Origin of the sequence: Solibacillus sp. CAU 1738, assembly GCF_039888725.1 — a bacterium.
In the GTDB taxonomy this organism is placed as follows: Bacteria; Bacillota; Bacilli; order Bacillales_A; family Planococcaceae; genus Metasolibacillus.
Genome location: NZ_JBDQQN010000004.1, coordinates 115,344 through 230,686, shown reverse-complemented (window position 1 = coordinate 230,686; position 115,343 = coordinate 115,344). Strand labels below are relative to the sequence as shown.

Sequence of the window (115,343 nt, the reverse complement as noted above, 5' to 3'; positions counted from 1 at the left end):
TGAATATGAAGCTGTTGAATTACGTGACGGCGACAAATCTCGTTACTTAGGTAAAGGTGTTTTACAAGCAGTTGAAAACGTAAATACAGTAATTGCCGAAGCTCTTGAAGGAAACTTCTCAGTACTTGATCAAGTTGTAGTTGACCAAGCGTTAATCGAGCTTGATGGTACAGAAAACAAAGGTAAACTAGGTGCGAACGCAATTCTTGGTGTGTCAATGGCTGTTGCTCACGCTGCTGCTAACTACTTAGATATGCCTTTATACCAATACCTTGGTGGTGTAAACTCGAAGCAATTACCAGTACCAATGATGAACATCTTAAACGGTGGTGCACACGCTGATAACAACGTGGACATTCAAGAATTCATGGTAATGCCAGTTGGAGCTTCAAGTTTCAAAGAAGCAGTACGTATCGGCGCTGAAATTTTCCATAGCTTAAAAGCAGTATTAAAAGCAAAAGGCTATAACACAGCTGTTGGTGACGAAGGCGGTTTCGCTCCAAACCTAGGCTCAAACGAAGAAGCAATTACAGTAATTTTAGAAGCAATCGAAAAAGCTGGCTATAAACCAGGTGAAGAAGTTCGTTTAGCAATGGACGTTGCATCTTCTGAGCTTTACTCTAAAGAAGACGGCAAATACCATTTAGATGGTGAAGGCGTTGTGAAAACATCTGAAGAAATGGTTGACTGGTACGAAGAGTTAACTTCTAAATACCCAATCATCTCTATTGAAGACGGTTTAGACGAGAACGACTGGGCTGGTCATAAATTACTTACTGAGCGTATCGGTAAACGCGTACAATTAGTAGGGGACGATTTATTCGTTACAAACACAACAAAACTTTCTCGCGGTATTGAGGAAGGTGTAGGTAACTCTATCCTAATTAAAGTGAACCAAATCGGTACATTAACAGAAACATTTGATGCGATCGAAATGGCAAAACGCGCTGGCTATACAGCAGTTATCTCTCACCGTTCTGGTGAATCAGAGGACGCAACAATTGCAGACATCGCTGTTGCAACTAACGCTGGCCAAATTAAAACAGGTGCTCCGTCTCGTACAGACCGCGTGGCAAAATACAACCAACTTTTACGCATTGAAGATCAACTTGGCGTAACTGCACAATATTTAGGCTTAAAATCTTTCTACAACATTAAATAATTAATTCAGTTTTAAAAGCACTAAAACACCGGAGGAATCCGTTGTTTTAGTGCTTTTTTGAAGTGAGCTTGGGGATAGTTGTGATAATAGTTAAGCACTTTTAAAATAGGGACTTTTTTTGTCTGTTAGCACTCTATATTAAATAGGCACATCATGCTTATATTGTACTAAACCTGTCTCGTTCGCATAGAGCGCAACCTGTGTACGATCACCAAGGTCCAATTTCGTTAAGACTTGGCTGACATGCTTTTTCACCGTATTTTCTGTAATAAATAGGTTCTTGGCTATTTGTTTATTCGAAAATCCCAATCCAATTTTTTGTAATACCTCTCTTTCCTTAGAGGTGAGGAGGGCTACACGACTGTTATCCATACGTGGTTTCATATGTGATTGCACCAACAAGTCTATTATGTCCGGGTCATAATACTTCCTTCCCTTTTGAATCATTTGAAATGCATAAATGAGTTCTTCGGGATGTGAGTTAAGTGATATATAACCGTCCACATCCATTGCCTTTGCACGTTCGAAAGATATAGGATCTTTTGAATAGGTCAGGATGGCGAATTTGCAAGTGCAACCTATTTGTCTCGCTTCAGTAATCAAATCTAATCCACATTCTTTTCCTAAATGAAAATCAACAATAACCAAATCCGGTTTTTCTCTTTGAATCAAAAGAAGCGCTTCTTGTTTGTTGCTTGCCTCTCCGGATACTTCCATTGTATTTTGCAATGATAGAATCGAGATCAACCCTCTACGAATGATTACTTGATCATCCACCAATAAAATTTTCATCAATATATAGCCTCCTCACTCAAATTAAAAGGTACCTCTTATTAAAAGAAGTCCAAAAGAAATGAGGCCGGTTGCACCACTGACTCCATACATCCAAGGTGCCCAGATTGAGGATGTATCTCCTAGTCTCCTAGTGTGAAATTTTTCCTGTTATTAGTAATTATGATTCTTTAGTAATGATATGAACTGAATTTATAGAATTTGCTTAGGAAATAATAATTTTAAAATGCTTCTTTCAAAATGATTCCTCAAAACAAATTATAAATACAATATATTGAAAATAAGTTATAAAGTTCTATTAAACCAAATTATCACTATTTTATGTTTATTGCTTAATTATTATACTTGTTTATCTCTATATTTTTTGTCATTTTATAGTTGCTATTAAGCACTTTCTTTGCAAACTTATTGTATATTTGGTCGTTTTATATCATTTGTTAAAAAATAATAGAGTAAATTCTATTTTAGTACCCGCTAACGGATGGAATTAAATGTAAATATATACCAATAAACAATTATTTAGTTGGATTTTCGTAGTACTCCATTGTACCGATATCAGGACATGTGTTTGCAAAACATGAATTCGCTATACTACTCTAACAACAAACTGATACAGGAATAATATAACACTGCAGATTAATAGCACCTGTCTTAAGAATAAAACATACGGATGACGTAATATTTGCGCTAGATGCCAATAGACAAGGGAAGGTAGGTCAATATTATCATAATAATAAACCAGTGTGTTTCGAAATACGGCAATAAATCAAGATAGAATTTAGTGGTGGATGATTTATTAGTTAGCGACGAATTAAACTTTTTCTTAAAATAATTCAATGAAAAAATAATGGTGTAAGTCATTGATATATCAACATTTATAGCGGAGATACAACTAATTAGTGCTAAATTGAATCACACGAAAGTATACCATGAGATTCACTACAAAAGTAGAATGTCAAATTGCCAAAAATCACCCATAAGAGGGGAGAGTAATTTCTTCGTTCTGTCTATACTGAACATAGTTCCACTTTCATAGCAAGTTAAGTTCTAAAGGAGGAGAGAATTAGAATATTTATACAGCTATCCAACTATGAAATTGGTGCATAGAATTTAGACTGCCTTATCGAAGGTGAAAGAAAACTCATACCCAACATCTAATAAGAAAAACAATTTCTTACAAGACACAGGTAAGAGTAAAGTAAACGCAATTTAAAAAAACTAAAACTTATTGGAGGAAATTAAAATGAATCTTAAAAAGAAGTTAGCAATGGGTATCGCAACTGGAGCTTTAGCTGTTAGTATGATCGGCGGGGGGACTTATGCTTATTTCAATGATGTGGAAACAACAAATAACACATTTGCTGCGGGTACGTTGGATTTGGCAGTGAATCCGGAAACAATCATTGATGTGAGCAATTTGAAGCCTGGCGACTGGATGCCACGTACTTTCAAATTGGAAAACAACGGGACTTTGGATATTTCCAAAGTGTTGATTACTACAGATTATGAGCAAATAGGTGGAGATGGCGAGGATTTTGGTAAACATATCGTAGTCAATTTCCTTAGAAATGAAGATAAGAGCGGAGTATTGATTCCGAGCAACGTAATTGTAAGTAAAACTTTACATGAATTAAAAACAATGAGCCCGGACGCTGTGAAAAACTTATCACATAGTCTTTTCGCTGAAAAGAGTGGTCTGAAAGCGAAGACAAAAGATGATTTCGCAGTTCAATTCCAATTCGTTGATAATGGTGAAAATCAAAATGCATTGCAAAACGCGTCACTAAAACTAAAGTGGACATTTGAAGCAGAGCAGACAAAAGGCGAACAGAAATAACATATATCCAGGGAGGAGAGCCCTTCTCCTCCCTTATTTTATTTCACCAATCCCTCGTGGATTTTCCTTATATATTTCTCAACATATAACTTTAACTTGCTTAAGCATTAGTCCGCCACTTCTATAAGTGGGGGATAAATGCCAAGCATGGTCTTAATTCAGTGGAGGTTCAAACCCCGGCTGAATCAGTGGAACACAGGCTAAAAGCGTCGAGTTGTGCGGCGACGCCTGAGTAACCAACAACGTGTTGGCCTAAAATCCTTGGCGGATGTCACAGATTTTCAGAGAACTTTTTTGAGTATGACTGAAAAAATTTGGAAAAAGGAAAGCCAAGGCATAATTAATTTTTGTGTTTTGAGGAATATATTCAAAGGAATTTCCAACAATTGAAAATTAGAAAGGCGGTTATCGGATTGAAACCCAGACCTAGGCGTAGGTACAAGAAAAAGAAACACGATCTAATCCTCTATTTAAAAATTGCACTCATTTGTTACTTAACCATTTTTGGCGTAGGTTATATGTCGTCGGATACTTCCGCATATCTCAGCAGTCAAGTGGAATTTTCTGAAACCATTACTGCCGGTGAATGGGTAGTTCCGGGAATTCCTGTTAATGCATGTGGTGAGGAATATACAATTGACGAGGTATTGAGCAAGGAAACCGATATTAAAGATGAGGTCAATGCTGATAGTTCTATAGAAAAAATCGAAAAAGATGTAGTGGTAGGCGGTGAAATTGAGTTTGACTGTGGCGATCAAAGTGCTCCAAGCGCCGGGGCCTGCAGTGATGAGGAATATACAAATGACGAGGTAGTGAGCGAGGAAACCGATATTAAAGATGAGGTCAATGCTGATAGTTCTATAGAAGAAATCGAAAAAGATGTAGTGGTAGGCGGTGAAATTGAGATTGACTGTAGCGGTCAAAGTGATTCAAGCGCAGGGTCCTGTAATGATAATGAAGAAAGTCTTGCAGGAGAAAACCAAGAAGATGCTGGTTTGAGTGAGGGAGTCAATGCCGACTGCATCGACACAGGTGATGAATCTAATGAAGAAAATGACAAAGCCGCAGAAGACGTAGAAATACCAGGGATTGAACAGGAAATTCAAAATCAAAATGAATTAGAAAACGGGGACATTGACTCGGAGACAGAAGACGATAATAAAACAGATACAGATGATAATGAAGTGCATGGGGAGCAGAATCCTACCGATGAAAGTCAAAAACAACCTGATAGTAAAGATGAGACTGTAACCGAATCGGAGGGAATAAACCCAACAGATCAGGACTCCCAAACAGCAGAAACTTTAGAAATTAGTATCGACTAAAAGAAACAAGATGAAATGAACGAGGCTGAGAAACAATAAAAAATATAAAACATGTAAAGGATGATACGAATGAGGTATATAAAGAAATCGAAAAAAAGCAAAATAAAGAAGTGGGTAAATAACATTGTCTCTGGCATATTGATGTTTCTACTAATCAGCGTAGCTTCCGTAGTAGTTATTTCAAAAGCATCCGGCGGAGAGCCGCAATTTTTCGGTTACCAGTTAAAAACAGTTCTTTCGGGGTCCATGGAACCAGGGATTCAAACAGGCTCCATTATAGCTGTCAAGACTGCAGAAGATAAAACAAGCTTTAAAAAGGGTGATGTCATCACTTTCCAGGAAGCTGAAGGTATTTTAATTACTCACCGTATTACAGAGGTGGTCAAAAGTGGGGACTCTGTACTTTATCGGACAAAAGGTGATAACAACAATGCAGAGGATATGAATCCAGTTCTGTCTGACAATGTGGTGGCAAGTTACACAGGCTTTACAATGCCTTACGTAGGGTATTTCAATAATTTTGCCCAGTCGAAAAATGGTGCGTTTTTATTGTTAATACCGGGAATACTACTACTTCTATACTCAGCGTTTACAATTTGGAAAGTACTATCTGTAGTCGAATTACCTCAAAGAAAACAAGCAGAAATAGTAGAAGAAGATGGCGGAAAAAGTCATTCCTGAATCAATTGTAAGGATATGGAGGTATTACATGAACAAACTGTTTCGATTTATACCGCTACTTTTGTTGATTAGCGGAATAAGTTTCATTCCCGTAACGAATGTATTGGCAGATGGTGAAAATGACATGGACAAAAATGAAATAAATATTAGCATCTCACCAAAAGATACTTTATTTGATATTAGCAATATGAAACCTGGTGACTGGGCGCCTCGGACTATTACAGTCAAAAACTCCGGAAGTAAGGATTTCGACTACCAAATGCAGTTGCGAAACAATGGCGAAGAAAAGCTGTTCAACGAGCTCATTCTGGAAATAAAAGATGGCCAAAAGGAATTGTATCAAGGCAAATTGGCTACCTTTAAATCTCTGCCAACAAGAAATCTCACAACCGGCAGCGAGGAGAATCTGGACATCACGATTCGTTTTCCAGAGCACCTTGGCAATGAGTTTCAAGGACTATTAACGGCATTTGTTTTCACTTTTACAGCAGAAGGAAAAGATAACATTGCGGTTCAAGCCATGGCACAAGGTCAAATTGATAGCGGCAGCTCAACGTCAATAGGGAAAATCCTCCCAGACACGGCGACGAATATTTTTAATCTGATGTTACTTGGTACTGTGCTTGTCGCAGGTGGCATTGTTATGATGATTATCACATATTATAGGCGGATGAAGCTAGCTCAATAGACCTTAAAATGACGCAAATAAACTTTTGAAAAGCTTCCTTGGCATAGTGTATCGTGCCTTGGTAGCTTTTCCGTTTTATGTGCATGTTACCGTAAATATAAGTTAGATCAACAGAGCCAATATTGGAATTTACCGTACGATATATTGTTTGTAGGAGATGATAGGTTTTGTTAAAAAAATTGGCTTTAATTTTGCTAACGGTTGGAATGTTTTTCATAGCATACGCCGGTATGGAGCTAAAGTCCGTCAACAGTCAGAAAAAAGTCGCACTGGCTCAGGCAAAAGAAGATTTGGAAAGACAAATAATAGAGACATCTCAACCTGAAGTTGCCAATCCTGAACTGTCTTTTCAAAACGGTTAAACAATTGGCATCCTAGAAATCCCCCTTATCGCAAAAGAGTAAGTATATGAACAATGCAATATCCCAACTTTATAAATCAGAGAAATGTTCAACAGATGTTTTTATGTCAAGGTTTGTGTTAAGGTGCACCGTCTCGTACAGACCGCGTTGCGAAGTACAACCAACTTCTACGTATTGAAGATCAACTTGGCGTAACTTCTCAGTACTTAGGTTTAAAAACATTCTACAACTTAAAATAAAACGTAAAAAAAGGATTTCAGGGCTACCCCTGAAATCCTTTTTTTACCCAATTTATTACTAGTACGTGTATTCAATAGTCGATACATGGGCTTCAACTATTTCTGACGTATGCAAAGACCCGTCTAGCGTTAATGAATAAAATCGGTTGTTATATGCAAATTGTGTGAAATATTCAGTAGGACTTCCATTCATATCAGATTCGTATGATTCAATCGTTAATGGTTGGCCAATAATGTCCTCAACTTCCTGAAGTGTGACGCCATTTACGAAAATAGTAGCAAACGCAATTTGAGGTGCATTGTCATTTAAACAGAAAAAATAATCTTTATATAATGAGCAAAGACTGCCTTCTACATAATCTTCTTGCTCTGGTGTACCAGCTTTTTGTTGTGCCTCGTAATATGTATGTTCAAACGTAATTTTCGTGTCGTTTAAACTTTTACCAAATAAATGAGCGAGGTCATCACTAACAATTGGCTCACCATCTGCAAATGCTTGTCGATAGTAGTCTTCAACTATAAAGCCGTTGTCGATCTTCACTGTTCTTGTATAGTTTCCGTCATTCACAATAAAACCATCTGCGGTTAACGAAAACAGATCATCATTTTTTATGTTTAAAGTATAGCCCTTAACGATACGATCACTTGCTGCGTTAGTTACGAAAAAGGTGATTGTTTCATTTACCTCTAATGCCTCAGCTGTTTTGTGCGAGATTACTAATAAATCTTTTTCATTATTGAAAGCGAGTGTACCATAGCTTGTGAGCTCGGAAAATGTCTCGCTAGTATAAGTTTGTTCATACCATTTTTGCCACTGTCCATCATTAAACTGTGCAATTGTTAACGTAACGTTTTGTGCATCTTGCTCGGTAGCAACGATGTATTCTGGCTCGTCATCTCCTTGGAAATCAACCATTTCTTCAAAAACGATTTGTTGATTTTGGATTGTTTGCTCGAACCAATTACTATTTTGCGCAAATGTTAGCCATTCATCTTCTGATTGTGGCAACAATTTATCCTCCTGCGCTTCTTTTTCGGAGTTTACTACATTTTCGTCCGTACATGCGGCTAGTAAAAGCGCGCTAAATACGAACAGCCATTTCCTCATAAGATGACCACCCTTCATGATGTATTTCTGCATTATACCACTAAAAAATGAAAATTATATGGAATTATTAAACTTTTTAAATGGTAATTAGTAGTGTTTTTGCATATTGAAAAATTCTTGTAATATAGTAATTTTTTCTAGCCAGTAATCACCGATACATCTCGTGTAATGTTGTTAGCAAGTTGTTTTTCCAAAGCTTACCTCTCGCTTTCCGCGGACGAAGGATTTAGCCTCCTCGGAGCAATACGTTGATGGTTTCGAAGCGGTTGGGTTAATTCTAATGACCATATTTTGAATTCTATTGACCAAATTTTCGTTTCTATTGACCTTATTTCGGATTCTATTGACCAAATTTTTGATTCTATTGACCATATTCCAAAAATCCCATTCCCAGCTAAGAAAAATGCATTCGTGTCCCTTTAGCTACGCTTTCCGAAAGGGTCCTAGCGTAGAGATTTCGAAGTGACCGAGCAGTATGGCGAATGCCTAAACATCTAGGCATCTCTAAAAAATTATAGTTTCTTATTTATAAAAAAAGATGACGTCGGTAACTTAACGACGTCATCTCATAGTAGCATAAGAATTATGAATAAGGATTTTATTCCATTATGTTACAACTTATTTTTTCATTCGTTCTGCTCTTGCACTCCAATATGTAGCGAGCAGTGGACCTGAAATATTGTGCCAGAAACTGAAAATAGCACTTGGTACAGCCGAGATTGGATCGAAGTGAGCAGTTGCAAGCGATGCCCCTAAACCAGAGTTTTGCATACCAACTTCAATTGAAACTGCTTTTTGATCTGTATAATCGAGCTTGAATAGTTTAGCGATTAAGAAACCAAGTAATAAACCAAGCCCATTATGTAAAATAACGATGGCGAAAATTAAAAGACCTGTTTCTAGTATTCTATCACGACTACCACTTACAACAGCCGCAACGATTAATACGATGGCTACTACTGATACTACAGGTAAAACCGGTACCGCTTTATTTACGATCGGTTTGAATAATAGTTGTGCGACAACACCTAAAACGATTGGGATTAACACAACTTTTACAACTGATGTAAACATAGCACCAAATGATACTGGAAGCCATTCACTCGCTAATAAGTAAATAAGAGCAGGTGTGGCAATTGGTGCAAGTAACGTTGTAATGGAAGTAATCGTTACAGATAAGGCTGTATTACCTTTTGCTAAAAACGTCATAACGTTAGATGCTGTACCACCAGGGCAGCAACCTACTAATATAACACCTACTGCAATTTCAGGTGGTAGGGCAAAAGCTTTTGCTAATGCGAACGCAAGTAATGGCATGACAACAAATTGCGATATTACGCCGATTAATACACCTTTTGGATGCTGTAGTATCAATTTAAAATCATTTAGTGATAGAGTCATCCCCATCCCAAACATAACAATCCCGAGAAGGGTAGTGATGTAAGCTCCTAGCCATGTGAAGTTTTCGGGAATCCATATTGCTAAGCCGGCTGCAACTAATACCCAGATGGCAAAAGTATTGCCGGCAAATTTACCGATTTTCTCTAAAGAATTCATATGTACACCGCCTTTATAGTTGTCTCACTATTTTAAATATTAAATCTCTTAATAGCAAGTCTATTCTGAAAACTTAGAGATTAATATGATAATTAACTTATATATAGTGTAAACAAAGAAAAAAGAACATGTGCCTAGTTCTAAAGGTAGGTTCTTAAAGACTTATTACCTCATTTCAAAGGCATCTGAAAATTGATTTTCACATTCTTATAATTATTTGCCTTTATGATTTAGCGCTCTGGTGCTCCCTTTCCGCGGGCATGGCTTGAGCCTCCTCACTTCGTTGCGGGGTCTCAAAGCTCATGTGACTGCCGCTGCGCTTTCGTCACAGGAAGTGATTTGCTTTTCCCGCAGGAGTGTCGCACCGCCGCGCTAATCATTTGAATCAACGGTATACATGAAACTATATCTTTTTCCTACCCAATTATAAGTATTAAATATTTTAAAAGTATGCAAAGTTTATTTTTGCTGTGATTACTGAAGTGAGAAAGTTACAGCTTATATAAGACGAGTAGCGTAATAGGACAGTCATTTCATTATGAAAAAATACATAAAATCGATAAAACGCATCAAGAGGGTGAATTCTAGATGCGTTTTCTTTGAATGAAATTTTAGGTTTTATTTAGTCATCGTCACGATCAGATTCGAATTTTAGGATTTTACCTGTTGTTGCGTGAATTTCAAATTCATATTCTGTATTGCCATTTTCAATTTCAATTTCATAAATTAAAATGTCATCGTCTTCATCAAGTTCTACTTTTGTGACAGTACCTTTTGCTTTGTTTTGAGCGATTGCGATTGCTTCTTTTTCTGTTAAGATTTTAGCTGTTTGTTCTTTTGATGTTGTGTTGTTTGTTGTATTACCTTGAGCATTAGAGTTTTTGTTATAAACTTCACGCTTTGTAACTGTTACTTTACCAGTTGTCGCATCAATGTATAGCTCGATTTTTTCGTTGCCGTTTTTAATATCAATTTCGTAATGAGGCATGTTATCATCGCTGTCATATTCAAAATCGATAATGTTGCCACCAAATTGGTTTAAAGCAATTTTTTTCGCTTGTTGAGCTGTAATTGTTGGTGCTTTCTCAGATGATATAGTTTTACGCTCTTTCACTGTCACTTTACCAGTAGTCGCATCGATGTATAGTTCGATTTTTTCGTTGCCGTTTTTAATATCAATTTCGTAATGAGGCACGTTATCATCGCGGTCATATTCAAAATCGATAATGTTGCCACCAAATTCTTTTAATGCAATCTCTTTTGCTTGTTGAGCTGTAATTGCTGGTGCTTTCTCAGAAGATATAGCTTCACGCTCTTGTACTGTTACTTTTCCAGTAGTCGCATCGATGTATAACTCGATTTTTTCGTTGCCGTTTTTAATATCAATTTCGTAATGAGGCACGTTATCATCGCGGTCATATTCAAAATCGATAATGTTGCCACCAAATTCTTTTAATGCAATCTCTTTTGCTTGTTGAGCTGTAATTGAAGGTGCTTTCTCTGCTGATGTAGTGACGTCACTCTGTGCAAAAATATAACCACCGATCATACCTACTAACACTGTTGGGATAATAATCATTTTTTTCATTGTGCTCACTCCTTTTCGTTTGTAATTTCATTATAAAAAAGGAAAATGAGATGACTCTGAGAGAAACATTAGAATTTGATGAGAAAATTAATCATCAAATTCCACCGATAAAATTTTACCTGTAATCGCATGAATAATGAAAGTGGTTTCTCCATCGTCGTGCTCAATATCGATTTCATAGTAGCCGCCATCATCGGTTTCTTCATAATCAACGTTATCCAGCTCACCTGGTTGTTGCTTAAGGGCAATTTGGATCGCTTTCTGTTCAGAAATAATAGCAGAAGCAGGCTTTTTGGGAGTTTCGGTCGTCGCTGTAGACGACGGGTTTTTTGCTGGTTGTTGAGTGTTTGGCTTTGTCGGGTTATCTTTGCTCGGTGCAGTTTCGCTCGTTGTATTGTTAGGTTGTTTACTTTCCTCATTTTGTTCGGTAGTAGGCTGTTTACTTTCTTCATTTTGTGGAGTAGCAGGCTTTTCTTCACTACCGACTGCCACTTCCTCTTTATCGGTCGGCTGTTGGGCGATAGTCGGCGTTTCGTGCACTAATACTAAATTAGACGCGCGACCTGTTTCTCGGTCAATCGCAACTTCATAGAGTCCTTTACTCGTTGTAAAGGAGACAATTGCCGCTTGCTCTTTCGTCACAATGGATTGAACAGAGGCGGAATATAAATTTTCGACGCGTGTTCGAATTTCATCTTCATTCATTGGTTGCTGTTTTGTTAGCCCGGTAATTTCGCTAAATAAAAAGTAACTAATGATAGAAGAGGCAACAAGTAAAGTGATTATTAATTTTTTATTCATTTGAAGCCTCCTTTAATGTGAGCGTTATAGTTGTTCCGACGTTGACAGTGCTAGCAATGGATACGTCAGCTCCGAGCAAGTCGGAAAGCTGCCGTGCGATCGATAGCCCAAGACCAGTTCCACCTGTTTTACGGTTCCGGTCTTTATCTACCCGGTAAAAACGTTCAAATAAATGGGGCAAATCTTGCTCTGGTATACCGACACCGAAATCTGTAATTAAGATTTTGATGAAACCGTTGTTGGCCAGTACTTTCACTTCGATTGGCTCATCACTATACTTGCGCGCATTATCTAAAAAAATATAAAGCAACTGTTTTAGTTTCGCTTCGTCCGTCTGCAACGTAATATTTTCTCCTATAATTTTCACTTCACGGCTATACGCTTGCTGCATACTCGTCGCTATTTCTTGCAATAGAGGTATCATAGCGACTGGTTTTTTATTTATTTTATTATTTTCACTTACACTTGCAAGCTGCAGCATTTGGGCAATCATGTTTTTCATATTTGCCGTTTCTTTCGTAATGGCAGCGAGTGCTTCATAAACGACTTGTTCATTTTGCAAGCCTCGTCTTTCTAAAAGCTTCGCATAGCTTTCAATAACAGTGAGTGGTGTTTTTAACTCATGTGATGCGTTGCCAACAAATTGCTGCTGTTTCGTATAGTTTTCTTCAAGCTTTGTCATCAGTGCATTATAAGCAGAAGTCATTACCGCAATTTCATCTTTAGATGTCGGCTGCGGGAGCTGTTCATAACGATTAGTAGCTATATTATGATGCATCGTGTTCGTTAATTGCTGAATAGGTGTTACGAGTATACGGGCAAGTACAGTGCTTGCTAAATAAATCGGCAAAATCGCAATGATTGTCATAACAATTAAAATCCATTTTAATATTTCCATATTTTGAGCAATATCCGGTAGTGGTTGAACAAGTTGTAATGTCACAATTTCATCTGTTGGCCAAATGAGTGGGTAAGCCGTAGCAATCATCGGTATATTTTGCCATGATGAAATTGTGTAAGGCTCATCTTCATCTAATACAAACGGAATTTTTTCAACTGAGGATGTCGCTTGTATGTTCAATAAATATTGCTCGTCTTTTACTACGCGTAGCAGTCCGCTTGGCGGAATATAAGCGCGCAGTAATGGCTCAATTCCTTCAACCGAATCGAGCTGACTTACTGCACCAATCAATTCGTCAGCTCGTTTTTGCAGCTGGTCATACTCTGTTTCAAATGCTAAATGTTTATATAAAAAATAAATGCCTGTAAAACTTGCAACTAAAATAATCGTTGTAAGAAGCGTTGAAAAGACATTGATTTTCGATTTAAGCTTCATTGATAACTTCCTTCAGTACATAGCCAACGCCGCGTACAGTATGTAAAAGTGGGGCACCGAGTGCATCAATTTTTTGTCGCAAATAGCGCACATAAACATCCACGACATTCGTATCACCGTAATAATCATAGCCCCATACAGCATTTAATATTTGTTCACGAGATTGTACATGCTGAGGGTGCTTAATAAAATGCAAAAGTAAATCATATTCACGTGGCGTAAGCGAAATCGTATGTCCGTCTCGTAATACTTCACGCGTTTGTTCGTTCAGTGAGACGTCTGCAAAACGCAACTCATCTACTTGTGTAGGTACTTGTACAGAGAAACGCAGTGCGACACGAATGCGGGCAAGTAATTCCTCGAAATCAAACGGTTTTGTAACGTAGTCATTGGCACCGAGATCCAGTCCCGCTACTTTATCCTTGACATCATCTTTTGCTGTTAATAAAATAACCGGTGTCATATCCGTTTTGCGAATCCGCTTTAATACTTCTAAACCGTTCATTTCAGGAAGCATAATATCTAAAAGCACTAAATCCCACTGTGACTCACGGTATAAAATAAGTCCGTCTGCGCCTGTATGTGCTGTTTTCGTTTCATAACCTTCAAAATCAAGTTCTAGCTGTAAAACACGCGCTATTTGTGGCTCATCTTCAATAATTAAAATTCGTTGCAAAATTTTTCCTCCTCCAGCATTGCAAGTAATTTCAGGTAAACTTGCGAACCTTGTTTCCTATTATGGTAGAATAACTACTCCCTTATATGCAACTATTGGAATTTCGCTATGCAAACTACAGGATATTTGTTAACGTTGTAAAAGTGGTTTTTGCAAGAAGAAAGGAAGTTTTATGAGTACTTTATACGAACAAAGAAACAAAATTATTTCAGCATTTTTAATTGCCGCCTTTATTGGGCTATTTAATGAAACAGCACTTAATATGGCTTTTGTAGAACTTGGGAAAGATTTCGGTAAAGATACATCGGTTATCCAGTGGTTAACGACGGGATACTTATTAACACTCGGTATTTTAGTCCCTGCTTCAGCATTTTTAATGCAGCGCTTTACGACACGCCAACTATTTACGGCATCTCTTGTCTTTTCAATTGCAGGGACGGTCATATCGGCGAGTGCACCTATTTTTAGTGTGCTACTAATCGGACGTATCGTACAAGCGATAGGTGCGGCTATTATTTTACCGCTTATGATGACTGTTATTTTACTTGTCTATCCGATTAATAAACGCGGTGCAGCGATGGGGAAAATTGGTTTAGTCATTATTTTTGCACCAGCGATTGGTCCAACTATCGCTGGTTTAGTAATTGACCGATTATCATGGCACTGGATTTTCTGGCTATCAGCGCCGTTTTTAATCATTTCGCTATTAGTCGGTTTAAAATTTGTGCGCAATGTCAATGAAGTACAAAAAGTGAAATTCGATGTACTGTCATTTATTTTATCGACAATCGGTTTTGGAGGCATTGTATACGGCTTTAGTATTTCAGGCAAGCTCGGAACATTTTTGGCCCCAGAAGTAATAGTTGAGGTTGTAATAGGTGTAGTGGCACTAATTATTTTTGGTTTGCGCCAAGTGAAGATGGAGCAGCCTATGTTAAACTTAAAAGTCTTTAAATATCCGATGTACGTCATTGGGCTAGTGATTCTTTTAGTATGTATGATGACGATTTTATCAACAATGGTGTTACTACCAATCTATTTACAAAATGTATTATTGCTGGCACCTGTATTTGCGGGTCTAGTACTGTTACCAGGTGGGGTTATTAATGCATTTATGTCAGTTGTGGCAGGTAATCTATTTGATAAATTTGGACCGAAGCAAATGGTGCCAATTGGTTTACTTATGGTGATTGCGCCATTGATTGTCTTGCGTGGTATTGATGCTGGGACTTCGCCGTATTTAATTATCGCGATGCATATTATTATGTTTGTAGGTATTTCGCTTGTTATGATGCCTGCCCAAACAAATGGCTTAAACGAATTACCACGTGAGCTTTATGCGGATGGTACAGCGGTTATGAATACACTACAACAAGTGTCAGGTGCGATTGGTACAGCGATTGCCGTTACGATCATGTCGATTACATCAGCAACGTATGCGACAGGTTCAATTGAAGGGATAGTTCATGGGGTACAAAATTCCATTACGTTTGGATTAGTCATTTCCATTATTGCGTTAGTGCTATCATTCTTTATCAAAAATGTACGTGAACAGGGTTAAATAGAAGATGGCAGTTTAATAGGAATCTGCACACTTTCCACGGGTAAGCCGGGAGAGTGGTGCAGGTTCTTTTTTATGGAATCGTAAAGTTGTTTCATATAATTATGCTCCTTAGGATTTATCGCTATGGTGCTCCCTTTCCGCAGCCATCAGCTACACTGTCGCACCGCCGCGCTAAATCCTTGTTTAAAGTGCAGCGCTTTGAAAATCTCTAAGCGTGGTAACACGGTAGGAGCTTTTCGGGAAGTGCAACTAAACGGGCGCGAATGAACTTTTCTTAGCTGGGAAGGGGATTTTTGGTGATATGGTCAATAGAATCGGAAATTAGGTCAATAGAATTCGAAATATGGTCAATAGAATGGAAAATAAGGTCAATAGAATAAGGTAAATACTACAGAAAAGTAGGAAGCCACTATTCGGTATGTGAATAGTGGTTTTTTCTTGACCTCGAGTGAATTTTTAAGGATTAGGTCAATAGAATTCAAAATTAGGTCAATAGAATTTTTGTGCATTGTCACGTGTCCCTATTTTTGGTATACTAATGTGTGTTGTAATGTTTGGAATGCAGGAGGTGGACGTATGCATACGTTATTAGTAACTTTACTCATTATCGTTGCTTTAGGGTTAATCGTAGTTGTTTTATTACAATCAGGTAAAAGCGCTGGTTTATCAGGGGCCATCTCTGGTGGAGCAGAACAACTTTTTGGTAAACAAAAGGCACGTGGTATGGATTTAGTTTTACACCGCGTGACAATCGTTTTAGCTGTATCATTCTTCATTTTAGCTTTAGCGATTACTAAAATCTAATATACTTGAAAAATTAAACGCCTAACCGAGCATGGTTGGGCTTTTTCTTTTATAATGATAAATAGGAAAAGTAAGTTTTGTCTACATAGCAAAATCTAAGTTAATATTGCACTATAATGGTAGTAGTTTATTCATGAAAATGACGGAGGAAGCGAATAATGAAAAGAGCACAATCGCAACCATTTTTCTTTGAAGCAGGGAAACGCGCAGTACTGCTATTGCACGGTTTTACAGGCAGCTCAGCAGATGTACGTATGCTCGGCCGTTTTTTAGAGAAAAATGGATATACTTGTCATGCACCGCATTATAAAGGACATGGTGTGCCGCCAGAGGAATTACTCGGTACGAACCCAGAAGATTGGTGGCGTGACGTGTTGGCGGGCTACAATTTCTTACGAGAAAAAGGGTATGAAGAGATTGCTGTTGCTGGTCTTTCGCTCGGTGGCGTTTTTTCGTTAAAGCTAGGACTAAATTTTCCTGTAAAGGGCATTGTAACGATGTGTGCACCGATGACGATGCGTACAACAGATATTATGTTTGCAGGTGTCCTCGACTATGCAAAACAATATAAAAAACAAGAAGGAAAAGACGAAGCGCAAATCGAAACAGAATTGCAAGCGATTCGCGAGCAAGGTATGCCTTCATTAACAGCTTTACAACAGCTCGTACAAAATGTGCATAGTGAAATTGACTTAATCTATGCCCCTATTTTTGTTGTACAAGCAACACACGATGCAGTCATTAATGCAAATTCAGCGAATATGATTTACAACGGAGTGGAATCCTTAAAAAAATCGATTAAATGGTATGAGCATTCAGGCCATGTCATTACATTAGATAAGGAAAAAGATCAGCTTCATGAAGACGTTTATGCTTTTTTACAATCACTTGATTGGAACGTCTAATGGTTGAAATAGATAAATTTCTCGTATAGAGGGAGGGACAACGATGACACAAAAAAATGAATTACAACAACGCTTATTGGCGTTTATGAAAGAAGAAGAGTATAAGCCGCTAACAGTTTCTGAAATTGAAGAAGCTTTTGAATTAACTGAAGCGGATGAATTTAAAGAGCTCGTTAAAACATTAGTGAAAATGGAGGCGCAAGGATTACTTGTGCGCTCACGTTCAAATCGTTACGGCTTGCCAGAACGAATGAATTTACTACGCGGACGTTTTATCGGACACGCAAAAGGTTTTGGTTTCGTTTCACCAGATGAGGAAGGAATGGATGATATTTTCATTCCGCCACATGAAATTAACGGAGCGTTAAACGGCGATACAGTACTTATTCGCGTATTAAAAGAATCATCAGGTGACCGCCGAGAAGGAACAGTAACAAAAGTTGTAGAGCGCGGTAAAACAACATTTGTCGGCACATACCAAGCTAACAGAGGCTTTGGCTTTGTCATTCCAGATGATAAAAAAATGAATATGGATATTTTCATCGCCAAGGAAGATGCGCTTGGAGCGGTTGATGGGCATAAAGTAGTTGTAGAAATTACGAACTGGCCAGATGAAGTAAAATCAGCGACCGGCATGATTACAAAAATTTTAGGGCATAAAAATGATCCAGGTGTTGATATTTTATCGATTTTATATAAATACGATATTCCACCTGAATTCCCACAAGAAGTAGTCGATGCAGCTGGAGAAGTGCCAGACGAAATTTCGGAAAGCGATTTAGTTGGTCGCCGTGATTTACGAAACGAAACAATCGTCACAATTGACGGCGCGGACGCGAAAGACCTAGATGATGCGGTAACTGTAACGAAAAATAGTGATGGCACATATAAGCTAGGCGTGCATATCGCAGACGTAAGCTATTATGTAACGCAAGGCTCTGTGCTTGATTTAGAAGCGTACGAGCGTGCGACATCTGTTTATTTAACAGACCGTGTTATTCCGATGATACCGCACCGTTTATCGAATGGGATTTGTTCGTTAAATCCACAAGTAGACCGTTTAACATTATCTTGTGAAATGATTATTGATGGTAGCGGACAAGTTATTAAGCATGAAATTTTCCAAAGTGTCATTAATACGACGGAGCGTATGACGTATACAGACGTGTACCATATTTTAGAGCATGCAGATGAACATCCGGAGCTAATGGAACGTTATGAAAGCTTAGTGCCGATGTTTAAGGACATGGCAGAGCTAGCACAAATATTACGCGGAAAACGTATGGCGCGCGGTGCAATTGATTTTGATTTTAAAGAATCGAAAGTGCTCGTGAATGAAGAAGGTTGGCCGACAGATATCGTGTTACGTGAACGTACTGTGTCAGAGCGTTTAATTGAGGAATTTATGCTCGTGGCGAACGAAACAGTAGCGGAGCATTTCCACTGGATGGAATTACCGTTCATTTACCGAATTCACGAAGATCCAAAGCCTGAAAAACTGCAGCGTTTCTTCGAGTTTGTGACGAACTTCGGTTTAGTTATTAAAGGAACAGGCAACTCTGTTCATCCGAAAGCGTTACAAGAAATTATACGCTCGATTGAAGGCTTACCAGAAGAGCCGGTTATTTCTACGATGCTACTTCGCTCGTTACAACAAGCAAAGTATTATCCAGAATCACTTGGTCACTTCGGTTTATCAGCAGATTACTATACACATTTCACTTCACCGATCCGTCGTTACCCAGACTTAATTGTGCACCGTTTAATTCGTACGTATTTAATTAATGAAGATACATCGAAGGAAACGGTATTCCAGTGGAGTCAGGTGATGGACGAAATCGCGGATCATACGTCAGAGCGTGAACGCCGTGCTGTTGATGCAGAACGCGATACAGATGCACTGAAAAAAGCACAGTTTATGTTCGATAAAATTGGTGAGGAATTTGAAGGTATGGTTTCCTCTGTGACGAACTTCGGTATATTCGTGGAGTTACCAAACACAGTAGAAGGCCTCGTGCATATTAGCAATATGACAGATGATTACTATCGTTTTGATGACCGTCAAATGATGATGATTGGAGAGCGTACGGGTCGCCAATTCCGCATTGGGGATGAGGTAACGATCCGCGTAGCGAATGTAGTCATTGAGGAATCGTCTATTGATTTTGAAGTCGTTGGGATGGTGACTTCATATGGCAGCCGCCCACGCAAAGTAGTGCCGAAAGTAATTCACGCAGGTCGCAGCGAGAAAAAACGTGGCGAGCGTTCAGACCGTCGTGACAATAAAAAGCGCGGTGGCCGTAGCGAACGTAGCGGCAGTGGTGAACGAGATAGTCGCAAATCTAGCGAGCGTGACCCACGTGGCAGACGTAAAGACGGCAAGGTGAATGAGAAGCCGAAATTTTACGAAGGCGTTGCCAAAAAAGGCAAAAAGAAAAAAAGAAAGAAATAATTGATGGCCCCGGTAAAACGGGGTAGTTCACTGTGAGGTGTACAATATGGCAAAAGGTACAGGCAAAGTATTAGCACAAAACAAAAAAGCTGGTCATGATTATTTTATTGAAGAGACAATTGAAGCAGGTATGGTCCTAACAGGTACTGAAATCAAGTCCGTTCGTGGGGGCAAAGTACAGTTAAAGGATTCCTACGTCCGTATTAGTAACGGCGAAGCATGGATTGCTAATATGCATATTAGCCCATTCGATAAAGGGAACCGTTTCAACCATGACCCGCTACGTAGCCGCAAGCTTTTACTACACAAAAGACAAATTAATGAGCTAGTCGGCTCTGTTAAACGTGACGGCTATACAATCGTCCCGTTGAAAATGTACGTAAAGGACGGCTATGCGAAGCTATTAATCGGCGTTGGTAAAGGGAAAAAAGACTATGATAAACGCGATGATTTACGCAAAAAAGAAGCGAAGCGTGATATGGAGCGAGCATTCAAAGATCGCAATCGATAAGTAACCGTGATGAATTTCTGAAGTTCGAGCGAAGTCTAGCTTCAGCGCCCAGCCCCTCGAGGTCGCTTCTGCCCCTCAATCGAAAGCGGGAAAGATGCTTTCGTTAGATGGTCATCCAGCGCTTGTCGGGGCTAAGCAGGGCGCTTGCGCTTTTTAATGTGTCTAGCTTCAGCGGCCAGCCCCTCGAGGTCGCTTCATGCTCTCAATCGATAGCGGGAAAGATACTTTCATTTAAGTGCCTGCAAGCAGCTGTCGGGGCTTAGCAGGGCGCTTCAGCATTTTAACTAGTAGCATTATTTGCTACTAGTTTTTTTGTTGAGTAAAATAATGGAAAGTAGGTGTGGGAAGGGGAGAAAGTAGTGAGGAAGCTATTATTAGCGTGTAGCGTATTATTGTTAGCAAGCTGTACAGAAAAGGAACAAGAATCGGTTGAGAGTGAAACGAAAATTGAAACGGCGATAGATGACCAGCAAGAGGAACAAGGGCAGCAAGAGCAATCTAGTATTACGCCAAACGAACCTTATAATGAGCAGCTCAGCAAAGTCATGGCTGATCTAGCAAATGAGTTTGATTTTTTGCCAAGTACACATACATTTTACGATTACCCATTTCCTTTAGGGCTCGTTTATGCTGAATTATTTGATGCAAATGCAGATGGGCAAGAAGAATTGTACGTACTACTCAAAAGCAATACTTATTTATCCGATCAACTACTTCATCGCAGTTATCCGGGCTATATACAAGAAATTTGGCAGACAAACCCGGATGGTGATGAGGCAACACTACTGCACTATCAACTAGTAAAGAAAGATTCATCAATGGAAGGGCAAACATCAGCTGTATTGAATAGCGGGCTAAAAGGTCGTGAATTTACGATCGATTTAAAGTCTGCTCCACAGGCGTTGAGCAATGTGATGCATCAATTGAATACGAATAGGAACAGTTATTCGATAGAGGGTGAGACTGCGGACGGAGATGCTTTAGCCCAAGTCGAAAAAGTATTAAATGACTTAAAAATGTTCCGTTCAATAGATATACGTAATAGTAAAACATATACGAGTCTTGCAACATCATTAATTCTTTATGGTTTAGTTGAAAATGATGCGCCTTACTATTCATATTTTGTTGGTTTTAAAGAAGATTCTATTGTTGAAGAAATGAAAAACCGTTTTAATATTACTTTATCAGCTGCTGACATGAATCTTCCTGAACCATCAGAAGATGACCCATCCAACTTCTTCACATACAAGGACGGTGTATTTTATATTCCGCCAAGTGATTATTATCGAGATGAAGTATTTCGGCATATCGAGCAAGTCGTGAAAGTTTCAGATTCGGTATATTATGCTCGTCTTCACGATATAAGATTCGATAGTTTGAATTATACGACGGGGATAGATGATTGGAACTTTGATAGTAGCAAATATGCCAATGCAGCAATTGAAGATTGGCCAGAAGAAACAAAACCGTTCTTAACGCAAGCATTGCCTATGTATGCAGTCGTGAAAATCGTTGATGGTGAGGCTAAGTTGCTTTATCAAGGGTACTTGGATTTGACGGATGAAGAGTTGGAGAGTTTTTAAAAATTGTAAAGAGCTGAGTGCATCATCAAAAGCGTATACATGGCACACTATACTTCGAGCGGATGCTTTTCCCTGGATGTGGCTTCAGTGTCCTCATCGCTGCGGTCCGCTAAAAAAAGATCGTTTATGTCAAATGAAAATGTTAGAAACTAGTAGTATTATTTGCTACTAGTTTTTTCGTTGTGTAAAATATTGGTAAAGAGGCGGCGGAAGGGGGAAAAAATAAGTGAAGAAATTATTTCTAGCATGTAGCGTACTTTTGTTAGCAAGCTGCACAGAAAAGGAAAAACAATCGGTTGAGAGTGAAACGAAAATCGAAACTTCAACTGAAGAACAACAAGCCGAACAAAAGGGGCAACAAGAAAAATCTAGTATCGTGCCAAGCCGACTTTATTCTGAACAGCTCAGCAAGGTTATGGGAGAATTAGTGAATAAGTTTGGATTTTTACCAAATGGTCATACATTTTACGATAATCCACATGCAGTAGGGCTCGTTTATGCCGAGTTATTTGATGCTAATGCAGATGGACAAGAAGAATTGTACGTACTAATAAAAAGCAGTTCTGATATAAATGATGAGCATCGCAGGTATGCAGGCTATATGCAAGAAATATGGCAAGCAAACCCAGATGGTGATGAAGCAAAAGTGTTACGCTCCAATTTTATAAAAGAAGACCCAGCAATTATCGGTCAAACAAATGCGGTCATGAAAAGTGGACTGGATGAGTATGAATTTAAAATTGATTTACAGACTGCAGGTGAAAAAATAATAGAAGTGATGGATCAGCTATCCGTTCCAATGAACAGCTACATCACAAAACCTTCCACTATTGAAAAAGATATAGAAGTACAGATCGACAACGTCATTCAGGATTTGAGAAAGTTCGGATTTGTTGATACTCGAGAACGTAATCGTTATGAAAACTTAGCTGCTGCATTAATATTAAATAATTTAGTCGAACCTGATGCGCCGCCGTATTCTTACTTTATTGGGTATAAAGTAGAATCCATTAACGTAGAGCTAGAAAAAAGGTTTAACATAACATTAACTGCAAATGACATTCATATGCCTGAGCCTGATGAAGATAAACCTTATGGATTCTTTACGTATAAAGATGGTGTAATTTACATTCCACCAAGTGATCATTACTCAAATGAGGTATTTCGAACACTAGAGCATGTGGTCAAAGTTTCGGACGATGTGTATTATGCCCGAATTAATGAAATCCATTTTGACAGTATGACTTATATGGATGTATTAGGTGATTGGAATATTGATCTCAGCCAATATAAAGATACTGAATTTAATAACTGGCCAGAAGAAGCAAAGCCATATCTAACACAAGTATTGCCAGTATATGCGGTTGTGAAATTTATTGATGGAGATGCGAAGTTATTGTATCAAGGGTTTGAGAATTTAATGGATGAAGAGTTGGAGAGTTATTGAGGATTTGAGGATGCCAATATTGCGCGTCAACCTCATTTTATAGCTGTTCGTTAGGGTAATACTTCAATTCGGTTAGCGAGGAATATATTGGCGTTAATAAAATCAAAGTCATTACTTGAAGTTTGACTATGTTTGCCTTATAATGTGACTACAGTGCCAGTGAGCATCTACTTAACACGATGCTCGTTTACAGACTGCATTACGCAGATCTGACCGTAAACCGTTTTGGAAGTTCAATTCATTTTGCTTTCACCGGATGGCTTTGAGACACAATGTGTGTAGCAAAGACCGCATATTCCGGGGACGTTACGGATTCGACAGGGGTGGTTCAAGCTCTGGTCGCGCGTCGGAGGTCTCGGCTCCGTCATCAACGGAAGTTATATAATAACTGGCAAACAACAAAATTTAGCTTTCGCAGCGTAAGCTCGTAAGCGCTCTGCCTCTGCATCGCCCATGTGCAGTACGTAGGGCCCAACTTTAGTGGGATACGGTCGGTAGTGCCGCTTGAGTCACCGGCAAGAGATTTCCAAGCTAGCGTGCAGGACGCCTGTTTACCGGCATAATGCCACGCGAATTGCAAATAGGTAAACTACACGCGTAGAAGCCGGCGTATTGGAGCTTCTGGACGCGGGTTCGACTCCCGCCGTCTCCATACTATGAAATGTACTGAATTTCACTGAGTGCCATAAATGTTGATATATCAACGTTTATGGCGCTTTTTTAATACCTTTGAGTTGTCCTCGAGTGGATTGAATCCTTATTAAAAACCTTATTAACCTTTGTTAAACCTTTGTTAGTAATTACTCTTTTTCAGGACCAATCATGAAGTTTGTAAACTTATCAATTGTCTCTGCCTTTGCTTTTTTTGTCACGTGAGCATAAACCTCTAATGTAGTTTTTACATCTTTATGACCAAGGCGATATTGTACCTCTTTTATCGTTGCTCCAGCTTCAAACAATAATGAACAATGTGTGTGGCGTAGCCCATGTGTAGTAATGTAATCAAGGTTATGTTTTTGAAAAATTGCTGAAAGCCATTGAACTGTTTTATTTGGATCTTGTAGCACATTTTGCTCATTTGAAAATACTAGCTGCTTTTTAGTATTCGTATTATAACCTTTTGTTTTATAGACCTCTGATTGTTCAATTTTCCATTGTTTTAATAGGTTAGACGTTTTTTCATCTACTTTATTTGTTCGTGACTCACCATTTTTTGTTGGCCCTAAATACAATCCTAACTTTCCACGTTTTATAGCTTTAGTGATACGAATCTCTTGTGCATCAAAGTCGATGTCTTTCCATTGAAGAGCAAAAGCTTCCCCTTTACGCATTCCTGTAAAAGCAAGCAGATGGAATAGTGTAAAGCGTTTCAAATTATTGCCTTGCTCAACGCATTGTAAAAACTGAATCAATTGCTCCCGCGTATAGAAGTTTTCATACTCTTCTTCATCATCATCTAAATCAATTTTTGATTTATTGATTGGCATTTCAACTAAGTCGAAGGGATTTTTATCGATTAAACCATGTTTAATGGCGTATTTAATTACTAAAGCAGCATAATTTTTAACCATACGGAATCGTTGCAATTTTTTTGCCCACTGGTTAACATACTTTTGGCAAATAGCCGCATCAATTTTAGCAATTTTATAATCCCCAAAACTCGGCAGAATATGATTTTTAAAAATTCGCTCCGTTTTTAGTAAAGTACTATCTTCCACGGTGTTTTCATATTGCTCCATCCATAAATCATAGACATCTAAATAGGATTCAACAGATTTTTTACGAAATGTACCATTACGAATTTCATGTTGAATTTGTGCAAGGGTCTCTTTTGCTTCTCGCTTTGTTTTAAAACCGCTTCGAGTAGTTGTTTTTTCTTTGCCTGTTAATGGATCAACACCGATGTATACGTGGAATTTATAGCGTTTTTCGTTGTTTTTTAATGTGTAACTTTTAATCGTTGTCATTTTGTAAAACCTCCAAGTTCGTGCTTACGGAGACTTTGAGGCTGTAGTATTAATTACTACGTTTTAAATTATATTGTATTTAAGAAGACTGGACAAATAAGAGAAGAGAAAAAGCACCTAGAATTGACAAGGATTCCAAGTGCTTTATGCTATTATTCTGTGTCAAGCATTCAAAGTTAACCAAATTCCACCAAGTATTTTCACATTAAATTTTACTTTAAGGAACTATTTTGGACAGTGACTTACTAGTAAGATGACATATCTCCAATAGTTGAAATGTTTTTTTATAAAAATCACCATATTAGTAAATATTATTTTCGGCTAAGTAAGTTAGTAAAGAATTTAGAGTATTAATTTTAACTTTTTTAGTTACATGCACATAAAAATGATCTGTTGTATTCGTTTTTTCAATGTGTCCCAATCGTTGTTGAATACTGATCAAACTGGCTTCAGCTTCAGTTAATTGTGTAGCGTGAGTATGACGTAGACCATGTACAGTAATATATTTTAAATTAAGGACATCTAGCGCTTTACGCAATAACTGATTCGAATAATCAAGTTTTATGAAGTTATTTACTGAATTGCTAAATACCAATTGTTGATCTGGTGATTTAATAGGAATCCCTATTTGAATAAAGAGATTTTTTTGTTCCTGTTGCCATTTCTTTAGCACTTCTAATGTTTGGTCATCCAAAACAATATTCCGACTGCGTTTTCCTTTTGTTAGCCCTATATTATTTCCTTTGTTGTGTTTCGAGTAGGAATATGCCTCGTATATCTCTAATGTTTTTTCAGAAAAGTCAATGTCGGACCAAGTTATAGCGATAAGTTCGCCTTTTCGCATCCCTGTAAACATTAGAAGGCGAAGTAAAGCGTATGATTTTAAATCTAGTTTCTTACAGTAATCTAGTAAAACTTTGAAATCTTGAATTTCCAAATAATTATCAGTTTTCTCTTGAACTTGCTCATTCGGAATTTTCGCGATTCTAAAAGGATTTGAATTGATATAATTATATCGCACTGCCGCATCCATTACATCAGATGCATAATTAACGATGTGATGAAAGTACTTCAATTTTTTTGATAATTGTACAGCAAATTCTTCACAATGTTGTACCGTAATTTTTGCAACCTTCATGTCGCCAAAAAAAGGAATAATATGATTTTTGAAATAGCCCTCAGTTTTCGAGTACGTACTCATTACTATTCCTGATTCCTTGTATAGTACATCCCATTCTTCATGTACGTTAACAAATGATTTACGATTATTTTCAGGTACCTGTCCGTTATTTAATCCATACTTTAGTTTATCTAATGCAATCTGTGCCTGCTTTGCTGTTGCAAATTTGCTACGAGTTACAATTTTATCTTTTCCAGTAAGTGGATCAACTCCAAGGTACGCTGTAAAACGGTATAATGTAGCGCCATCTTGTAAAGTGTATGGCTTAATTGCAGGGTGATATTTTGATTGATTTGTCATGTTTAAATTCCTCCATAATATTTTGTTTTGTTAAAAACTGTGTTTTTGCATAAAATCATTTAATGTTGTTTTAGAAACTCTCCTAATTCTTCCGATTTCTACAATTTCTAACCCCATTGCGCGGAAGGACATTAGAGTTTTGTATGAGACATTTAGATACGATGCTGCGGTTTTTAAATCCATCCACTCAGATGGATTACAGTTGCTTACTACATTTTTGCTAGTGTTATTTTGGGGCATCTAGATACTTCCTTTCGAAATAAGTGACTTGAACTTTTTACTTGGACACAAGTTGCATAGATGATACTAGGAAATGTTTCATATTCGAATAGCTGCTGTAAAAATATTTTCTAATAATACTTGAGTAGAATGGATGACATGTCCGATCTGGAAACATGATACTCGAAGATGTTTCATATTCGAATAGAGTGAATGAAAAAAATATAAATTTGCCTAACAAAAATAAAAATCAATACCAAAATTAAAGAAGTTTAAGTTCTAAAATGAATATTTAATTATTCAATTGGAACGATTTTAGGGTTTAAGACGATAAATTCTCTTTGTCCCGATTTACCACCCTTATCCATTTTGATATATCCGCGTTCTTGTAAAGTTTTAAGGGTTAAATCTAAATGATTAGCAGTGGCAAACGTTTTTTTTGTATTTTGCCATATTTCTTGTTTAGGGATTGAAATGCTATCTAATTTATTAAATGCTTCTAAAATTTTTTTTAATAGAAATTTTGCGTTATCGTAAGATACGTTGTTACGCATAATTCCAAAGGCTTTCTCGGTATGAGCATCAAAGTAAGCTTTTAATTTAAGAGCGTCTACTAATGTCTCAGCATCAATAACAGTAGGAATATCTTCTTTGCTATTAGCATTAAGTGCATGTTTTGATACGTGTAATAGACCAGCAATACGTAACAAATTCCCTACAATTTTCCCGCCCCATCCTCTAAGTTGTCCGTAATAAATTTGATCTGGTAAAAATGCTTTTTCTACTTCGAACTCAAATTGTTTTAGTATTTTATATGCGTTTTCACCTAACTGAATCGAAATAGGATGTTGTTTTTCGAAGTTTAATAACTTATAGATAAAATTGTTATATCTTTCTTCTATTTCTATTGGAATAGGTGAAGCATTAAACACATCTCGTTCGCCCATAAAATCTTTAGGAACTGAAATTAAAAATCGTGGAATTAATCCACGGTCGATAATTTTTTGAGGCATGTCTTGAATAACTGTAGGCTGTGCAGAAATACAAATCGTCAGTAACGGTTCGATTAAACGTTCGGTACTTCGAGAAATTCGATCATTGCGTAAAGGATCGCCGCTATAACACTTTAAATAAACATCTACTTTACTCGCATCATTTTTTTGGAAAAACTTTATTCGTTCAAATAAATCACCTTCAGATGAAGCAATCGAAATTCGTTCTTTATTTTCAACTAATCGTGAAACAATTGCTTCTTCGGTTGAGTTGTCTAGAAGAAGAGCTGGCGTAGACGTAATACTAAGATTCTCTTTTTGATCGTAATATGGTTGTAATTCATCTAAAGTTTTCTTATCACCAGTTCTAGCATATTTGTTTTCTAAATTATCAATTCGTTTTTCAAGTAATCGAAGGTCTTTAATAACCTCTGCATTAATTGATTTATGAGTATCAATAAGTTGCGATTCTAACTTAATGATAGGGGACATAAAAAAATTAAAAACAGCCGATTTTCGATTGGATGATCCCATTAATATGGCTGTATAAGTATTCAATGGTTCATGCCACCCTGAGAGGGGTTCTACCGAAAATTTTTTTTGTAAGGCTGTTGATAATGCACCTAGCAAACACATTGCAGGCAAGTCAACAGGTGTTTGTGTAAAATTACTAACTGCTAAAATCGTATTCTGCAAAAAATCTGGAAAAATACTGATGTCGAAAGTTTCTAATTCAATCTCGTCGAATTCAATTGGATCCTCCCATTCAAATTCTGTTATGGATGCTGTAGTCACCTGTCTTTTTAAATCGTGATAAAATCCAAAGCTTTCTCCGATTGGTGCATCATTAGCTTTGATATTGTTTTTGTTGTGATTTTCTGTGTTCATATAATCCTACCTCCAATAAATTTTAAATATTCTAGCTCATGTATAATTACGTTTTAAGACCAAAATTAAAAATTATTAAAAAATATTTTTTTTTTACTCATTGAGTTTGGTTATAGAAGGTATGTATAATTTTTTTATATTTATTTCTTATTTGGAGTATTAGTATGGTAACGGGGAGATTCTTTTTGGCTTCATTATTTTGGGTTGTGTTAATAGAGGAGCTATATCAATCGATTTCATATATATAAATGTACACAGAGTTGAATGTGCTGAAAGGATATTCATTACATTAATTAATGACTATGTCTAAACCCTACACTAAGTACCTAATCGATGAGAAACCATTAAAATATTAAAGTTACTTTAGGGGAACTAATTACCCTAAGGGGGACTATGAAGAAAAAAAGTGTAGAGATTGATTCTCTACACTTTTTGCTAATCGATTTGTAGTAAATTGTTAACATTCATTATTGTGCTAAGAATATTGAAATAGAAAATCTTTAAGCTAATGTATTTAAATTAGGCACATAAATTTAAACAACCGCGCTGTTAAATTTTCAACCCACATCATAATATATGTAGCGACTTAATACTAATAAAGTAATAATATATATTTTTAACTTAAAAGTTTAAATTTACTATACTTATGATGTATCAGTATGAGAGTATATTTTCGCAAAAATTAATCCTCGAACAATTTAATTATTTAAATTATACATCCGCTTCAACATTTCCATTTTTTTATTGGCATCGGCTTTACTATAATCGCTGTTGTTAAAGCTATCTTGATATGTTTTTTGTTTTATTAAAGTTTGTTGTTTCCTGTCCATAAAAGAAGGTTTAGCCAATTTTCCTTCTTCCAATTTTAGCCTTTCCAACTCTTGTTGTTCTGCTATAAATGCTTCTTTTGCGGCTTTTAACTTCTCAGCATACTTTGATTGCATGTCCATTTCGACATTTAGGTCCGCTAGGGTAAGAGAATCAGCGTCTAATTTAAATGCTTGAGAAAATGTTATTGTGTATGGATAACTTAAAAAATAGGCTTTAACTGGTGTTGTGTTTGATTGTTCTAATACATGAAACACTTCTACGGCAATCGCTTGATTAGCTGGTGTGATATACATAATGCTTTTTACTATTAAATCAGTTTTTGGAAGTTTTAATACTTTTTGTTGTTCAACTATAGGGGCTAATTGTGATAAAAAACCTTGCCATTGTAAATCAGCTTTCTGTGATGTTAAAGCTTCACGTTCTGTAGCCCATAGCACTAACGATTGACCGTCAATATCAATTCCTAAATGACTGCGTTCAATAAAAAATAGTGGTTCATAACCTATAGATTCATAATAGTCTTTTTGTTTTTGGATGTTTCTTGCTGTAGTAATATCGTTAGTACTTGATATGTTCGTTAAAACGGTAATGGCATATTTGTGATCGTTAATTATTAATGAAATGTCTGGGATGTATTTGGTGAATAAAGGGTTTAGGTAACCATAAGAATTATTAAGAAATGGATATACTTTCGATAAAACATCAAACTCATCTTTCATTATAGCTAAAATTTGTGGATGTCGTGGTGTGTCATTTTTCTTTTGATTTACATACTTGGTGTAGCGTGCTTCGCTTTTTTTGGATTCCTCACAACTTTCTCCGTGCAAATGTGAGAAATGTTTCTCTCGCTTTTCACCACCTTTTACATATAGTTTAGCTTTACAATAGGGGCATAGAAATGTACCTTTTTTCGCAATCTGTTTATGATTTTCAAATTCAGTTTTAGACAAGTTTAGCGGAATAATATAAATTTTTGCATCATTTGTGTGCCATGCTTCTCTCATAGTCGGCCCTCCTATAAAATGGTATTGATAAAGTATACGAGTAATTTAGGGGAAGGTTTCATTATAGAATCAAATTTTTGGTGAGAGGTTTCAAGTTTTAAATATAATCAATTTCTCTATTGTCTAGGTAATAGTTATAATTGTATTAAGAGTGAAGATGGAGGTCATAAAATGGAATACTCAGCAGGATTAACAAGTGAAAGATGGTATCAACAAGACATTGAGTATGTTCTAGCCTTATTAGAGCAAGGGTTAAGTAGAGCTGAAATTCGAGAAGTTATCTTAAACGAAAATCCATTTTTAGTGAAAACAGAGTCTGCCTTACAAAAGCGATTTCAGTTAGTGTATAAAAGAGCTATTAGTTTAACTAACAAGCATAGGAGCTTCTATTTGACAGGTACTAAATACGATCAAAAAGCATTAATTTTATATACATTTCTAAAGACATATCGGTATGCATATGAAAGTTTATACGAATTAATTATTTATCGCTATCAACAGAAAAATAAGCAATTGGTTTTAGCTCATTTAGAATCATTTATGGAAGAAAAGGAGCTTCAGTCTGAAAAAATTGCAAACTGGAGCGAAGTTTCAAAGAAGAAGATCAATAATACACTTCTATTGTTTTACAGTTCAAGTGGTATAATTGACCTAAATGATGGAGTCTACTCAATTGCACCATTACATGTAAGTCCACGATTAAAAGAATACGCATACAAAAATGACCCATTATTAACGGCAATAATTACGTTACAGGTAGGTGGAAATATTGACGATTTATAAACGACTAGAACAATTAGAAGCACGAATTCATCAGGAGGGTTTTACGAAGCCTACTGGGATAGGTAGTGAAATTCCACATTTTGTATTTGATTATCCAGCAGAAGATGAATTGATTGTTCGTACTTATACAGAAGGCTTACTAAAACGTTCGCCATTAAATATTAAGGAAATCAATTTATTTCAGTTTCTGCTCACATTATTTGAAGACGATTTAGAAGAACTCATCGAATTGGCAGAAGAAGAAGGGCATGAAGAACTATCTCAAGCGATTCAAACAGTACTTGAAGACCGCACGTTATTAGTAGAAAGCTTTATTGCACAAGCTGAAGATGCTGAACTTATATTTATTACAGGTGTAGGTACAGTACATCCGTTTCTTCGTTCTAGTCATCTATTAAAAAAGTTGTCTAATCATGCGTATAGAAAGCCATTAATATTGTTCTACCCAGGACATTTTACGGGTCTCGACTTACGCTTATACAATCAATTCCGTCACGAAGACGAATATCAAATTACACGAATTTCATAGGGAGTGCGTTGAATGATCATTAAGGATATTTTTAAAGAAGATATTAATCGCCCTATTAACGGTGTTGTACAGGCTGGGCAAACAGACGAGGAAACGATTCACACAGAGTTAAGGGAATACGTTGTCACAGATGAGATTTTAAATAGCTTAAAAGATTTTTATAAAAACTATGAAGGCGTTTATAAAGTGCCTACAAAGGACGTAGGTGTTTGGATATCTGGTTTCTTTGGTTCGGGTAAATCGCACTTTTTAAAGATTCTTTCATACTTACTAGATAACAAAGAGATTAAGGGTCGTGCGCCATTTGAGTATTTCGAGGACAAAATTAAGGATGACGCTTTATTAGCGGCGATGCGTCGAATCGGTGCTAAAGAGTCCGATGCACTATTATTCAATGTTGGCTCTGAGGCAAGTACAAATGCGACGCGCGGCAGTAAAGAAAGTATTATTGAAATCATTTTACGTATTTTCAATGAGCATGTGGGCTATTCAACAACACTTTGGGTGGCGGATTTTGAGCGCCAATTAGAGCGTGAAGGGAAGTACCTTGCTTTCACGAATAAAATTGAAGAACTATACGGAGAAACCTGGAAAGACTATCGTTTAAAATTCCGTATGCGTTTTGGGAAAATGATTGCGGCATTAACGGCGATTGGCTATGACGAAGCATCAGCTGATTTTATGGTACGTAATGCGCAAAAGGAATTTAGCATTTCAGCGAAAGAGCTAGGGAAACTAATCGCTGAATATTGTGAGTCAAAAGGTTCAGATTACCGTTTAGTATTTCTAATCGATGAAGTAGGTCAGTACATCGGTATGGACAACAATTTAATGCTCGACTTACAAAATGCAGTGGAAGAAATCGGTGCTGCAACAAACGGACAAGCTTGGATTGCAATTACGTCTCAAGAAAGCATTAAATCAGTGGCAAATGTAGTCGATACAACGAGCTTCTCGAAAATCCAAGGCCGCTTCAAAACACGTATTAATCTATCGAGTTCAAATACAGATGAAGTATTAAAGCGCCGCTTATTAGAAAAAAATGAAACAGCTAAGAAGACACTTGAAACGATTTATGAGCCAAATGAACAATTAATTCGTAACCGTCTATCTTTTGATAAAGAAAAAACACAATACCGTTCAGCTTACCGCACTACTGAAGAATTTGTTGCGATTTATCCGTTTGTACCTTATCAAGTAGAACTATTACAAGCTGTACTTGAAAAAATCGGTATTCACGGTGAAGGAAGTTCTTACGCATCAAGAGGGGAACGTTCACTGTTAAAATCATTCCAAGATGCAGCGATTAAGCATAATGATGATGAGCTTGGCACATTAGTAACGATGGCAGAATTTTACCCAACGATTCGTCAGCACTTAGAGTCAACGATTGTGCAAACGATTACGAAAGCAGAAAACCGAGCAGCGAATAATGAAGGTCTGTACTTAGCAGATGTTGATATTTTAAAAGTCCTTTACTTAATTAAAGGAATTGATCATATTCAAGCAACACCAGGTAATATCGCGGCTCTCCTTTTAACGCGTATCGATGCTGAGCAAAACGAAACAGCCATTAAAGAATCGTTAAATCGTTTAGAGCAAACGATGTTTATTGAAAAACATGCGGATGGTACCTATTCATTCCTTTCAGATGAGGAACAAGAAATTAATAGTGAGATTCGCAACGTAGACATTAATGTAAGTACAATTAAGGAAAACTTAGCAGGGACATTTTTCTCTGAAATTTATGATAAGCCGAAATTTAAGAATAGCAATGGCTTTATCTTTGAATATAATAAGCGATTTGATAACTACTCGAAATCAAATATGAAATACCCGTTAACGATGCAAGTCATTACAGGCTCTATGTCGCCAGCAGAAGCGGCTTTACAATCGGTTGAAGGACAAATGGTTGTCTATTTAAACGAAGAGTTAGTGGTGGAGGCGGAAGAAGCAATTCGTTTATCAGAACAAATTCAGCGTTACGTATCTGCAAAGCGTAATCCAAGTACAACACAAGCACAGCACCGCATCTACGATACAAAATTAGCAAGTGTCGATGATTATGATAAAAAAGCAAAAGAACTATTAGCAAAAGCTTGTGAAACAGCAACGTTCTATATTCAAATGCAAGAGCGTACTTTCCGAGGAAGCTTTGAGAAGCAAGTGAATGATGCATTTGAAATGCTCGTACAAAACACGTATAAATATTTAGAGTATATTGATGAGCCAATTCCGATGAAGAATGTTACAGCGGAATGGAAACGTGTATATGAGCAAGGGATTGCCCAAGATTTACTGAATACAACAGGGAATATTCGAGCGTATAATGAAATGCTTCGTTATTTAGAAGAGCTGATTCGTTTACATCAAAAGCCATCATTAAAAGAGGTACTAGATAAATATAGCCAAGTACCATATGGTTGGACAGAAATTGATACAATCGGAATTTTGTTAGCGTTAATGCATGATAGTAAATTGAAATTTACGATTACAGATGAACTATTTAGCCCAATTATCGCAGCGGACTTCTATACAAAGTTAAATCGTGTAACAGATCGCGATAAAATCCGTGTAGTACCTGAAATTGAAGTTGATCCGAAAGTACGTCGAGACTTCATGGCATTATATAAAGATTTATTTGGTCGATTAGATTTTGGGGATTCCTATCAAGAGTTTGCAGACGCTTTAACTGTGGCAATTGATAATCATTTTAGCGAACCGCTTCAAAACATTACGGATCGCTATCAGCAAGGTAATTCTTCACAATATCCTTATCCTGAATATACAAAAGTAGTTGCAATATCAAATGACATAAAGCGTCTATTGCAAATTCGAGAACCGGAACAGCTGGTGAAGGCTTTTATAGAAGCAGAAGATGAATTGATTGATGCTCTAGAAGAACTTGAAGATTTAGCTGGCTTTTACTTAAATGCACCAATCAAGCGTTTTGATGAAGCGGTACAGTTTTTAAAAGCTATCCACAACGATTTAACACATACACAATCAGATGAAGTGAAAATATTAAAAAAACAGTTAACGGACATTTTAGTGAAATCAGAGCCGTATCGTGATATTCCGTTAATTCCGTCAATCATTGAGAAGCTACAGCGGGCAATTGTAAGTGAAGTCGTTGAACATAAGAAAGCAGTTGGTACTCAAATTACACAGCTGGAGCAAAAATTAAGTGAGCTACAAGAATACTACTCAAATAACGAAGCGGTAAGTAGCTTAATTGCTGAAAGGATGCCTCGATTTACGAATGCACAGCAACAACTTCTAGCAGCTGATAGTTTAATTATGGTTCAAATGAAATTAAGTGAGCTTCGAGATGTGACAGCACAAATTCAACAAGCTGCAAAACATAAAGAAGATGTATTACTTCATTTATTGAAGAAGCCAGTAGGGGAAACACCAACTGAGGCTACACCACCGCAAGTTTTACGAGAAAAGGGTACAAAGGTTATTTCATCGCAAACCCTACGCGGCATGTTAGTTAAAACAGAAATTCAAACACAATCAGAATTAGACGATCTATTAGCAGATCTAAAACAGCAGCTATTAAGAGAGTTAAAAGACAACACGTTAAAATTTGAATTATAAAAAGGCGGGGGATTTCCCCTTCCTTTACATATAAGAGGTGAGCAAAATTATGAATAAAACCGCATTGAAAAACTTTGCAACTTGGTCACGCCGTAAATTAATTGAGCAAGTCCAAACAAAAGCCCTTTTATACGGAATCGATGAAAAGAACGGTTTACATATCGAAGAACAGTTTGGACAATTATTAATTAATGGACAAACGTATCCGTTATCGATGGAAAGCGCTTTTAAGGCGTTACAAAAACAGTTAGAGCAAAAAGGCTATAAACAAATATTAGAAGAAGCAGCTTATACATGGTTTAACCGAATAATTGCCATTCGCTTTATGGAAGTACATGAATACTTACCAGAGCGAGTGAATGTGCTATCAAGTAGTGTCGGACGAGTAGATCCAGATATTTTATTTGAATATGACACGATGGACTTAACTATTAAGCATAAGGAAATAAGTTCGCTAATAAACGCTGGTAATACAGAGGCGGCATACCGTATTTTATTTGTGGCACAATGTAATGCGTTAAATCGCATTTTGCCATTTATGTTTGAACCGATTCAGGATTTTACTGAGTTACTATTACCAGACTTCTTATTAGATGCAGAATCAGTAATTAAAACACTTGTACAAAATGAAGAATTAACAGAGAGTTTTGCTGAAATTGAAGTGATTGGTTGGTTGTATCAATACTATATTGCAGAAGAAAAAGATCGTGTCTTTGCGCAAAAATCGAAGTATAAAAAAGAAGAAATTCCATTTGCAACACAGTTATTCACACCTAAATGGATTGTGCAATATTTAGTGCAAAACTCACTTGGTCGATACTGGACGGAAGCACATAGAGAAGATGAAGATTTAATCAACAACTGGGAATATTTCATTAAACATGAAGAAGAAAATTTCTACGAAAAAATTGCACCATATGTGAATAAAGAATTAAAAGTAGAAGATATTAAGTTACTCGATCCTGCCATGGGAAGTGGACATATTTTAGTTTATGCTTTTGATGTATTCCATGAAATTTATATGAAATGTGGCTTTCCAAAACGAGACATTCCACGTTTAATTTTAGAAAATAACTTATACGGATTAGATATTGATGATCGAGCATACCAATTAGCTGCATTTGCGGTTGTCATGAAAGCTGCTTCGTACTCTAAACTATTCTTACGTAGTGTGGAGCGTGAAGGTATTCAGTTAAACTTGGCTTCAATTCAAGAAACAAATCATATTTCAAATGATGTGATTGCCTATATCGCACAGCAAAAAGTTGGTGAGCGACACTTCCAAATAAAGGGATTCTTCGACCAGTATTATAATGCGAAAACATATGGTTCTTTAATTAACATTACAGAACGAGATATTTCGTTTATTGAAGAAAGACTTGAACAAATTAGAAATAATCCAGTGGAAGATTTATTCGATGAAGAACAACATGAGATTGCCAAAAAGGTATTACCCGTATTAGTTCATCAAACAAAGATTTTGCGGAATGTATATGAAGTTGTCGTTATGAACCCACCATATTTAAATAATAAAGGTATGAATGCCAGCTTATCGGGTTTTTTAGAGAAATATTATAACGAATCGAAGCTAGACTTATTTGCGGCATTTATGGAGAAAAGTATAAACTTAGCGCATTCTACTGGATGGGTTTCAGCGATAACAATGGAGTCGTGGATGTTTTTAAGCGGTTTTGAAAAATTACGTACTAAATTAATTGGAAATAGCACGTTCGATTCCTTTGTTCATATGCCATACGATGGTAAAGGCAGAACCAGCTTAGGAATAAATTTTGGTACAGTTGCTTTCTCTTTACGTAATATTAAAATTGAAGATGTGCAAGGTGTATATCAAGCACTACGCTATTTTGAAATTGATGATGAGGGCTTACCGCTTGCTTTTCCAATAGTAAATGAGAAATATAATATATTAGCACAATATGAATTTTTACATTTACCTTCAAAGCAAATTGCTTATTGGGCTAATGAAAATACACTAGCTAAATTTGAAAATAGATCATTGAGTGATATCTCTATACCGAAATTTGGTATGTCTGTTGGTGGCGGAGTGGATTTTATTAAAAATTGGTATGAAGTAAACATTAATAGTATTGGTTTTAAATATAAAAGTTCAGAGGCATTTAAGCAGTCAAAGAAAAAATGGGCTCCGATGGATAAAGGTGGACCGTACCGTAAATGGTACGGAAATAAGCTTAATATCGTGGAGTGGGGTAATGATGGTGAAAAAATTAAAAATAATCCAAGAGCAGCTGTACGTAGTCCGCAATACTTTTTTAAACCACATTACTCTTGGACGTTAATGACTTCAGGTGAATTTTCAGCACGATATTTTGAAGATGGCTATATTTTAGATACAGCTTCAAATTGTATTTATTTCCATGCGAATGAATTGAAGCCACTAACTTTAGCACTTTTAAACTCAAAAGTTAGTCGAGTATTTTTAGATTTGTTGAATCCGACGATGAACTATAGTTGTGGTGTAGTTGGACAAATTCCTATTTTGGTTGAAGAAAATGATGAAATTGAACAATTAGTGAATCGTAATATTGAAATCATGAAGGAAGTTTGGGATTATAATGAATTATCTTGGGAATTCAAAAAAAATCCACTTTTATTAAAAGTGACAACAAGGTTAGCCGAAAGCTTTGCTAATTATGTAAATCACATTGAATCATTAAAGTTAGAACTTCAATCAAATGAAGAAAAAATTAATGAGTATTTCATTAATTTATATTCTATGAATGATATTTTAACACCAGATGTTCCACTTGATTCAATCAGTATTGATGTACCAACATCTAAATCTGTAGCGCGTGATTTATTGTCATACTTTATCGGCTGTAAATTAGGTCGATATTCAATAAAGGATGATGGAATTTATTATGCAGGTGGAGATCAGGGGGCGAGCGCTAATGCAGTACTAAGATCGGTTATTATGACTGAAGTGCCTTATTTTGAAAATGATATTATGAAGCTATTGAATGAATTTTTAGTGCAGACCTTTTCAGCAGAAGCAGTCGATGAAAATATTGAATGGCTTGCAGATGTACTGGAAATGAAAAAAGGAGAAAACGCAGAAACACGTATCCGTCGCTACTTCCTCGACGAATTTTTCGCTGACCACTGTAAAATGTATTATAAACGACCGATTTATTGGCTAATAGATTCAGGTAAACAAAAAGGCTTACGTTCATTAATTTACATGCATCATTACCAACCAGATACAATGGCATCTATCCGTTTCGAGCATTTGCAAGAAATACAAGCAAAATATCAGCAAGAGATTGCCGACTTAGAAACTCGTTTAGTAAATGCAAATTTAAGTGCATCGGATAAGAAAAAGCTAAATGCTGAAAAAGTGCAGTTTGAAAAGAAAATTGAAGAACTTCGTGATTTTGATAAGCGTTTAGCAGAATTTGCAACTGCTGCTTTACCAATTGATTTAGATGATGGTGTGAAGGTGAACTACGAGAAATTTTATTGTGGTGGAAAAGGTGTATTAGCGAAGATTAAATAGTTACTGAGGATGAAACATCCGTTATACTATGTTTATAGTGTAGCGGATGTTTTACTATATAAAATAAAAGTACCTTTTTCCTACTAACGTAGTTGAACTTTACCGGCCTTGCTAATGAAGAGGAGAAATTTGATACTCAAATTAATATTATGATTAATATCCATGCTTTTTATAGAAATGATATTTTTAAAATAATTTTAGAAAGGAGCTTCACGTTGAACGTATTACAATTATTAAAAGAACGCATAGAAGATGAATTACATAAAAAGAACAAGCCTCGTACCGTTGTTTTTTGGTATGACGAGCAGGGTGAGCGTACCGTGGAATCGCTAAAGGAAGAACTAGCAGATCAGCCGATTCAAGTACGGGCATTGACACGTAACAATTTCTTCTCGTTAAAAATTGAAATTGAAACAGAGAAAAAAGACGAATCATTTTTACTATATGCGAAATTTGCAAAACCTGAAAAGGAAAAAAATTATTTGCTTGATATGGAGCTGTACGGTACAGAATTTAAAGCAGATACGACTGCTTTATTAGCAGAAAAATTTCAAGTGAATGATGCAATGTTACGTGAAATGATGCAAAAGTACCCAGAGTTTTTCAAAAGTGCAGAGCGTAAAGAAAAGCTAAAAAAAGTGTTGAAGTCACAAGCAAGTGAGCGTGAATTTGAATATGCGATGTTAGCTGTATTAACTGGAGCGCAAGTTGCGGATATGGACAAAATTGCCCAAAATCTATTGATGGCTGGCTTACAAGAAGATTCGAATGAGTTATTTAAATCGATTGTGAAGCGTTTTAGTAAGGAGCAGCTCTTTGTTTTATTAGGACAGTATTTCGGTGTTCATATTGAGGCATATACATTGCAACATTTAATGGAGCATATTTTGTATGCCCATTTCCAACGCCATGCGCAGTTTGAGGATGCTACGTTGCAGAAAAAGTATGAAACGACACGTGCTAATGCCAGCGCATTATTTGTAGATGATTGGTTACAAACGAAGGACCGTGAAGTGTTAGAGCAGTATATGCAAGAAATAGAAGGCACGTTTTCAATCGTTGAATTATTAAATGACCGTCCAATTGAGCATTATGCAGACATTTCAACGTTCCCTGTTATTGATGTGTTATTAATTGAAAAGCTAACGACAGAGCTACTGCATCAAACTGCTAATCTAGAGGAATGGAAAGAAATATTACAAAATCGTTTAAACATGCATTGGGCAAATCGTAACGAGCGTATTCGTGGACTATTAACAGTCTTAGTACACACGGTAGATTTAACGATGCATAAAACTTTGTTAAAGCAATATGATACACGTATTCCGTTATATGTGCAGTATGCAAGTGATTTATATTTAATTGATCAGGCATATCGTCGTTTTATAGTAGGTTACATGCAACTTGAAAATAGAGAAGTATTAGATGAGTTAGCTGAAAAGTTAACGAACTGGTATGAAAATAAGTATTTATCAAAAGTAGCGGAAGAAACGAATTTTACTTTAGAACAAGAGGAATTAGGGAAGCTCCCAAAACAGGCTACTTTCTATAAGGAAAATATTGAACCGATTATGCATAAGGAATCAACGCGTGTATTCGTCATTATTTCAGATGCATTACGTTTTGAAGCAGGGGCAGAGCTACGTGAGCGATTAGATGCACGTGCAAATGGTAGTGCTACGATTAGTCCACTCGTTGCGAATATGCCAACTTATACACAGCTCGGTATGGCCTCACTTTTACCGCATAAAACATTGACGATTGCACCGAACGGAACAGTATTAGCAGATAGTGAGCCGACAAATGGTTTAACGAATCGCATTAAAATTTTACAAAAATCTGAGCCAGATGCGATTGCTTTCCGATTTGATGAGATTATGTCTTGGTCACGTGCTACAGCTGAAGAGCAATTAAAAGGTAAACGTTTAGTCTATGTGTATCATGATGTGATTGACGCTGCTGGTGACTCAGTCAAATCAGAGCGTGAAACATATGCAGCAGTTGATCGAGCGATGGATGACTTAGAGAAGCTTGTAGACCTACTTTCAAGATGGCAGGTGAAGCGTATTTTCATTACAGCAGATCACGGGTTCTTATATCAAAATTCAAAAGTTGAAAATGCCGGGAAAGTAGCGAGTGTTGAGGGCGAGAAATTTGATGGTAATCGTCGTTTTGTTGTTGGTAAAAACTTAGTTATTGGTGCTGGGGCGATTGCCGTACCAGAAACCTTTACGACGCTACAAGATGCGGAGAAAGCTATTGCAAAAGGGATTAACCGTTTCGTAGGTGGTGGCGGTTTACAATTTGTACATGGAGGTGCAACACCACAAGAGGCCATTACACCGTTAATTGATTATCGTCGTACGTCTCAAGCAACGCCTGTTGAAATTAGTGTAGCAATGCCATCACGTGTCATTAAAAGCTTCCGTGTTGAAGTGCCGCTGTATCAAGAACAAAGTATTTCGACAGAATTTATGGCGCATACCGTTCGATTTGCATTTTATTTAGACGGGGAACGTATTTCAAATGAGGTAGATTATACGTTTAATATGCTGGGACAAAATCACGAACGTACTGCGAAACTGGTATTTGATTTAACCGAGCAATATTATAAAGCAGGTCAAAAATGCACACTGAAAATGGCGACAGTAGAAGGAAACAAAGTAACGCCTTATAGCGAAGCTGAGTTTACTATTCATATGTATAATGCGTTGTATTAAATGGATAGTAAAAGTAGTAGGAGTTAAATGGTAATAATTAAAAGCAGGGATGTTGTATTAAACAATGTTCCTGCTTTTATTGATTATTAAAATTGCTGGTAGTGCTATATGTACTTTTCGACTTCAAAAGGATTTATAAGACCATGACCATAGCTTTTACTGAAATAAGGTAAAGATCGAGTGCAATTGTTTATTAGTAAGTCCTTTAAGGTGAACGGATCTATATTAGGATCTTTTTGGTATAGAAGTGCTAAAATTCCAGAAACAAAAGGTGCTGATACAGAAGTCCCTGTATGAGTCTTTCCCCTTAATTTTATATTCGAATAGCAAACCAAATCAGGTTTGTGAGGAGATAAAGATCCATTACCAACACTACTATAATTTTCTATAATAAAATCATTTGGTTTTAAGTATCTTACTGCTCCAACTGTAATTACACTAGGATGACTGTTAGCGCCCCAAATACTGCTATTGTAGCCATAGCTATTGCCGCAGCGTGAATCTGATGAACAACCACAATTCCCTGCTGAAAAGACTATAGATATACCCAAACTTACTAATTTAGCAACCCATTCTGTAACTGGATGATTAATATTATGAGCAAAAGATAGATCGCTCATATGATTATAAAGCGCCCAACTATTATTTAATATGTGCGGTGTTCCATGTTTAATAAAATTTGTTTCTACCCAGCTATATGCTTTAGCTATATCAGATAGTTTGCTAGAGTTAATATGCTCAGCCACGCGTATGTCTAAAAGCTTAACTTTAGGAGCCATTGTGAGAATATCATATGCTACCATATTTCCGTGACAATCCCAAAGAGATTTAGTTCCAAAATTATTTGCCGGATATCCTCCTATTACCTGAGGAAAACTAGGATACTCTCTTCTTGTTGAATTTATTTCAATTCCAGAATCCACTACTCCGACTACGATGTTTTTACCATAGAGCTTTTTCTTCCAAAGTTTATGTATTTTTAATTCTCTTCGAATTGTATCTATATTAAGTTTATTGGTATCGCGAAAATACTGGATATTATTTTTGGAGGAAGAAAATTGGATATTTGAATCTCTAAAAACTTTCTCCACAAAATTAAAACTTTCAACTAATTTCCATTCGCGTGTATCTAATTTTCCCCTTATTAGAATATGTCCTTTTTGTTGCTCAAAAGTTGTTTCGGTGGTGAAAGGAAAACCTTCAATTGGAATACGAACCTCAGCAGGTGATTTACTAACCCAGCTGTATGAATCATCATAATTGAAGCTCATTACGTTATCAGATAGTTCTTTAATAGATTTTTCTATTTCTCTAGACTCAGTTGAGTATTTTAGTTTAATCATTACATGGATAGCCAAATTTATTTCCCTCCTTTATTATTATATATAATTGCATAAAATATATAATTTTGGAATGTTATATCGAATATTTAAATTATTGAATTGAAATAAAAATCAGGGGTGAAAATCTTGCTGAAAATCGGAGAAATAATCAAAGGTTCATTTTGGCCAGAAATCGTAGTCATTAAGCATTTTGAAAAAATTGATGATGATTTATATTTAGTAGAATCTATAGGGCGTAAAACGAATAAATATTATGAGCAGTATTTAGATAAGTCGCAGCTTAACCAACTAGAGAATATTAAAGAAGAAGTAAGTACATTCAATGCTGAGCGCTTACAACATTATTTACAGTATTACATTTTAAAAACGGAAGAAAAATATTCCCAATCCCGCGCACGTGGCAATAAAAAGGTCATTCCGCTTCCGCACCAAATTGAAGCTGTTTACAGTCGAATGCTACAATCTCCACAAGTACGTTATTTACTTGCCGATGATCCAGGGGCAGGGAAAACGATTATGTCGGGTATGTTAATTCGCGAATTAATGGCAAGACAAGCTGCAGAGCGAGTTTTGATTTTAGTACCTCCATTAGTATTAAAGCAATGGCAGGAGGAATTAAAGGATAAGTTCGGGGAAGAGTTTACGATTGTCAATCGAAGTCTGTTGAATAGTTCGAGCGAAGTGAACCCTTTTGAATCACATGACAAAATCATTTCATCACTTTATTGGGCTGCAAGAGAAGAAATTAAATCGTACATAATGAAGGCTAATTTTGATTTAGTCATTGTTGATGAGGCACATAAAATGGCTGCCTATACGCATGGTGTGAAGAAGCGGAAAATTAGTCGTACGAAAATTTATCAGCTAGGAGAAGGTTTACTTCGCCATACAGAGCATTGCTTATTGTTAACTGCTACACCCCATAAGGGCGATAAAGAAAACTTCCGTCATTTGATGAGCTTAGTCGATCATGATATTTTTTCACGATTAAATACGGGAGATTCTATTTATGAAAAGAGTAATCCGTTTGTCATTCGTCGTTTAAAAGAAACGATGAAAAACTTTGATGGCACTCCATTATTCCCGAAGCGTACAACGAAAACGATTGCATTTGACTTAAGCTATGAGGAACAACAGCTTTATGAAGAAGTAACTGCGTATGCCCGAGAACATTTTAATCGTGCCAAGCAAAATAATAAACCGAATGTTGCGTTTGCGATGATGATTTTGCAGCGTCGTTTAAGTTCATCGATTGACGCGATTTATTTATCGTTAAAACGACGAAAAGAAAAATTAGAAGAATTACTTGAATCGGAATTATCAATAATTAAAATAGTTGAACCTTTTGAATACGACGAACTTTCGATTGATGAACAAGAGGAAGTTGAGGCACTAATCGAAGGTGAAACCGATGTAATTGATATTGAGGAATTACGTGTGGAAATCGCTGTATTAAGTGATTTAGTTCAAAAGGCAGAAAGATTGGTATATCAAGATGTAGAGGTCAAATATGCAGAACTAGAAAATACGTTATTTGGCGAAGAAGGATTACTTTCTAAGGGAGAGAAGATTTTAATCTTTACAGAGTCGAAGGACACGTTGTATTACCTAGAACGAAAGCTATTAAATCATGTACCTGAAATTACAAAGATTGTAGGTAATTTCTCGATGGATCAGCGTCGTGAACAGGTTGAAAAATTCCGTAATGATGTGCAAATTATGCTGGCAACAGATGCTGGTGGGGAATCTATTAACCTTCAGTTTTGTAATCAAATGATTAACTATGACATCCCGTGGAATCCGAACCGTTTAGAGCAGCGTATGGGGCGTATTCACCGTATTGGGCAGAAGAATGAAGTATTTATTTTCAATTTAGTTGCTAGTAATACACGAGAAGGTGACGTACTTATTCGTTTATTAACGAAAATGGATCAAATGCGTGAAGACTTAGGACAAGATCAAGTATATGACTTTATAGGTGAAGTACTTGAAGAAAATAATATAGATTTGGCGAATTTAATGGAACGTGCAATTAGTGGGCGTGAAAATCTAGATGAACTTGTCGCAACGATGGAAAAAACGTTATCTGATGAGCATAAACGCTTGTTAGAAATCGCGAAACAAGAGCGTTTAGATGACTCTAGTTTCGATTTACCCGGAGCGAGAAGGGCCTATCAAGAAATTTCAATCAATAGTATGCCACCGCGTGTATACGGTGAATTTGCAGTAAAGCAATTTGAAACTTCTCGAATCAAATTAAATTTCTCAAATGATAGCAAAACCGTTCGAATTGACCGTTTCCCTAAAAATATACGTGAATTAATAAAGAGAAAGAGATATGCATTACGAACTGACGAATCATTAAGATTTTCATTAAGTGCATCTAAACAGACGGAAGATATAACGCTATTGCCTAATGATCACCCTGTCAAGAAGCTAGCAATGGAACTAGCAAGTCAGGAGTTGCAGCAGGTTGCATTACCTGTTTGTAATGTTAAAGCAAATGTAAGCGAGCCGTTAATTATTGAATTAAGTCGTATTAGTGTTGTCGATGGGAATAGTCGTGAATTGGAGCAGGAATTAATGTTACTTGCTAAAAGAGAAACAGGGGAATTTATTCAAATCGATCCGTATTTCTTATTCCAACAGCCATTAAAGTTTGTGAATAATGAAGCTAACGAAGATAAGTCGTTTAAACGAGAGTCAATTATTCAAGCGAAAAAAGTGCTGCAATCCGTTCAAATGAAGCGTGATGATTATTTAAATCGAAAAAGCACGTATTTACGTCGCTCATTTGATGAACAAATGCAAGTATTACAGGAACGTTTAACGAACTATTTAGAAGACAATCCGAACAATAAAAATAGCGCATTAATTAATCAAACATACACGCAAATTGAAGATTTAGAGGAGCGCAGTAAAGAACGTTTAGAGGATATCGAACGTGAACGAAGCATCCAATTACAATCGATTAAATTGCTTACGCAATTGCATGTACAACCGATTAGTAATGCTGCGCGGATTATACCAGCTGATTATGTAGATGTTGTGAAGCAATATGAATATGACAATGGACGATTAAATATTCGCGAAAAGAAAGCATACGGACTGGTTGATTTCACAAGTGAAGAAGCGGATGGAAATACGCGCTTTGTTTTAGTAACACCATTTTTAAAGGCATTGGATGAGCAAATTATTTTAGAGGATTATAAAGAATTAAATGGTTCAGTTTATATTTATGTATTACAACAAGGTAAGATTATTGAAGAAATTAAAATGGAACAATTAGTGGGGGTGTAATGCAATGGCTGAAATCAAATTTGAAGTTGTTGAACACATCGGAGTATTATCTGAATCCGCAAAAGGTTGGAAGAAAGAATTGAATCGTATTAGCTGGAACGATAATGCACCAAAGTATGACATTCGAGAATGGGCGCCTAATCGTGAGAAGATGGGGAAGGGTGTTACGTTGTCAGAGGAAGAGTTTAACGCGTTAAAGGGTTTATTAAATCAAATATAACAATAAGAAAGCGTATCATGTTTTTATACGGGTACGCTTTTATTTTAAATATATGGAGGTTTTTTTTATGCACTTAGAACTAATCAATAATACATTAACGACTATGCTACTTGACTGCATTAGCCATTATCCAGAGCGCGGTCAGCAAAAGGAATGCTTTGGTTTGATATTTGGCGATCAAGATGAAAATGCAGTTGGTGAGTATACATTCCCAGTTGCAAATGTACTGAATAAAACGGCTTCTAGTGTAAGGGCAAATGAGCAAGTGAATGACATTGTGAAGGAAGCGAGAAAGCTTGTAACAACAAGTGACTTTGTTGCATATTATCATAGTCATCCATATGATGAAATATTTGATGAATGGGCAGATCCGAGTGTTGGGGATCTTCGAGTAGCAAAGGATATTAACTCTAATATAGAAGTAATATTTGCGATTGTGAAAAGAAAAGATGTGGATACAAGTGCAGCGTTAAAGTATGAATATTCAACAGATATGCAGTATCGTTTTTTTGAAGAAAAAAGTAAAAAAACCGATGAACCACTTAACACAGAATTAATAGGACAAGACGGTCACGTTATTCACGGTCACTATAGAGACTATGATTTTGCAGTACGTGCCTACAAATGGACAGGAAGTGCTTTTGAAGAAATTAAATTATATTCGTCTGAAGTAGAAATGAGTCTGCTACTATATGAACAAGGCATAATTATAGAACAATTACCAAAAGAAGCAATGTATCATTTGAAAAAGCTAGAGTACTCTTTACGCTTAGCAAACAAAGATAAATATAAAGAAAAAATCCCATATTTGATCGAAAAAATTAAGTCGGTAGGTGTGATATAATGTCGCAAAAATTACAAGAAATTTTATCAGAAATTAACCTAAGTTTAGCTGAGCTTACACAAGAAATTGAAAAGCTCATTTTCGTTTCGCCAAGAGCAGCGATGCAAACAACTCGAACGATGGCGGAAACACTAGTACGTCAAGTTGCTCAATTGGAAGGGCTTGAGCATAGCGAGTTAAATTTCGGTGAATTACAAATGAAGTTAAAAAATGAAGGCATCATTACACCAACAACAGATAACGCGATTCATTTTGTTCGTCGTCAAGGAAACACAGCAAGTCATGATGGTACGCGCAAAATGTTAATCCGAGAAGCATTAACTTGTTGGGAATATCAGCATTTGATTTTGACATGGTTTATCGAAACATATGCATCACCAGATATTGAGGTGCCAGAGTATATTGAGCCGGTTCCTGAGAAAAGCGCGGCTGATAGGGAATATTTAATCGATCATATTGAAGCATTAATGCAGACGTTCGTGCAAAAACAGCCGATGCCAGAAAATGTTGTAACCGAACAAAAGGTTAGTCGCAGAATTTATTATAAAGATCAATTTGTTGAGATACCGGATTTTTTACGTGATGCATTTTTATTGCCACAGCGTTTCCCAAAATCAACAACGTTTTTAATTCGTTTGAATGGCGAACAGCAAGCACGTATTATGAGTGAATTGCCATATCAATTAGAAGGTATGCATCAGCATGTCAAACGCTTTAAAGAAGCGAATGATCAGTGCTTCTTTGAAGAATTACGATTGTTCGTTGAAGAAGAACAAAAACGCAAAATAGTGATGGAGCGATATCGTGGGGAAGTCTTGCTATTTTATAAATCAGATTTTGTTATTTTAACAGAAGCATTAGGAAATGTTGCGTTAACGAAGGACAACTTTCCTGGCCAAACAAGCTTGCTGAACTCGTTACAAGAGCAAGGTTTCTTACATGTTAAGGATTTCCCAAAAGAGTTAGTGCTATTAGGTAAGTACCGAAATGTCGGCGAGACGGCATTAGCGAATTTATTTAATCAGCTAAAGGTGAAGGGAATGGAGTTTACAAAGGTTGAAATTTAACGTAAGTGAAGGATGATATAGGGTTAGGTGGTACAAAAATTTGTGTTCAAGTGAAATCTCATGATGCTCCTGTCGATCATCCAGCAATGGTTTATTGATTGGAACTATGAGCAATGGATGCGCGGAGTATGGCTTATTGGTATCTTGGCGTGGCTTTAAAACGACAGTGACGAAATAAGTACCGAAGCAATTTTTTTAGTTACACTTATTAGATACGAATGATGTTAATAGAGAAATCTTCAATCAATCTGAGTAACTGTCATTAGAGATTAGATTTGAAATCTCTTTAAGGAAGAATAGTAACTAAAGAGAGTCAAAACGATTGCAGAGCAGCATCTTCAATTTATACGAAGATGCTGCTCATTTTGTTTACATTAATTTCAGAACGCCTGAAGGATTTTGGGGTTTAATACAATAATCTTCTTTCGTCCGGACTTGCCACCATTTGTTATACGTAAATAATCAAGCATGTCTAAATAATTTAGTACCTTGTTAAATGGCTCGATTTCATTAAAAACCGACTTTGACCGTGTATAAATTTCCTGTTTTGATAAAGTAATATTTTCAGACTCGATTGCTTCACAGATGATTTTAGATAATAAATATTTTGCAATTTGAAGGTCATGAATATTTACATTAACTTTATGGTTAGTTTCAAAGTTGATTGGGCTTGGCCAATCGTAATTACTAACCAGTAAGTCATTATTTGGTGTTTCGTAAAAAAACGGCTGATAAGTTGTATTGATTGATAAATGTTTTAAAAATTGATTTTGTTTCATAGGAAGCCACCCTTTCAAATTATTTCTAACATTTTAACCGGTAAGATTATTAATTTTAAGAAAGGGATTATATTTTTTTAGAAAATTTTCGTTATGAATTTCATTTGAAATGGTAGTGAGTATGTTTTATTCAAACAGTAATACGATCCTCTTCTCCCTATTTTGAAAAAGTTTGGCGATGTTTCTACTTTAGGTTTTTTATAGCTTTAAAGAAGTTCGGAACTAGATATGCAAATTAGTTGAAACTTATTGGATTAATTAAATTAAAAGTTGAAAATTACTATTAGAATGTTGAAAAACCGAAGTTATAATATTAAAAATTAGGAATGGAGTAGGTCGCATGAATAATGAAAATCCAACGTTATCACAAGTTTTAGAGGCATTAAATAAAGGTATGGTATTGTCTGTATGTGCAAAAGAATTAGACATGAAACTATCTATTTTTGAAAGTAAATTATCGAATGCTGCAATTGTAAAGGATCTCGAAAAGGGAATATGGGTTTATGAATGTGGAAATGAAGAAGAGTCTCTTAGTCGTCCTATCAAAAATAAGATTGTTAAATTGAAATGTGATAAGCCAGATGCTGTTGATGTAGAAAAAGATATGGAATACGAATTGTATAAGGACTGCCAAATATTTAAATGGTCCGATCTAACAGCTAAAAAATCATTTCATTTAGAGCAAGAACTGTTCGATGAAATCAAGCAACTGAGCTTTGATAGATCTATTAAAATTAATGTGTTAGTTAATAACCTTTTAGCAAAAGGGTTAGAGCATTATGAACAGGGATAAAAAGTGGAATCCTCCTACTGACTTAGGGGGATTTTTTATGTAGCGATTTAAGCTTTGAAATTAAGCTTAAATCGCTTAGCGAATTTAATCGTTTAATATAATTATTTTCGCATTGTCTTGAATTGTTTGTAGTACTGCTAAAATTTCATTTGGAATATGTTCAGGTGCGAAATTTAAAGGAAGATGCTCAGATGTGTTCCGGCGAAAAATCGTTTGTGAATATCCTAATTTCGATAGATTTTTTGTTGATTCATTCTGTGGATTAGAATTAGCCAACTTCACGAAATTTAAATATCCACCATAAACCAATGACTCAAACTGTTGAGCAATACTAATATATACATATTGATAATTTGATTTTCCAATCTGATAAATATAAAAGTTTGGATCCCGATACTCATGACTGTGTTCAATAGTTGCTAAAAATTTATTTTTGTTTTGAGTTTGTGTGCTGAATATATTGTTGTGATAATTTTCGTAAAGGTTTTGTTTATTTACTTCAAAGGCCAATGACTCACTAAAATCATCTATAGGGATCATGATTAAATTCACTGACTCTAAAAACTTCGCATCAATCGCTGATAAAAAGGATGATAAAACTGTCATCCAACGTCGATTAAAGCCGTAGGCTTTTTTTATTGAATCAGTCACGAAGAAAATTCCCATAGGTAATTGAGATTGACTTAACGTTTTAAAGTATTCATTATAGTTTTCAAATTTCGCCAAAAGTTGGTTGTAATTCTCTGTCCCCATATCAATTTCGAGAAAAAAAGTGTCTCCTGATTCAAGATCTTCAATTTCCCCATCAGGCCTTAATATACGCTGACCATTTTGCTGAAAATAAAGCCTGGAAGCATATATTGAATTTCTTGTTTGAATGGCTTTTAGCTGTTCATTTAATTTAATAGCAATTAAAGAGTCTACGAATAGTAGATGATGGTTTAGTTGTTCTAAAGGGGTCTTATATACTTCATAACTTAAATCGCTAAAACTATCCCCTAATATTTTACTTGTATAACCAGAACCAATTTTTTCGAATTCAATATTTAGCAGATCTTTTACATAATTGAATCCATTAGAGGATAAAAAATAAACGGATCCTGTTCTTGTATTACTATCAATTTTTTTGCCGGAAACTAATTTTTTTGATTTTAATCGCTTCAAATGATTGTGAATACTAGATCTTTGAGTTATCTTTGGCTGCTCTTTGCTTGAAATACATTGTGCTATTTGCAATGCTGTCATTCCCCTGAATTCATGGAGTAGTTTCAATATAATTTGTTCACTTTTAGTTGTATGTTGTTGCACGGTAATCCTCCTTTTTTATTATGATGAATTGTGTGTAAATTATAGTACAACTACTTTGTGCATATTTTAATAAGCTAGGAGATTAAAATTTAAATAAAACACAAAAACCTTGAAGCCAATTGGATCAAGGTTTTTGTGTTTTAAGATAATTAAACGAGTATTCAACTTTTTATGTAGGGGAGAAGTAAAACATACAGCCCCTTTTTTTGCTCTTCCGAGAGGTCGTTAATAAGTTTTATTAACTCCGTATCAATATTTCCAGATTTTTGCTTAGTTGATTTAATTTTGATTTTAGTGTCCACTTTCCCTTCAAGTCTTAGAAAAAACTCGCTTAATGAAATGTCAAACTGCTCAGTTATTTTAGTAAGCATGGTGAAATTGAATTCTTGGATCCCACCCTCAATCCTAGATATGGAAGCTTGTGAAACTTCTAATTTTTGAGCAAGTTCATTCATACTTATGTTTTTTTCCTTTCGGAGTGATCTAATAAGTTGCCCAGCTTGAATGTAGTTCATCAAATGCCAACCCCATTCTGTTTTTTATTAATCGTACAATTATTGCATTTTACAATCAACATAATCCGTTATATACTTTAAATGTATAAATACTTAATATGTATAAAGGGGTGTGGAAGTGAACGAAAGTTTCGATGCAGCATTTGAATTATTTATTGAGCATAGAATTGATGAGGTTTTGCGTGATAAAGAACTATCAAAACATGTTGTTAAAATGATTGCAGAAATCGAGCTGAAGTTAAACGAAATAATTGCGGATTTTGAAGAGCGGGAAAAAAACTTAGCTTTAGAAGCATTGCAAGATTTGTTTATTAAATACAACCATGATGTGTATAAAAACATGTACATCGCTGGTTTCTACGATGGTTTGTATTTAGATAAAAAGTCTAATAAGAGGTGATGATTGTAAATGGAATTATTCAAAGGGCAGATTGTATTAGAGCTTTTTGCAGCAGTAAACAGTCAAGAAAATGAACGAGCTACGAAGAACTTAGCACATGAAGGTCTATCATCGGAATTATTAGATGAACTAAAGAACTTAATAGAAGCAAAAGGCTATTATGTGAAATCCATTGCAGCGGATTTAAATTCAACAGGCAATGCAACTGCTCAACAAGTAAAAATTATAGATGACACTATAAAGCAAGCGAAATATAATGATGACTTTATCCGAGGAAAAGTGATAAGAACGAGAATTCAAATTTGAAAATATAAAGTAACAGAATCAGCAGCTATTCTAAGGAGATTACTTTAGGATAGTTGTTTTTTTCTGGATTTATGAGCGTTTTTATAGGTATTAGTTTGACTTGTATTCTGAAATTAGCTATATGTGTGAGCCTTTTGATTAAAGGGAATAAGCGTATTAATGTTAGTGATTTTCTCTGTGACTAACTCATGGTGAAATTCACAATAAGACTCACAAAATAATTACGGAATATATGAAATGATTGGACTCATTTTGAAGTGTACATCTTTAAAAGTATGAAGGAAATTCGCTTATCTATGTTTAGGAACAACTGTTACATATATAACAAAGTTTACTAGACGTAACGGAATAACTAATTTGGAGTTTGTGGTGAAATTGATACGTTTGATGAGTTTTCATCGGACCACAAGGCATTTCATTGATATATTATTGCAACAGAGGAACTTCAAGAGCATTGAAGTTATAATGATGCAGTAAATCAATGCTAATAGACAAGTATAGCAGTCTAATTGCAGTAAAGGTTTAATTATGAATTAAAAGCAATGCAAAATGAATGCTGAGAGTTAAAGTAATGGAGGAAAAAGTAATATGCATGTTGATGAATATATAGATATTGAAGGCCTGAAGCAATTATTTTCGAAGGATCGTTTATACAAGGAAGTGCTAAAAGACGACCTAAATGAGGAAATGTTGTTCCCTTCTTTTATAAAGGAGTTGAAACTAACTAGGGTTTATACAACAGAAGAAGTATCGAAAATGTTAAATAAGAAAGATTCAAATATACGCTATTATATAAACGAATTAAATGAGTATATTAAACCTATGAAGCCAAATCGAAACTATCGCTATGATTATATAATAATTTATAGAATATATTTAATTATCCTTTTTACAAGTAGCGCAGGGCGAAAGATATGTGACATAAAAAGGATTCTCAATGATGTTCATTTGGACCCGAGAGTTCAGGAAATAGAAGTGTTAAAAGAGAAAGTTGATATCGTTGAACAACATGTTAATCAGCTTAATCAAATAAAGAAATTACATAATGAACGAGATTCAAATATTAAAAACATTAAAAACAAAGTTCACAAAAATCAGTGCCAAGTAATTGAAATCGATCTTAAATTAGACGAATTAAATAATCAATATTTTAAGACGATGGTAAACATTTTTGAAACAGAAAGACGCCTATTACATTTAGATAATGAATTATTTCAAGGGATACAGCGTCTGGAGCTTCAAAACCGATTATATGCTATTGAAAGTGCTATACACGAAAAAAATAAATCCCTTTTTGATAAAATATCGAGTGTTTTTAATAGTGGAACTGAAGCATCATCTTCAACGGCAGAGTCAAATTTGCTTGTTGTGCAAAAGGAAATTAACAATGAGAAAGAGCTGCTGATAAAGTTGGAGAAAGAGCGAGAAATGATACTAATGGAGCGGGAGAAGGTTGCTGATTTGAAAATAAAAGTTTTAAAGGGTGATTGATGTGAATCTCGGTTTCAGATATTAAGCCGTTTTAATAATTATTTAAAAATGGGTTTAGCGGTTTTTATAGGAAATCTATAAAGAGTAAAGAGTAGGAGAACAAGTTGCTTCTACTACTGAATTCTAATGTATAAGAAAGGACAGTTTTTCCGAATTGAATTTAATGTATTGTCATTCCTCGATGTATATTATTTGCATGCAATATTTATAATAACTGTATGTGCATTGTAAGGCATATAATGAAAATCGCAAAGAAATTTTCAAATTAAAGAACGTATGTTCTTAAATGATGACAAAGTGATTAATAAGTGGTAAAATGACTATAATACATATTATATAAGGGGGGACTTTTATGGATGCTTTAAGAATTTCTTCAAACATTATTAATGAAATGAGACAGAGAAATTTGGAATTAGATCATATTAAGTTGCAGAAACTCCTTTATTTCTTTGCAGTTAAGTACTTCAGAAGAGTCGGAATAATTCCGTTTGAACAAAGAATTGAAAAGTGGAAGCTAGGACCAGTTATTAGAGAAGTTTATAAAGAATACAAAATTAATGGTGCTAATAAAATCATTGAACCAACAACCTCACTAAAGTTAGATGGCGGACGTTTTGTTATGGAGGTTATTCAACCTGAAATGCTTACAGAAGAAGACGCTATTTTGTTAAATGAAACTATTGAAGAATATGGGCATTTAAACCCTTTTGATTTAGTAGAGATAACACATCAAGAAAATGCTTGGGCTGCTGTAGAACAAGATATTATAAATAGAGTTCCAAATTTATATTATGATGAGGATGACTTTATCGAAATTGTGGGAGCGATGTAATATTGAATAAGTCTGAAGACACAAAAGCTGAATCGTCTCATTTAGATGATTCAGCTTTTATTAAACAAAAATTTTCTGAATCAATAGGTAAAATGAAAGAAAAATCTTTTAGTTTGAATGATGAATCAGATTTATTGGTTGCTGAAGAGATTGCAGATACTTGGGTTGATGTATCAGATAAAAACCTTAGGGTTTATTCATTAATAACTTCTGAGGTTCTTAAAGGTGAATACTTTGATGAAGAAGATGAAGATATTAATGTTCTAATTACAAATATTATTCATATAGATGAAATCGGGAAAATAAAAACTGAAGATTTGAAATCTTGGTCTAATTTCATTGCGAAGATTTTGGATCATATAGAATTAGCTCAACATCAACAAAATATTTTCTCAAAATTGCTAGATAGAGCTGTCTCGCAAAATGAATTACTTGAAAACTCTACAGAACAACTTTTACAGCAAATAGAAGTTTTGAAAGCTGACTCGAAAATTTTAGAAGAAGAGCTTAGCTCGATGAATAAGGAAAATAGGAAAGTAAAAAAACAAAATAAAAGTCTAATAAAGAAGCAAGAAAAAATCCAGAAAGATTTTATATCTATACTAGGTATTTTTGCTGCAATACTGCTAGCATCATTTGGTGGTCTTACGATTATTTCGAATATATTGAAAGATTTTAATGCACCTTTAGGTAAAGTGTTAATTTTGAGTAGTTTATCTATTTTATCAGTCTTAATCCTAATATTCTTATTGTTAAATGGTATTTCAAAATTAACTGGAGAGAATCTAAGAAATTGTAAATGCGGAATAGGTCAGGATTGTACTTGTACTTTGGTTTCAAAACACCCTACCTTATATGTTAGTTCTGTAGTGCTTATTATAGTGTTTGTATTAGGGGTATTTGAATTACTTATAGATTTTGAAGTAATAAAAAGTTATTTTAATAATGTTATTTTAATAGGACTATTATTTGTTTCATTGTTTATTATTTTATTAAGTTCAGCTGTATATAAATCGTTTGATAAATAAAGTATTACATAGAATGAAATTAGTGATTCATAGTCTAGAATGTACCCAACAGCAAATTTTATTTGCTTAGTCAAAAAGATTTTTCAGTAAAAGGGCGGCTGATGAATCACCGTTATTCGTCCGAATGTGATTGGTCGAAAGAACTGGCTTTTCTCTGCAAGTGAAGCTGGTTCTAAAGCCAATGCTATCTGCTTAAATTTAGCTGAAACGGCAAAAGTAAAAGGTGTCGACTTCTATTAATGCCTAGTAACGTTAATGACAAAACTGCCGAATTTACCTATACATCAGCAACTCCAAAATTTTAAATAACTACATACCTTGGTCGAAATATATCCAAGTCACATGTGCAAAATAGCCATCTATCCGAAGAAATTTCAGATAGATGGCTATTCGTTGTGCGTACCGGAAATGTGTGCATAGTGCATATTTTTTACTTCGAGCTAACTGTATAAAAAATAATAAATCAGGATAAATTGTAAGTAATCAACTAAAGCAACTAAATTAGAGGTGAAATAATTTGTATAATTTGGAACGTGATAAAGAACTCCTTGATTCACTTTGCGAAAAACATCAAGTCGAATCTGAATTGATATTCGAATTACTAGAAATAGAGCGTGATGTACGTCATTATGATCGTCGTCATCGTATTTATGAACGTTTACGCCAATGTGTTATTTCTAATTTGAAAGAAAAAAAACGGAAATCTCTTTAAACTTATTTACTGGCATCTATTACTGAAGGATTTGTATAAAATGATCAAGCTAGCAATAGGATTGGTGCCTAACTAAAGTAAGTAGGGAGAACTTCATGTAATTATGAAAATCCAAAATAACGCTTCCAAATACACAAAGAACCGATGACGTAGATTAAGCTCTCTCCAATTACAGCCATGATGTAACATCAGCCTTAATTAGGCAACTAAACAATATCAAACCACAAAAAAACTCATTATCCGAAGCCATTTTGAATCGAATAATCACACACTATCAAAAACTAATACCGTTGATTTATCATTACTTATTGAAGGAGGTTCTATAATGAAGTTTCTTAACTTAACAATAAACGGTTTCAAGATCTTTGAACATGAAATTTCTATACCTCTCGAAACAGATTCCACTGACAAAAATATTATTTTATTGGGGGGACTTAATGGAGCAGGAAAGACATCCTTTACGGAAGCAATTGAAATTTGCATTTATGGGGAAAAGCCCAACGTAATGAATACTTTGATTAATGACAATCATCAAATTAATGGGAAGAGTTGTTTCATAAAATTAGAATTAGAAGATGATATTGGCCGACATTTTATCGTAACCAGAAGCTGGATACAACGAAAAAGAACATTTTCAGATGATTGGGAAGAGGAATTATCAATTGTTCAAGATGGTAGATATGTTCCAAATCCTGAAATTATGTGGAAAGATTATGTGGATTTACACTTTCCTCGTGAAGTTACCCGGTTCTTCTTTTTTGATGGAGAGAAAATATTATCCCTTGCAGCGGATAATCCAGATAAAAATTTACGTTCTTCCCTTGAAGCTGCACTTGGTTTTGACTTGGTGAAAATGTTAGAGGCAGATATTACTACAATCTTAAAAGAAGAAGATTCGAAACGCAAAAAAGTAAATGACAAGGAAATCGAGTGGCGTTTAAAACAAATCGAAGCTTTGGAAGCCAAAAAACAAGATTTCTCACTCAACCTTAACAAGCAGTTAAAAGAAATTGAATCAATTGAAGAAAATACAGATTCATTAAAAGATGATTTCCGAAGAACATTAGGATTTGAAGTAGATGATTTACAAGTGAAAGAAGACATGAGACGAGAAGAAATAACGCTCAGTAATAAACTTCCGATATTAGAAAAAAATATTCTGGAATTTTTCAAAAGCACTCTGCCACTAGCTTTGCTATCCGATTTATTTATTGGTGTACATGACCAATTAAATTTAGAGAGCGAAATAGCTAAAAACAAGAGTCTAAATGAAGTAGCACCAAATCTCGCTAGTAATATTGTGTCTGAGATAGAGATTCCCTCCACAATATGCTGCAACCGTAGTCTTACCAATTTTGAAAAAAATGAGTTAATAGCACGAGTGGAAACTATTATCCGTCAAATGAGTTCTTTTGAACATAATAAGTCTATCCTTCAATTATCGAATTACCAAGAACGAGCGGTTCTCTCGCGAATAGAAGAAGTCGAAGGAAGATGGTGGGAGTCACGGATTGAACAAACATTAAAAAATCAACAAGAGGTCAAAGATAAATTAAATCAGTTACAACAGAGTCTTATCCGAAGTCGAATTCGCCCAGATCTGCAATCGTTTTATGAAGAAATTATTTCTGAACTAGAATCTTTTAATTCTCAACGTGGAAGCAAAATGAAAGAAATAGAACTAAATCAAAATGAAATAGTAAGAGTTGACGGTCAAATTAAAGAATTAAAGATTCAGCTAGAAGAAACTTATCGTCAATTTGAGGCTTCAAATGAAAGAGAAGAATTTTTAGAGGTAACTGAACGGGTTAAGAACCTACTTTCAGATTATCGTGATTTTATGTGTCAATCGAAAATCAGTGAATTAGAAAAACATACTTTGGAAAAACTTCAAGAAATTCTGCACAATGACAAAGTGGCAAGTCTAACAATTAACCCCAAGACATTTAATGTAGTCCTTCATCATAAAAATGGAAATATCATTTTAAAGGATAATATGTCAGCCGGAGAAAAGTTAATTTATGTTCTAGCTCTTTTATACGGGCTAGGGAAAACATCCAAACTTAACTTGCCTATTATCATCGATACCCCATTATCGCGTCTTGATACAATCCATCGTAATAAGTTAATTTCAAACTATTATCCGAATGCCGGTCACCAGGTTATTATTTTGTCTACTGATGCTGAAATAGGATCGAACATTTATCCTAATCTTGAAAATAATGTAAAAATAGCACTTTTGTTAACTAATAATGGTAATTTCACCACTGTCCAAAAAGAATATTTTAAGGGGGAGATATAATGGCTGATCGTATTGCTGTAGCAAAAAAATCGGACATAATTCTTGAAACTATTCGAACTAGTACTAAATTGGAATACGGTAACATTGCAAAGTTGGCATTATCCTATTCCCTGAAAAAGACTGGCCACAAAGTAACGGAGAGTTTAGATAGGTCTGGTAGGGAAATACGACGATCTTCGATATTTAGTGATGATAGAGAGGAATTGTTGTTCCAAACTATCACTCAATATGTCCATCAACGTTCTTTTGAAAAAGAAGATTTCATTAATTATCGATCGATTGTCAAGGATCATGTAGACAATGGCTGTCAGTTATTACAAGAACTTTATAATAGCTGTAATTCGGACGCAACATTATTCTTCCAGAGACTAATATTGGAGGTGGATACAAGATCTTTAAGTAACTACAATGGAATAATTCCATCCGAGTTCCCAGCATTAAAAATATCTATTGGTACTCACCCAGATACCCGTAAACCTGTAGTTCTTGAACTTAACAATACAAACAAATTTGCTAATCCAAACTTAGCAATTGCAGGAAAGTCAGGGGTGGGAAAAACTCAGTTTTTATTAAAACTCTTAGCAGATATACGCATACAATCAAGGCATAAGACAAACTTTATATACATTGATTATAAAGGTGATACAATTAATAATACTCGCTTTTTACAGGTCACCCGTGCTAATGTTTTTAACCCTTTTAGGAAACCAATGCCAATTAACCCTTTTATATTACCAGAATACACTTCTAAATCAATTAAAATGTCCGCTGTTGAAAAGGCGGACTCGTTTAGCTCCATTGACAATAAAATTGGGAGCGTCCAACGTGGAATTTTAGAAAAAGCCATTGAAGAAGCATACAGGAGAAGAACATCTGGTAATATTCCGTACCCTGATTTCCAAGAAACTAATGAAATCTTGAATGATATGTATATTGAAGAAGGGAAAAAGGCCGATTCTTTACTTGAAATTATGAATCATCTGGCAAATTTTCAATTATTCTGGTCCCATGAAGATGATGATCGATTAGTAGATTCTTTACACAAAGAAACATTTATAGTGGATCTACATGAACTCCCTGTGCTTAAAGAGCTTGCTGCATATTTGGTGATTGAAAGATTATATAAAGAAATGACAAATTTAGACGACAGTCCAATCGAAGAAGGATATCGCCACATTCGTACAGTTCTCGTCATCGATGAGGCCCACAACTATCTTTCTCAAAGAAATCCTTTTTTGGAAAAAATCATTAGGGAGGGCCGTAGCAAGGGAATTGCAGTATTCTTTGCCTCTCAATCACCTAATGACTATAATCAAAAGGATTTTGATTTTAAGGAACTACTTGAGTTTATGTTCATTTTTAGTTGTGACGGTGCTTCACCAAATCAATTACAAGAAATGCTTGGTTTAGATAGCAAAACCTCAAAAGACTTGTCTGTTGAGTTATCACATCTTACCAAAGGTCATGTTTTCACAAAAGATTTCGTAGATCATCGTGAATATTTACGATTCGAAGCTGATGCATTTCGTTTCAATTATTAGGATGGTTACAAAAGAAGACAATATAAATTAATGAGATACCAAAATATTTGTGTCTTTCGTAAGCCCGTAATTAAACAACACATATAAAACACCATGCACCTCCGGTACGTATAGACGTATCAAATAAAGGAGGTGCCTGTTTTAAATTATTTAATTAAGCACATCCAAATTATTCATCAAATATTTATGAAAATATCAATATTATACCAGTAATATCGCATTTAATGGGTTAAAATGTTGATGTATTCATAAATATTAGTGGGGTGATAGAATGCCAGTATTACAACAACAATTACAAACTATTTTTGGTACGTCTGCTCAGTTCCGTGATCAATACCAAGAAACAGCTGTAAGGAAAATTATAAATAAAGAACGTGTATTAGTTGTGCAAAAGACAGGTTGGGGAAAAAGTTTAGTCTATTTTTTAGCTACTAAAATATTACGTCAACGTGGAGAAGGTGCCACAATTATTATTAGTCCATTACTTTCTTTAGCACGAAATCAAATTGATAGTACAGTAAAGTATGGACTAGTAGCGGAAAGTATTAATAGTCAGCAAAATAGTAAGCATGAAGAAAGACAAAAGCTCGTATGGCGATGTAATAATGGACAATGTGATGTCTTGTTTATTACACCTGAACAATTACAAAAAGAAGAGTTTATTCAACTACTCAGTCAGTTGAAAATTGCGCTATTTGTAGTGGATGAGGCACATTGTATTTCAGATTGGGGCCATGATTTTAGACCAGATTACCGACGTATTCGCCAATTATTAAATAATTTACCAAGTAATATTGGCGTTTTGGCAACTACAGCAACGGCTAATAATCGTGTTATTGAAGATGTTGCAAAGCAATTGGGCGACTGTGAGGTTATAAGAGGCCCATTATTACGTGAATCATTGAATTTACATAAAATTTATTTACCAACTGTTGAAGAAAAATACGCTTGGATCTTAAATAATATAAATAAATTGCCTCGTTCTGGGATTATTTATGCAACTACTGTTAAAGAATGTGAACGTCTTGCGCAATGGTTACAAGCAAATCAAATTGCAGCGTATCCATATCATGCGGATTTAAATGAGCAAGTTAAAGTCGAACTGGAGCAAAAACTAATTCACAATGAATTAAAGGTGCTTGTTTCAACAATTGCATTAGGTATGGGATTTGATAAAGATGATATTGGCTTTGTTATTCATTACTATACACCCAAGTCGTTGATTGAATATTATCAACAAATTGGTCGTGCAGGTCGTAATATTTCAGATTCGTATTGTATTTTACTATATGGTGGCGAAGAGGAAATGAAGATTAATGAGTATTTTATTTTTAATTCATTCCCAAAACAAGAACATATAATAGAAGTGCTACGATATATTGAAGATAATACCAGTGTGAAAGTAGTAGATATTGCTCAAAATGTAAATGTGAAAAATAAAGTTTTATCTCAAATTTTGAAGTTATTATTAATTGAAGGTTTTATTGGGAAAGAAAAAAGCGAATATCATCGAACACCAAAAAAATATACATCTCAAGAACAATATTATGAAAGTGTCATTCAAGACAAGGCTAGAGAGTTTCAAGAGTTACTTCATTATCAACAAGAAAAGTGTTGTCTAATGGCCTATGTCACAAATCTATTAAATGATCCTTTTACAAGAAACTGTGGTAAATGTAGTAATTGTATGCAGCAATGGACAATGACAAATGATGTTGTTACGCAAGAACAGAAGAAGCATGTCCAACAATTTTTCTCGAACCAGTTTATTATTATAGAGCCAAGAAAAAGATCAGCTATATTTAATAGAAACTTAGCTTATGTTCATAGTCCTGGAGTGGCATTAAGTTATTATCATGAAGAATTAGGGCAAGAAGCTAGCCGTGGTAAATATCAAACAGGTGATTTTTCTGAAATTTTAGTTCAAGCTTCGGCAACTAAATTAAAGAAATACTTAACTAAATTGAATATACGTGGCAATACGATTATTGTCTCAATTCCTTCTAATAGACGCCCACAATTAGTTTCCACGTTTGCCAATCGACTAGCGAAACAATTACAATTACCATATGCAGATGTGTTAGGGAAACGAGAAAATGAACCAGAACAAAAGACTGCCTTAAATAGTCAAGTTCAGGAGAAAAATATCCGCGATTACTTATATATTAAAGATAATCAAAATTTATCGAATATGAATATTATTTTAGTTGATGATTTCGTTGATTCAAGATGGACGTTTGCTATCGCTGCAGAACTTCTAGGGGTGAATTATCAAAACGTCACAGTTATTCCATTCGCTCTTTCAGATACGAGTGGTAGTGACTAAGAAAGGAGAAAAATATGACTTTCTCAAAAAGTGAGGTAGCTACTTATTTATTTAGTGCTGCTTTACCTAGTACTAAAACATTAGCATTAACAATTATTGAATGGAATATGCTGGTTAAAGCGCTTGCCAATAATAATATGTATCCAGAAAGTTTATTACATTTATCTGAGAATGAGCTATCTCAAATTTTAAGTGACTGTTCTAAAATCCAAAAGGATCGAATCATAAAAAAAGTAACAGCTCGTAAACAACTTGGTATTGCAATGGTGGAACTAGAGGATTTGGCAAATCAAGGATATAATGTAATCTTCCGTTCTCAAATGCCTAAACGTTTAAAAAAATTAGAATTAAAAATACGACCTGCATTTTATTATAGTGTAGGCGATATTAATATTCTAAATAGCAAGCATACATTAAGCGTAGTAGGGTCTCGAAATGCCAAAAAAGAAGAATTAATGCAAGTTGAAGAGATTTGCAAACAAGCTGCACATCATAATATTGTAGTTATTTCTGGTGGTGCTGCTGGTGTAGATTCTACAGCGACAACAGCTGCCCTAGACAATGGTGGGAGAGTGGTGATTTTTCCTAGTACTGGTATCGGTCAATTAATAAAAAATAAAGCCAATCGACAATATGTACAAAATGGACAACTATTAATTATGTCTACCGAGCCAGTCTATGCAAGATTTACTGGAAGATATGCAATGCAACGTAATAAATTCATTCATTCTACGGGTGATGCAGTACTTGTAGGTGCTTCGCAAATTTCAAGTAATAAAAAAAGTGGAACATGGGAAGGCGTTATGGAAAATATAAATGCAAAATGGTCCCCTTTATATACTATTGGACAAAGTGAAGGGGTATTAGAGCTATTAAATTTAAATAAAGCAGAGGCCTTTACCTCATTACACAATATTTATCCACTTGGTGAACAATTGCGTGATATTTTTGAACAAAGATTACAATCAGTAATTAATGAAGGAATACAAGCTGGTGTCCCAGTTGACATGATTGTAGATGTATTACAGAAAAAAATTGATGGTTTTAAGGGAATATCACAGATATCTGATAATAATCTAGAGAATGACCCTTCACAAAAAGCTGTGTCATCTGAAAACAGTTTACCACTAATTGTTAAAGAAGAATTAGTGGATAGTTTTCCGACCAATAAAATAGATACTATTGATAATGGATTATTAAAGAGTATAGGGGTAGATAATAGTTATGAGGAAGTAACTACTACCGCTAAAAATAATGTGAAAGTAATCCCTGAGAAGGATTCAAAAACTTTAAAGGAAGCTAAGCTTAAAAATAAAGAATTTATTGAACAAATAGAACTTGAATTTTAATAAATAACTAAGAATGCACTTTTCAACGAATAAATTAACTATTTTTATTTTGAAGGGCTTTGACTTTTTGAAAGAACTATTCATATGAATCATGTATTAAAATATGTTGTCTCCGTAAGCATTTTTAGCAAACCTTATTAATTCCTTTGTAAGAGCAATTTCCGATGGTCAGAAAAGCCTTGTAAACATTGATATAACAAGGTTTTCTGATTTGATAGGTAGAACACCCGCCGTCTCCATACATATGAATCAAACAATTTCAAAAAGACCGCAACCTTTGATGTATACCATCTCTACTTTATCCTTTTAAGTAAAAGAATCGTAAACATTCAAGATTGTTTAGACGTCACCCATTTCACCTTATAACGTAAAAAGACATGAATAAGATGCCACTACATTCACACCCTAAATAAGTAGATTGCATTTGTATTTGTGAAAGGTTGTAAATTTTCCTAACGGGTCATGTTATGGTACAGTGGCTAGATTACCGCAGAATGTTTGTTGGAATGGAGGGTATTGGAATGAATACAATAGAAGAATTTGTAGAATCATTAGTTGCAGCAACAGTAAATAAAGAAGTGCAATGGAGCGTGGGAACACCTCGGTTGCGTTCCGTTTTAGAGGAAGTGTACGGAAATTCGGATAAGCTTTATATGTTTTTTGATGAAGAGGCTGGCACCCATGTTGTAGTGGCAACGTATCAGTATTATGAAGGTGAAGTCGAAGCAGACGAGTTTATTAAAGACGGCATCAGTATTTTACTTGTGGACGCTGATGATTTTGAAATTGTGAATGAAGTAACAGACGAAGATGTTGAAGATCCAACTATCGTTACAAATCTAATTGAAGCGATTGAATCTAAGAAATAATTTTATCGTTTAATCGTGCAATCGACGGATCAACACTTTGAAGATAAAGAGAAGGAGGCAGTTCTAGCCGACCTTCTCTTTTTTATTAGGGGTTTTGATGGCGAAAATGAGTTAATCAATAGACGTGTCTAATTCTTTAATTGTGGCGTTACTTTCACTTGGGATTTTGATTGAATTCATTTTCGTGATCGTATAATAAACAACACTTGAAAACAGTAGTCCAACAATCCAAGCGATATCAACACCGTTCAACATTGTAGCTATCGGTCCAACATACAAATCTGTATTTAAAAATGGAATTTGAATAAGAATTTTCACTAAATATATACTTAATGTCACTTTATTAAACGGTCGGAAAATGCCATCTTTTTTCTCATACTCTGAATGATGGTAGGTATTTCTTTTTAAAACAAAGAAATCGATTAAAGTTTTGGGCAAGACTTACCCTCATTACTACTTTTAAAATGATTATTTGCTATAAAAATCATTACCAAAAACGAAAGTCCTCGAACAAGAACGTTCCTTTAAAATATTTCACGATGAAAATATATAACCTATCAAGGTGATAAAAAGCTTTTAGAGCAGGTTAAAATATAGGACTTATAACCATATGAGCATAAAGCAAAGTGATAGGAATAGAATATAATTTGGAAGTGAAAAGCTGAAAAGAGGGAAAAGTCTACATCAATCGAACTTAATACTTAGTATTATATTTTAAGGAGAATAGGTAGGAGTAAATCATTGTAAGGAGATATAGTGCATATTTTATGTACTGGGTGCTAACAAGCTTTCACAAAAAAAATTTTGCAGGCGCCAGGAAAAGGGGTTTCGCAATGATTGTATTTGAGAATGTTACTAAAAAATATGAGAATGACCAGATTGCAGTGAATAGCATTGATCTTGAAATTAATAAAGGAGAATTCTTCGTCATTATTGGTCCTAGTGGTTGTGGAAAAACGACCTTACTAAAAATGATCAATCGTTTAATTCCTTTGACTGAAGGAACGATACGAATTAACGGGCAGAGAATAAGTGATTATAACATCCATGAATTACGCTGGAATATTGGCTATGTGCTGCAACAAATAGCGCTTTTTCCGCATATGACGATTGAAGAGAATATATCGATTGTGCCGGAGTTGAAAAAGTGGCGGAATGAAAATATCCAGCGTCGGGTACGAGAGTTACTCGAGATGGTGGGGCTTGATGCCGATCAATATAGCCAACGAAAGCCGAATGAACTTTCTGGTGGGGAACAGCAAAGGGTAGGGGTTATTCGTGCATTAGCAGCTGACCCGGAAATTGTTTTAATGGATGAACCATTTAGTGCACTAGATCCGATTAGTCGGACGAAATTACAAGACGACCTTCTTGAACTTCAACGCTCGATACAAAAAACCATTGTTTTTGTTTCGCATGATATGCAAGAGGCATTAAAATTAGCTGATCGGGTTTGTGTGATGAAGGATGGGCGAATTGTGCAACTTGGTACGCCTCAAGAAATCATCCAAAATCCAGTGAATGATTTTGTTCGAGAGTTTATAGGAGTGAACGAGCATACTTTCCATAACCAACGTTCTACAGAATCCTTAGTAAGAGGAGGATTCGAATGATTAATTTTATGGATGTTTTTAATGAACGTAAAGGGCAACTCGTAGCCTCTATACTAGAACACATGCAGATTTCATTTATTGCTTTATTTTTTGCAGTTGCCATTGCAATTCCTCTAGGAATCTATTTAACAAATAAGAAGAAAATTGCAGAAAGCATTATTGGGATTAGTGCTGTTTTACAAACCATTCCTTCATTAGCGTTACTCGGGTTGTTAATACCGTTGTTTGGCATTGGGAAGGTGCCCGCTATCATTGCTTTAGTTGTCTATGCGCTTTTACCGATTTTACGAAATACATTCACTGGAATAAATGAAGTGGATGCTTCGCTTAAAGAAGCGGCTACAGCGATGGGGATGAACACATGGAAAAGGCTAGTGAAGGTGGAACTTCCACTTGCTATGCCCGTGATTATGGCGGGGATTCGGACAGCTATGGTCTTAATAGTAGGTACAGCAACACTTGCCGCATTAATCGGTGCTGGTGGATTAGGGGATATTATTTTACTTGGAATTGATCGTAATAATCCTTCACTCATTATACTAGGGGCTGTGCCTGCTGCGTGTTTAGCATTAATGTTTGATTTTTTACTTAAAAAGCTTGGATCACTTTCCTTTAAAAAATCAGCCATCACATTAAGTGCAATTAGTATTGCGGCAATACTGATGATTATTGCACCACTAGTAAACGTCAATGAAAAAGACGAGATTGTCATTGCTGGTAAACTTGGATCAGAGCCCGAAATTCTGATTAATATGTATAAATTACTGATTGAAAATGAGACGGATTTAACCGTTCAATTAAAGCCTGGCTTTGGTAAAACTTCATTTGTATTTAATGCACTAAAATCCGACAGTATCGATATTTACCCAGAATTTACGGGTACAGCCATTTCCGAGTTTTTAAAAGAGGAAGCTGTTAATAATAATGAAGAAGATGTGTATGAACAGGCTAGAGCAGGGATGTTGGAGAAATTTGATATGGTGATGCTTAGCCCGATGAAGTATAACAACACCTATGCACTAGCTGTTTCAAAAGAAATGGCAGAAACCTATCAATTGAAAAGTATTTCGGATATTAAAGCTATCCAAGAATCCATCAAAGCAGGTTTTACACTTGAGTTTAATGATCGAGAAGATGGTTATTTGGGTATACAAAAGCTCTATGGAATTACAATCGATCATATAAAAACAATGGAACCGAAGCTTAGATATCAAGCAATTGATACAGGCGATATTCAATTATTAGATGCCTATTCAACAGACAGTGAAATTCGGCAATATAATTTAACTGTGTTAGCTGACGATCAACAGCTATTCCCACCATACCAAGGCGCACCATTAGTAAGAGCAGAAACATTAGAAAAATTTCCTGAAATAGAACAAGTGTTAAATAAACTAGCGGGTAAAATAACGGATGATGAAATGCGTGAAATGAATTATCAAGTTAACGTAGAAGGCAAAAATATAGAAAAGGTGGCACGTGAGTTTTTAGAGAAAGCGGGTCTATTGTAGAGGGATATTGCTTTAAAAATGCAGCTGGAGAACATGAATCGTATTTCTCCAGCTTTTTTTTTATGTTGTTAAGCTGCTTTCTTGTTGCTCTTTTTCTTTGATTTTTTGCTAGTTACTTTCTTGTCAGCATTTTTCTCAGTTTTTTTTCTTCGCTAACTTTTTAATAGAGAACGTGAGCACGAGAAACTGATGGCTGAGGTAAGAGCAATTTATATCACTGTTATCAGCTTGTTCCCATCCAAGCTTCAAACTGACTTTGTATATAGTCTAAAGGGGCTGTCCGAAAAAGTGACAACCCCCTTCATTAACAATTCACCTACTGCAAGACATAAATACGCTCATAGTCTTTTTTAAGACCTTCATATAAAATCGCATCTTTGTCTTGATAATAATCTAAAAGCTGGTGTAATAACTTTTGATGCTTAATTACATATTGCTCGCGCGTATAGATTGCCCAAGAGTAGTCTTGATTTTCAAAGAGTGTGCCTTGTTTAGAAATATAATTAACGATTTCTAAAGTAGAAGGGTCTGCTATATTTGAGAAATTAATTTTTTCGAATTTAATTATATCTAAAATGATCGGTTGATTTGATTTTAGTTTATAGCCTTCATTTACACTGGAAACGGTGAAAGGAAGATTATATTTTTCAAAGGTTTTATTTAGTAAATAGACGGCATTATACATATTGTGTAGTCCTTTTTCTGGCCAAATTTCTTCTGCTAATCGCCATTTGTTAGCGACCTGTGTAGTATTTGTGAGTAGGTAGGCAAAGAGTTCTTCTACTTTTCGAGTTGGCCATTTGATGATCTCTCCTAAATCGTTCTTCACTATAAAATTACCGAAGCATTGGATGTTTGAATGTAGCATCTCATTACTCGATTTCGTTTGATTTTGAATGAGCTTTGCACGTTTCAAAATTTTAGGTGTGATTTCTTCAATATTTTCAGGTAAAACAGGCTTTAATAAATATTCACTAGCTTCGAGTTTTAACGCTTCTAAAGCGTATTGTTGATAGGCTGTAATAAAAACGATTTGATTGGCATCTGATTTTAACAGCTTCGCTAATTCAATGCCTGAAAGTCGAGGCATTTCCACATCTAAAAAGATGATGTCGGGATTGAGCTGCGGTATTTCTGTTAGTGCATCTTCTGGTACTGTATATGCGCCGATTACATCGAATTCCTTTGTATTTTTTAAGAAATAGATAATAAGGTTGAGAGAATTTACCTCATCATCCACGACAACAGTTCGTAGCATTTATGCAATTTCCTCCTACTCTATTGGTAACGTGATAAAAATAGATGTCCCCTTGTTTACCTCAGATTGTATTTCCACTGTAGTATCTTTCATATAATGAAGTCGCTTTAATGTATTTTGGATGCCAATGCCTTGATTACTCTCTTTCCCCTTTAGTACAGTCTCTAGTTTATGTGTATCCATACCTACACCATCGTCTACTATTTCAATCTTTAAAGAGTGACCGATTTCATGGATGCGTAATTGAACATGACCAGCCTCTATTTTATTAAAAAGACCATGGCGAATGGCATTTTCTACAAAAGGTTGAATAGTTAAAGAAGGTATTTTTTTGTTGAGAGCTGACTCGTCAACTGTTACTTCATAGTGTATGCGATTTGGAAACCGAGCCATTTCAATTTCGACATAGGCGTCTATTAATTTCAATTCATCTTGCAATAGAACCGTTGTATTTGTTTGGCTATTTTCAAATATTAAACGTAAGTAAGTGCTGAATTTGCCTAATAATCTAGCTGCTTGTAGATTATCTGTATAACATAAAGCAATAATGCTCGTTAATGCATTGTATATAAAATGCGGCTTGATTTGAGCATTAAAATAAGAAATTTTGGATTGTTCTAATTCCTGCACTAAACGATTTGTTTGAATCAATATATAGATCAACATATAAGTTGTAAAAGCAATTAACCAATAATGAGTAGGAATATTCGTTCCAACTACATTGTAATAAATTCTTAAACTCATATAGATAGAAAGAAAGAGAAATCCTAATAGTAATGCGAGATTTTTGTATATGAGTTCATTGTTTTTATAAAAATGATAAAGCATAATCATCAACTGAATGACTAAAACAACTAAGAGATATAGCCAAATACAAGCTTCTAACATTTTTAAATGGACATCTTGCGTCAAATACAGCAAGCCGATTAATAATGAAATCGAACAAATAAAGCTAACATTTTGTAGTGTAATTCTATCGCGACCTCGGATGGCTCTATTCAAGGAGATTAGAACAATAGCTGCTATTAAGGCAATGGTCGTTTTTAATTTAAATAAAGTCACAGATGAAATAGTCGGAAACAAAGCTTGTCCTAGTTGTTCTCCAGATAAAAGTAAGGAAGCAGCTACTAAGGTTAAATAGCAACTTATATAGAGAAAGACCTTTAATCGCTGTTTTGTAAAATAAAGTACTAGCGTGTAAATAGATAAGATCATAAGTAGTAATAAAGTAAATACTATAATGACGAATTCCTTTAGTTCAAATTGCTGCATAGCTTCTGCCTGACCAAAGATTGGTACTTTTAATAGAGACACTTTTGCATTAGTTGGGTAAATTTTTAACTCTAGTTGAACTTGCTGTTCTTTTGCATAAAATTGCACTCTTTTTTTATTGGCAAAAGTGTAAATGCTTTCGATTAATTCACCATTTACATAGAACTCGAATGGTTGTTGTAGACCATCTAGATGGATTTTATATACCTGCTCGGCCATAGGCAAATCCATTAAAAGAGAGAGGACTACAGGTTGTTTAGCCTCTAGATGGAATGGGATATTAGCAACGGGGGCAGATCCATTGTTTTCGTGTGTATTGATCCGCCAACCATTTTGTAATGTAAAAATTTGTTGTGTATTTGCAATGATTAATTCATTTGCATTTTCTTTTTGAGTAGGTATAGAGAACTGTGAGTCATAGCTATAGTGCAGACCTATTACAAGTAAAATCGGTATGATCAGTAGTCCAATATATATTCCTTTTTTCTTGAAAATAGTTATTTCCTCCAAGTATTTTAGAAATTTTAGAGATGGATAGTGTATCTATAAATAGAATCTATCGCCAATTATAACGAAATGTAATAAGAAAGAACATGGCTTTTAGAGCTGAAATAGAACGTCAATTAAAACCATTAACATAGGGAGTGAAAGAATATGACAGAACAACAATTAATAGAACAAGGCTATCGAAAGTATGAGGGAGAAGGAATCGATGTTTATTACGCACTTAACCTTTGTAAGCATGCAGGGAAATGTGTAAAAGGTAGCGCGGAAGCTTTTGATCCAAAACGTAAGCCATGGATTCTTCCAAATGCAGAAACATCAGTCGAAATGGCACGTATTATTGATACATGCCCAACAAAAGCACTTCAATATATCGTAAAGGAGCAAAAGTAAATGAATATTATTGTAGAAGAAAAGCAAGTAACAGCAAAACAAGGTGAGTTAATTTTAGGTGAGATGACATTTGTACATGCAAATGACGAGTTTTATATTATTGACCATACAGGCGTTTCAAATGAAGCACGTGGTCTTGGTGTTGGGAAAAAGTTAGTCGTAGCATTCGTAGAGCATGCCCGTGCAAAAAATATGAAAGTGTTACCACTTTGTCCTTTTGCTAAAGCAGAGTTTGAAAAAAATATCGATTATGCAGATGTGTTATTCCAAAATTAGAAATAAAAAGAGAAGTTAAAGAAAAGGAAATGAATGCATCATGTTATTTACTAAAAGACAACATAAAGGGAATTATTCGTATTTTACGGATAATTCCCTATCTGACATTGTTACAAACGAACGTTTTAAAGATAAATTAGATTTTTTGTCCCTCACTCAAGTACGTAGAGATTCTGTACAACCATTAGCCCAAATTTATCATGAAAATCGCCAAATGATTCTTGATCAATTTTATGCAAGGTTACTGCAAACAGAAGAATTTAGTGCTATTATTCACCGTCATACAACTGTAGATCGTTTAAAGCACACGTTTGATCTCCATTTTCAAAGCTTGTTTCAAGATGAGTTAACGATTGAATATGTATATAGCCGAAGAAAAATTGCTGAAACGCATGCTCGAATTGGTGTGTTACCTAACTGGATGATTGCGGCCTATACGTTAATCAATCAACTAATTATTCCATTGATTTTGCAAACTAAATATAAAAGTGACAAAGAAAAAATGGATTTATTACTAGCGTATGATAGTTTAGTAACAATTGATCAGCAAATTATCGTTGAAACCTATATTGAAATTCAAGGGAATTCTATAGTGAATGGATTAGGCGATATTATTAAATATAATACACAGCTAGAGGAAATGAAGGAGCTTATTCATTTTCAAGAAACGCAACATAAGGATGCATACGAAACAAGTGGTTTAATGCAACAACTTGACGAAAGTATTGAAGAAATTTCAACGTCAGTCGGCGATATATCACAACATACGAAGCAATCTTTATTGTCACTCGAACAAGATTTATCTAAGTTGAAAGCTATTTCAGAAGTGCTTGAACATACAAATAATAGCCAACAAAAAGTTCAGGACAATGTAGTGTTACTTATAGAGAAAGTAAATAATGTAACGAATTTAATTGATTTTATTAAAGGGATTGCCAATCAGACAAATCTTTTAGCATTAAATGCTTCGATTGAGGCAGCACGTGCAGGGGAAGCTGGGAAAGGTTTTGCAGTTGTCGCTGAGGAAATTCGTAAATTAGCAGATGGAACAAAAAAGTCTGTAGAAACTATTCAAGTCGATATGGAACAGTTATTAGCAATTACAGCTGATATTAATCAATTAACAAGTGAAGCAACAGAAAATCTACATAATGGTGTAAACGAAACGGTACAAATCATTGATATGTTAACCAATTTAAATAACGATTTGCAAGTTCAGGGGATACGATTCCAAGAAATTGCGACAATGACAAAAAAGCAGTCTGAACAAACTTCAAAAGTGGCAGAACATAACCACCGTATTTTTGAAAGCACAGTACATAGTAAAGAATTAATTAATAAAACAGGTGAAGCCATTTATCAATTAAGTAAAAAGCTAGATCATTATCGTGTTCAAACGATCTCCAAAAATTTTATATTGAGCCAAGAGGATATGATTGAATTACATATTACAGACCATTTACTTTGGAGATGGCGTATTTATAATTTATTGTTAGGCTTTGAGCAAATGCAAGTGGAAGATATTCAACCAGCACGTGAATCAAGAATTGGCCAGTGGTATTACGGACAAGGTATGAAACTATTAGGCGGAGAAAAGGTATTTAAAAATTTGGAACGTCCTTTTACTCAAGTTCATGAAGTAGCAAAAAAGGCTGTTTTATCTTATTTAAATGGCGAAAAGGAACAGGCAGAGCATTTATTAGAGGAATTAACACGTCATTCATCTGAAGTTATAGACAATTTAAAAGCCTGCCAACAGATTATTAAACAACAAAAACAGTATAAAAGAATATCCAATGATTCAAATCAAAAATAGTAGTCAAAATTGAAAAAAAGTTAAACGCAGCTACATATTAATTTGATTCTACGTCAGAATGAAATTGCTGACGTAGAATCATTATCTATGCTTCCGATAAGCATAAAAAACTTCTAAACGCTTAATCCTCCATGCTTTTTCTGTAAGTGTAGAATTATTGGGCAGAAAAAGGAAAAATTCGAATAAGAAATACCAATCCACTCATATGGTAACAAAGACAAGCAACGGTTCTTATTTTTTAAAGGATGGTGTATTTGACAAATCAAATTAATTGGTATTTAGTGTTGCAATTAGGGATGGGTCTGTTTTGGATTGTGACGTACATGCTAATAATATTTCGAGGATTTCGAGATCAAGCATATGGCATGCCAATGGTCGCAATTTGTGCGAATATTTCATGGGAATTCATTTTTGCATTCATTTACCCAATAAATGATTTACAACAGAAAATCACGATGATTTGGTTTGCCTTAGATATTGTCATACTGATGCAATATTTAATTTATGGTCGAAAGGAATTCAAAAAATACCTTTCTAGGAAGCTTTTTTATTCATCTTTCTTCATTACACTAGGCTTTTGTTTTTTCATAATACTTTTGATCACACATGAGACTCATGATTATGAAGGGAAATACATTGCTTTTTCACAAAACTTAATGATGTCAGGTCTGTTCATCTCTTTATTGTTTTTTAGAGGGAATTTGAAGGGGCAATCGTTAGCAATCGCCATTTTTAAAATGCTCGGTACTTTATGCATTTCTATTGCGGCCTATATGTATATCAAAACAAGCTTCTTTACAATTATTTCCATTTCCATTCTATTCTATGATTGTATGTACATTTGCTTAGTTTACAAGTTGTATCGAAAATCAATACCTGTATAAGAAAGTGAATTTATCAATCGGTATATCTTCTTTTAAGAAATAGACATTTAAGTAGTGTGATTATACCTCAATATCCACGACAACAGCTCGAAGTATCTATGTTATTTTTCTGTGTTTAATATTATAAAAATCGATGTTCCATTGTTTACAATCTTTAATATTTTTACCTTTTTCATTAGATTTCATATAACTTTATTCTAACCTCTACCCTACACTCAACTAATCAAAATTCCTCAAACCATTTATATTATTTACCAAATACACTATAATAATCCTGTCCAATTGTTCAATTGGGTGAAAATAAAATATGAGGTGTAAAATGAAATACTTTAAAAAGCTAGTTGTCATGATACTGATGCTTTTGTGTGTAGTCATACCGATGAAGGTTGAGGCAAAGAAAATTGATGCGAAGCCACAAATGGTAGATATTTTGTTAAATGATGAGCCGGATAGAGCAAGCGTTTATAATATTAACGGCGACAACTATTTGCAACTTAGTGATCTTGCACAACTCTTAGTGAATGAGTCGAGCAAATTTAATTTTAACTTGGATAAAAAGAGTAAAGTCATTGAAATTATTCCGAAACAAAAATATGTATTTGGCTACTACACATATAGAGATAAAAAAAATACGCCAAAAAAAATTAGCAATAATTCTACAAAGCTATTAATAAACGGCAAAACTCATAATTTGAAAACGTATTTAATCGATGGCAATACATATTTCAAACTCAATGATCTTGCATCACTTCTTGGATTTGAAGTAGGCTATGATCAAAAAGCGAAAAAAGTGAACATAACAACAGAGCCAATTCCTGGTGTGCATCAGCTTGGCAAGCTTGCTTGGGGGGTAAATTTAAAGTCAAGCAATCACCCAAGTTGGGCAGATCAAGTGAAGGATTTCGTATTTGAAAATAATGGTGGGACGATTTCACTGTTGGAGGTAGAGGATGAAATTGTCATCACAACCTATGATAGTAACTATAAAAAGCTAGCATCAAAAAAGGTAAAAAGAGAGCTGCAGAAGTTTGGTGTGTTTTATAGTGGCGAAAAATATAACTATATTTCATATGGTGCAACTAATACTGAGGAAAGCAATAAGGAAGTCATTCGCATTGTCAAATACGACAAAAACTTTAACCGTATTAGCGCTGCTTCTATTAAGGGACACGACATTACAACAACAATTCCTTTTAATGCTTCATCAGGAGGGCGCATGGCAGAGTATGGCGATATATTAGCCTATCATACATCCCGTGAGCGTTATACGAGTGAGGACGGAAAAAATCATCAGTCCCAATTAACGATTGAAATCGACACAAACACGATGCAAGTTATTAATGAATTATCACCATTTCAATGGAACCATGTTAGCCATTCCTTTGATCAATACGTTACGATGGATGGCGATGCAACAGTGTATTTAGATCATGGTGATGCATATCCACGTAGTCTTGTGTTACATAAAAAGACCATTGATGGGGAAAATGAAGTGCTATCTTTCTTTGATATTTCAGGCAAAAGAGGCGCCAATGTGACAGGAGTTTCAATCGGTGGATTTGAACAATCTAGCAGCCATTATTTGGTTGCGTTTAATTCTATCAATCAAAATAACAATTATGAGTATACTTCTTTTGATTTAGTCAATGGTGATGCAGATAAACGCAATGTTTATGTATATGCGATTACGAAAGATTTTTCGTATTCAAATCAACAAATGACAAAAACGGTTATAGCTAATTATGAAAAAACGAAGCTTTATACAACGACACCGACACTCGTAAAAGTAACAGATGATAAATTTGTTGTGCTATGGCAGGAATACTCCAAGGATCTGATAATGGGTGATTTTAAATATGTGTATGTAAATGGTCTAGGTGAAATGACTTCGCCAGTTCGCACATTACCAGATTTCAAGCTATCGAATGTTCAACCAATTGTCAAAGATAACAAAATCATCTGGTTTGCGAAAGATGGTAAAAGAAAAGTAATTTATGAAATTGACGTGCAATAAAAACAGTCAATGTCGTTTTTCGGATAAAAGAAACCCCCGTAATTAGCAATCTATATATGTTATAAAAAACTAGCCCTTGCACAATCAAGGGCTAGTCCACCTTACTTCGTATTCAATAGCATTGCAGGTCCAATGAATTCATAATGAATTTGGCTGTCTGGGATGTTGCATTCATGTAAAGCGTTAATGGCTACTTTCATTAGATTGTGCGCAGACGGTACTGTTAAACTCCAAAAATACACCATATTTTCAGCTGATTAATCGAGAGTATAGTGTCAAGTAATAGACACTATATTAAATAAGGTCAATAGAATCGAAAATAAGGTCAATAGAATTCGAAATATGGTCAATAGAATTCAAAATTAGGTCAATAGAAACAAGAATAAGGTCAATAGAATTCAAAATTAGGTCAATACCACAAAAAAGTGGGAAGCCACTATTTCCTATGTGAATCGTGGTTTTTATCAGGGAAACGCTGAACATTGAGCAGAAACATAGTCATTTCATTGTGAAATGACTATGTTTATTTTGTAATAAAAAACACTGTAGCTAAACTCAATTTTTTTGAGTTTGTCTACAGTGATAGAGCTTCTATGAATCTATATTGCCTATAAACATTTAGAACGTGAGGATAGGTTAATAGGGATAAATAAAGTGACTTTGATAAGGAAATACTTCGTGTGGATAAGCTCTAAAATATTGCGAATGAGGGGTATAAGTAGCTTGTTGCAATCTGTTGCAATCTTTATAAGGACCGATATATGTTGATGGTTGTATCGGTTCGATAGTTTTCTTCCATTGATTTTCATCTAAACAATACGTATGCGCCATGACATTAGATGGTGTGAATTTCAAAATATCTGACCCTAATATTACTTCGGGTGTTGGTGCATCAAAAATAGCTAGAAGATGTGTGTTATCGACCGTAGCGATTTCGTAGTGCCACCATCCTTGAGGTATATTTGCTACTTGCCCGGGAGTTATTGGGTAGTTTTGAATTTGCTTAGTATAGGGATTTAATAATGACACTATTGCAGCCCCGGATATACAATAAACAAGCTCTGCTGCATTTTGGTGGTAATGGGGCTCAACTACATTACTCTTACTAAGAAAAATATCTAATAGAGACACATTCTCCAATGTGTTTAGCTGTTTAATGCCAAGAATATTAATAAAGTTTTGATCATCTTTTTTAAAAAGCGTGCTAGTATTTACATCAAATGTGAACTGAGCTAGTTGATCATTGTAATTCATATTTGCGCTAATAATTTCATCCTTCCTTAATGAAGATGCCTATAAATTATTAACTCAGCATATGTATAGCTAGGTTTTTGGGTTATGCTTTTGCCTATTCTATTTTAGGCAAAACATTATCAAAAATGACTTGCCAGTTGTTTGAAGCGAAATCGGCGAGACTCCTACGGGAATAGCGATCTTTTTTTTGTGACGAAAGCTAGCGGCAGTCATGTGAGCTAAAGCCCCCCGCAGGAGAGTTAACGCTATATCATTTTCAATTTTATAGCTTACGATACTTTTTCAAAGCAAACAAATTTAAAACGATAAAAACTATTGCAAAAGCTAATAAAATATATAAATTACTACTAATGTCAGACAAACCCAAACCTTGATACATTACTCCTTTTAGAGCATCTGCTGCATAATACAAAGGCATAAGCTTCGCGAATACTTGTAACCAATCCGCCATGCCCTCAATAGAGAAAATACCTGAAAAGAATACTTGAGGTACGATTATTAATGGAATGAATTGAACCATCTGAAATTCTGAACTCGCAAAAGAAGATAATAATATACCAAGCGACAAAGCGACAAGTGCTACGATAATATTAATTAAAATGACATTCCAAATTGAGCCAACTAAAACCATATCCAACACATGTATCGCATACAACACAATAATAACGGTCTGTATGAGTGCTAATAAACCATAGCCAATAAGATAGCCTGTGACAATTTCTCCTCGTTTAATAGGTGTTGCCATTAAACGTTCTAACGTACCGGTCGTTCTTTCGCTTAATAAACCTATGCCAGAAATTAAGAACACGAAAAAGAAGACAAAGAACCCTACTAAAATAGGACTAAAAGTATCGAAAAGCTCTGTTTCACTGCTACCGTAAATATAACTTGTCTCCATCGAGTCCTGTGAAAGTAATTGGCTTTGCATCCCGATAGATTCCATTAATTTCAATTGAGTTTCTTTACTATAGATTTGCTTTACTTTCATTTCTAAGCTTTTCGCTATTGTAGGATCGTCATTAAGCAATATTAATGTTGTTTTATCATCTTCTACTTGTAAAAAACCATCTAAATTATTATCTACTATAGTTTCATTTATATTAGAAACTTTGTCATAATCTAGTACTATTATATCTTCATCATTTAATTTTTTGATTATTTGCGGATCCCCATTAGTTACTCCCAAAACAGGGGAAACGGTATTTCCATTAAAGACTAGATTCATAAGTGTTAATACTAATAATGGAGCAACAAAGAGAAGAGCCAATGTACGTTTATCTCTAAATATTTGCAATAAAATTCTCTTAACTAATGCTACTATTCTCATTGTGCTTGCCTCCCTGCACCTAAGAATACCTCATCTAAACTATTAACTGCATATTGATCTTTCAATTGTCGAGGTGTGCCAGTCGCAATAAGTGAACCATCTCTAACCATTGCAATATAATCACATTTTTCTGCTTCATCCATTATGTGAGTCGTTACAATTATGGTTTTTCCTTCTTCGTTTTTCAATCTTACTAACTCATTCCAAATGCTTAATCTTAACTCAGGGTCAATTCCGACTGTAGGTTCGTCTAAAATTAAAATTTGGGGGTTTTGAATTAAAGCGATTGCAAGAGATAATCGACGTTTCATCCCTCCTGAATAAGCTGCTACTCTTTTATTAAGATCCGCGGTTAAATTGACAAGTTCTGCGGCATAGGCAATGCGTTTCTGTTTTTCAGATTTATCTAGCTTGAAAAGCGAAGCGAAAAACATAAGATTTTCCTTCCCCGTAAGAGCTGTGTATAACGCGTCTGATTGTGCCATATACCCAATTTGCTGCAAGATATTTAAATTGGGCATTTTTTCACCTAATAAATAGATAGAACCTTTATCTGGAATATCCATCCCAACCATCATCTTTACTAAAGTTGTTTTTCCAGCTCCCGAAGGTCCAATAAAACCATAAATGCGGCCTTCTTTAATATCAAAGTTGATGTCTTTTAATACGACTTTTTTACCGAAACTTTTAGTTACTGCTTGAACTTGAATAGTAGTCGTTTCTTCCATTAATAATCCTCCCCCTGAATGCACTATAAAGATTTAAGTTTCTTTTCCTACAAATGCTTGTTGTAGAAATGCTTATTAATTCAATATCCTTATTTTTAATAGTATTACTAATAAAGGAATCGCACCATCCCGCAACCACTTTTAAATTGGAATTTTTCGTATGTAATATATAAGAATCGTTGCAATAAGTCTTAAGAGCATATATTTCATTAATAGGATAAAGCCTAAAAATCCAATATATGCCCATTCAGATTTTGCCTTTTATAAATTTGGACGCTAGTATTCATAACTTCTATTGATGCGAGTCATTTTGTTAATTTAAGTATCCAATTTTTAATATCGATCAATCTATTGTATTCAGGTTTTTCATGGGTACCAGCGATTATGAGAGGAACAAGGGAATCGATTTTGTGTAAAGAGCCATGTGCTCCTCCACCAACATGGTTATGACTATGTTTTTCAATAAATTCAAATTGAGGCTTTGCATCTACAATAATAAATCGACCTTCATGTGAATACAGGGCACCATGAAGCCTTGCTAGAGCATCTGGATAATCGTTATATTCGATAAGTCCCTGATTATCGATCTTTAAATTTAATATTGAATGATCACCATCTATTTTCCATGATTGGTTATACAAGTCCTTATATGAACCAGTTGGTGAAAATGTAAACGTATTATTGGATTGTGGAGAAGTAACATAGTTTGTTTCTCCTTCTTTCCATGCAATAATACCAATTCGCATATCTTTTTTTAATGTCTCTATTATTTTTGAAAGATCAATGTTTTCTTTAATTAAGTTAATGTACGCCATTCTCTCGTTAATAGCGATTGCAATTTCGCCACTCTTATTACGTTCCCAAAATGTATAGTCTTTCAACAAATCATTTAAATCAATTAGCGCAGTGTTCTTATCTTTAATAACCTTTGTTTGGCCACTATCTCCATGCACGATCCAAACTACCTTTTCAATAGCTTCCTCCCAAGTCGAGTAAGAATTTAGTAGCTGTTGAATATATTGATCTGCTTTTTCAATAGGCTTTATATCCTCTGGCCCGTTTTTGTGTATATGACTGTCTGCATCTGGTAAATATGCGAGAGTAAATGAAGGTAATTTATTTTGTTCAATTAAAAAAATCAACTCGTTAACGCTAAATTGATTATTAAACCCAAATTTTCTCCAAATAAACATTTGGTATTTATTTTTGGCGCTTTTATGAGAAAATGTTCCCAATGAAAGCAATAAAGGTCCGTTCATATCAATTTTATTTGGTAGAAGTCCCATAGCTGAAATGAGCTTTGGAACATTTAATAGTTGGCGATAATTCCCCCGATATAAAAGTCCATTGATAGAGGCAGATTGCATACCCCCCTTTGAAAGTTCTTCGTGAATGGTCTGAACATTTTTGTTCAAATGCTCTTTGTTTAAATTAACAATACCGTCTAGAACAACATTCTTCACACCAAGACTCCATATTTCACTTACGCCGCTTCCATAGCTAATTATGCGATTTTCATCTTTCTTATACCATATAAGGCCTGGGATTTTATGTTGATCAGCATAAGTACCAGTTAACAAAGTGCTGTCAATTGTAACTGACATAGTAGGATAAGAACTAATTACTTCTGGGAGAAATTGTCCGTTTTTTATTAAAAATGAAAAAGCAGGGGCTTTTCCTTCTTGAATGAGTTTTTGGATGGATTGTCTCATAAGTGAATCAACAACGATGAGTATGACAGGTTTTTTCGTTTCATGCATAACAGTGTTGGTAATATCATTCGTATACTCCATGTTTTCACCCTTTATATAATAATGAACAATAGTATGGTTTATTTTAAGCAAAAGGATACATATGGAAGATTAATTTAGCGATATAGTGTTTGTGGTAAAAAGTACACGAACCTTTTTTATTTGTTGCATGAGCATACCAGATAAAAGAAATCCGTGATTTTGCCATTTGTCGAAATCGATATACAACATATTTTTAAATAAGTGCCATATCAGGGCTTTTCACCTAAATTGGCACTTATTATTATTTAAGTTGTATGTCAAAATCGATATATACAGTTTTATCGAATTTAAAAAGAGTTGCTGTTATTTTTTAATAAAAAATTAATAGCTACAATATATTTTTGTTAGGATTAAAAAAGAAAATGCATTTTTTATGTAAGAAGTTGCATAATGATGCCTTTAACGGTAGACGTATTTCTCCACAAAAGCTCTCTTTTTTTTTTCACCTAAATATGATCCTCTTTACGAGAAAATTCAGCCTCTAAGGCAAATCCTTTATAATAAATTTCTCTTATTTATCCAAAGAAATAGTTAACATAAAGCACTGTTTTTGAATGAAAACGGTTTTTTTTAATTAAAATCCGCACTTTCTCTCCAATAAACCACACTATATTAAATAATTTGTCACCTCCGAATTTGGCAATATACACCTATTTTTAATAATCCACCATTTAATAGTTAATTAATCTACATTGCTTGTGTTCTTGAGAATTTCAAGTTCGAGTTTTGTACACAGTTTTTCATATATTCCATATGAGAAAAATGAAGCATATTTTAAATAGTCCCAAAAACACATTTTTTATCTGATTGTAGATTTATATTATTTTATTTATTTTATATTAGTCGTATTCACCTACATAGTTTACTTAAAATGAAAAAAATAAACACGAAATTGAAAAATGATAAAATGTTGGTTTGTGATAAAATGTTAATATTTTGTGAAAAAACGAAGAAAAAATAGTGTTTTCGAGCAAAAAAACATTGAAATCAATTTATTTTAATTGTATAACAATATTGTAAACGCAGATGACATAAAACCGGAGTAGTGTGGTAGTAATTTGATATTGGTACATCAGGTTGTCGTCTTGTGTTAGGAGAATTATATGATTGAAAATTCTGAATATAAGAAATACACAAAAAGCGAATTTACAGAACAATACAGAGTTTGCTATTGGGATTTAGATCTTCTCCAATTAATATGCACTACTTTTTTTACCAAGAATATTTTTGAGGAAATGAGAAACAATAATTCATGCCTCAAAAAAAATACTTGACAACAAAGGAGGGAATAGTTTTCGGAGTTAAATTCATACCACTTTTTTTACCAAGAATTTTTTTTAATTCGTAGCCCAGAAGGAGGAAATAGTTTTGCGAGTAAATGTAAGAAACGAGATCATGCCCTTGAAGAAAGTGTTATTACACAGACCAGGGCAAGAGGTTGAAAACTTAACGCCTGAATATTTAGAAAGACTTTTGTTTGATGATATACCATGGCTTGAGCAAGCTCAAAAAGAGCATGACGCATTCGCAGATATTTTACGTGAAAATGGAGTAGAAGTTGTTTATTTAGACGAACTTGCTGCTGAAGCTATAAACGATCCTAAAGTAAAAGAAGAATTTATTAATCAATTCATTAAAGAAGCTGGTGTGAATTGTCCTAAAACAGCCCAACAAGTACATGATTATTTAAATGCTTTTAAAGATAATAAAGAATTAATCCAAAAAACAATGGCGGGTATCAGAAGAGAAGAAATCCCAGCAAGTGATCAAGTTAATTTAGCTTCTTTAGTGGATCAATCATATCCATTTATTACTGACCCAATGCCAAACTTGTATTTCACTCGAGATCCATTTGCTACAGTTGGTGACAAAATTAGCTTAAACAGAATGTATTCAGTTACTCGAAATCGAGAAACAATTTATGCTGACTACATTTTCAAATACCACCCAGAATACAAAGGAACTCAAAAAGTATTCGACAGAGATTTTGTAGCTTCTATTGAGGGTGGAGATATTTTAAACCTTTCTGCAGAAGTAGTTGCAGTAGGTATTTCTCAACGTACTACTCCAGAAGCGATTGAAGAATTTGCAAAACAATTATTCTTCAAAACAGAAGGAAATTTAGTGAATACTGTTTTAGCTATCGATATTCCAAAAACTCGTGCTTACATGCACTTAGATACAGTATTTACACAAGTGGATTATGACAAATTTACAATCCACCCAGGTATTCAAGGCCCACTACAAGTATTTGCTATTACTAAAGGTGAAGGCGAAGAATTAAAAATTGAAAAATTAAACATGGAATTAGATAAAATTTTATCTACTTACCTAAAATTGGATAGTGTAACTCTTATTCCTTGCGGTCGTGGCGACGCAATTGCTGCTGAACGCGAGCAATGGAACGATGGTTCAAATACATTATGCATCAAGCCTGGTCATGTAGTTGTGTATTCACGAAATTATGTGACAAACGAATTATTAGAACAGCATGGTATTACACTTCACATTATCCCATCATCCGAATTATCACGCGGTCGTGGGGGCCCACGTTGTATGTCAATGCCACTTTTACGTGAAGAATAATAATTTATAGGAATATGGAGGAACTATATTATGGGAGTTAATTTAAGAGGTCGTTCATTTTTAAAATTATTGGATTTTACACCAGCAGAAATTCGTTATCTAATTGATTTATCAAAGAACTTAAAGGATTTAAAAAGAGCAGGTATTAAACACGATACTTTAAAAGGAAAAAACATTGTACTTCTTTTTGAAAAAACATCTACTCGTACACGTTGCTCTTTTGAAGTAGCAGCTCACGATTTAGGTATGGGTGTTACTTTCTTAGATCCAGGTTCATCTCAAATGGGTAAAAAAGAGTCGATTGCTGATACAGCACGCGTTCTTGGAAGAATGTACGACGGTATTGAGTATCGTGGTTTCTCACAAGAGCTTGTGGAAGAATTAGCTCAATATGCTGGCGTACCAGTGTGGAATGGTTTAACAGATGAATACCACCCAACACAAATGATCGCTGACTTATTAACAATCGAAGAAAAACTTGGACGTTTAAAAGGTGTAAACTTCGTATATATGGGCGATGCAAGAAACAATATGGGTAACTCCCTAATGGTTGCCTGTGCAAAAATGGGCTTGAACTTTACAGCATGTGCTCCAAAAGAATTATTCCCGGCTGAAGATTTAGTAGCAAAATGTAAAGAAATTGCTAAAGTTTCTGGTGCAACTATTACATTAACTGAAGATGTACAAGCTGGAACTAAAAATGCAGATGTAATTTATACAGACGTATGGGTTTCAATGGGTGAACCTGACGAAGTATGGGAAAGCCGCTTAAAATTATTAAAACCTTTCCAAGTGAATAAAGCTGTTATGGATAACGCAAATCCAGAGGCAATTTTCATGCACTGCTTACCTGCATTCCATGATTTAAAAACAGAAGTTGGTAAGACAGTCGGCGAAAAATTCGGTATTACTGAAATTGAAGTGACAGATGAAGTATTTGAATCGAAACAATCTGTAGTATTTGATGAAGCAGAAAACAGAATGCATACAATTAAGGCAATTATGTTAGCAACAATTGGTTCATAAAGGAGACTGTATCATGAGCAAAAAATTAGTCATTGCTTTAGGTGGAAATGCACTTGGAGATACACCAGAAGAACAGTTAGAACTTGTGAAGCAAACTGCGAAAACAATTGTCGAATTGGTTGAAGAAGGCTGCACAGTTATTGTTGGTCATGGTAATGGTCCACAAGTCGGCATGATCAACTTAGCGATGGAATATGCATCTTCAAATGGTGCTAATACACCCGCTATGCCATTCCCAGAATGTGGCGCTATGAGTCAAGGCTACATCGGTTATCATTTAGAACAAGCAATTAAGGCTGAATTAGCAAGTCATAACATTGATAAAGAAGTGGCTTGCGTAATTACGGAAGTAGTTGTCGATGAAAATGATCCGGCATTTACAAACCCAACAAAGCCAATTGGTTTGTTCTACAGTAAAGAAGAAGCAGATCAAATCGCAAAAGAAAAGAACTATACATTTGTAGAAGATGCAGGACGTGGCTACAGACGAGTAGTTCCATCTCCAACGCCAAAAGAGATTGTTCAATTAAATGTCGTGAAACAATTAATTGAACATGATGATATCGTCATTACTGTTGGCGGAGGGGGCATCCCAGTTATTAAGAAAAATGACAAAGTCGAAGGTGTTGCTGCGGTTATCGATAAGGACAAGTCGTCTTCGAAATTGGCTCAGGACCTTAATGCTGAAATGTTAGTTATTTTAACTGCTGTTGATCGAGTTTGCATCAACTTTAATAAACCGGACCAAAAAGAACTTGCAAAAATGTCTGTTTCTGAAGCAGAGCAATACATTAAGGAAGGACATTTTGCTCCAGGATCTATGCTACCTAAAGTGGAAGCATGTCTTGAATTTGTAAAAAATAACCCAGAAGGAAAAGCGATTATCACGTCTTTAGAAAAGGCGAGAGAAGCTCTTCAAGGTAAGACTGGGACAATTATAGAAGCATAATCACACCATAAACATGTGCAAATGGACAGCGTCAAACGTTGTTCATTTGCATCTAAAGTTATAACTTTAAAAGAAGGTGAAATAAATGACGGAAGAGAAAAAAAAGAATAAAAAGAAAAAATTCCAATTCCCGACCGCGTATACAGTTCTCCTAGCTTTGACAGTAATCATAGGTCTTATCACTCAATTCATTCCTAAAGTTATTCCTGCAAAATTAAGCGATGTATTAATGGCCCCAATTACTGGAATGATCGGAATTAAAGATTCAGCTCTCCAAACTCAAATAACTGAAAGCATGCAAAGCCAAGGGGTTGCTCAAGCTTTAGAAAGCTTAAAATCTGCTGAAGGAAGTCTTATTAGTGTTTGGAATGAAGGTTCTTTAGCGGGAGCAATTGACGTAGCATTTTTCATTTTGATTATTGGTGGATTTTTAGGTGTTGTTACTAAAACAGGTGCATTAGATGCTGGGGTAGCAGCTATTGTGAAAAAAATGAACGGGAAAGAATTAATTTTAATTCCTATTTTAATGTTCATTTTCTCTCTAGGTGGTACTTCATATGGTATGGCAGAGGAAAGTTTAGCCTTTTATGCATTAATCACTGCAACTATGCTCGCTGTTGGATTTGACCCACTTGTAGCTGCTGCAACAGTAATGCTTGGAGCAGGGTGCGGTACATTAGGTTCGACGGTAAACCCATTTGCAACTGGGGTTGCTGCCGCAGCTGCTAAATCAGTAGGCGTAGATGTTAACCAAGGATCAATGATTCTTATAGGTGTAATGTTATGGCTTGTTACTTTAGCAATTGCTATTTTCTTTGTTATGAGATATGCGATGCAAGTGAAAAAAGATCCAAAGAGATCTCTTTTATCGGATGCTGAATGGAAAAGTGCGAAAGAAGCATACAGTAGTAATCAAGGTGAAACATTAGAACTAACTGGTAGCAGAAAACTTGTATTAGTCTTATTTGCTTTTGCATTCGCTGTGATGATTTTAGGGGTTATACCATGGGGAGAATTCGGAGTTAATTTCTTTGCTAATAATACAGGATTCCTAACTGGTGCTCCTCTTGGCGAGTGGTCTTTCCCTGAATTATCGGCATGGTTTATCATCATGGCTATCGTCATTGGATTAGTTTATCGCTTGAAAGAAAAGGATTTAGTAGATTCCTTTATGGTCGGAGCAGCTGATATGGTAGGGGTTGCACTAATTCTTGGTATTGCAAGAGGTGTTTCGTTTATCATGTCAAACTCTGGATTAGACTTATTGATTTTAGATAGTGCTTCAAGTATTCTTAACGGTATTTCCGGTATTGCATTTGTTAGCATTGCATATTTAATCTATATTGGTCTGTCTTTCTTAATTCCTTCATCTTCAGGCTTAGCCGCTGTTTCGATGCCTATCTTTGCTCCTCTGACAAAAACATTAGGTTTATCACCAGAAGTAATGATTATGGTGTTTAGTGCAGGATCAGGTATTGTAAACTTATTTACACCTACTTCAGGTGTTGTAATGGGTGGTTTAAGTATTGCAAAAGTAGAATATTCTACTTGGCTGAAGTTCGTTTGGAAAGTACTTTTAGCAATATTTATTGCATCCATTGCTATTCTGTCTCTTGGAATGATGATGTTCTAAAAAAGGGTGAATAATTTGGGAATTGTTAGTTTCTTATGTATCATATATTTTATATTTACGGCTATCCTTTTATTTACAAGAAGGAAAACAGGGAATTTGTATATGATATTTGGTGTATTAACATTTGTTTTAATCCTTTTGTTTGGCTCGACTCCAAACATCCCTAGTTCACTACATGTTGTTACAAACTATTTGGTACTTTCATTAATGATTTTGTTATTAGGAATGATGCTTGGGATAGGGACCTTATTTTTTATTAAATTACCTCGGTCAATTAGTATCGCATGTTCCATTATAGGCACCGTTTTGTTTATGATTGCGATGTTCAATTTGAGAGGGTTAATCATTTATATGTATGTCCCTGTTTTATTGTTTGCAGTTCTTCATGGTATGGAGAGGTTTGCGGCATCTACCTCTGCCTCTACCAATCATTAATTGTACTGACAAAACATTCATATAACTGGCTTCTGATGAATGTTTCATCAGAAGGTGTATTGAGTATGACAGTCGTTGATAAAAACTTCACTTTTGGTTGTCTATAATCATAGGTGAGTTAATTTCATAAATAGTTATTTCGATAAAAACACGAACATTCTATAAAAACGGAAGGTGGCGAGTGCATCTGTCAGCTACGCCTTTCGATGCAGGAAAAATCTGTTCCCTTCATGGTGGAACAGATTTTTTTTGCGGAAAAGCGTCCACTTAGAACATAATAATGGAAACGATAACGTTGTATATTTCAATTAAATTCATATTTATGTTTGTAAATTTCTCGTTGCCCATTCACCAATGTAAAATCATGGTTAGCCCACAACAAGAACTGTCAAAGAAATGAATTTGAATAGCACTTGGGGTGAATTTTGATTCGAACTTTTTAGTGATACCTGTTGAAGAGATTAATCTATCAACTTCAGCTTTATTAGAAAGTTGTGCTGCATTCATGAGATCATGTGAAAACTGCTCTGACTCCGCTATTTTAGTTGCAAGTAAAATAGCCTGCTGGAAAATCGTCTGAATACTTTTAGCTGATGATTTTAATCTATGTGTATTTACTGGCGGGAATACGGTGTTATTTGTCGGCATTGCTATGTGTATAGGTAATTGAGAAAGTGAAGTATGTTTTGCTGACATCCACATAGGATATTGATTAGAATAAACATAATATGGATTGTAATACAACGGAATTCCTCCTATCCGAGGGTTAATAAACTATAGTATGAATTGCCATGATGTTATGTGTAACGGGTTTAAATTGATATGGAATTTATTCAGGTGCAATGGATTGGTTTTGGTCAGATTTATTTGTATGATAAAGTAGAGCCGCTACTATAGAATTAGTAGCGGTTTTCTTTATAAAAATAAGTATTATGTGTTTTTTAAACTTAGTCTGCAACTTTTCATGATTTTTTTGAAATGGTACATAATAATATTTAGGATTTGCAAAGTAAGGGATATATATAAGTGGGTATAAGCAAATAAAAATGCACCTAAAAAACGCTTAAGCAAGGAGGGTTTAAATGGAATTTTACAATCGTAGCAAAGAAGACGTTATAGAGGCAATGGATTCCAACGAAAAGGGCTTATCCAACGAGGAAGTGCAATTGCGTTTAGAGCGGGATGGCTACAATGAAATAGAAGATCAAGCAAAAGTGTCTACCTGGAAGTTATTTTTAGAGACCTTTAAAGATCCAATGGTCATTGTTCTACTTGTAGCAGCGGGTGTGCAAATTTTACTCGGCGAAGTAGTTGAGTCAGTAATTATTTTTATAGTTATCCTCGTTAACTCAGTGATTAGTGTTGTACAGACTAGAAAAGCGGAAAGTTCCTTAGAGGCATTACGAGACATGTCTGCACCATCAGCGAAAGTGATTCGTAATGGAACAAAACAAACTGTAGCAGCTAAAGAGCTCGTAAAAGGGGATATCGTATTCCTTGAAGCGGGGGATTATGTTCCTGCCGATGGACGTGTGCTAGAAAGTGGCTCTTTGAAAGTAAATGAAGGGATGCTAACCGGTGAATCAGAAGCTGTAGAGAAATCGGTAGAAGCGATTTCCGGGGAAGTGGCCCTTGGTGATCGTCGCAATATGGTATTTAGCAGCTCATTAGTCGTGTACGGGCGTGGAACCTTTGTTGTTACAAGTACTGCAAAAAATACTGAGGTCGGCAAAATTGCCAATTTGATTTCAACAGCTGAGCAAAAAGAAACGCCACTGCAACGAAAATTAAGTGACTTCAGTAAAAAGCTTGGTATTGGAGTTCTATTGCTATGTATCGTCATTTTTGCAGTACAAGCTGTACGTATTTGGTTTGGTGATAGTCATACGGATACGACAACAGCACTGTTGAATGCGCTAATGTTTTCTGTAGCTATTGCAGTTGCTGCCATACCAGAAGCATTACAATCTATCGTAACGATTGTGTTATCAGTTGGGACGCATAAAATGGCGAAACAGCATGCAATCATTAGAAAGCTTCATGCAGTCGAAACGTTAGGGTCAACAAGAATAATTTGTACAGACAAAACAGGTACATTGACACAAAACAAGATGACCGTGACGAATCATTTTTTACCGTCTACTAATAATGAACAATTGCCGGAAAAACTTGATGATTGGAATGAATCAGAACGTTTGCTTGTACTGATAGCGGCACTTTGTAATGATTCATACATCAATAAAGATGGTCAAGAAGTAGGGGATCCGACAGAAGTTGCCTTAATAAACTTTGCGAATAAAAATGGGCGTGACTATGAGCAGCTGCGTACAAAGTATGAGCGAGTAACAGAAATACCTTTTGATTCGGATCGCAAGCTAATGTCAACGGTACATATCGTTGATGGGGCAAATTTAATGTTCACAAAAGGTGGTCCCGACGTGATGTTCAACCGTATTAGCCATGTGCTAGTAAACGGTGAAGAACAACCAGTGACTCAAGAATTATTAAATCGTTTTAAGGAAGCGAATGAAAATTTCTCTAATCAGGCATTAAGGGTTTTAGCTTATGGCTATAAGCGTCTACCAGATGGAACAACAAATATTAACCACGACGATGAGCGTGATCTCGTATTAGTTGGTTTAACAGCTATGATCGACCCACCTAGAGAAGCGGTTTATAGCGCTATAGAGAAAGCGAAAAGTGCTGGTATTCGTACGATAATGATTACGGGTGATCATAAAACAACAGCACAAGCCATTGGTCGAGATATTGGATTAATGGAGGAAAATGATATTGCCGTAACCGGTCAAGAGCTTGATGCCATGACTGAAGAAGAGCTAGATCAAAAATTAGAAAGTATTGCTGTATATGCCCGCGTATCTCCTGAAAATAAAATTCGGATCGTACGGGCATGGCAGAAAAAAGATGCTGTTACAGCGATGACTGGTGATGGTGTGAATGACGCACCAGCGTTGAAACAAGCGGATATTGGTATTGCAATGGGAACGGGGACAGACGTTGCTAAAGATTCGGCCGCGATGATTTTAACGGATGATAACTTTGTTTCAATCGTTGATGCTGTTCAAGTAGGAAGAACCGTATATGATAACATTAAGAAGGCCATAAATTATTTATTTGCAGGGAATTTAGGCGCTATTATTGCCATTCTATACGCAGTTACATTTAATTTACCTAATCCATTTACGGCATTGCAGTTGTTATTTATTAACCTTGTGAATGATTCGTTACCTGCCATTGCTTTAGGGGTAGAAAAGCCTGAACCGAATGTCATGGAGAAAAAACCTCGTCCAATTGATGAGGGGATATTTGCTGGTGGAACGATGAAAGCGGTAATAACGCGCGGTTTGCTTATCAGTGTTGCCGTAATTATTTCATTTTATATTGGGCTATCTCATTCGGATGAAATGGGTGTCGCAATGGCATTTACTACGCTAATTTTATCAAGAACACTGCAAACCTTTGTCGCGCGTTCTAATACACAAACAGCAATCAGCTTTGGGTTTTTTAGCAATAAATATGTCATTGGCGCGGTTGTGCTAGGCTTCCTATTGTATGGCATGACAGTCTTACCGTTTACCCGTGATATTTTCGGTATTCCAAGTGAATTTGGCATGACAGACTGGTTAATTGCAACAGGGCTTGCACTAGGGGCAGTTATTCTAATGGAAGTCGCTAAAGTAATACAACATCGAGAAGAATAAGAAATGACGAAAGAAAAAGGCGCCCAAGGAAAAACCGTTGGGCGCCTTTCATATTATTTATTTTCCACTAAATAAGTTACTTGGATTAGTGTATCTTCTTTCAACTTATAGGCAATGACTAACATATAAAAACCTGTATCTTCTTCTGATAAATCAATTGTAAACTGATTTGCATTTGGTGCAAGTTGTGCAACATCTACATAGATTTCTTTATTCGTTTTAGTATGTCTTAATCCGATTTGTTCAGGATTTAAATAGTTACCGTCTAAGCCTTTCACAACATTTTCCACTGTCATGACAGGGCCTTTTAAGCTATTCATTACAATAATTTGAGGATGCGCGTTTACATTCTCTAATTGTTGTAAATCTTTTAATGGTGAGAAATCAGTAATCTCATTTCCACTAATATTGAGCGAAACTAAATTTTTAGCGTATTGTAAGCCTTCCAAGCTTGTGATTCGAGCATTTGGACTTTGAAGGTCAGTAAGGTTATACATATCACGTAATGTGATTTCTCCTGTAAGCCCAAGCGTTTGCTGAATAGCCTTTTTCAGATAGTTATCTTGTATTGCAATAACTTGGTCGAAATCGATTGCAACTAATGCAGCTTGTGCTTGTTTTAGTGCTTCTATAGCTTGATCAATTTCTACTTGAGTTGCTTGCGAATTAGCAAGTAGTTCTTCCGCATGTGCAATGCTAGCTTGTAAAGCAGCTATACTTTCAGAAGTGTAGTCCTCGGCATTGATTGCTTTTGCTTCTTCAATCGCTGCTTCTAAATCTTGTGTGAACACGCGGTCTGGATTTGCAAAATGTAATTTAGCATCTCCCCATGAAGCATGGTCAGAGCCGTTTCCGTTTCCACCGTCAGTAACGACTAACTTAAGTTCTTTCGCACCACTAATATTTACTTCAATAAATTGTTGTGGATCTTTAGAATTCATTAAGCCACTGTCAAATTGTTTTTCACCGTCAACAAAGACTTGGAACGTCACAGAGCCAATAGAGCCAAACATTTGACGGTCTACACCAACAAATGAAGTGAAGTAATCTGCGTTTTTATCTGTTAAATCATAAACGATTGTAGAGTTTGAATGAGCGCCAATACCTTTTTCGTAAGTTTTCTCAGTACCATCTTCACCAGTTAATCGAATCGGATTGTGGCTGATGACAGCTAAATCTTTCACAGGCGCTGTGTAACTGTTTTGAGTCGATTTCCAGTCAAAATCTGACAGGTAATGATAATCGTCCATATTAACGACAGAGATTGATCGTTTCTTCGTTACTTCATTGCCATCACTATCTGTTACTGTATAAGTAATTTCATACTTACCAGTACGATTAAAGTTAACTTGATCTGCTCCAGTTACTTGTACAGCATCCGTTAAATTGCCGTCTTCAGCATCCGTAGCAGAATAACTTCCGTTAATGTCTATAGGTGTGCCAACTTTCGTAGCAATGTCTTTTGGAACAGAAAGCGTTGGTAATCCATTTGAAATATAAAACTTCGCATTAGCGAAATTAGCATGGTCAGATGTATTGCCATTATTCGAATCATTTGCAATTAGCGTTAATTCTTTTACACCATTTAATGGAACTCTTACTAATTTTGCTTCAGTGTTGTATTTCATAACTCCGCTATTATAAACTTCTTGACCATCTGCAAGAATTTTGAATGTAACACTAGAGCTATTATTTTCAGCGATGTTTTGGTCTACACCTACTAGTGTTTCAAAATAGTCGTAGTTTTTGTCTGTAAGATCATACACAATAGTAGAATTTGCATGAGTACCAATCCCTTTAGCAAATTCTTTTTTCTCGCCATTCACAAGAAGTTTAATCGAACTACCTGATGAAGCTTTATCTTTATTTACTGTGCTCCAAGCAGTTTGTGCGGATTTCCAATTCATATCAGACGCAAATTTTTCATCGCTGTAAACATAAATTGTTTTGCTTGCTGTTGCAACATTGTTATCACTATCTTTTACAGAGTACTCAATTGTATAAGTACCTGTTTTATTTGAAGTAAAGCCATTAGCTGTTACTTGAACTTGCTGTTTTAGATCACCATCTTCAATATCAGATGCTGTAGCATCTTTTAAAAGATCAAAATCACTGTTTAACTTTACCATCGTTAAATCTTCAGAAATAGTTAATGTAGGAATACTAGAGTCTTTTGTAAACTTCGCATCCGCCCATACTGTATGGTCAAATGAATTACCATTATCTTTCGCATCAGTTGTAACTAATTTTACTTCTTTCGCTCCTTTAACAGGAACTTTTACAAACTCATGTTCAGTGTTCGATTTGAATACTTTACTGTCGAATTTTTTCTCGCCATCTACCCAAACTTCAAATGTGGCAGATGAGGCTTTACCTTTTACGTTTTGGTCTATGCCAATATAGCTTTCAAAGAAATCAAAGCCTTTTCCTTCAATGTCATACACAACTTCTGAATTCGCATGTGCACCAAGGCCTTTTTCATAAATAACATCTAGCCCTTGTCTCACAAGTGTAATAGGAGTGCCGGGTGTTGCTGTATCTTTTTTCAAACCACCATATTGTATGTTCGCTGATTTCGCGTTCATATCTGAAGCATATTGAATATCACTCGTTACGTTTACTAGGATTGTTTTTGATTCTTTTATTCCTTCATCAGTAATTTCATATACGATTTCGTAGTTACCTTTTTTCGTAATGTCTACATTGTTCGATTTAATGACTACTTTATTTGTTAAATCTTGGCCGTTATAAGAAATCGCTTTTACATAATTCATAGGATCAAATGCTTGATGCATTTTAAGCGTTACATGCTCTTCTACAGATAATGTAGGAGTAAATGCCTTAATTTCTACTGGTTTTAGCGTATTTAATTTTTTGTCGTAGCCAACGACTTTGTAAGTATAGTTTTTACTCGTATCTACATTTTTATCGGTAAATTGAGCGGTACTCGTAAATCCAATTAATTCACCATCTCTAAATATTTCATAGCCTAAGAAATCATCTTGATATGATTGATCAATACTAAAATACAATGTGTTAGTTTTGGCTGCTTGGTTAGATGCGAAAGTAACCTTTACATCTTGACCTTTCATACCATTCCCTTTATAGCCAGCAGCACTATTATTCAAGTACCATATTTTTTTATCTGGTTTTGGATATTTGCTTGTTTTTTCTTTTGTATCTTCATTTACGACAAACCCATGGCGAGCGAAATGTTCACTTAAATCTAAACCAAGTGCTTCTGAAGAGAATTCGACTAAATATTGTTGTTTAGAGCGATCGCCATCTGTTAATGACACATTTCTTTCGCGATATAGCGAATTTAGTTTTCCCCAATAGCCTGGGCTATACATTTCTAATTGCCAATAAACAGCTAGTTTTTCAAATAGACCTTGCGCATTATAATCTTTTGTATTTTCTTTTAATACGTTTTTATAAATGTTTGCTTCGAAAGGTATGCGTTGATCGATCTTGCCGTAAAATGCAGACATATGCTGTGGCAACATGTTATTAGTTACTTCTCCAAATGTTCTTACGCCAATATCCATACGGTGACCGATTTCATGAATAAGGCCCCATGAACCGCCTATTTCTTCGATAGGTACTAAGATGGAAGCTACTACATCATCAAGAGTTCCGATATGATCGCCAGCTGCGTACATGTATGAGTACGGTTGAGCAAGTCTTACATTTTCTCTTATTAATTTTGGATCATGTTTTTCGCTTCGAGCATCTAAACCATTATATTTAAATAATTCATCCATCATGCGATTATAAGATTCGATAGTTTGTAATGGACTATATCCATCTTCTATATAAGTTTTATAAGCACCTGTTGCAGTACCTGTCCAAAATAAGTGGTCACTAACGACTTCCACAATGTCTAAAATTTCTCGATCTTGGACATTTGGATGTTTTGCAATGTCTTCATCTATTTTTTTCTTATAATCGATTAAAAACTGTTTAAATTCTTCTACATTTGTATCTTTTGTAGCAAAAGGAATTCTATCTACACCTTCAAATCGTAATGTAGGCGCTTTTCCTTGTTGTTCTTGTGTATACGGATTTTCAATGTAAATTGTTCCGCCAGGCGTAATCGCTTTATTATAAGCAGATGTTTTTGGGATGGCAGGAACTGTTATGACGTTTTTACCGACTTTCAAGTTTACGCCTTGTCTCCAGCTATTCCAAGCACCTTCTTGTTGAGCAAAGGTTAAGCGTGGTAGAGGACCATTTCCAGCAGCATCTACATACACGATAATTTGATCTCCTGGTTGTGCAGCTAGCCCAGTAGGTTGTAGATTGTTACCGAATCCAAACTTTAATTTTTCCTGGGCGTGTTTCACCATATCGCCATGTTGTTCTGCTACGATAATTTTTCCTTCAGTCACTACTTCGCCATTTAGTAATTTTTTCGCTAAGTCTAACTGCTCTTTATAAGTATCAAATAAAGGATGATCCTTTACTTCTTGTTCTAAAGCGTTAATTTTCTCTAAGCTATTGTATTCAGGTGAAACAGCACTCATCGTTCCATCCGTAAAGAGTTTAGAAAACTTCTCGTCTAGTTTGTCTTCCTTATAGAACGCTAACTCTGATAGTGTTGCCCAGTTTTGATTTGATTTTTTGAAAACGAACTTCACTCGTTTAAATGTAGTTGGTTCAAATTTCGCCTCAACTAAACCAGAAACCATATTGTGTTTTCCTGTTGCTACAAGCTCATATGTATCTCCCTTAGATGTTTTTGAGCCATAAATCTCAAACTCTTCAGCAAATCCTTTACGGTCAGAAGGTCTTGCACCGTAAACAATTCGATTAAGTGTTACAGCGTCCTTAAATGTAACTTCTACTGCATTGGAGAAGTTAGCAGTGTTACTCGTATTCGTTTCCCAATATGTTTTGACATTTCCGTCAAATGCATTAGCAAGAACCTGACCCCAGTAATGTTTTCCATTGTTACTGAAACTTGCAATGTTTTGGTTGTCCATTTTAAATAAAGTAGAATAAGCTTCGTTAGAATAATGGTCAAAAGGTGTTGTTACTGCTGTTATAGCTTCTGTTTTTTCTGCACCTATAAGGGCTTTAGCATTTTCAATATCTTCTTTATATAAAGAATAAAGAGGGTGCCCCTGTGCTTCTGCATCCAATTGATTGATTGCATCCACTGAATTAAATTCTTTGCTTACAGTACTATAAGTGTTATCTGTAAATAATGTTTTCATTTTTTCTGCTACAGAGTCTTCTTTATAAAATTGAAACTCTGCTGCACTTGCCCAATCTTGATTTGCTTTTTTGAAGACGAATTTTACTCGCTTAAATTCGGTAGGAGTAAACTGAATTTCTACAATATCTCCAGTAGAACCTTTATATTCACCTGAAGAAACGAGAGTAAAATCATTGCCTGAATCTGAAGTGGAACTATAAATTTCAAACTGCTCGGCAAAGCCTTTACCTTTCGTACTTTCTTGACGAGCCGCATATACAATACGGTTTAAAGTAGTCGTTTCGTTAAAATTAATGACAACTTCATTTGTGAAAGTAGCACTATTTGGCTTACCCGTTTCCCAGTGCGTATTCATATTGCCATCAATCGCTTTATCAATAGTAGAGCTATTATATTTACTACCATTGTTTGTGATTGATTTAATATTCGTGTTGGGCATTTTAAAAACTTCATTGTAAGCAGTTAAAATGCTTTTCCCGTATAGGTCGAACTTTTTAACTGAAGCAAGCGTCGAATTAATAGTAGCTTCTGCTGGAGCGACCATAATTTTTCCATCTGGATTCGCACTCGCAAAAACGCTAATTGGGCCGCCTACTAAATTGAAGACTAATGCCGCTGCTGATGCAATCTTTACAACTTTCATACACATTCCTCCTGATGAATTAATTCCTAAGAAGCACATAAAAAAGCTACTCAAAAAAGAGCAGCTTTAAATTCGCATTAGGGTATCATTCAAAAACGAACAGAAAAATGCTTCATTTTTTAATGAACCTTACTATACAAAAAGTAGAATGTACTCTTCGGCAACTGGCTGACATAGTTAGTAACCTTAGTCCCTATAGCTTTGCGTCCCTAAATTTCTTTAGGTTTGCCTATTCAATTTTCTATTAAAACAATAGCATAATGAAAATTATTTCCAAAGAATAATTAGTACTATATTTTTTACCCTCCTCACAGGAAACGGAGGAAAAGGAGGGGGTATTATTAAATATTTGGAAGTATAGTATATCTATTTTAATAGGAAATATGATGTGGTTATGTACATTCACTAAATTCACAACAATTAACCATAAAAAAATTCATTAACAATATGCTTGATTTTATTTATTATGCACAAAAATTTGATATGATTGTTGGAGTTTCACATGCAAGAGTTATAAAGTAGTGACATGCATTAATAGAGTTATAGTAGTTAAGGAGAAAAATAATGAGGAAAATTCTGAAATTAATACTTCTGTTAGCTGTAGTAGGAGTATTCGTTTTTATATATGCAACATTTATCGAACCAAAGTTATTAGTTGTTAAGTCACATGAGTTTTCATATATAACACAAAAACAAGAAAACGGGACATCTTTAAAAATTGCTCATTTTACAGATACACAAATAGGGGATTTTTTTAGTATGGATCAGTTCGAGAAAGTTGTGAAGAAAATAAACAAACAAAAACCTGATCTCATAGTTTTTACTGGAGATTTATTTGATATGGGTGCGACGGAAGCGGAAGTTCAAGAAATTATCACTCTATTAAAAGAGATGAAAGCACCTTATGGGAAGTTTGCAGTTTATGGCAATCATGATGTAGGGGGTGGCATGGAACGAAATTATGAAGGCTTACTGATTGAAGCGGATTTCACGCTCCTCCAAAATGAAGAAAAGACCATTACTTTATCAAGTGGGGAAGAGCTACTTCTTTATGGATTAGATGATGCACTTCTAGGCTCACCTGATATAGATAGTGTAAATAAATTGCTCCACCGAAAACAAAATACGCTTGTCTTATTACATGAACCTGATGTGGCAAAACAATTTGAGTCTACCAATCATGCCTTAGTATTGGCTGGTCATAGTCATGGTGGACAAATATACCTGCCGTTTATCGGGCCACTTGCCACTACTGCATTAGCAGAGGAATACGTGAAAGGGTGGTATACTCTTTCGGGAAGCGAAAAGCCCAATTTATACGTGAATACAGGGATTGGAAATACGAAGGTCCCATTTCGGTTAGGAAACGTCCCGCAAGTATCAGTGATCAATATACATTTATAAAAAAGTGGCGTCTTATAGAAAAAAATCAGCAAAATCCAATTGGACTTTTGCTGATTTTTTATTTTAGATAAAACGAGCAATATCTTCTAATGGTAAACGTGATGAGCCAAATGCAGGTGCAGCTGCTTTACCAATTGCGATTAGTACGATAGGGAATTGGTTTTCCGGTAATTCAAATCGCTCAGCAAACTTCACTTTATCAAAACCGCCCATAGGTACTGTATCGTAACCTTTTTCTTTTGCGATAAGCATCAGTTGCATTGAAATTAAACCAGCATCAAAAGTGGCGATGTTCTGTCTAGCTTCTAATGGAGCATGAGGGTACATACGTTGCGTATTACTAACCGTAATATTCTTCTGCTCTTCTCCCATATGACCTTCAGCTACATTTTGTGTGTAGATTTTTTCAACGTTTTTATACATTTCCGCATCACCTAAAACGGCAATAACTGCTGAAGATGTTTCGATTTGTTCTTGATTGTTAGCAATTGTACGAAGTTCTTTTTTTGTAGCGTCATCTTGAATGACAAGGAATCTCCATGGTTGTAGGTTACTTGAAGATGGTGCACTTGTCGCTTCTGTAATGATTTCCTCAAGTTTTGCTTGCGTCATTTTAAATGTAGGGTCGTACTTACGAACTGATTTTCTTTCATGCATAATTGTGTATAAATCTTTAGTTGCTGTTATCATTTTGTTTCCTCCTATAAACTTACTAATAATAAGTTATTAAATAGAATCTTACCATTAGTAAGTTTATACGTCAAATAAAAAAATAATATATGTTATAATAGAGAAAATTGAATTCACAGGCTGGAGGTTATTATATGACTCAACCGAATAATTCACATATATGCAGCAGCTATCATAAAGCAATTGAATTTATAGGGAAACGATGGATGGGCATGATTATATATACGTTATTATCGGGGACAAAAAGGTATCACGAAATTCATGCAACAATTCCTGGTATTTCTGATCGTTTACTAACAGAACGTTTAAATGAGCTTGTAAATGCAGGCTTAGTTGAAAAAAAATTCATTGATGCTTCTATAAAAAAAGTAGAATATGAATTAACGCCCAATGGCTTAGCATTCAAAGAAGTTATTCTTTCTATTGTTAAATGGATAGAGTTATGTGACTTTGAAAAGACAACGAAGGAATCTTAATAAAAATGGCTGCCTCTTAAGTGAGGCAGCCATTTTAATTTGTGATTTTTGTAGGAAATTTACGCTATAACTAACGGTCAAAGCCGCGATATTTACCTGATTTGCTGATTTATCAACCATATCTTAAAAGTTATTTATGTTAGCGCCATCCCGGAACGTAATTCTGCAAAACTATTTAGTATTCGGTAATATCTTATTTAGCAATATCGCTACAATAGCAGCAGTTGCTACTGGAGAACCGAATAAGTATTGCAATGTTGTCGGTAAAGAATATAAAAAGTCTTTTGGAAGAAGTGTTAGTGCTAATGTCAAAATCATTGGAACAGCGATCACATACATTTCTTTTTCGCCAATGCTTTCATTTTTCATCACTTGTAAACCACTAATTGCAATAATGCCACAAACGATAACGAACACACCACCGATTACAGCAGATGGAATTGCAGAAATTAAAGCGGCCAATTTACCTGAAAAGCCGAACAATACAAACCATGCGCCCGCAGCAATAAAGACACGGCGGCTTGCAATACCTGTAATAGAAATAATACCTGCATTTGTTGAATAACCCGTTACTGGAGTTGAGCCTACTAGTGATGCAATGAAGCAGCCAATTCCTTCTCCGATAACCCCACGATTAATTTGTTTGTCTGTTAATGGTTGGTCGATTACATTACTTACAGCAAACCATGTACCCGTTGTTTCAGCCATTAACACAATATAAATAATAACCATTGTCACAATAGCAGAAATATTAAAAGTGAAACCGAAATCTGCAAAAGGAATTTGTGGTAAGCTAAACCATTTTGCTTGTGAAACAGCCGATAAATCTAATACACCCATAAATTTTGCTGCGATACTACCAACAATTAGAGCGATAATGACTGAAGTGATACGGAATACGCGCCCTTTTTTATGGAAGACAGTGCCCAACATAACGAAAATAATTAATACTGCAGCTGAAATTAGTGCAAGATAAATATTTTGGTTGATCGTAGCACCCGCACCGTCAAAAATATTACTACTTAAACCAACAGGCATTAATGAAAGACCAACGACAAAGATTATAGTACCTCCAACAACGGGAGGAATGAAAACTTTTACAATTTTATTGAAAATACCAGTGAAGCCTAAAATGATAACTAAAATAGCACCGATTAAGCTCGCACCTAACACTGAGCTCCAGCCAAGTTCGCCCCCACCACTTGCAGCATAAATACCGACAATGGCGCCTAGTGGAACATAAGATGGACCTTGTGCGATAGGGAGTTTCATACAGAAGTACGTTTGAACAATCGTTGCAATCCCTGCTGCAATAAAGGTCGATTGAATTAAGGCAGATGATTGTCCTGACTGTAAACCTATTAACATCGCAATTAGGAATGGTACTACATAGACATCCATAGCCATTACATGTTGTAAACCGAGTAAGGCTGATTGACCGAATGAAATTTTTTCATCTGGTAAAACGGTTAAGTGCGGAGTATTGATTTTCTCATTAACTAGCTTATTATTTTTCGTTTCCACTAAGATGCACACCTCGAAATTTTAAGTTATGAATATATAAATATTGGATTATTAAAACCTATCAGATATTAATACTTCTGTAGCAGATCAAATTATTTTCTTAAAATCGCCACTTTAATATGTATTTCGTAAAGCTTGTTAGTTAGAATGTTCCGGTGAAACGGCTTTTTCAATCATACCGTCGTCATTGATACAGAATAGCTACGCTGGAAAGCTTGGTGTTTTTGTATAGACTGACTAGAAAATTCAGTCCTTTGATAAAAAAACGTATATTTAGACTTGAACCCCACCTTAATGTTCGTGTTTTGCGGATTGTATGGATTATTATAGGGCATTTGAAATGAGGAGTCTACAAAAAAATAATATATTGATAAAGATGCATATAAAAACGAGAAAATAAATTAGTTTTTTGATAATAATTGGTATTGTGAAGTGAAAGGGGGGAGTGTGATTTAGTATTAATAAAGACTTTCAGAGAAATTAGAGATTGTGCGATTTTTTTATTGGAGCAATTATTTTTTTGAGGGAATACTAAAATAGGAATTAAAGAAAAGTTATAAAAAATATTAGCTTACACTTACCGTATTGGACGACCCCGTAAATGTTAGATGCCAAACTAACATTTACGGGGTGTTTTTTTGTCCGAAAGTCGGTGTGATTTAAATAAATAAAGTATTTAGAGTAAAATAGAACTTAGTAAAATACCAATGACAATGGCAGAGATTGTTGATACTAACCCAGGGAGCATAAAGCTATGGTTTAGAATATATTTTCCGATTCGAGTTGTTCCGGTACGGTCAAAGTTAATCGCGGCAACAACTGTTGGATAGTTTGGAATGAAGAAATATCCATTAACAGCAGGGAACATAGCAATTAATAATGCTGGACTAATACCAAGTGTTACACCAAGAGGCATAAGTGTTCGAACCGTTGCTGCTTGGCTGTATAGCAAAATAGATAGCACAAATAATGCAATAGCAAATAACCACGGGGCTGCTGTTACTAGTCCTGAAATAGAACTGTTAATAAGTTCGGCATTACCATTGAAGAATGTGTCACCCATCCACGCGATACCGAAAATAGCTACAACTGCTGAAGCTCCGGCTTTAAACACACTACCTGAAACAATTTCGTCAACATTTGCTTTACCGAAAATAATGATTAAAGCAGCAATTGTCAGCATAACGATTTCGATCGTAACTGGCATTGACATACGCGTAAATACACCTTCAACATCCCAACCAGGACGTAATTGTTCAAATGAACCTAGAATAACGATTAGTACTGCTGCAAGTAAGAATAATATAACGGAAAGTTTTGAAGCGGATGTTGGATTGAATGCTTTTTTATCTTGTTTAATTGGTGCTAAACCTTCTTCTAAGCGCTTCAAATAAATCGGATCATCTGGAAGCTCTTTTCCTTTTCTACTAACAACAAAAGCTCCAATCATACAGCCGATAAAAGTTGAAGGAATAGTAATCATTAAAATATCGAGTAAAGTAATTTGGAAATCAGCTAATAACGCTAATAAGGCAACAGTCGCTGCCGAAATAGGACTGGCGGTAATTGCTTGCTGCGAGGCAATTACTGCGATTGACATCGGTCTTTCCGGGCGAATACCAGATTCTCGGGATACTTCGGCAATTACTGGTAAAACGGAGTATGCAACGTGTCCAGTTCCTGCACAAAAAGTGAATACGTAAGTAACGATAGGTGCAATAAATGTAATCCATTTAGGATTTTTTCGTAATGCTTTCTCCGCTATATGAACAAGATATTCCATACCTCCAGCGGCTTGAAGAGCTCCAGCAGCCGTAATTACGGATAAAATCATAAGCATAACATCGATAGGTGCGGATGTTGGTTCTAGACCGAAAATAAATACAAAGATTGCTAATCCAACTCCGCCCATTACCCCAAGGCCAAGTCCGCCTAACCTAGCACCTATGAAGATACAGCTTAACAAAATCAAAAATTGTACCCAAAACATACTAATAATTTCCTCCAATCAAGAATGGTTATTTTCTCATGAATAGAACTTTTAGTTTTTCAAGAATGATTTTGTATGAATCTTTCGCAAATGAATTTTATATTACGTAAGATACGACATAAAACGACAAAAAGTAAGTATTTTTATTATAAATACGGAAAATTGTCAAATTTATAATATATTTTTCGTCAAAGTAATTTAACGAATAGTTATTTTGAAAAGCAGAAGGTGGCGAGTGCATCTGTCAGCTACGCCTTACGCCCGCGTTTGACTAGGGAGATTATTTTTCGCGTTCATTGTGAACGTAAAAGAGAGAAGAATGATTTAGGTTATGAAAAGGAGAAATTCATAAATTAGTCAAATTGAGTTGGGGAAGTTTAATATTTTTCAATTAGACAATAGCTCGCTGCTTTTTTCTAGTTTGGTTAAAAATACTTAAACCTATTCCTTCGGGGATATTTGTAGGAATAGGTGTTGCACTAGTATTGGAATAGACATTTTTAATTTTATGATTAGTAAATTTAACTAGATATTTTAGATTGTCATCTTAGCGATTTTAAGGCAAATACAAAAAAGGCGATTCATCTCACGTAATGTGGGATCAATCGCCTTTTGTTTATTTATGCATATAAAGCTAAACGAATCATTAGTTCTATTCCAGCTGGTATCGCTGCTTCATCAATATCAAATTTCGGATGATGGTGAGGATACTGGCTTTTTTCACTTTGCATCCCTACGTTAATAAAGGCACCTACTTTTTCTTTTAAGTAGTACGAATAATCTTCTGCGCCGAGAACAGGCTCAAATGGTAAAAAGACATCTTCACCAAACGTTTTTTCGATGATTTTTTGAGCAACTTCACACGCTTCTGGATGATTGTATAAAGGAGGTGTGCCTTCAATGAATTGATAATGGCCAGTTGCGCCAAAGCTTTCACAAATCGATTTCGTTAGTTGCTCCGTTTTTGTACGCATTAGCTCAGCACCTTCATATGTTAATGCACGTATGGTACCTTTTAAATGTGCTTTATCAGGAATGACGTTATATGAATTTCCAGCTTGTATCCCGCCAAATGAAATAACACCTGCATGTAACGGATTTAAATTTCTACTAACGATCGACTGGAATGCCTGAATCAGATGAGTGGCGATATAGATAGGGTCTACAGTTTCGTGCGGGCTACCCCCATGTCCGCCTTTTCCTTCAATGACAATTTCAAAGTCATCGCAGGATGCCATTGCAGGACCTGTCGCAAAACCAATTTTCCCAAGCGGCATATTGGACATATAGTGAATGCCGTAAATAACATCCACTCCGTTTAATATGCCTTCTTCAACAAGCTGCTTCGCCCCACTTGGTGATGCTTCTTCAGAGCTTTGGAAGATTAGCACGATATTATTTTTTACTAAATGCGGGTGAGAGCTCATCCATTTCGCAACTGCGAGTAATGTTGCTGTATGTCCGTCATGACCACAACCATGCATAATGCCAGGAACTGTTGAAATATAAGGTTTGTCTCCTTCTTCATACAATGGAAGGGCATCCATATCCGCTCGTAGTGCAATCGTCTTTTTGCCCTCTGTCCCTTTGAAATACGCAATAACATTAGGTGCAGAAAATTTTGGATCGACCGGGATGCCAAATTCGTCTAACTTCGCTTTTACATATGCAGCCGTTTCATACTCTTGCCCAGATAGTTCAGGGTACATATGAAAATGTCTGCGTTGCTCAATTGTCCAAGCAATTAAATCTGAATCTATAAGTTTTGTTTTGTCCATGTTGAAACCCCCGTTAGTTGTTTTCAATTACGCAAAAGAAAAACTAAAATCAGCAAGAGTTGGACCTCTTGCTGAAGTAGTTAAAACGGTCCGTATTGAATGACTTGTGCAATAATTAAGAAAAGAATTGCGATGACGATTTGAATAAATACTAAAGGTAAAACCCATTTTACCCATTTCGTATAAGGAACACCTGCAACAGCGAGTCCAGCAAGCAATGTGCCTGATGTAGGGAAAATAGCATTGGAAATACCGTCTCCGAGCTGGAATGCAAGTACTGCAGTTTGTCTTGTTACGCCTACAAGGTCAGCTAAAGGTGCCATGATTGGCATCGTAAGTGCTGCTTGTCCACTTCCTGATGGGACAAAGAAGTTGAGGAATAACTGTAAAAAGAACATACCGATAGCGTTAAAAATCGGTGAAAGCTGACTTAAAAGAGTTGAAGCGTAAAATAAAACAGAATCAATAATTTTCCCGTCTTGAATAACAACGAGAATGGCTTGTGCAAACCCAATAATTAAAGCCCCGCCAATAAGGTCTTTTGCACCGTCAATAAAGCTGTCTGCCATTTTGTTCGGACTTAGTTTACCAATAACGCCGATAATGATACCAAATAATAGGAACAAAGATGCTATTTCAGTTATATACCAACCAAACTTAATAACCCCGAATATTAAAACGACAAAGTTCAGTAAAAAGATAGCTAAAATCCATTTATGACGAGTTGTTAGTTTAACAGTAGTATCGACATTTGCTGAACTAGATGTTTGAACGTTTCCATTAAATCTTAGTTTAGGATTCGTTTTGACTTTTCTCGCGTATCGGTAAACAAAAATGACGCCAGCTAGGTACAATGCAACGAATAATACAAGTCGAAGGCCGATTCCTGAGAATGTAGGTAACTCGGCAATACTTTGGGCGACCCCAATATTAAATGGATTTAAAACAGCACTCATGAATCCGATATTTGCACCGACTGAAACAACGGCAAAACCTACAATAGCATCTAGCCCTAAAGCAATAGCAAGTGGAGTAATAATCGCAATGTATACGATGGTCTCTTCAGCCATCCCCATTAATGCGCCGCCTACTCCGAAAAATAGCATGAGTACAGGAATGAGTAGTAATTCTCGATTAGATAATTTTGATGTTAAAGTGAGAATCAACGCATCAAGTGCGCCTGTAGTTTTTAAAATACCAAAAGCCCCACCAATAATTAATATGAAAAAGATAATTCCAGCACCATTGGCCATTCCTGTATGAATACTAGTAAAGATATCAAAAAAACCGACTGGTGACTGATCTGTAAAATGAAAAGAATCTGGAACGACAACAGTACGACCGTCTTGTTCTACTCGGTCATATTCACCAGCTGGCATAATATATGTCAAAATAGCGGAAATAACAATGACAAAGAAAAGTAAGACAAAGGCATTAATATTGAGTGCTTTTTTTTCTTTGCTTTGAGGATGATTTTGCTGTGTATCTTCGATGTTTTTCTTCATCTCATAAGCTCCTTATAAATACTCGCGTGAATTTTTATTCATTTGATTGTAAGATATATTCATCTTTTGTGCAAGGTAATTTTATTATTTCATAAAAATAAAGTTATAGAGTTGGTGGGGGAAATCACTATTAATGCACGGTATATAACAGCTACGAAAGTCCTGGTTCGCCCGTGGGACATCGAATTTCGCTCATGGGAGACGCCATTTCGCCCGCGGCAAGCGGACTTTTGCCCATGGGACCCGTTATTTCGCCCGTGGGACCCCGACTCTAGCACGCGGCACATCATTTCACAACATGAAAAATCCGTCCCACCTCGCCTCTAATTTATACTACCGATACAAAAATCCAAACGTAATGTTCATAAATTTAATCTCCTAGACTATATATTTTAAAAATTCAAAATAATAAAATTGTTATAAAACAACAAAAAATGGCTTGAGGTGACTCTTATTGAATAAACAAGCGTTAGAAAAAATCATCCGAATTATTGGGAAGCAGCATGTTAAAAACTCGGTGGCACAGTTATTAGCCTATTCATATGATGCGACAGCTAATTTTCAGAGATTGCCAGAGCTCGTCATTTCTCCTGCCAATGCGGAGGAAATTTCTGAAGTAGTAAAAATTTGTAATGAATATATGATTCCGATTGTACCACGTGGTTCAGGAACGAATTTGGCAGCTGGGACCGTTCCACATGATGGAGGCATCGTTTTCCTCTTTAATCGAATGGATCAAATAATAGATTTTGATAAGGAGAATTTAACGATTACTGTACAGCCGGGTTTAATATCAGCAAAGCTCTGTGAATTTGTAGAGGGGAATGGTTTATTTTACCCACCAGATCCGAGCTCAATGAAGATATCGACTATTGGAGGCAATGTAAGTGAAAATTCAGGGGGCTTGCGCGGTCTAAAATACGGTGTGACGAAAGACTATGTAAAAGGCTTGCAAGTTGTCCTTCCGAACGGTGAAATCTTGCAAACCGGTGGGAAGCTGGCAAAGGATGTTGCGGGTTACGATTTAACTTCCTTATTAGTTGGATCTGAAGGGACGCTAGGAATTATTACGGAAATTACGCTGAAGCTCATTCCTTTACCACAACATAAAATGACTAGTATTGCGTATTTCAATTCACTAGAGGATGCTGCTAAAACTGTTTCAGCTATTATCGCGAGTAAGATTATTCCTGTCACACTAGAGTTTCTCGACAAAAAAACAATTGCTGCTATCGAACAGTTTATGCAAATAGGCTTGTCCACTGAAGTCGAGGCAATGTTGCTATTAGAGCAAGACGGTGACCCACATCAAGTAGAACGTGATGTGAAAGAAATGGTTAGAATTGCAAATGATAATGGTGCTATCTTTACACAAATTGCCAAGGATGAGCAGGAGGTAGAGCAACTTAAGACGGCTAGACGAGTAGCTTTATCCGCCTTATCTAAACTTCGCCCAACTGTAATTTTAGAGGATGCCACAGTTCCAAGGTCAGAACTAGCGGAAATGGTAAGGAGAATTAATGCCATAGCTGAAAAGCATAATGTCGATATTGCTACATTTGGCCATGCGGGTGATGGCAATTTACACCCAACTTGTTTAACGGACATTCGCAATCAAGATGAAATGCAACGTGTTGAGGAAGCATTTGAGGAAATATTTGAAGCGGCTCTTTCACTAGGTGGCACAATAACTGGAGAACATGGTGTAGGGGAAATGAAGTCCCCTTATTTAGAATGGAAGATTGGTCCGGTTGGAATGGCTGTAATGAAATCTATTAAACAGGCATTCGATCCAAACAACATTATGAATCCGGGAAAAGTATTTGCTAAAGAAACTAAAAAAAGAGTGGTGGTCCATGTTGGAAACTAGCTTACAACAAAAGATGCAGCAGTCATTTGAAACAAATGTAGATGAAAATTTATTGCTCGATTGTATGCGCTGTGGTTTCTGTCTGCCAAGCTGCCCAACTTATATTCATCTAGATAGTGATGAATCCCATTCTCCTAGAGGGCGCATCGCATTAATGAAAGCTGTTCGTGATGGTGTTATCGACTGGGATCACTCGGTAGAAAATGCCTTTGATGTTTGCTTAGGGTGCCGTGCATGTGAGCCAGCTTGTCCTGCTGGCGTACAATATGGTGCGTTAATTGAGCAAACACGTGAAGCTGTCCAAATGGCTAAATCGAATTCGCTTCTTGAAAAAACGACGAGAAATATTGTGTTTAACCATTTATTCGCCAACCAAAAAAACATGAATAGAACGGTTAGCTTAGTTAAAATATATCAAAAAACGGGCTTACAAAACGCACTAAGAAAAATAGGCTTCATCAACTTATTCCCTTCCCATTTACAATCAATGGAGGCTTCTTTACCGCCTTTAGCAAATAAGGTAGAGCCATTAAAACAAGTACAAACATCTTTGTTAAAAGTAGCATTTTTTGTTGGCTGCTTAATGGATACGCTCTATAAAGAAACAAATGACAAAACGATTGCTTTACTACAAATGCTCGGGGTACAAGTAGAAATACCTGACAATCAAGGGTGTTGTGGTGCTCTGCATGGTCATAGTGGTGAGCTGCAACGAGGAATGCAAAATATTGTGAGAAATGTCGGAGCTTTTGATTCGGATGAATATGATTACATCGTTAATAATGCGGGTGGCTGCGGGGCTTTTTTAAAAGAGTATGAAAAACACTTGAAAAGTGATGATCGGTACCGTGATAAGGCAAGGCGCTTTTCAGAAAAAACAATCGATATTGCTAGCTTACTTGTGAGAGCGGGGCTGCTAGACTTTTTACTATCCATACCTACAAGTGAAGAAAGGATAATTGTAACGTACCAAGATTCTTGTCATTTACGAAACGTTAATAAAGTAATCGCAGAGCCAAGAGCCATTTTGCAAGCGTTGCCAGGAGTGGAATATCAAGAACTAGCCGATGCAAGTACGTGCTGCGGCTCCGCGGGCATATACAACTTAGTGCAGCCCAAAGTAGCAGGCGGAATTTTAACAACTAAAATGCAAACGATTAAGCAAATGAACCCAACTGTTATCGTTACAGCGAACCCTGGTTGTTTGTTACAAATACAAGCAGGAATCCACCGAGAAAAACTTCAGTCAGAGATGCGCGCTACACATATTGTCGATTTTCTTTATGAATGTATCACAAAGAATGGTAGAATAGTTGAGTAGTGTGAATTTTCAGATATAAATGGTGTTTTGGGGGTGGGGCGGATGTTCGATTTGCAAATGATTGGTACTAAAATTGTGGAAGAGCTAGGTGTTTTAATCGATCAACATGTCGTTGTTATTGATCACAATGGCTTTATTATTGCGAGTACTGACACGACCCGGATGAATCAGTTTCATGAAGGCTCACTCATTGCGATGAAAGAAAAAGAAGCTATGCATATGACAAAAGAGCTGACATCGAAATTAAGAGGAGTGCGTGAAGGAATGGTTATGCCACTTGTTATTGAAGATACGCCAATAGGAGTCATTGGTGTGACAGGGCAACCTTCAGAAATCGAAAAATACGGGAAGCTTGTACAAAAAATTACACAATTATTTGTGGAGGATTTTTTAATGCGGCAGGAAAAAGAACGTGAAACGAGGATGTTTGAGTTCTTTTTACTAGATTTGCTAAACGGTCGGGTTGATAAAACACTCCTTGAACAAAGAGCAGAAATGCTTAATATTGACACCGAACTATATGACCGAGTCATCATTATCCAATTGGAAAGGCGATTCGACATTAAGGAAATTGATTATTTGAAAAATATCCAAATTATTCATCCGCAATTACATATATTTCAGTGGAGTTTCGACAAACTTGTCTTGCTCGTACCGAAAGTAACGCGTGCACATTTAGAGGAAACACTTATTTCGTTTAATAGAAAACTAGAAAAATTATTTAAAGATGATATTTTTATTGGAGTCGGGAATACTCAAAGTTTTTATCAACTTAAAGATTCATTTAAACAAGCGACTATTGCTCTTTCCGCTGTAACAAAAAATAAGACAATTGTGTTCGAGGAAGACTTAAAGCTGGAACTGTTACTAGCGGATTTAGAGGAACAAAAAGTGCGTAATTTTTTATCACGAACAATAGGGCCAATATTACGCGAGGATGAATTAATATTAAATTTAGAGATGTGGCTCAAATGCAATGAATCATTACAAGATATTGCGGATGCGCTTCACATCCATAAAAATACGCTGAAATACAGGCTTAAGAAAATTGAAAAGCTACTAAACTTCGATATTAATAATAATGAACATAAAGTAGAACTAATGATTGCGATTTCTTTATACAGAAAATATTACTAATGCTCAGAGAGGGCCCGAAAAACTAAATAGTCGTCATTTTTTTAGTAAAATCTAATTACAAGCATGCTGATTTACCTTTTATTGTTAAAGGGCATATTGGAATGAATTGATTTCCGCTACGGCTGAGGCTAACACGCTGTTGGTCACGAATACGTTGCCGCTGTCGCTTTGCTTTCGCGCAGATAAATTGTCACTTGATGTGATGTTTTTAGTATTCGTTCCAATAATATTTATATAATCAACAAAACTTTAATCACTACCGAAAGTACGATTTCTCCTTTGTTAGAGACTCTATAACAATAGGTTCAGAAGGAAAATACTTTAACAATCGCGCCTTGCATGAAGCGCAAAAACGAGTCGTATAAGACAGTACAACTGGCTTGTGCGTCTCGTGCGCTAGCGCGATTGTTTTGACAAATAAATCAACAGAATGTTAGATCATTGTTTAGTTAGAAAGCGAATTTCATCATAAAATTTCAGGTAAATACAATTTTTCATTGCCCTCCGCTCAGTTTGGGCGTTTTTTTATTTACGAAGGACAAAAAATGACAGCATAACAGTTTATTTTTATTCTTAGAGTACATATATTTAGAGTTTTCAGAATTATAGAATTATTATTGAGCCGAAAGTTTCCGGTTCAATAATTTTGCTAGGGAGATGCTATATGAAAAATTTACTAAAAGGGAGATATATTCTCTTAGTAATGCTATTAATTTTATCGACGGCGTTAGCAGCCTGCGGAGGAGAAGAAGGCGCAAGTACTGAAGGAAAAGCACACAAATTAAAAATGTCAGTAACCGTATCGGATTCATCCACTTGGTATATAGCTGCGAAAAAATTGGCAGAAGATGTGTCAAAGGAAACAGATGGTCGAATTACGATTGATGTCTTTTCAAATGAGCAATTATCAGGAGGAGATTCTGGTAAAGCCGTTGAAGGATTGGCTAAAGGATCAATCGATTTAACATTTAACTCAACAATCATTTATTCCATTTTAGATGCTCGTTTTGGCGTAGCAAGTGCACCATTCTTATTTAATAACCACGAGGAAGTAGATAAAGTATTTAACGGTGAAGGTGGAGAAAAGATAAAAGAAATTTTAGCTGAAAAAGGTGTTCAAGCTTTAGGTTATGGCGAAAATGGCTTCCGTCAATTAACGAATAGTGTTCGAGAAGTTAAGTCACCGGAAGATTTAAAGGGGCTAAAAATTCGTATTCCAGGTATTACAATGTACACAGATTTATACCGTGCTTTAGGAACAGACCCAGCAACGATGACATTCTCTGAAGTATTTACAGCACTACAACAAGGAACAATTGATGGACAAGAAAACCCTATTGACGTTATTTCTTCTTCTAAATTAAACGAAGTACAAAAGTATTTAACACTTTGGAATTATTCATATGATCCACTAGTACTAGGGATGAATAAGAAACTTTATGATTCTATGAGTGAAGCAGATCGTGAAATGTTTGACCGACTTGGCAAAGAAGCCGCTGCGTATCAGGTGAAGATTGCACGTGAAAAAGAAGCAACACAATTAGAAGACCTGAAGTCAAAAGGGATGACTGCCTATACGCCAACTGAAGCTGAAATCGCAGCATTCAAACAAGCTTCTCAATCGATATACGATAAGTATACAGACGTTTGGGGAGAAGATTTATTAAAAGCATTTACACCATAAGAGGAGGGATTTTATGAAAGTATTAGATTACTTTGAAGAGATATTACTATGCATTACATTTGTTGCTATTACGCTCATTACGTTTGCTAACGTAGTCTCTCGTAATTTAGTAAACTTATCCCTCTCTTTTACGGAAGAAATAACAGTCAATTTATTAGTGTTACTAACATTTGTAGGAACGGCTTTAGGTGTGCGTAGATATGCACACCTAGGCTTTACATTGCTGTATGACAAGGGAAATAAAACAACAAAAAAAATTATCGTCCTTGTTTCTTCCCTAGCGAGTGGATTATTATTTGCGATACTTCTTTATTACGGAACGGATATGGTTCTATTCCAAATGAAAGTTCAACAAACAACTCCTGCATTAGGGATGCCACAATGGCTACTATCATTAGCTCTGCCACTTGGTGCTCTACTTTGCTTAATACGCACAGTGCAAGTGACGTTTGAAGAATTGAAGGAAGTAGAAAGGCAAGCAGAGGAGCCTAAAGGAGATGAGTTAACATGACAGCATTATTACTTTTTGGCTCTTTTATTCTATTAGTATTTTTACGTGTACCGATTGCTGCATCTTTAGCCGTAGCTTCGATTATCGTTATGTTTATCTCAAATGGGTTAGCGGGCTTTGAGGCAGTAACAGATATTATGTATACAAGTGTCGCAAAGTTTACGTTACTGGCAATTCCATTTTTCATATTAGCTGGGGTCATAATGGATCATATTGGTATATCGAAGCGACTAATCGATTTTGCACAAACATTAGTTGGTCACCGAAAAGGCGGAATTGTCCTTGTAACCGTCTTAGTTGCTATTTTCTTTGCTGCGATTTCTGGTTCAGGTCCTGCAACAGTTGCTGCTATAGGAGGTATTTTAATTCCAGCGATGGTGTCCAATGGCTATCGTAAAGAAACTGCAGGTGGCTTAGTGGCGAGTGCAGGTGCCATTGGAATTATTATTCCGCCTTCAATTGCTTTTATCATCTTTGCGGTTGTCGCAGGTGATCAAATTCCAATTACGATTAACCGTTTATTTATGGCTGGGGTTATTCCAGGGATATTAGTAGGGATAGGATTATTCATAGCCGGTATGTATGTACGAAATCGTGATGTGAAGCGTGGCTTATTTAACAATGAAATAGAAGCAAGTATGCGCAAAAGTACTAATAAAGAGCGCTGGGATGCTTTTTTTAAAGCGGTTCCAGGGTTGATGATTCCCGTTATTATTTTAGGTGGGATATATGGTGGTTACTTTACACCAACTGAATCAGCTGTAGTAGCTGTTGTGTATGGGCTTCTCGTTGGTTTATTTATTCACCGTAAAGGCTATTTAAAAATGATGTACCGTATTTTTATTGAATCAGCACTGCAAACAGCGGTCGTAATGATTATCGTAAGTGCGGCTTCAGTCTTTGCTTACATCGTGACAACTGAACAAATTGCTTTATCTATATCGAATGCAGTATTAGGCATTACGGATAATAAGATTATGATTTTACTATTAGTAAATATCATTTTACTCATTGCAGGTGCGTTTATTGATGCTATTTCGGCCTTTTATATTTTTGTACCGATTTTGCTCCCGATTATGTTGTCGTTAAACGTAGATCCTACTGTATTTGGCGTATTTATGACAATTAACTTAGCAATCGGCTTATTCACACCACCTGTAGGGCTTAATTTATATGTTGCTGCGGGCTTATCGAAATCAAATATTATTGAAATTTCAAAAGGGGTAGTACCGTTTATTATTGCCTCTATTATCGTGTTATTACTTGTGACATATGTTCCTGTTCTATCAACGTTTTTACCA

At 35.5% G+C, this 115,343-nt stretch carries 82 protein-coding genes, 1 other RNA gene, 2 pseudogenes and 2 riboswitches (2 of these 87 cut by a window edge); of the genes and pseudogenes, 56 read left to right on the top strand and 29 right to left on the bottom strand.

Annotated elements, in window-relative coordinates; translation table 11 throughout:
• A protein-coding gene (gene eno / locus AAFN87_RS13745) for a phosphopyruvate hydratase (RefSeq protein ID WP_347791650.1) crosses the window boundary here: on the top strand, positions 1 to 1,162 show its 3' portion. The gene continues 131 nt to the left of window position 1, outside the view; the window shows 1,162 of its 1,293 coding nt (coding positions 132-1,293); its start codon lies off the left edge, out of view; it ends in the stop codon at positions 1,160 to 1,162.
• 138 nt (positions 1,163 to 1,300) lie between these two features.
• On the opposite strand, the gene AAFN87_RS13740 is transcribed toward eno, so the two are convergent.
• On the bottom strand, positions 1,301 to 1,954 hold the full coding sequence (locus AAFN87_RS13740; protein ID WP_347791770.1) for a LuxR C-terminal-related transcriptional regulator: 654 nt from the start codon (positions 1,952 to 1,954) through the stop codon (positions 1,301 to 1,303).
• 56 nt (positions 1,955 to 2,010) lie between these two features.
• Positions 2,011 to 2,094: riboswitch (cyclic di-GMP riboswitch) on the bottom strand.
• Positions 2,095 to 3,197: 1,103 nt separating this feature from the next.
• On the opposite strand from AAFN87_RS13740, the gene AAFN87_RS13735 reads away from it, so the two are divergent.
• The 6 genes and pseudogenes from AAFN87_RS13735 to AAFN87_RS13710 all read left to right on the top strand — a co-directional run.
• Positions 3,198 to 3,791, top strand: coding sequence for a TasA family protein (locus AAFN87_RS13735; RefSeq protein ID WP_347791649.1), 594 nt, complete (start codon positions 3,198 to 3,200; stop codon positions 3,789 to 3,791).
• A gap of 386 nt (positions 3,792 to 4,177) precedes the next feature.
• On the top strand, positions 4,178 to 5,116 hold the full coding sequence (locus tag AAFN87_RS13730; protein ID WP_347791648.1) for a hypothetical protein: 939 nt from the start codon (positions 4,178 to 4,180) through the stop codon (positions 5,114 to 5,116).
• 69 nt (positions 5,117 to 5,185) lie between these two features.
• A complete protein-coding gene (gene sipW / locus AAFN87_RS13725) occupies positions 5,186 to 5,797 on the top strand; it encodes a signal peptidase I SipW (RefSeq protein ID WP_347791647.1) in 612 nt (203 codons plus the stop codon).
• Between the two features lie 28 nt (positions 5,798 to 5,825).
• Positions 5,826 to 6,485: a hypothetical protein gene (locus AAFN87_RS13720; RefSeq protein WP_347791646.1), complete on the top strand. Its 660-nt coding sequence runs from the start codon at positions 5,826 to 5,828 to the stop codon at positions 6,483 to 6,485.
• Positions 6,486 to 6,652: 167 nt separating this feature from the next.
• Positions 6,653 to 6,847: a hypothetical protein gene (locus AAFN87_RS13715; protein ID WP_347791645.1), complete on the top strand. Its 195-nt coding sequence runs from the start codon at positions 6,653 to 6,655 to the stop codon at positions 6,845 to 6,847.
• 122 nt (positions 6,848 to 6,969) lie between these two features.
• A pseudogene (locus AAFN87_RS13710) lies at positions 6,970 to 7,086 on the top strand (hypothetical protein); the annotation flags it as partial.
• Between the two features lie 58 nt (positions 7,087 to 7,144).
• On the opposite strand, the gene AAFN87_RS13705 reads toward AAFN87_RS13710, so the two are convergent.
• From AAFN87_RS13705 to AAFN87_RS13680, 6 genes are all read right to left on the bottom strand, one after another.
• On the bottom strand, positions 7,145 to 8,194 hold the full coding sequence (locus tag AAFN87_RS13705) for a hypothetical protein (RefSeq protein ID WP_347791644.1): 1,050 nt from the start codon (positions 8,192 to 8,194) through the stop codon (positions 7,145 to 7,147).
• 618 nt (positions 8,195 to 8,812) lie between these two features.
• Positions 8,813 to 9,751, bottom strand: a complete 939-nt coding sequence (locus tag AAFN87_RS13700; protein WP_347791643.1) for a bile acid:sodium symporter family protein — start codon at positions 9,749 to 9,751, stop codon at positions 8,813 to 8,815.
• A gap of 622 nt (positions 9,752 to 10,373) precedes the next feature.
• Entirely contained in the window at positions 10,374 to 11,339 is a 966-nt protein-coding gene (locus AAFN87_RS13695; protein ID WP_347791642.1) for a PepSY domain-containing protein, read from the bottom strand.
• 87 nt (positions 11,340 to 11,426) lie between these two features.
• Positions 11,427 to 12,140 carry a PepSY domain-containing protein gene (locus AAFN87_RS13690; RefSeq protein WP_347791641.1) on the bottom strand — a complete coding sequence of 238 codons (714 nt, stop codon included), beginning with the start codon at positions 12,138 to 12,140 and terminating at the stop codon, positions 11,427 to 11,429.
• Positions 12,133 to 13,476 carry a sensor histidine kinase gene (locus AAFN87_RS13685; protein WP_347791640.1) on the bottom strand — a complete coding sequence of 448 codons (1,344 nt, stop codon included), beginning with the start codon at positions 13,474 to 13,476 and terminating at the stop codon, positions 12,133 to 12,135. Before AAFN87_RS13685 ends, AAFN87_RS13690 begins: the two co-directional genes overlap by 8 nt.
• A complete protein-coding gene (locus AAFN87_RS13680; protein ID WP_347791769.1) occupies positions 13,466 to 14,155 on the bottom strand; it encodes a response regulator transcription factor in 690 nt (229 codons plus the stop codon). The genes AAFN87_RS13685 and AAFN87_RS13680 overlap by 11 nt, the downstream gene beginning before the upstream one ends.
• Positions 14,156 to 14,324: 169 nt before the next feature.
• Here AAFN87_RS13680 and AAFN87_RS13675 point away from each other — a divergent pair, with 169 nt between their 5' ends.
• The 8 genes from AAFN87_RS13675 to ssrA all read left to right on the top strand — a co-directional run bounded on the left by AAFN87_RS13675 (position 14,325) and on the right by ssrA (position 24,073).
• Positions 14,325 to 15,713: a DHA2 family efflux MFS transporter permease subunit gene (locus AAFN87_RS13675; RefSeq protein WP_347791639.1), complete on the top strand. Its 1,389-nt coding sequence runs from the start codon at positions 14,325 to 14,327 to the stop codon at positions 15,711 to 15,713.
• A 579-nt stretch (positions 15,714 to 16,292) separates the two neighbouring features.
• Entirely contained in the window at positions 16,293 to 16,520 is a 228-nt protein-coding gene (gene secG, locus AAFN87_RS13670) for a preprotein translocase subunit SecG (protein ID WP_347791638.1), read from the top strand.
• Positions 16,521 to 16,678: 158 nt separating this feature from the next.
• Complete coding sequence (locus AAFN87_RS13665) at positions 16,679 to 17,425, top strand: alpha/beta hydrolase (RefSeq protein WP_347791637.1); 747 nt, start codon at positions 16,679 to 16,681, stop codon at positions 17,423 to 17,425.
• A gap of 43 nt (positions 17,426 to 17,468) precedes the next feature.
• Positions 17,469 to 19,877, top strand: a complete 2,409-nt coding sequence (gene rnr, locus AAFN87_RS13660; RefSeq protein ID WP_347791636.1) for a ribonuclease R — start codon at positions 17,469 to 17,471, stop codon at positions 19,875 to 19,877.
• 46 nt (positions 19,878 to 19,923) lie between these two features.
• Positions 19,924 to 20,388 carry an SsrA-binding protein SmpB gene (smpB, locus tag AAFN87_RS13655; protein ID WP_347791635.1) on the top strand — a complete coding sequence of 155 codons (465 nt, stop codon included), beginning with the start codon at positions 19,924 to 19,926 and terminating at the stop codon, positions 20,386 to 20,388.
• A 359-nt stretch (positions 20,389 to 20,747) separates the two neighbouring features.
• Positions 20,748 to 21,971, top strand: a complete 1,224-nt coding sequence (locus AAFN87_RS13650) for a hypothetical protein (RefSeq protein ID WP_347791634.1) — start codon at positions 20,748 to 20,750, stop codon at positions 21,969 to 21,971.
• 226 nt (positions 21,972 to 22,197) lie between these two features.
• Positions 22,198 to 23,418 (top strand): hypothetical protein, encoded by a 1,221-nt coding sequence (locus AAFN87_RS13645; protein WP_347791633.1) that lies wholly within the window; start codon positions 22,198 to 22,200, stop codon positions 23,416 to 23,418.
• Between the two features lie 299 nt (positions 23,419 to 23,717).
• Positions 23,718 to 24,073, top strand: a transfer-messenger RNA (tmRNA) gene (gene ssrA, locus AAFN87_RS13640).
• 145 nt (positions 24,074 to 24,218) lie between these two features.
• Here the strand turns inward: ssrA and AAFN87_RS13635 are convergent.
• From AAFN87_RS13635 to AAFN87_RS13620, 4 genes are all read right to left on the bottom strand, one after another.
• Entirely contained in the window at positions 24,219 to 25,385 is a 1,167-nt protein-coding gene (locus tag AAFN87_RS13635; protein WP_347791632.1) for a site-specific integrase, read from the bottom strand.
• A gap of 301 nt (positions 25,386 to 25,686) precedes the next feature.
• A complete protein-coding gene (locus AAFN87_RS13630; protein ID WP_347791631.1) occupies positions 25,687 to 26,865 on the bottom strand; it encodes a tyrosine-type recombinase/integrase in 1,179 nt (392 codons plus the stop codon).
• A gap of 515 nt (positions 26,866 to 27,380) precedes the next feature.
• Positions 27,381 to 28,964, bottom strand: coding sequence for a YfjI family protein (locus tag AAFN87_RS13625; RefSeq protein ID WP_347791630.1), 1,584 nt, complete (start codon positions 28,962 to 28,964; stop codon positions 27,381 to 27,383).
• A 698-nt stretch (positions 28,965 to 29,662) separates the two neighbouring features.
• A complete protein-coding gene (locus AAFN87_RS13620; RefSeq protein ID WP_347791629.1) occupies positions 29,663 to 30,799 on the bottom strand; it encodes a competence protein CoiA family protein in 1,137 nt (378 codons plus the stop codon).
• Positions 30,800 to 30,970: 171 nt separating this feature from the next.
• Between AAFN87_RS13620 and AAFN87_RS13615 the strand changes: the two genes are divergently transcribed.
• The 5 genes from AAFN87_RS13615 (at position 30,971) to pglZ (ending at position 41,969) form a co-directional block, all read left to right on the top strand.
• On the top strand, positions 30,971 to 31,582 hold the full coding sequence (locus tag AAFN87_RS13615; RefSeq protein WP_347791628.1) for a BrxA family protein: 612 nt from the start codon (positions 30,971 to 30,973) through the stop codon (positions 31,580 to 31,582).
• Positions 31,560 to 32,111, top strand: coding sequence for a BREX protein BrxB domain-containing protein (locus tag AAFN87_RS13610; protein ID WP_347791627.1), 552 nt, complete (start codon positions 31,560 to 31,562; stop codon positions 32,109 to 32,111). The genes AAFN87_RS13615 and AAFN87_RS13610 overlap by 23 nt, the downstream gene beginning before the upstream one ends.
• Before the next feature lie 12 nt (positions 32,112 to 32,123).
• Positions 32,124 to 35,714, top strand: a complete 3,591-nt coding sequence (brxC, locus tag AAFN87_RS13605; RefSeq protein ID WP_347791626.1) for a BREX system P-loop protein BrxC — start codon at positions 32,124 to 32,126, stop codon at positions 35,712 to 35,714.
• A 49-nt stretch (positions 35,715 to 35,763) separates the two neighbouring features.
• A complete protein-coding gene (pglX, locus tag AAFN87_RS13600) occupies positions 35,764 to 39,249 on the top strand; it encodes a BREX-1 system adenine-specific DNA-methyltransferase PglX (protein WP_347791625.1) in 3,486 nt (1,161 codons plus the stop codon).
• Between the two features lie 215 nt (positions 39,250 to 39,464).
• Positions 39,465 to 41,969, top strand: coding sequence for a BREX-1 system phosphatase PglZ type A (gene pglZ, locus AAFN87_RS13595; protein WP_347791624.1), 2,505 nt, complete (start codon positions 39,465 to 39,467; stop codon positions 41,967 to 41,969).
• Positions 41,970 to 42,073: 104 nt separating this feature from the next.
• On the opposite strand, the gene AAFN87_RS13590 is transcribed toward pglZ, so the two are convergent.
• Complete coding sequence (locus tag AAFN87_RS13590; protein WP_347791623.1) at positions 42,074 to 43,327, bottom strand: S8 family peptidase; 1,254 nt, start codon at positions 43,325 to 43,327, stop codon at positions 42,074 to 42,076.
• Between the two features lie 111 nt (positions 43,328 to 43,438).
• On the opposite strand from AAFN87_RS13590, the gene AAFN87_RS13585 reads away from it, so the two are divergent.
• The 4 genes from AAFN87_RS13585 to AAFN87_RS13570 all read left to right on the top strand — a co-directional run bounded on the left by AAFN87_RS13585 (position 43,439) and on the right by AAFN87_RS13570 (position 48,743).
• Positions 43,439 to 46,612: a helicase-related protein gene (locus tag AAFN87_RS13585; protein WP_481886476.1), complete on the top strand. Its 3,174-nt coding sequence runs from the start codon at positions 43,439 to 43,441 to the stop codon at positions 46,610 to 46,612.
• A 4-nt stretch (positions 46,613 to 46,616) separates the two neighbouring features.
• Complete coding sequence (locus AAFN87_RS13580) at positions 46,617 to 46,832, top strand: YdbC family protein (protein WP_347791621.1); 216 nt, start codon at positions 46,617 to 46,619, stop codon at positions 46,830 to 46,832.
• Between the two features lie 67 nt (positions 46,833 to 46,899).
• The gene (locus AAFN87_RS13575) at positions 46,900 to 47,676 is read left to right on the top strand and encodes an MPN domain-containing protein (protein WP_347791620.1); all 777 of its coding nucleotides are present in this window, start codon (positions 46,900 to 46,902) and stop codon (positions 47,674 to 47,676) included.
• The gene (locus AAFN87_RS13570; RefSeq protein ID WP_347791619.1) at positions 47,676 to 48,743 is read left to right on the top strand and encodes a DUF4145 domain-containing protein; all 1,068 of its coding nucleotides are present in this window, start codon (positions 47,676 to 47,678) and stop codon (positions 48,741 to 48,743) included. Before AAFN87_RS13575 ends, AAFN87_RS13570 begins: the two co-directional genes overlap by 1 nt.
• Positions 48,744 to 49,123: 380 nt before the next feature.
• Here AAFN87_RS13570 and AAFN87_RS13565 read toward each other — a convergent pair whose 3' ends face one another.
• Complete coding sequence (locus AAFN87_RS13565; RefSeq protein ID WP_347791618.1) at positions 49,124 to 49,522, bottom strand: hypothetical protein; 399 nt, start codon at positions 49,520 to 49,522, stop codon at positions 49,124 to 49,126.
• Between the two features lie 340 nt (positions 49,523 to 49,862).
• Between AAFN87_RS13565 and AAFN87_RS13560 the strand changes: the two genes are divergently transcribed.
• Positions 49,863 to 50,315 carry a hypothetical protein gene (locus AAFN87_RS13560; protein ID WP_347791617.1) on the top strand — a complete coding sequence of 151 codons (453 nt, stop codon included), beginning with the start codon at positions 49,863 to 49,865 and terminating at the stop codon, positions 50,313 to 50,315.
• 84 nt (positions 50,316 to 50,399) lie between these two features.
• On the opposite strand, the gene AAFN87_RS13555 is transcribed toward AAFN87_RS13560, so the two are convergent.
• Both AAFN87_RS13555 and AAFN87_RS13550 read right to left on the bottom strand, forming a co-directional pair.
• Positions 50,400 to 51,623: a replication-relaxation family protein gene (locus AAFN87_RS13555; protein WP_347791616.1), complete on the bottom strand. Its 1,224-nt coding sequence runs from the start codon at positions 51,621 to 51,623 to the stop codon at positions 50,400 to 50,402.
• A gap of 161 nt (positions 51,624 to 51,784) precedes the next feature.
• Positions 51,785 to 52,138, bottom strand: coding sequence for a helix-turn-helix domain-containing protein (locus tag AAFN87_RS13550; protein ID WP_347791615.1), 354 nt, complete (start codon positions 52,136 to 52,138; stop codon positions 51,785 to 51,787).
• Between the two features lie 118 nt (positions 52,139 to 52,256).
• Here AAFN87_RS13550 and AAFN87_RS13545 point away from each other — a divergent pair, with 118 nt between their 5' ends.
• The 11 genes from AAFN87_RS13545 (at position 52,257) to AAFN87_RS13495 (ending at position 65,294) form a co-directional block, all read left to right on the top strand.
• The gene (locus AAFN87_RS13545) at positions 52,257 to 52,538 is read left to right on the top strand and encodes a hypothetical protein (protein WP_347791614.1); all 282 of its coding nucleotides are present in this window, start codon (positions 52,257 to 52,259) and stop codon (positions 52,536 to 52,538) included.
• Between the two features lie 9 nt (positions 52,539 to 52,547).
• Positions 52,548 to 52,844 (top strand): hypothetical protein, encoded by a 297-nt coding sequence (locus AAFN87_RS13540; RefSeq protein ID WP_347791613.1) that lies wholly within the window; start codon positions 52,548 to 52,550, stop codon positions 52,842 to 52,844.
• Positions 52,845 to 53,432: 588 nt separating this feature from the next.
• Positions 53,433 to 54,335, top strand: a complete 903-nt coding sequence (locus tag AAFN87_RS13535; protein ID WP_347791612.1) for a MerR family transcriptional regulator — start codon at positions 53,433 to 53,435, stop codon at positions 54,333 to 54,335.
• A gap of 352 nt (positions 54,336 to 54,687) precedes the next feature.
• On the top strand, positions 54,688 to 55,167 hold the full coding sequence (locus AAFN87_RS13530; RefSeq protein WP_347791611.1) for a Panacea domain-containing protein: 480 nt from the start codon (positions 54,688 to 54,690) through the stop codon (positions 55,165 to 55,167).
• A gap of 2 nt (positions 55,168 to 55,169) precedes the next feature.
• The gene (locus AAFN87_RS13525) at positions 55,170 to 56,195 is read left to right on the top strand and encodes a hypothetical protein (protein WP_347791610.1); all 1,026 of its coding nucleotides are present in this window, start codon (positions 55,170 to 55,172) and stop codon (positions 56,193 to 56,195) included.
• A 517-nt stretch (positions 56,196 to 56,712) separates the two neighbouring features.
• Positions 56,713 to 56,907, top strand: coding sequence for a DNA modification system-associated small protein (locus AAFN87_RS13520; RefSeq protein WP_347791609.1), 195 nt, complete (start codon positions 56,713 to 56,715; stop codon positions 56,905 to 56,907).
• A 325-nt stretch (positions 56,908 to 57,232) separates the two neighbouring features.
• Positions 57,233 to 59,209 (top strand): DNA sulfur modification protein DndD, encoded by a 1,977-nt coding sequence (gene dndD / locus AAFN87_RS13515; protein ID WP_347791608.1) that lies wholly within the window; start codon positions 57,233 to 57,235, stop codon positions 59,207 to 59,209.
• Positions 59,209 to 60,750, top strand: coding sequence for an ATP-binding protein (locus AAFN87_RS13510; RefSeq protein WP_347791607.1), 1,542 nt, complete (start codon positions 59,209 to 59,211; stop codon positions 60,748 to 60,750). The genes dndD and AAFN87_RS13510 overlap by 1 nt, the downstream gene beginning before the upstream one ends.
• Before the next feature lie 271 nt (positions 60,751 to 61,021).
• Positions 61,022 to 63,076, top strand: coding sequence for a RecQ family ATP-dependent DNA helicase (locus AAFN87_RS13505; protein ID WP_347791606.1), 2,055 nt, complete (start codon positions 61,022 to 61,024; stop codon positions 63,074 to 63,076).
• Between the two features lie 14 nt (positions 63,077 to 63,090).
• Positions 63,091 to 64,425 (top strand): DNA-processing protein DprA, encoded by a 1,335-nt coding sequence (locus tag AAFN87_RS13500; protein ID WP_347791605.1) that lies wholly within the window; start codon positions 63,091 to 63,093, stop codon positions 64,423 to 64,425.
• Positions 64,426 to 64,946: 521 nt separating this feature from the next.
• Entirely contained in the window at positions 64,947 to 65,294 is a 348-nt protein-coding gene (locus tag AAFN87_RS13495; protein WP_347791604.1) for a hypothetical protein, read from the top strand.
• 111 nt (positions 65,295 to 65,405) lie between these two features.
• On the opposite strand, the gene AAFN87_RS13490 is transcribed toward AAFN87_RS13495, so the two are convergent.
• Positions 65,406 to 65,732, bottom strand: coding sequence for a hypothetical protein (locus AAFN87_RS13490; protein WP_347791603.1), 327 nt, complete (start codon positions 65,730 to 65,732; stop codon positions 65,406 to 65,408).
• 395 nt (positions 65,733 to 66,127) lie between these two features.
• On the opposite strand from AAFN87_RS13490, the pseudogene AAFN87_RS13485 reads away from it, so the two are divergent.
• Both AAFN87_RS13485 and opuFB read left to right on the top strand, forming a co-directional pair.
• Positions 66,128 to 66,841 (top strand): annotated as a pseudogene (locus AAFN87_RS13485) (ABC transporter ATP-binding protein); the annotation flags it as partial.
• Between the two features lie 62 nt (positions 66,842 to 66,903).
• Positions 66,904 to 68,418, top strand: coding sequence for an osmoprotectant update ABC transporter permease/substrate-binding subunit OpuFB (gene opuFB, locus AAFN87_RS13480; protein WP_347791602.1), 1,515 nt, complete (start codon positions 66,904 to 66,906; stop codon positions 68,416 to 68,418).
• Positions 68,419 to 68,734: 316 nt separating this feature from the next.
• Here the strand turns inward: opuFB and AAFN87_RS13475 are convergent, their stop codons facing one another.
• Entirely contained in the window at positions 68,735 to 69,676 is a 942-nt protein-coding gene (locus AAFN87_RS13475; RefSeq protein ID WP_347791601.1) for a response regulator, read from the bottom strand.
• 15 nt (positions 69,677 to 69,691) lie between these two features.
• Positions 69,692 to 71,458 carry a sensor histidine kinase gene (locus tag AAFN87_RS13470; protein ID WP_347791600.1) on the bottom strand — a complete coding sequence of 589 codons (1,767 nt, stop codon included), beginning with the start codon at positions 71,456 to 71,458 and terminating at the stop codon, positions 69,692 to 69,694.
• A 144-nt stretch (positions 71,459 to 71,602) separates the two neighbouring features.
• Between AAFN87_RS13470 and AAFN87_RS13465 the strand changes: the two genes are divergently transcribed.
• From AAFN87_RS13465 to AAFN87_RS13445, 5 genes are all read left to right on the top strand, one after another.
• Positions 71,603 to 71,845, top strand: a complete 243-nt coding sequence (locus AAFN87_RS13465) for a (4Fe-4S)-binding protein (protein ID WP_347791599.1) — start codon at positions 71,603 to 71,605, stop codon at positions 71,843 to 71,845.
• Entirely contained in the window at positions 71,846 to 72,121 is a 276-nt protein-coding gene (locus tag AAFN87_RS13460) for a GNAT family N-acetyltransferase (RefSeq protein ID WP_347791598.1), read from the top strand.
• Positions 72,122 to 72,161: 40 nt separating this feature from the next.
• Positions 72,162 to 73,937 (top strand): protoglobin domain-containing protein, encoded by a 1,776-nt coding sequence (locus AAFN87_RS13455; protein WP_347791597.1) that lies wholly within the window; start codon positions 72,162 to 72,164, stop codon positions 73,935 to 73,937.
• Positions 73,938 to 74,191: 254 nt separating this feature from the next.
• Positions 74,192 to 74,821, top strand: coding sequence for a transmembrane-type terpene cyclase (locus AAFN87_RS13450; RefSeq protein ID WP_347791596.1), 630 nt, complete (start codon positions 74,192 to 74,194; stop codon positions 74,819 to 74,821).
• Positions 74,822 to 75,140: 319 nt separating this feature from the next.
• Positions 75,141 to 76,835, top strand: a complete 1,695-nt coding sequence (locus tag AAFN87_RS13445) for a hypothetical protein (RefSeq protein WP_347791595.1) — start codon at positions 75,141 to 75,143, stop codon at positions 76,833 to 76,835.
• 636 nt (positions 76,836 to 77,471) lie between these two features.
• Here the strand turns inward: AAFN87_RS13445 and AAFN87_RS13440 are convergent.
• The 4 genes from AAFN87_RS13440 to AAFN87_RS13425 all read right to left on the bottom strand — a co-directional run bounded on the left by AAFN87_RS13440 (position 77,472) and on the right by AAFN87_RS13425 (position 81,937).
• The gene (locus AAFN87_RS13440; protein WP_347791594.1) at positions 77,472 to 78,089 is read right to left on the bottom strand and encodes a cupin domain-containing protein; all 618 of its coding nucleotides are present in this window, start codon (positions 78,087 to 78,089) and stop codon (positions 77,472 to 77,474) included.
• A gap of 262 nt (positions 78,090 to 78,351) precedes the next feature.
• The gene (locus tag AAFN87_RS13435) at positions 78,352 to 79,416 is read right to left on the bottom strand and encodes an ABC transporter permease (RefSeq protein ID WP_347791593.1); all 1,065 of its coding nucleotides are present in this window, start codon (positions 79,414 to 79,416) and stop codon (positions 78,352 to 78,354) included.
• Positions 79,413 to 80,144: an ABC transporter ATP-binding protein gene (locus tag AAFN87_RS13430; protein ID WP_347791592.1), complete on the bottom strand. Its 732-nt coding sequence runs from the start codon at positions 80,142 to 80,144 to the stop codon at positions 79,413 to 79,415. Before AAFN87_RS13430 ends, AAFN87_RS13435 begins: the two co-directional genes overlap by 4 nt.
• Positions 80,145 to 80,449: 305 nt before the next feature.
• Complete coding sequence (locus AAFN87_RS13425) at positions 80,450 to 81,937, bottom strand: alkaline phosphatase family protein (protein WP_347791591.1); 1,488 nt, start codon at positions 81,935 to 81,937, stop codon at positions 80,450 to 80,452.
• Between the two features lie 1,362 nt (positions 81,938 to 83,299).
• Here AAFN87_RS13425 and arcA point away from each other — a divergent pair.
• The 4 genes from arcA (at position 83,300) to AAFN87_RS13405 (ending at position 88,131) form a co-directional block, all read left to right on the top strand.
• A complete protein-coding gene (gene arcA, locus AAFN87_RS13420) occupies positions 83,300 to 84,523 on the top strand; it encodes an arginine deiminase (RefSeq protein ID WP_347791768.1) in 1,224 nt (407 codons plus the stop codon).
• A 30-nt stretch (positions 84,524 to 84,553) separates the two neighbouring features.
• Positions 84,554 to 85,549: an ornithine carbamoyltransferase gene (gene argF / locus AAFN87_RS13415; protein WP_347791590.1), complete on the top strand. Its 996-nt coding sequence runs from the start codon at positions 84,554 to 84,556 to the stop codon at positions 85,547 to 85,549.
• 13 nt (positions 85,550 to 85,562) lie between these two features.
• Positions 85,563 to 86,498, top strand: coding sequence for a carbamate kinase (gene arcC, locus AAFN87_RS13410; protein WP_347791589.1), 936 nt, complete (start codon positions 85,563 to 85,565; stop codon positions 86,496 to 86,498).
• An 85-nt stretch (positions 86,499 to 86,583) separates the two neighbouring features.
• Positions 86,584 to 88,131, top strand: a complete 1,548-nt coding sequence (locus tag AAFN87_RS13405; RefSeq protein ID WP_347791588.1) for a YfcC family protein — start codon at positions 86,584 to 86,586, stop codon at positions 88,129 to 88,131.
• 783 nt (positions 88,132 to 88,914) lie between these two features.
• Here the strand turns inward: AAFN87_RS13405 and AAFN87_RS13400 are convergent.
• Entirely contained in the window at positions 88,915 to 89,310 is a 396-nt protein-coding gene (locus tag AAFN87_RS13400) for a YuzC family spore coat inner layer protein (protein WP_347791587.1), read from the bottom strand.
• Positions 89,311 to 89,648: 338 nt separating this feature from the next.
• Between AAFN87_RS13400 and AAFN87_RS13395 the strand changes: the two genes are divergently transcribed.
• Positions 89,649 to 92,288 carry a cation-translocating P-type ATPase gene (locus AAFN87_RS13395; protein ID WP_347791586.1) on the top strand — a complete coding sequence of 880 codons (2,640 nt, stop codon included), beginning with the start codon at positions 89,649 to 89,651 and terminating at the stop codon, positions 92,286 to 92,288.
• A 53-nt stretch (positions 92,289 to 92,341) separates the two neighbouring features.
• Here the strand turns inward: AAFN87_RS13395 and AAFN87_RS13390 are convergent, their stop codons facing one another.
• On the bottom strand, positions 92,342 to 98,152 hold the full coding sequence (locus AAFN87_RS13390) for an NPCBM/NEW2 domain-containing protein (protein WP_347791585.1): 5,811 nt from the start codon (positions 98,150 to 98,152) through the stop codon (positions 92,342 to 92,344).
• 156 nt (positions 98,153 to 98,308) lie between these two features.
• Positions 98,309 to 98,392, bottom strand: a riboswitch (cyclic di-GMP riboswitch).
• A 324-nt stretch (positions 98,393 to 98,716) separates the two neighbouring features.
• On the opposite strand from AAFN87_RS13390, the gene AAFN87_RS13385 reads away from it, so the two are divergent.
• Complete coding sequence (locus tag AAFN87_RS13385) at positions 98,717 to 99,556, top strand: metallophosphoesterase (RefSeq protein ID WP_347791584.1); 840 nt, start codon at positions 98,717 to 98,719, stop codon at positions 99,554 to 99,556.
• Positions 99,557 to 99,619: 63 nt separating this feature from the next.
• On the opposite strand, the gene AAFN87_RS13380 is transcribed toward AAFN87_RS13385, so the two are convergent.
• On the bottom strand, positions 99,620 to 100,243 hold the full coding sequence (locus AAFN87_RS13380) for a nitroreductase family protein (RefSeq protein WP_481886477.1): 624 nt from the start codon (positions 100,241 to 100,243) through the stop codon (positions 99,620 to 99,622).
• Positions 100,244 to 100,380: 137 nt separating this feature from the next.
• Between AAFN87_RS13380 and AAFN87_RS13375 the strand changes: the two genes are divergently transcribed.
• On the top strand, positions 100,381 to 100,722 hold the full coding sequence (locus AAFN87_RS13375; RefSeq protein WP_347791582.1) for a winged helix-turn-helix transcriptional regulator: 342 nt from the start codon (positions 100,381 to 100,383) through the stop codon (positions 100,720 to 100,722).
• 171 nt (positions 100,723 to 100,893) lie between these two features.
• Here the strand turns inward: AAFN87_RS13375 and AAFN87_RS13370 are convergent, their stop codons facing one another.
• The 4 genes from AAFN87_RS13370 to AAFN87_RS13355 form a co-directional block, all read right to left on the bottom strand.
• On the bottom strand, positions 100,894 to 102,246 hold the full coding sequence (locus tag AAFN87_RS13370; RefSeq protein ID WP_347791581.1) for a uracil-xanthine permease family protein: 1,353 nt from the start codon (positions 102,244 to 102,246) through the stop codon (positions 100,894 to 100,896).
• Between the two features lie 676 nt (positions 102,247 to 102,922).
• Positions 102,923 to 104,236, bottom strand: a complete 1,314-nt coding sequence (locus tag AAFN87_RS13365) for an anaerobic C4-dicarboxylate transporter family protein (RefSeq protein WP_347791580.1) — start codon at positions 104,234 to 104,236, stop codon at positions 102,923 to 102,925.
• A gap of 620 nt (positions 104,237 to 104,856) precedes the next feature.
• Positions 104,857 to 106,014, bottom strand: a complete 1,158-nt coding sequence (locus AAFN87_RS13360) for a M20 metallopeptidase family protein (RefSeq protein ID WP_347791579.1) — start codon at positions 106,012 to 106,014, stop codon at positions 104,857 to 104,859.
• A gap of 80 nt (positions 106,015 to 106,094) precedes the next feature.
• The gene (locus AAFN87_RS13355; protein WP_347791578.1) at positions 106,095 to 107,519 is read right to left on the bottom strand and encodes a YfcC family protein; all 1,425 of its coding nucleotides are present in this window, start codon (positions 107,517 to 107,519) and stop codon (positions 106,095 to 106,097) included.
• 454 nt (positions 107,520 to 107,973) lie between these two features.
• On the opposite strand from AAFN87_RS13355, the gene AAFN87_RS13350 reads away from it, so the two are divergent.
• The 6 genes from AAFN87_RS13350 to AAFN87_RS13325 all read left to right on the top strand — a co-directional run.
• A complete protein-coding gene (locus AAFN87_RS13350) occupies positions 107,974 to 109,389 on the top strand; it encodes an FAD-binding oxidoreductase (protein WP_347791577.1) in 1,416 nt (471 codons plus the stop codon).
• Positions 109,376 to 110,710 carry a (Fe-S)-binding protein gene (locus tag AAFN87_RS13345; protein ID WP_347791576.1) on the top strand — a complete coding sequence of 445 codons (1,335 nt, stop codon included), beginning with the start codon at positions 109,376 to 109,378 and terminating at the stop codon, positions 110,708 to 110,710. Before AAFN87_RS13350 ends, AAFN87_RS13345 begins: the two co-directional genes overlap by 14 nt.
• Positions 110,711 to 110,752: 42 nt before the next feature.
• Positions 110,753 to 111,847, top strand: coding sequence for a CdaR family transcriptional regulator (locus tag AAFN87_RS13340; protein ID WP_347791575.1), 1,095 nt, complete (start codon positions 110,753 to 110,755; stop codon positions 111,845 to 111,847).
• A 664-nt stretch (positions 111,848 to 112,511) separates the two neighbouring features.
• Positions 112,512 to 113,531: a DctP family TRAP transporter solute-binding subunit gene (locus tag AAFN87_RS13335; protein ID WP_347791574.1), complete on the top strand. Its 1,020-nt coding sequence runs from the start codon at positions 112,512 to 112,514 to the stop codon at positions 113,529 to 113,531.
• Positions 113,532 to 113,544: 13 nt separating this feature from the next.
• Positions 113,545 to 114,042, top strand: a complete 498-nt coding sequence (locus tag AAFN87_RS13330; protein WP_347791573.1) for a TRAP transporter small permease — start codon at positions 113,545 to 113,547, stop codon at positions 114,040 to 114,042.
• Positions 114,039 to 115,343, top strand: partial view of a TRAP transporter large permease gene (locus AAFN87_RS13325; protein WP_347791572.1) — the 5' portion only. Its footprint extends 21 nt past the window's final position; 1,305 of the gene's 1,326 nt are visible here — the first part of the coding sequence; its start codon is at positions 114,039 to 114,041; its stop codon lies beyond the right edge, outside the window. Before AAFN87_RS13330 ends, AAFN87_RS13325 begins: the two co-directional genes overlap by 4 nt.

Coding starts and splice junctions, on each gene's coding strand:
- AAFN87_RS13740 (WP_347791770.1), bottom strand. CDS start 1,954: ATGAAAATTTTATTGGTGGATGATCAAGTAATCATTCGTAGAGGGTTG.
- AAFN87_RS13735 (WP_347791649.1), top strand. CDS start 3,198: ATGAATCTTAAAAAGAAGTTAGCAATGGGTATCGCAACTGGAGCTTTA.
- sipW (WP_347791647.1), top strand. CDS start 5,186: ATGAGGTATATAAAGAAATCGAAAAAAAGCAAAATAAAGAAGTGGGTA.
- AAFN87_RS13720 (WP_347791646.1), top strand. CDS start 5,826: ATGAACAAACTGTTTCGATTTATACCGCTACTTTTGTTGATTAGCGGA.
- AAFN87_RS13705 (WP_347791644.1), bottom strand. CDS start 8,194: ATGAGGAAATGGCTGTTCGTATTTAGCGCGCTTTTACTAGCCGCATGT.
- AAFN87_RS13700 (WP_347791643.1), bottom strand. CDS start 9,751: ATGAATTCTTTAGAGAAAATCGGTAAATTTGCCGGCAATACTTTTGCC.
- AAFN87_RS13695 (WP_347791642.1), bottom strand. CDS start 11,339: ATGAAAAAAATGATTATTATCCCAACAGTGTTAGTAGGTATGATCGGT.
- AAFN87_RS13690 (WP_347791641.1), bottom strand. CDS start 12,140: ATGAATAAAAAATTAATAATCACTTTACTTGTTGCCTCTTCTATCATT.
- AAFN87_RS13685 (WP_347791640.1), bottom strand. CDS start 13,476: ATGAAGCTTAAATCGAAAATCAATGTCTTTTCAACGCTTCTTACAACG.
- AAFN87_RS13675 (WP_347791639.1), top strand. CDS start 14,325: ATGAGTACTTTATACGAACAAAGAAACAAAATTATTTCAGCATTTTTA.
- secG (WP_347791638.1), top strand. CDS start 16,293: ATGCATACGTTATTAGTAACTTTACTCATTATCGTTGCTTTAGGGTTA.
- AAFN87_RS13665 (WP_347791637.1), top strand. CDS start 16,679: ATGAAAAGAGCACAATCGCAACCATTTTTCTTTGAAGCAGGGAAACGC.
- rnr (WP_347791636.1), top strand. CDS start 17,469: ATGACACAAAAAAATGAATTACAACAACGCTTATTGGCGTTTATGAAA.
- smpB (WP_347791635.1), top strand. CDS start 19,924: ATGGCAAAAGGTACAGGCAAAGTATTAGCACAAAACAAAAAAGCTGGT.
- AAFN87_RS13635 (WP_347791632.1), bottom strand. CDS start 25,385: ATGACAACGATTAAAAGTTACACATTAAAAAACAACGAAAAACGCTAT.
- AAFN87_RS13630 (WP_347791631.1), bottom strand. CDS start 26,865: ATGACAAATCAATCAAAATATCACCCTGCAATTAAGCCATACACTTTA.
- AAFN87_RS13625 (WP_347791630.1), bottom strand. CDS start 28,964: ATGAACACAGAAAATCACAACAAAAACAATATCAAAGCTAATGATGCA.
- AAFN87_RS13620 (WP_347791629.1), bottom strand. CDS start 30,799: ATGAGAGAAGCATGGCACACAAATGATGCAAAAATTTATATTATTCCG.
- AAFN87_RS13615 (WP_347791628.1), top strand. CDS start 30,971: ATGGAATACTCAGCAGGATTAACAAGTGAAAGATGGTATCAACAAGAC.
- brxC (WP_347791626.1), top strand. CDS start 32,124: ATGATCATTAAGGATATTTTTAAAGAAGATATTAATCGCCCTATTAAC.
- pglX (WP_347791625.1), top strand. CDS start 35,764: ATGAATAAAACCGCATTGAAAAACTTTGCAACTTGGTCACGCCGTAAA.
- AAFN87_RS13580 (WP_347791621.1), top strand. CDS start 46,617: ATGGCTGAAATCAAATTTGAAGTTGTTGAACACATCGGAGTATTATCT.
- AAFN87_RS13575 (WP_347791620.1), top strand. CDS start 46,900: ATGCACTTAGAACTAATCAATAATACATTAACGACTATGCTACTTGAC.
- AAFN87_RS13570 (WP_347791619.1), top strand. CDS start 47,676: ATGTCGCAAAAATTACAAGAAATTTTATCAGAAATTAACCTAAGTTTA.
- AAFN87_RS13565 (WP_347791618.1), bottom strand. CDS start 49,522: ATGAAACAAAATCAATTTTTAAAACATTTATCAATCAATACAACTTAT.
- AAFN87_RS13560 (WP_347791617.1), top strand. CDS start 49,863: ATGAATAATGAAAATCCAACGTTATCACAAGTTTTAGAGGCATTAAAT.
- AAFN87_RS13550 (WP_347791615.1), bottom strand. CDS start 52,138: ATGAACTACATTCAAGCTGGGCAACTTATTAGATCACTCCGAAAGGAA.
- AAFN87_RS13540 (WP_347791613.1), top strand. CDS start 52,548: ATGGAATTATTCAAAGGGCAGATTGTATTAGAGCTTTTTGCAGCAGTA.
- AAFN87_RS13535 (WP_347791612.1), top strand. CDS start 53,433: ATGCATGTTGATGAATATATAGATATTGAAGGCCTGAAGCAATTATTT.
- AAFN87_RS13530 (WP_347791611.1), top strand. CDS start 54,688: ATGGATGCTTTAAGAATTTCTTCAAACATTATTAATGAAATGAGACAG.
- dndD (WP_347791608.1), top strand. CDS start 57,233: ATGAAGTTTCTTAACTTAACAATAAACGGTTTCAAGATCTTTGAACAT.
- AAFN87_RS13510 (WP_347791607.1), top strand. CDS start 59,209: ATGGCTGATCGTATTGCTGTAGCAAAAAAATCGGACATAATTCTTGAA.
- AAFN87_RS13505 (WP_347791606.1), top strand. CDS start 61,022: ATGCCAGTATTACAACAACAATTACAAACTATTTTTGGTACGTCTGCT.
- AAFN87_RS13500 (WP_347791605.1), top strand. CDS start 63,091: ATGACTTTCTCAAAAAGTGAGGTAGCTACTTATTTATTTAGTGCTGCT.
- AAFN87_RS13495 (WP_347791604.1), top strand. CDS start 64,947: ATGAATACAATAGAAGAATTTGTAGAATCATTAGTTGCAGCAACAGTA.
- opuFB (WP_347791602.1), top strand. CDS start 66,904: ATGATTAATTTTATGGATGTTTTTAATGAACGTAAAGGGCAACTCGTA.
- AAFN87_RS13475 (WP_347791601.1), bottom strand. CDS start 69,676: ATGCTACGAACTGTTGTCGTGGATGATGAGGTAAATTCTCTCAACCTT.
- AAFN87_RS13465 (WP_347791599.1), top strand. CDS start 71,603: ATGACAGAACAACAATTAATAGAACAAGGCTATCGAAAGTATGAGGGA.
- AAFN87_RS13460 (WP_347791598.1), top strand. CDS start 71,846: ATGAATATTATTGTAGAAGAAAAGCAAGTAACAGCAAAACAAGGTGAG.
- AAFN87_RS13455 (WP_347791597.1), top strand. CDS start 72,162: ATGTTATTTACTAAAAGACAACATAAAGGGAATTATTCGTATTTTACG.
- AAFN87_RS13445 (WP_347791595.1), top strand. CDS start 75,141: ATGAAATACTTTAAAAAGCTAGTTGTCATGATACTGATGCTTTTGTGT.
- AAFN87_RS13440 (WP_347791594.1), bottom strand. CDS start 78,089: ATGAATTACAATGATCAACTAGCTCAGTTCACATTTGATGTAAATACT.
- AAFN87_RS13435 (WP_347791593.1), bottom strand. CDS start 79,416: ATGAGAATAGTAGCATTAGTTAAGAGAATTTTATTGCAAATATTTAGA.
- AAFN87_RS13430 (WP_347791592.1), bottom strand. CDS start 80,144: ATGGAAGAAACGACTACTATTCAAGTTCAAGCAGTAACTAAAAGTTTC.
- AAFN87_RS13425 (WP_347791591.1), bottom strand. CDS start 81,937: ATGGAGTATACGAATGATATTACCAACACTGTTATGCATGAAACGAAA.
- argF (WP_347791590.1), top strand. CDS start 84,554: ATGGGAGTTAATTTAAGAGGTCGTTCATTTTTAAAATTATTGGATTTT.
- arcC (WP_347791589.1), top strand. CDS start 85,563: ATGAGCAAAAAATTAGTCATTGCTTTAGGTGGAAATGCACTTGGAGAT.
- AAFN87_RS13405 (WP_347791588.1), top strand. CDS start 86,584: ATGACGGAAGAGAAAAAAAAGAATAAAAAGAAAAAATTCCAATTCCCG.
- AAFN87_RS13395 (WP_347791586.1), top strand. CDS start 89,649: ATGGAATTTTACAATCGTAGCAAAGAAGACGTTATAGAGGCAATGGAT.
- AAFN87_RS13390 (WP_347791585.1), bottom strand. CDS start 98,152: ATGAAAGTTGTAAAGATTGCATCAGCAGCGGCATTAGTCTTCAATTTA.
- AAFN87_RS13385 (WP_347791584.1), top strand. CDS start 98,717: ATGAGGAAAATTCTGAAATTAATACTTCTGTTAGCTGTAGTAGGAGTA.
- AAFN87_RS13375 (WP_347791582.1), top strand. CDS start 100,381: ATGACTCAACCGAATAATTCACATATATGCAGCAGCTATCATAAAGCA.
- AAFN87_RS13365 (WP_347791580.1), bottom strand. CDS start 104,236: ATGTTTTGGGTACAATTTTTGATTTTGTTAAGCTGTATCTTCATAGGT.
- AAFN87_RS13360 (WP_347791579.1), bottom strand. CDS start 106,014: ATGGACAAAACAAAACTTATAGATTCAGATTTAATTGCTTGGACAATT.
- AAFN87_RS13355 (WP_347791578.1), bottom strand. CDS start 107,519: ATGAAGAAAAACATCGAAGATACACAGCAAAATCATCCTCAAAGCAAA.
- AAFN87_RS13345 (WP_347791576.1), top strand. CDS start 109,376: ATGTTGGAAACTAGCTTACAACAAAAGATGCAGCAGTCATTTGAAACA.
- AAFN87_RS13340 (WP_347791575.1), top strand. CDS start 110,753: ATGTTCGATTTGCAAATGATTGGTACTAAAATTGTGGAAGAGCTAGGT.
- AAFN87_RS13335 (WP_347791574.1), top strand. CDS start 112,512: ATGAAAAATTTACTAAAAGGGAGATATATTCTCTTAGTAATGCTATTA.
- AAFN87_RS13330 (WP_347791573.1), top strand. CDS start 113,545: ATGAAAGTATTAGATTACTTTGAAGAGATATTACTATGCATTACATTT.